Source organism: Methylorubrum thiocyanatum, assembly GCA_014138645.1.
GTDB classification, from domain to species: Bacteria; Pseudomonadota; Alphaproteobacteria; order Rhizobiales; family Beijerinckiaceae; genus Methylobacterium; species Methylobacterium thiocyanatum.
Genome location: JACJIB010000007.1, coordinates 111,576 through 223,327, shown reverse-complemented (window position 1 = coordinate 223,327; position 111,752 = coordinate 111,576). Strand labels below are relative to the sequence as shown.

Annotated in this window: 108 protein-coding genes (2 of these 108 cut by a window edge); 67 read left to right on the top strand and 41 right to left on the bottom strand. The window is 70.3% G+C overall.

Annotated elements, in window-relative coordinates:
- From HNR51_RS19815 to HNR51_RS19770, 10 genes are all read left to right on the top strand, one after another.
- Positions 1-3,229, top strand: partial view of a beta strand repeat-containing protein gene (locus tag HNR51_RS19815; protein WP_182556127.1) — the 3' end only. It extends 3,866 nt beyond the left edge of the window; 3,229 of the gene's 7,095 nt are visible here — the last part of the coding sequence; the start codon falls outside the window, past its left edge; the stop codon is at positions 3,227-3,229.
- Positions 3,230-3,267: 38 nt separating this feature from the next.
- Positions 3,268-5,544: a CHASE2 domain-containing protein gene (locus tag HNR51_RS19810; RefSeq protein WP_182556126.1), complete on the top strand. Its 2,277-nt coding sequence runs from the start codon at positions 3,268-3,270 to the stop codon at positions 5,542-5,544.
- 398 nt (positions 5,545-5,942) lie between these two features.
- Entirely contained in the window at positions 5,943-6,149 is a 207-nt protein-coding gene (locus tag HNR51_RS19805; RefSeq protein ID WP_152276419.1) for a hypothetical protein, read from the top strand.
- 20 nt (positions 6,150-6,169) lie between these two features.
- A complete protein-coding gene (gene cysE, locus HNR51_RS19800) occupies positions 6,170-7,051 on the top strand; it encodes a serine O-acetyltransferase (protein WP_182556125.1) in 882 nt (293 codons plus the stop codon).
- Between the two features lie 503 nt (positions 7,052-7,554).
- Positions 7,555-8,946, top strand: coding sequence for a family 2B encapsulin nanocompartment shell protein (locus HNR51_RS19795; RefSeq protein ID WP_012453464.1), 1,392 nt, complete (start codon positions 7,555-7,557; stop codon positions 8,944-8,946).
- Complete coding sequence (locus HNR51_RS19790) at positions 8,933-10,978, top strand: family 2A encapsulin nanocompartment cargo protein cysteine desulfurase (RefSeq protein WP_182556124.1); 2,046 nt, start codon at positions 8,933-8,935, stop codon at positions 10,976-10,978. Before HNR51_RS19795 ends, HNR51_RS19790 begins: the two co-directional genes overlap by 14 nt.
- A 225-nt stretch (positions 10,979-11,203) precedes the next feature.
- Positions 11,204-12,187 (top strand): DUF808 domain-containing protein, encoded by a 984-nt coding sequence (locus HNR51_RS19785; RefSeq protein ID WP_041371169.1) that lies wholly within the window; start codon positions 11,204-11,206, stop codon positions 12,185-12,187.
- A gap of 417 nt (positions 12,188-12,604) precedes the next feature.
- Positions 12,605-13,507 (top strand): putative bifunctional diguanylate cyclase/phosphodiesterase, encoded by a 903-nt coding sequence (locus HNR51_RS19780; protein WP_239681429.1) that lies wholly within the window; start codon positions 12,605-12,607, stop codon positions 13,505-13,507.
- 139 nt (positions 13,508-13,646) lie between these two features.
- Positions 13,647-14,897, top strand: coding sequence for a GGDEF domain-containing protein (locus HNR51_RS19775; RefSeq protein WP_182556122.1), 1,251 nt, complete (start codon positions 13,647-13,649; stop codon positions 14,895-14,897).
- Between the two features lie 205 nt (positions 14,898-15,102).
- A complete protein-coding gene (locus HNR51_RS19770; protein WP_239681428.1) occupies positions 15,103-15,720 on the top strand; it encodes an OmpW/AlkL family protein in 618 nt (205 codons plus the stop codon).
- Positions 15,721-15,809: 89 nt separating this feature from the next.
- On the opposite strand, the gene HNR51_RS19765 is transcribed toward HNR51_RS19770, so the two are convergent.
- Complete coding sequence (locus tag HNR51_RS19765) at positions 15,810-16,268, bottom strand: hypothetical protein (RefSeq protein WP_306424240.1); 459 nt, start codon at positions 16,266-16,268, stop codon at positions 15,810-15,812.
- A 170-nt stretch (positions 16,269-16,438) separates the two neighbouring features.
- On the opposite strand from HNR51_RS19765, the gene HNR51_RS19760 reads away from it, so the two are divergent.
- From HNR51_RS19760 to ggt, 4 genes are all read left to right on the top strand, one after another.
- The gene (locus tag HNR51_RS19760) at positions 16,439-16,630 is read left to right on the top strand and encodes a hypothetical protein (RefSeq protein WP_012453457.1); all 192 of its coding nucleotides are present in this window, start codon (positions 16,439-16,441) and stop codon (positions 16,628-16,630) included.
- A 409-nt stretch (positions 16,631-17,039) separates the two neighbouring features.
- Positions 17,040-17,339 (top strand): hypothetical protein, encoded by a 300-nt coding sequence (locus HNR51_RS19755; RefSeq protein ID WP_182556120.1) that lies wholly within the window; start codon positions 17,040-17,042, stop codon positions 17,337-17,339.
- A gap of 180 nt (positions 17,340-17,519) precedes the next feature.
- The gene (locus tag HNR51_RS19750; RefSeq protein WP_182556119.1) at positions 17,520-17,813 is read left to right on the top strand and encodes a hypothetical protein; all 294 of its coding nucleotides are present in this window, start codon (positions 17,520-17,522) and stop codon (positions 17,811-17,813) included.
- 70 nt (positions 17,814-17,883) lie between these two features.
- A complete protein-coding gene (gene ggt, locus HNR51_RS19745; RefSeq protein ID WP_239681427.1) occupies positions 17,884-19,716 on the top strand; it encodes a gamma-glutamyltransferase in 1,833 nt (610 codons plus the stop codon).
- A 45-nt stretch (positions 19,717-19,761) separates the two neighbouring features.
- Here ggt and HNR51_RS19740 read toward each other — a convergent pair whose 3' ends face one another.
- Positions 19,762-20,673, bottom strand: coding sequence for a phosphotransferase family protein (locus HNR51_RS19740; RefSeq protein WP_182556118.1), 912 nt, complete (start codon positions 20,671-20,673; stop codon positions 19,762-19,764).
- A 411-nt stretch (positions 20,674-21,084) separates the two neighbouring features.
- On the opposite strand from HNR51_RS19740, the gene HNR51_RS19735 reads away from it, so the two are divergent.
- The 3 genes from HNR51_RS19735 (at position 21,085) to HNR51_RS19725 (ending at position 22,523) form a co-directional block, all read left to right on the top strand.
- On the top strand, positions 21,085-21,876 hold the full coding sequence (locus tag HNR51_RS19735; RefSeq protein WP_182556117.1) for a lysophospholipid acyltransferase family protein: 792 nt from the start codon (positions 21,085-21,087) through the stop codon (positions 21,874-21,876).
- A 79-nt stretch (positions 21,877-21,955) separates the two neighbouring features.
- Complete coding sequence (locus HNR51_RS19730) at positions 21,956-22,240, top strand: BrnT family toxin (RefSeq protein WP_182556116.1); 285 nt, start codon at positions 21,956-21,958, stop codon at positions 22,238-22,240.
- Positions 22,194-22,523 (top strand): BrnA antitoxin family protein, encoded by a 330-nt coding sequence (locus HNR51_RS19725; protein ID WP_182556115.1) that lies wholly within the window; start codon positions 22,194-22,196, stop codon positions 22,521-22,523. The genes HNR51_RS19730 and HNR51_RS19725 overlap by 47 nt, the downstream gene beginning before the upstream one ends.
- A 31-nt stretch (positions 22,524-22,554) precedes the next feature.
- On the opposite strand, the gene metW is transcribed toward HNR51_RS19725, so the two are convergent.
- Both metW and metX read right to left on the bottom strand, forming a co-directional pair.
- Positions 22,555-23,244 carry a methionine biosynthesis protein MetW gene (metW, locus tag HNR51_RS19720; RefSeq protein WP_012453449.1) on the bottom strand — a complete coding sequence of 230 codons (690 nt, stop codon included), beginning with the start codon at positions 23,242-23,244 and terminating at the stop codon, positions 22,555-22,557.
- A 6-nt stretch (positions 23,245-23,250) separates the two neighbouring features.
- The gene (gene metX, locus HNR51_RS19715) at positions 23,251-24,468 is read right to left on the bottom strand and encodes a homoserine O-acetyltransferase MetX (RefSeq protein WP_182556114.1); all 1,218 of its coding nucleotides are present in this window, start codon (positions 24,466-24,468) and stop codon (positions 23,251-23,253) included.
- Between the two features lie 716 nt (positions 24,469-25,184).
- On the opposite strand from metX, the gene msrB reads away from it, so the two are divergent.
- Both msrB and msrA read left to right on the top strand, forming a co-directional pair.
- On the top strand, positions 25,185-25,688 hold the full coding sequence (msrB, locus tag HNR51_RS19710; RefSeq protein ID WP_182556113.1) for a peptide-methionine (R)-S-oxide reductase MsrB: 504 nt from the start codon (positions 25,185-25,187) through the stop codon (positions 25,686-25,688).
- 29 nt (positions 25,689-25,717) lie between these two features.
- On the top strand, positions 25,718-26,434 hold the full coding sequence (msrA, locus tag HNR51_RS19705) for a peptide-methionine (S)-S-oxide reductase MsrA (protein ID WP_182556112.1): 717 nt from the start codon (positions 25,718-25,720) through the stop codon (positions 26,432-26,434).
- A gap of 65 nt (positions 26,435-26,499) precedes the next feature.
- Here the strand turns inward: msrA and bfr are convergent, their stop codons facing one another.
- The 4 genes from bfr to HNR51_RS19690 form a co-directional block, all read right to left on the bottom strand.
- Positions 26,500-26,997, bottom strand: coding sequence for a bacterioferritin (bfr, locus tag HNR51_RS19700; RefSeq protein ID WP_012453445.1), 498 nt, complete (start codon positions 26,995-26,997; stop codon positions 26,500-26,502).
- Between the two features lie 44 nt (positions 26,998-27,041).
- On the bottom strand, positions 27,042-27,311 hold the full coding sequence (locus tag HNR51_RS26800) for a (2Fe-2S)-binding protein (protein WP_012453444.1): 270 nt from the start codon (positions 27,309-27,311) through the stop codon (positions 27,042-27,044).
- A gap of 342 nt (positions 27,312-27,653) precedes the next feature.
- On the bottom strand, positions 27,654-28,517 hold the full coding sequence (locus HNR51_RS19695; RefSeq protein ID WP_141950964.1) for a universal stress protein: 864 nt from the start codon (positions 28,515-28,517) through the stop codon (positions 27,654-27,656).
- Between the two features lie 101 nt (positions 28,518-28,618).
- Entirely contained in the window at positions 28,619-29,710 is a 1,092-nt protein-coding gene (locus HNR51_RS19690) for an acyltransferase family protein (protein ID WP_182556111.1), read from the bottom strand.
- A gap of 170 nt (positions 29,711-29,880) precedes the next feature.
- Between HNR51_RS19690 and HNR51_RS19685 the strand changes: the two genes are divergently transcribed.
- Entirely contained in the window at positions 29,881-30,591 is a 711-nt protein-coding gene (locus HNR51_RS19685) for a DUF4142 domain-containing protein (RefSeq protein WP_182556110.1), read from the top strand.
- A 248-nt stretch (positions 30,592-30,839) separates the two neighbouring features.
- Here HNR51_RS19685 and HNR51_RS19680 read toward each other — a convergent pair whose 3' ends face one another.
- The 3 genes from HNR51_RS19680 to HNR51_RS19670 form a co-directional block, all read right to left on the bottom strand.
- Positions 30,840-31,526: a carbonic anhydrase gene (locus tag HNR51_RS19680; protein ID WP_012453440.1), complete on the bottom strand. Its 687-nt coding sequence runs from the start codon at positions 31,524-31,526 to the stop codon at positions 30,840-30,842.
- A gap of 216 nt (positions 31,527-31,742) precedes the next feature.
- A complete protein-coding gene (locus tag HNR51_RS19675; RefSeq protein ID WP_182556109.1) occupies positions 31,743-32,282 on the bottom strand; it encodes an NUDIX hydrolase in 540 nt (179 codons plus the stop codon).
- Positions 32,279-33,061, bottom strand: a complete 783-nt coding sequence (locus HNR51_RS19670) for a DUF429 domain-containing protein (RefSeq protein WP_182556108.1) — start codon at positions 33,059-33,061, stop codon at positions 32,279-32,281. The genes HNR51_RS19675 and HNR51_RS19670 overlap by 4 nt, the downstream gene beginning before the upstream one ends.
- Before the next feature lie 80 nt (positions 33,062-33,141).
- Here HNR51_RS19670 and dut point away from each other — a divergent pair, with 80 nt between their 5' ends.
- Complete coding sequence (dut, locus tag HNR51_RS19665) at positions 33,142-33,630, top strand: dUTP diphosphatase (RefSeq protein ID WP_182556107.1); 489 nt, start codon at positions 33,142-33,144, stop codon at positions 33,628-33,630.
- Positions 33,631-33,836: 206 nt separating this feature from the next.
- Positions 33,837-34,034 carry a hypothetical protein gene (locus tag HNR51_RS19660; protein WP_012453436.1) on the top strand — a complete coding sequence of 66 codons (198 nt, stop codon included), beginning with the start codon at positions 33,837-33,839 and terminating at the stop codon, positions 34,032-34,034.
- A 20-nt stretch (positions 34,035-34,054) separates the two neighbouring features.
- On the opposite strand, the gene HNR51_RS19655 is transcribed toward HNR51_RS19660, so the two are convergent.
- Together HNR51_RS19655 and HNR51_RS19650 are read right to left on the bottom strand one after the other, a co-directional pair.
- On the bottom strand, positions 34,055-34,240 hold the full coding sequence (locus HNR51_RS19655) for a hypothetical protein (RefSeq protein ID WP_182556106.1): 186 nt from the start codon (positions 34,238-34,240) through the stop codon (positions 34,055-34,057).
- Between the two features lie 36 nt (positions 34,241-34,276).
- A complete protein-coding gene (locus tag HNR51_RS19650) occupies positions 34,277-35,062 on the bottom strand; it encodes an SDR family NAD(P)-dependent oxidoreductase (protein ID WP_182556105.1) in 786 nt (261 codons plus the stop codon).
- A 251-nt stretch (positions 35,063-35,313) separates the two neighbouring features.
- On the opposite strand from HNR51_RS19650, the gene HNR51_RS19645 reads away from it, so the two are divergent.
- Positions 35,314-35,940, top strand: coding sequence for a TetR/AcrR family transcriptional regulator (locus tag HNR51_RS19645; protein WP_182556104.1), 627 nt, complete (start codon positions 35,314-35,316; stop codon positions 35,938-35,940).
- A 19-nt stretch (positions 35,941-35,959) separates the two neighbouring features.
- Here HNR51_RS19645 and HNR51_RS19640 read toward each other — a convergent pair whose 3' ends face one another.
- Both HNR51_RS19640 and pyrF read right to left on the bottom strand, forming a co-directional pair.
- The gene (locus HNR51_RS19640) at positions 35,960-36,304 is read right to left on the bottom strand and encodes a DUF1330 domain-containing protein (RefSeq protein ID WP_012453433.1); all 345 of its coding nucleotides are present in this window, start codon (positions 36,302-36,304) and stop codon (positions 35,960-35,962) included.
- Positions 36,304-37,002: an orotidine-5'-phosphate decarboxylase gene (gene pyrF, locus HNR51_RS19635; protein WP_182556103.1), complete on the bottom strand. Its 699-nt coding sequence runs from the start codon at positions 37,000-37,002 to the stop codon at positions 36,304-36,306. The genes HNR51_RS19640 and pyrF overlap by 1 nt, the downstream gene beginning before the upstream one ends.
- A 494-nt stretch (positions 37,003-37,496) precedes the next feature.
- Between pyrF and HNR51_RS19630 the strand changes: the two genes are divergently transcribed.
- Positions 37,497-38,918 (top strand): alginate export family protein, encoded by a 1,422-nt coding sequence (locus tag HNR51_RS19630; RefSeq protein ID WP_210280155.1) that lies wholly within the window; start codon positions 37,497-37,499, stop codon positions 38,916-38,918.
- A 113-nt stretch (positions 38,919-39,031) separates the two neighbouring features.
- On the opposite strand, the gene HNR51_RS19625 is transcribed toward HNR51_RS19630, so the two are convergent.
- Positions 39,032-39,670 (bottom strand): uracil-DNA glycosylase family protein, encoded by a 639-nt coding sequence (locus HNR51_RS19625; RefSeq protein WP_141954754.1) that lies wholly within the window; start codon positions 39,668-39,670, stop codon positions 39,032-39,034.
- 129 nt (positions 39,671-39,799) lie between these two features.
- Here HNR51_RS19625 and zwf point away from each other — a divergent pair, with 129 nt between their 5' ends.
- From zwf to mqo, 7 genes are all read left to right on the top strand, one after another.
- Positions 39,800-41,302 carry a glucose-6-phosphate dehydrogenase gene (gene zwf / locus HNR51_RS19620; RefSeq protein ID WP_182556101.1) on the top strand — a complete coding sequence of 501 codons (1,503 nt, stop codon included), beginning with the start codon at positions 39,800-39,802 and terminating at the stop codon, positions 41,300-41,302.
- A 195-nt stretch (positions 41,303-41,497) separates the two neighbouring features.
- Positions 41,498-42,865: an SWIM zinc finger family protein gene (locus HNR51_RS19615; protein ID WP_182556100.1), complete on the top strand. Its 1,368-nt coding sequence runs from the start codon at positions 41,498-41,500 to the stop codon at positions 42,863-42,865.
- A complete protein-coding gene (locus tag HNR51_RS19610; RefSeq protein ID WP_182556099.1) occupies positions 42,865-44,445 on the top strand; it encodes a DUF5691 domain-containing protein in 1,581 nt (526 codons plus the stop codon). Before HNR51_RS19615 ends, HNR51_RS19610 begins: the two co-directional genes overlap by 1 nt.
- Positions 44,442-45,542 carry an ATP-binding protein gene (locus HNR51_RS19605; RefSeq protein ID WP_152276394.1) on the top strand — a complete coding sequence of 367 codons (1,101 nt, stop codon included), beginning with the start codon at positions 44,442-44,444 and terminating at the stop codon, positions 45,540-45,542. The genes HNR51_RS19610 and HNR51_RS19605 overlap by 4 nt, the downstream gene beginning before the upstream one ends.
- Positions 45,543-45,549: 7 nt before the next feature.
- Positions 45,550-47,859, top strand: coding sequence for a DUF5682 family protein (locus HNR51_RS19600; protein ID WP_182556098.1), 2,310 nt, complete (start codon positions 45,550-45,552; stop codon positions 47,857-47,859).
- On the top strand, positions 47,856-49,022 hold the full coding sequence (locus HNR51_RS19595) for a VWA domain-containing protein (RefSeq protein WP_012453424.1): 1,167 nt from the start codon (positions 47,856-47,858) through the stop codon (positions 49,020-49,022). Before HNR51_RS19600 ends, HNR51_RS19595 begins: the two co-directional genes overlap by 4 nt.
- A gap of 315 nt (positions 49,023-49,337) precedes the next feature.
- Entirely contained in the window at positions 49,338-50,990 is a 1,653-nt protein-coding gene (gene mqo, locus HNR51_RS19590) for a malate dehydrogenase (quinone) (protein ID WP_182556203.1), read from the top strand.
- A gap of 24 nt (positions 50,991-51,014) precedes the next feature.
- Here mqo and HNR51_RS19585 read toward each other — a convergent pair whose 3' ends face one another.
- Together HNR51_RS19585 and HNR51_RS19580 are read right to left on the bottom strand one after the other, a co-directional pair.
- A complete protein-coding gene (locus HNR51_RS19585) occupies positions 51,015-52,202 on the bottom strand; it encodes an AI-2E family transporter (RefSeq protein ID WP_182556097.1) in 1,188 nt (395 codons plus the stop codon).
- Between the two features lie 54 nt (positions 52,203-52,256).
- A complete protein-coding gene (locus tag HNR51_RS19580) occupies positions 52,257-52,709 on the bottom strand; it encodes a molybdenum cofactor biosynthesis protein MoaE (protein ID WP_182556096.1) in 453 nt (150 codons plus the stop codon).
- A 160-nt stretch (positions 52,710-52,869) separates the two neighbouring features.
- Between HNR51_RS19580 and HNR51_RS19575 the strand changes: the two genes are divergently transcribed.
- Both HNR51_RS19575 and mbfA read left to right on the top strand, forming a co-directional pair.
- Positions 52,870-53,892, top strand: coding sequence for a gamma carbonic anhydrase family protein (locus HNR51_RS19575; protein WP_182556095.1), 1,023 nt, complete (start codon positions 52,870-52,872; stop codon positions 53,890-53,892).
- Positions 53,893-53,950: 58 nt separating this feature from the next.
- Positions 53,951-54,943, top strand: a complete 993-nt coding sequence (gene mbfA, locus HNR51_RS19570) for an iron exporter MbfA (protein ID WP_182556094.1) — start codon at positions 53,951-53,953, stop codon at positions 54,941-54,943.
- 122 nt (positions 54,944-55,065) lie between these two features.
- Here the strand turns inward: mbfA and HNR51_RS19565 are convergent, their stop codons facing one another.
- Complete coding sequence (locus HNR51_RS19565; RefSeq protein WP_182556093.1) at positions 55,066-55,752, bottom strand: DsbA family protein; 687 nt, start codon at positions 55,750-55,752, stop codon at positions 55,066-55,068.
- Between the two features lie 192 nt (positions 55,753-55,944).
- On the opposite strand from HNR51_RS19565, the gene HNR51_RS19560 reads away from it, so the two are divergent.
- Together HNR51_RS19560 and HNR51_RS19555 are read left to right on the top strand one after the other, a co-directional pair.
- Positions 55,945-56,199, top strand: coding sequence for a type II toxin-antitoxin system Phd/YefM family antitoxin (locus tag HNR51_RS19560; RefSeq protein ID WP_141950941.1), 255 nt, complete (start codon positions 55,945-55,947; stop codon positions 56,197-56,199).
- Positions 56,196-56,576 carry a type II toxin-antitoxin system VapC family toxin gene (locus HNR51_RS19555; protein WP_152276383.1) on the top strand — a complete coding sequence of 127 codons (381 nt, stop codon included), beginning with the start codon at positions 56,196-56,198 and terminating at the stop codon, positions 56,574-56,576. Before HNR51_RS19560 ends, HNR51_RS19555 begins: the two co-directional genes overlap by 4 nt.
- 107 nt (positions 56,577-56,683) lie before the next feature.
- Here HNR51_RS19555 and HNR51_RS19550 read toward each other — a convergent pair whose 3' ends face one another.
- From HNR51_RS19550 to HNR51_RS19540, 3 genes are all read right to left on the bottom strand, one after another.
- On the bottom strand, positions 56,684-57,007 hold the full coding sequence (locus HNR51_RS19550) for a helix-turn-helix domain-containing protein (RefSeq protein WP_141950939.1): 324 nt from the start codon (positions 57,005-57,007) through the stop codon (positions 56,684-56,686).
- Positions 56,991-57,386 (bottom strand): type II toxin-antitoxin system RelE/ParE family toxin, encoded by a 396-nt coding sequence (locus HNR51_RS19545; RefSeq protein ID WP_182556092.1) that lies wholly within the window; start codon positions 57,384-57,386, stop codon positions 56,991-56,993. The genes HNR51_RS19550 and HNR51_RS19545 overlap by 17 nt, the downstream gene beginning before the upstream one ends.
- Before the next feature lie 128 nt (positions 57,387-57,514).
- Positions 57,515-60,931 (bottom strand): acyl-[ACP]--phospholipid O-acyltransferase, encoded by a 3,417-nt coding sequence (locus tag HNR51_RS19540; protein ID WP_182556091.1) that lies wholly within the window; start codon positions 60,929-60,931, stop codon positions 57,515-57,517.
- A 310-nt stretch (positions 60,932-61,241) separates the two neighbouring features.
- On the opposite strand from HNR51_RS19540, the gene HNR51_RS19535 reads away from it, so the two are divergent.
- The 4 genes from HNR51_RS19535 to hisG all read left to right on the top strand — a co-directional run bounded on the left by HNR51_RS19535 (position 61,242) and on the right by hisG (position 65,247).
- Positions 61,242-61,754, top strand: a complete 513-nt coding sequence (locus HNR51_RS19535) for a TetR-like C-terminal domain-containing protein (RefSeq protein ID WP_182556202.1) — start codon at positions 61,242-61,244, stop codon at positions 61,752-61,754.
- A gap of 352 nt (positions 61,755-62,106) precedes the next feature.
- Positions 62,107-62,994, top strand: a complete 888-nt coding sequence (locus tag HNR51_RS19530; protein ID WP_182556090.1) for a TIGR01459 family HAD-type hydrolase — start codon at positions 62,107-62,109, stop codon at positions 62,992-62,994.
- Positions 62,995-63,109: 115 nt separating this feature from the next.
- Positions 63,110-64,273: an ATP phosphoribosyltransferase regulatory subunit gene (locus HNR51_RS19525; RefSeq protein ID WP_182556089.1), complete on the top strand. Its 1,164-nt coding sequence runs from the start codon at positions 63,110-63,112 to the stop codon at positions 64,271-64,273.
- Complete coding sequence (gene hisG, locus HNR51_RS19520) at positions 64,270-65,247, top strand: ATP phosphoribosyltransferase (RefSeq protein ID WP_012453412.1); 978 nt, start codon at positions 64,270-64,272, stop codon at positions 65,245-65,247. The genes HNR51_RS19525 and hisG overlap by 4 nt, the downstream gene beginning before the upstream one ends.
- A gap of 148 nt (positions 65,248-65,395) precedes the next feature.
- Here hisG and HNR51_RS19515 read toward each other — a convergent pair whose 3' ends face one another.
- The 4 genes from HNR51_RS19515 to hemE all read right to left on the bottom strand — a co-directional run bounded on the left by HNR51_RS19515 (position 65,396) and on the right by hemE (position 67,767).
- A complete protein-coding gene (locus HNR51_RS19515) occupies positions 65,396-65,737 on the bottom strand; it encodes a lysozyme inhibitor LprI family protein (RefSeq protein WP_012453411.1) in 342 nt (113 codons plus the stop codon).
- Positions 65,738-65,823: 86 nt separating this feature from the next.
- Positions 65,824-66,264, bottom strand: coding sequence for a protoporphyrinogen oxidase HemJ (hemJ, locus tag HNR51_RS19510; RefSeq protein WP_012453410.1), 441 nt, complete (start codon positions 66,262-66,264; stop codon positions 65,824-65,826).
- Complete coding sequence (locus tag HNR51_RS19505) at positions 66,257-66,706, bottom strand: NUDIX hydrolase (RefSeq protein WP_182556088.1); 450 nt, start codon at positions 66,704-66,706, stop codon at positions 66,257-66,259. The genes hemJ and HNR51_RS19505 overlap by 8 nt, the downstream gene beginning before the upstream one ends.
- Positions 66,703-67,767: a uroporphyrinogen decarboxylase gene (gene hemE, locus HNR51_RS19500; RefSeq protein ID WP_239681425.1), complete on the bottom strand. Its 1,065-nt coding sequence runs from the start codon at positions 67,765-67,767 to the stop codon at positions 66,703-66,705. Before hemE ends, HNR51_RS19505 begins: the two co-directional genes overlap by 4 nt.
- A 788-nt stretch (positions 67,768-68,555) precedes the next feature.
- Here hemE and HNR51_RS19495 point away from each other — a divergent pair.
- The 10 genes from HNR51_RS19495 (at position 68,556) to HNR51_RS19450 (ending at position 77,367) form a co-directional block, all read left to right on the top strand.
- On the top strand, positions 68,556-69,386 hold the full coding sequence (locus HNR51_RS19495; protein ID WP_141950930.1) for a pyruvate, water dikinase regulatory protein: 831 nt from the start codon (positions 68,556-68,558) through the stop codon (positions 69,384-69,386).
- An 11-nt stretch (positions 69,387-69,397) separates the two neighbouring features.
- Positions 69,398-70,522, top strand: coding sequence for a glycosyltransferase family 61 protein (locus HNR51_RS19490; protein WP_182556086.1), 1,125 nt, complete (start codon positions 69,398-69,400; stop codon positions 70,520-70,522).
- A gap of 16 nt (positions 70,523-70,538) precedes the next feature.
- Entirely contained in the window at positions 70,539-71,153 is a 615-nt protein-coding gene (locus HNR51_RS19485) for a Maf family protein (protein ID WP_182556085.1), read from the top strand.
- Positions 71,154-71,166: 13 nt separating this feature from the next.
- Entirely contained in the window at positions 71,167-72,162 is a 996-nt protein-coding gene (locus HNR51_RS19480) for a cation diffusion facilitator family transporter (protein ID WP_182556084.1), read from the top strand.
- A gap of 28 nt (positions 72,163-72,190) precedes the next feature.
- Positions 72,191-73,027 (top strand): shikimate dehydrogenase, encoded by an 837-nt coding sequence (locus HNR51_RS19475; RefSeq protein WP_141950926.1) that lies wholly within the window; start codon positions 72,191-72,193, stop codon positions 73,025-73,027.
- On the top strand, positions 73,024-73,653 hold the full coding sequence (gene coaE / locus HNR51_RS19470; RefSeq protein ID WP_182556083.1) for a dephospho-CoA kinase: 630 nt from the start codon (positions 73,024-73,026) through the stop codon (positions 73,651-73,653). Before HNR51_RS19475 ends, coaE begins: the two co-directional genes overlap by 4 nt.
- Positions 73,654-74,025: 372 nt before the next feature.
- Positions 74,026-74,253 (top strand): type II toxin-antitoxin system HicB family antitoxin, encoded by a 228-nt coding sequence (locus HNR51_RS19465; protein WP_182556082.1) that lies wholly within the window; start codon positions 74,026-74,028, stop codon positions 74,251-74,253.
- Positions 74,254-74,579: 326 nt separating this feature from the next.
- Complete coding sequence (gene dnaQ, locus HNR51_RS19460; RefSeq protein ID WP_182556081.1) at positions 74,580-75,290, top strand: DNA polymerase III subunit epsilon; 711 nt, start codon at positions 74,580-74,582, stop codon at positions 75,288-75,290.
- A gap of 256 nt (positions 75,291-75,546) precedes the next feature.
- On the top strand, positions 75,547-75,996 hold the full coding sequence (locus tag HNR51_RS19455; protein ID WP_012453399.1) for a CopG family transcriptional regulator: 450 nt from the start codon (positions 75,547-75,549) through the stop codon (positions 75,994-75,996).
- Between the two features lie 93 nt (positions 75,997-76,089).
- Positions 76,090-77,367, top strand: coding sequence for an extracellular catalytic domain type 1 short-chain-length polyhydroxyalkanoate depolymerase (locus HNR51_RS19450; RefSeq protein WP_012453398.1), 1,278 nt, complete (start codon positions 76,090-76,092; stop codon positions 77,365-77,367).
- Between the two features lie 4 nt (positions 77,368-77,371).
- Here the strand turns inward: HNR51_RS19450 and HNR51_RS19445 are convergent, their stop codons facing one another.
- Together HNR51_RS19445 and HNR51_RS19440 are read right to left on the bottom strand one after the other, a co-directional pair.
- Entirely contained in the window at positions 77,372-77,818 is a 447-nt protein-coding gene (locus HNR51_RS19445; RefSeq protein ID WP_182556080.1) for an NUDIX hydrolase, read from the bottom strand.
- A gap of 63 nt (positions 77,819-77,881) precedes the next feature.
- Entirely contained in the window at positions 77,882-78,655 is a 774-nt protein-coding gene (locus HNR51_RS19440; protein WP_239681423.1) for a 4'-phosphopantetheinyl transferase family protein, read from the bottom strand.
- 100 nt (positions 78,656-78,755) lie between these two features.
- Here HNR51_RS19440 and ampC point away from each other — a divergent pair, with 100 nt between their 5' ends.
- Positions 78,756-79,922 (top strand): class C beta-lactamase, encoded by a 1,167-nt coding sequence (gene ampC, locus HNR51_RS19435; protein WP_182556201.1) that lies wholly within the window; start codon positions 78,756-78,758, stop codon positions 79,920-79,922.
- A 4-nt stretch (positions 79,923-79,926) separates the two neighbouring features.
- Here ampC and HNR51_RS19430 read toward each other — a convergent pair whose 3' ends face one another.
- Positions 79,927-80,337, bottom strand: coding sequence for a GNAT family N-acetyltransferase (locus HNR51_RS19430; RefSeq protein WP_182556078.1), 411 nt, complete (start codon positions 80,335-80,337; stop codon positions 79,927-79,929).
- Between the two features lie 10 nt (positions 80,338-80,347).
- Complete coding sequence (secA, locus tag HNR51_RS19425) at positions 80,348-83,260, bottom strand: preprotein translocase subunit SecA (protein WP_012453393.1); 2,913 nt, start codon at positions 83,258-83,260, stop codon at positions 80,348-80,350.
- 295 nt (positions 83,261-83,555) lie between these two features.
- Between secA and HNR51_RS19420 the strand changes: the two genes are divergently transcribed.
- The 3 genes from HNR51_RS19420 (at position 83,556) to HNR51_RS19410 (ending at position 85,457) form a co-directional block, all read left to right on the top strand.
- Entirely contained in the window at positions 83,556-84,458 is a 903-nt protein-coding gene (locus HNR51_RS19420) for a peptidylprolyl isomerase (protein WP_182556077.1), read from the top strand.
- Between the two features lie 128 nt (positions 84,459-84,586).
- Positions 84,587-84,796, top strand: a complete 210-nt coding sequence (locus HNR51_RS19415; protein ID WP_012453391.1) for a hypothetical protein — start codon at positions 84,587-84,589, stop codon at positions 84,794-84,796.
- A 286-nt stretch (positions 84,797-85,082) separates the two neighbouring features.
- Positions 85,083-85,457 (top strand): response regulator, encoded by a 375-nt coding sequence (locus tag HNR51_RS19410; RefSeq protein WP_141950913.1) that lies wholly within the window; start codon positions 85,083-85,085, stop codon positions 85,455-85,457.
- Positions 85,458-86,100: 643 nt separating this feature from the next.
- Here the strand turns inward: HNR51_RS19410 and HNR51_RS19405 are convergent.
- Genes HNR51_RS19405 through HNR51_RS19395 form a run of 3 tightly spaced genes read right to left on the bottom strand, consistent with a single transcriptional unit; the run spans position 86,101 to position 89,366 of the window.
- Positions 86,101-86,805 (bottom strand): uracil-DNA glycosylase, encoded by a 705-nt coding sequence (locus HNR51_RS19405; protein WP_182556076.1) that lies wholly within the window; start codon positions 86,803-86,805, stop codon positions 86,101-86,103.
- A 13-nt stretch (positions 86,806-86,818) separates the two neighbouring features.
- Entirely contained in the window at positions 86,819-88,372 is a 1,554-nt protein-coding gene (locus HNR51_RS19400; RefSeq protein WP_182556075.1) for a bifunctional metallophosphatase/5'-nucleotidase, read from the bottom strand.
- Between the two features lie 7 nt (positions 88,373-88,379).
- A complete protein-coding gene (locus HNR51_RS19395) occupies positions 88,380-89,366 on the bottom strand; it encodes a class I SAM-dependent methyltransferase (RefSeq protein WP_182556074.1) in 987 nt (328 codons plus the stop codon).
- A 204-nt stretch (positions 89,367-89,570) separates the two neighbouring features.
- On the opposite strand from HNR51_RS19395, the gene hemH reads away from it, so the two are divergent.
- Positions 89,571-90,641, top strand: a complete 1,071-nt coding sequence (gene hemH, locus HNR51_RS19390; protein WP_152276364.1) for a ferrochelatase — start codon at positions 89,571-89,573, stop codon at positions 90,639-90,641.
- A 244-nt stretch (positions 90,642-90,885) separates the two neighbouring features.
- Here hemH and HNR51_RS19385 read toward each other — a convergent pair whose 3' ends face one another.
- Positions 90,886-91,236, bottom strand: a complete 351-nt coding sequence (locus tag HNR51_RS19385) for a hypothetical protein (protein WP_239681421.1) — start codon at positions 91,234-91,236, stop codon at positions 90,886-90,888.
- Positions 91,237-91,622: 386 nt separating this feature from the next.
- Between HNR51_RS19385 and HNR51_RS19380 the strand changes: the two genes are divergently transcribed.
- The 7 genes from HNR51_RS19380 to HNR51_RS19350 all read left to right on the top strand — a co-directional run bounded on the left by HNR51_RS19380 (position 91,623) and on the right by HNR51_RS19350 (position 97,580).
- Entirely contained in the window at positions 91,623-92,192 is a 570-nt protein-coding gene (locus HNR51_RS19380; protein ID WP_012453383.1) for a F0F1 ATP synthase subunit delta, read from the top strand.
- Between the two features lie 71 nt (positions 92,193-92,263).
- Complete coding sequence (atpA, locus tag HNR51_RS19375; protein ID WP_012453382.1) at positions 92,264-93,793, top strand: F0F1 ATP synthase subunit alpha; 1,530 nt, start codon at positions 92,264-92,266, stop codon at positions 93,791-93,793.
- 91 nt (positions 93,794-93,884) lie between these two features.
- On the top strand, positions 93,885-94,772 hold the full coding sequence (locus HNR51_RS19370; protein WP_182556072.1) for a F0F1 ATP synthase subunit gamma: 888 nt from the start codon (positions 93,885-93,887) through the stop codon (positions 94,770-94,772).
- A 25-nt stretch (positions 94,773-94,797) separates the two neighbouring features.
- Complete coding sequence (atpD, locus tag HNR51_RS19365) at positions 94,798-96,252, top strand: F0F1 ATP synthase subunit beta (protein ID WP_012453380.1); 1,455 nt, start codon at positions 94,798-94,800, stop codon at positions 96,250-96,252.
- Between the two features lie 21 nt (positions 96,253-96,273).
- Entirely contained in the window at positions 96,274-96,525 is a 252-nt protein-coding gene (locus HNR51_RS19360; RefSeq protein WP_012453379.1) for a hypothetical protein, read from the top strand.
- A 25-nt stretch (positions 96,526-96,550) separates the two neighbouring features.
- On the top strand, positions 96,551-96,952 hold the full coding sequence (locus HNR51_RS19355) for a F0F1 ATP synthase subunit epsilon (RefSeq protein WP_012453378.1): 402 nt from the start codon (positions 96,551-96,553) through the stop codon (positions 96,950-96,952).
- Between the two features lie 97 nt (positions 96,953-97,049).
- The gene (locus HNR51_RS19350; RefSeq protein ID WP_182556071.1) at positions 97,050-97,580 is read left to right on the top strand and encodes a YjaZ family protein; all 531 of its coding nucleotides are present in this window, start codon (positions 97,050-97,052) and stop codon (positions 97,578-97,580) included.
- A 339-nt stretch (positions 97,581-97,919) separates the two neighbouring features.
- On the opposite strand, the gene HNR51_RS19345 is transcribed toward HNR51_RS19350, so the two are convergent.
- The 5 genes from HNR51_RS19345 to HNR51_RS19325 all read right to left on the bottom strand — a co-directional run bounded on the left by HNR51_RS19345 (position 97,920) and on the right by HNR51_RS19325 (position 101,304).
- Entirely contained in the window at positions 97,920-99,185 is a 1,266-nt protein-coding gene (locus HNR51_RS19345; RefSeq protein WP_182556070.1) for a CCA tRNA nucleotidyltransferase, read from the bottom strand.
- Complete coding sequence (locus tag HNR51_RS19340) at positions 99,182-99,439, bottom strand: DUF6111 family protein (protein ID WP_182556069.1); 258 nt, start codon at positions 99,437-99,439, stop codon at positions 99,182-99,184. The genes HNR51_RS19345 and HNR51_RS19340 overlap by 4 nt, the downstream gene beginning before the upstream one ends.
- A gap of 58 nt (positions 99,440-99,497) precedes the next feature.
- Positions 99,498-100,181 carry a CoA pyrophosphatase gene (locus HNR51_RS19335; protein ID WP_182556068.1) on the bottom strand — a complete coding sequence of 228 codons (684 nt, stop codon included), beginning with the start codon at positions 100,179-100,181 and terminating at the stop codon, positions 99,498-99,500.
- Positions 100,178-100,771 (bottom strand): DUF1285 domain-containing protein, encoded by a 594-nt coding sequence (locus HNR51_RS19330; protein ID WP_182556067.1) that lies wholly within the window; start codon positions 100,769-100,771, stop codon positions 100,178-100,180. The genes HNR51_RS19335 and HNR51_RS19330 overlap by 4 nt, the downstream gene beginning before the upstream one ends.
- Before the next feature lie 116 nt (positions 100,772-100,887).
- Positions 100,888-101,304 carry a PaaI family thioesterase gene (locus tag HNR51_RS19325; RefSeq protein WP_182556066.1) on the bottom strand — a complete coding sequence of 139 codons (417 nt, stop codon included), beginning with the start codon at positions 101,302-101,304 and terminating at the stop codon, positions 100,888-100,890.
- Between the two features lie 202 nt (positions 101,305-101,506).
- Between HNR51_RS19325 and HNR51_RS19320 the strand changes: the two genes are divergently transcribed.
- The 4 genes from HNR51_RS19320 to HNR51_RS19305 all read left to right on the top strand — a co-directional run bounded on the left by HNR51_RS19320 (position 101,507) and on the right by HNR51_RS19305 (position 108,464).
- Complete coding sequence (locus HNR51_RS19320) at positions 101,507-102,517, top strand: AAA family ATPase (protein ID WP_182556065.1); 1,011 nt, start codon at positions 101,507-101,509, stop codon at positions 102,515-102,517.
- A gap of 11 nt (positions 102,518-102,528) precedes the next feature.
- Positions 102,529-103,443 carry a DUF58 domain-containing protein gene (locus tag HNR51_RS19315; RefSeq protein ID WP_182556064.1) on the top strand — a complete coding sequence of 305 codons (915 nt, stop codon included), beginning with the start codon at positions 102,529-102,531 and terminating at the stop codon, positions 103,441-103,443.
- A 13-nt stretch (positions 103,444-103,456) separates the two neighbouring features.
- A complete protein-coding gene (locus tag HNR51_RS19310) occupies positions 103,457-106,288 on the top strand; it encodes a DUF4159 domain-containing protein (RefSeq protein ID WP_182556063.1) in 2,832 nt (943 codons plus the stop codon).
- An 85-nt stretch (positions 106,289-106,373) separates the two neighbouring features.
- On the top strand, positions 106,374-108,464 hold the full coding sequence (locus tag HNR51_RS19305; protein ID WP_182556062.1) for a hypothetical protein: 2,091 nt from the start codon (positions 106,374-106,376) through the stop codon (positions 108,462-108,464).
- A 73-nt stretch (positions 108,465-108,537) separates the two neighbouring features.
- On the opposite strand, the gene HNR51_RS19300 is transcribed toward HNR51_RS19305, so the two are convergent.
- Entirely contained in the window at positions 108,538-109,317 is a 780-nt protein-coding gene (locus tag HNR51_RS19300; protein WP_182556061.1) for an alpha/beta fold hydrolase, read from the bottom strand.
- Positions 109,318-109,503: 186 nt separating this feature from the next.
- The gene (locus HNR51_RS19295; RefSeq protein ID WP_182556060.1) at positions 109,504-110,082 is read right to left on the bottom strand and encodes a DUF308 domain-containing protein; all 579 of its coding nucleotides are present in this window, start codon (positions 110,080-110,082) and stop codon (positions 109,504-109,506) included.
- Positions 110,083-110,243: 161 nt separating this feature from the next.
- Here HNR51_RS19295 and HNR51_RS19290 point away from each other — a divergent pair, with 161 nt between their 5' ends.
- On the top strand, positions 110,244-111,149 hold the full coding sequence (locus tag HNR51_RS19290) for a helix-turn-helix transcriptional regulator (protein WP_182556059.1): 906 nt from the start codon (positions 110,244-110,246) through the stop codon (positions 111,147-111,149).
- A gap of 117 nt (positions 111,150-111,266) precedes the next feature.
- Positions 111,267-111,752 carry the beginning of a PAS domain S-box protein gene (locus HNR51_RS19285; protein WP_182556058.1) on the top strand. The gene runs 2,415 nt beyond the window's last position, so the window shows 486 of its 2,901 coding nt (coding positions 1-486); it begins with the start codon at positions 111,267-111,269; its stop codon lies beyond the right edge, outside the window.

Genomic DNA, 111,752 nt, shown 5'->3' with positions numbered 1-111,752 from the left:
CACCGGCACCGCCGCCATCAATGCCGGCACGCTGTCGATCAACGGCACCTTCGGCGACACGGCGGGCAACAGCGCGACCGTCACCGTCAATGCCGGCGGCACCCTGCACGGGTCCGGCACAGTGGCCGGCTCGGTGATCGTCAACGGCGGCACCGTCTCGGCGGGCAATTCGCCGGGCACACTGACGGTGGCGGGCAACTACACGCTCGCTCCCGGTTCGACCTCGCTGTTCGAGTTCGGGAGTCCTGGCATCGTCGGCGGAAGCGGCAACGACCTCATCAATGTCGGCGGCAATCTCGGGCTCGGCGGCACGCTCCGCCTCGTCTCGGCAACGGATGCCACCGCCGCCCCGGTCTCGGGCGCCTACCGGCTGTTCAATTACGGTGGCACGGTCTCGGGTGCCTTCGACGGGATCACCACGCCGAGCGCCGGCACGAGCGCGCTCGTCTACACCGACATCCCGGCCCAGGTGAACGTGCTGCTCACCAATGGTGGGCAGTCGGTGCAGTTCTGGGACGGCGCCGACACCACCGGCGCCACCGCCGGCGGCCAGGGCGGCACCGGCACGTGGAGCGCGGGCGGCACCAACTGGACCCGCCTGCCCGGCGGGCAGATCAACGACCTCTGGCGCTCCGGCGTCGCCCTGTTCGGCGGCAGTACCGGCACGGTGACGGTGGCCGGCGCGCAGGCCGTGCAGGGCCTTCAATTCACCGTCGACGGCTATCGGCTCGGCGGCACCGGGACGCTCACCCTGACCGGCGATCCCTTCTCCACGCCGAGCCAGAGCTTCGTCACCGTCGATTCGGGCGTCTCCGCCACCATCGCCACCGCCCTGACCGGGCAGACCGGGGGAATCGGCCTGCGCAAGCTCGGAGCCGGCACGCTGACGCTCGCGGGCGCGAACACCTTTACCGGCACGACGACGATCGAGGCCGGCACCCTGGCGCTCGCAAGCACCGGCGCGCTGGCCTCCCCCGTGACGACGGGGGCCGGCGGCAGCTTCGCCAATGCCGGGACGGTGAGCGGCGGCCTGACCAATGCCGGCTCCGCCAGCAACGACGGCACCCTCGCCGGGCCGGTCACCAACAGCGGCCGCTTCGTCAATCGCGGCACGGCCGGCGCACTGACCAGCACGGCGGGTACGGTGACGAATACCGGCACGCTGAACGGCGCGGTGATCATCACCGGCGGCAGCCTCGCGCTCGGTCCGGGCAGCCTCGTCGACGGCGCGCTGGCGAACGGTGCCACGGTCACGGCGCAAGGCCGGATCACGGGACCGGTGACGAACGCGGCCGGCGCGCGCTTCACGCTCGCCGGGGCGCTGGCCGACCTCTCCGCCTTGACCAATGCCGGCACCGTGAGCTTGGCCGGGAACAGTCTCGGGGTCGGTACCCTGACAGGCGAGGGCGGGGCGATCCAGAACGGTGCCGCCACAGCGGCGACGCTGACGCTGGGCGGCGGCGGCAGCGCCGGGACCGTGCTGCAGGACGGCGCGGGCGGCGGCGCCCTCGCGCTGGCAAAGATCGGGGCCGGCACGCTGACGCTCACCGGCGCCAGCTCCTATAGCGGCGGGACACGGGTGGCCGGCGGCACCCTGGCGCTCGGCGGGGCGGGCGCGGCCGGCAGCGGCGCCATCGCGCTCGAGTCCGGCACCCGCCTCGCCTTCCTCGGCAGCGGCTACAGCGTGGAGAACGCGATCCGCCTCGCCGGCCCGGCCGCCGCGACGATCGATTCCGGCCCCGGCACGGTCGCCCTGTCGGGGCCGATCACCGGCCCCGGCGCCCTGGAGAAGGCCGGCCTCGGCACGCTGGTGGTGTCCGGGACGGGAACCTATACCGGCGCCACCGCGGTCACCGCCGGCATCCTTCAGGTCGATGGGGCTCTGACCGGCTCGTCGATCCTGACGGTCGGTCCCGGCGCGGGCCTGACCGGAACCGGACGGGTCGGCGCGCTCACGGTCCTGTCCGGCGGATTCGTGGCGCCGGGCAACGCGGCCAACCCCACCGGCACGCTGACCGCGCAAGGGCCGGTGGTGCTCGGCGCCGGCTCCACCCTGGCGACCACGCTCTCGCTGAGCGCGGCGAGCCGGCTCGTCACCCCCGCCACCGCGACGATCGCGGCGGGCGGCATCCTGCAGATCACCCCGTCCACGCTGGCCTACACCACGCCGGTGCGGCTGCCGATCCTGGTGGCGAGCGCGGGGCTCACCGGCCAGTTCACCACCATCCGCTTCACCGCCCCGGTGCGGGGCCTGCAGCCGAGCGTCGGCTACGACGCCGACAGCGCCTACATCCAGTTCGGCGAGACCGAGCCCGGCGGCCCGACCGAACCGGGGCGGGACCTGACGAGCGCGATCGCCTCGGCGCAGGGGCTGGCGCGCGACCGGTTCGGCGCCTTCGTGACGCAGCGCGTCCTCGGCAGCGTGCTCACCGGCTTCAACCAGCAGATCAGCTGCGGCGACTGCGTCAGCGGCTTCGGCATGGCCGGCTCCTACAGCGTCGGCGCGCAGGGCCGCAAAGCCCTCACCGAGGAGCTGATCGCCATCGGCGGCTTCGCCTATACCGGCTACGACAGCGGCCGGGTCCGCGTCTCCGGCGCGCCGATCTTCGCCGGTCTGCTGCGCTACGATCCGGCGGGCCTCGGCCCCGCCCGGCCGTTCGTCGATGTCGGCGGCCTGTTCGCGCCGAGCCAGAACACGACCTACAGCCGCGGCTACACCTTCGGGACCATGACCGGCCAGGGCATCGGGCGGGTGTCGAGCGTGGGCGGTTCGGTCTTCGGCCGGGTCGGCTATGTCGCCCGGCTCTCGGCGCAGGACGAGGTCGCGGCGGCCGTCGAGTACAGCCGCGGCTGGCAATATGCCGGCGCCTACACCGAGGGTCTGCTCGCGCCGAACCCCTACGCCCTGGTCAGCCGCGGCGGCACCGACATCATCAACATCGCCAAGCTCGGTGGGCAGTACACGCACCTGTTCGGCACCGCGATCGAGACCCAGCTCAATCTCGGCATCGCCCACGGCTTCGGCCTGAAGAGCGGCCTGAACGCGACCGTGGCGGACGTCCCGTTCACGACCCCGATCAAGGATCTCACCTGGGCGGAATACGGGGCGCGGATCAGCTACCGCGTGCAGCAGGATCTGGCGCTCGACGCCTTCATCCTCGGCACGCTCGGGCCGCAGCCGGTCGGCGACACCATCCACGGCGGCGCCTCGGTGCGCTACGCGTTCTGACGATTCTTCGGCGCAAGGATCCGCGGGGGCGGCCACGCATGCGGATATCCGCCGTGTCTGGGCGCCGAGGAATTCTCGGTCTGATCGGCCGCCTCGGCCGCCGCGTCGGACCGGGCCGCCTGCTGGCCGGCGGCCTGCTCGTGCTGCTGCTGCTCGTGCGGATCGCCGATCCGCCGCCGGTCGAGGCCCTGCGAGTGCGCACCTTCGACGCGCTCCAAGTGCTCGCGCCCCGGGTGCCGCCGGCCGAGCGCCCGGTGGCGATCGTCGATATCGACGAGGCGAGCCTGAAGGAATTCGGCCAGTGGCCCTGGGCCCGCACCCGGCTCGCCGCGATCTGCGGGAAGCTGCAGGAGGCCGGGGCGGCGATCGTCGCCTTCGACATCGTCTTCTCCGAGCCCGACCGCCTGTCGCCGCCGCTCCTGGCCGAGACCCTGCCCGACCTGAGCGAGGCGGCCCGCGCCGACCTGCGGGCGCAGCCCGACAGCGACCGGGTCTTCGCCGAGGCGATCGGGCGGATGCCGGTGGTGCTGGGCCAGACCGCCGCGAGCACCCCCGTCGCCTGGACCGGGGAGGGGCCGCCGCCGCAGACCGGCACCGCCGTGGTGGGCACGGAGTTCGACCCGGACCGGGCGCTGATCGGCTTCCCCGGCCTGATCCGCAATCTGCCGGTGCTGGAGCGGGCCGCCGCGGGGCGGGGCGTCTTCACCATCAGCCCCGAGCGCGACGGCGTGGTGCGGCGGGTGCCGATGGTGCTGCGGGCGGGCGGCACCGTGGTGCCGACGCTCGCGCTCGACATCCTGCGGGTGGCGACCGGGGCGGACACCCTCCTGATCCGGACCGACGACACCGGCGTCGTCTCGATCCGCCTGCCCGAGCTGACCGTGCCGACCGATCCGCGCGGGCAGATCTGGGTGCGCTTCAGCCCGCACGATCCGGGCCTCTACGTCTCGGCCAAGGATCTCCTCAACGGCACGGTCCCACCCGACCGGCTGCGCGAAAAGATCGTGCTCGTCGGCACCTCGTCCGTGGGCCTGCTCGACAACCGCACCACGCCGCTGGACCGCTCGATGCCCGGCGTCGAGATCCACGCCCAGCTCCTCGAGAACCTGCTGACCGGCGCGACCCTCACCGTGCCGAACGAGGCGACCCTGATCGAGGCCGGGGCGACGGCGGCGGTGTCGCTCGCCATCATCCTGTTCGCCCCGATCCTCGGTGCGCTCGGCCTGCTGCTGTTCGGCGGCCTCGTGGCGGGGCAGCTCGTGTTCCTGTCGTGGTACCGGTTTTCCACGAACGGCATCCTGTTCGACGCCACCTTCCCGCTGCTGACGACCTTCCTCGTCTACCTCACCCTCGTCTTCACCAACTATTTCCGCGAGCAGACCGGGCGGAAGCGGATCCGCGCCGCCTTCGGGCGCTACCTGTCGCCGGCCCTGGTGGAGCAGCTCGCGCTCTCGCCCGAGCCGTTGCGGCTCGGCGGCGAGGAGCGGCGCCTGACGATCATGTTCTCGGACGTGCGCGGCTTCACCGCGATCGCGGAGTTCTACAAGGACGACCCCGCCGGTCTGACGGCGCTGATGAACCGCTTCCTCACGCCGCTCACCCACGCGATCCTCGACCGGCAGGGCACGATCGACAAGTATATGGGCGACGCGATCATGGCGTTCTGGAATGCGCCGCTGCGCGACGAGGCCCACGAGCACCACGCTGCTGCCGCCGCCCTCGACATGCTGGCGCGGATGGACGCCCTGAACGCCGCCCGCCGCAGCGAGGCGGAAGCGGGCGGGCACCCGGTCCTGCCGCTGGATGTCGGGATCGGCATCAACACCGGGTCGTGCGTCGTCGGCAATATGGGCTCCGACCTGCGCTTCGATTATTCGGTGCTCGGCGACCCCGTGAACGTCGCCTCCCGCCTCGAAGGGCAATCCAAGCTCTACGGGGTGAAGATCGTGCTGGGCGCGGCGACGGCCGACGCCATCCGCGACCGCTATCCGGTGCTCGAACTCGATCGCGTGCGGGTGAAAGGCAAGCAGGAGCCCGAGACCGTCTTCACTCTGGTGGGGGACGAGGATTTCCGGAGTTCCGCGCCGTTCGCCCGCCTCGCCGAGCGGCATGCGGCGATGATCGCGGCCTACCGCGCCCGGCAATGGGACGAGACCCGCGCAGCGACCGACGCCTGCCGCGCCCTCGCCCAGGATCTTGCTCAGGGGCTGAGGATCGACGGCCTCTACGCGCTCTATGCGGCACGCGCCGAAGCCTTCCTGCGCGAGCCGCCCCCTGCGGATTGGGACGGCGTCACCGTCGCCACCGCGAAGTAGCCGTCGCCCACGGCGCAAGGCGGGCGGGATTCCGCGCCCGCGGTGCCACCCTCGGCGTGCCGGAGATTCTCCCAAAGATCGGGCCCGCCCGACACGGATCGCCTCCGCGGGCGATGAGACCGGAAACGTTCTTTCCCCGTAGGCCGTCGGCCCGCCACGGGGACCGGCCCGGCCGCCCGATCAAGGCTTGCCAAACCGCGCATGATCTCCAATTATCAATATAGGACAACGACTTAGCGAATAACATGCTTTCGTCTGACCCTCTCACGACTGAAATCTTCTCCGCCGACCGGGGACATTCGGAAGACCTTTTCCGCACCCGAAACCCACACCTCCACCCGCAACCGCACAACCGGAATCAGGCCGCCTCAGACGGCCGCTCAAGGGAGTTCGATGCCATGACTGCTGCGACGGTGACGCCCGGCGATCAGGTCGTGTTCGAGCGTCTCGACCTCGCCGAAGCGCTCGGAATCTGGCGCCATGCCCGCGGCCGGGTCGTCGGTATCCACGGACAGGGCCGGGGGCTGGCCACCATCGACGTGAAGTTCGACGGCCACGAGACCCTGCAGCGCTACCTGCCCGACCTGTTCCGCCGCGTTCACTGATCGGCCGAGGGGGCCCGACCATGACCGCACACATCACGGCGCAGCAGGCCACGCAGGGGGCGACACACGCGGCGATCCCGCCGCCCCTGCGCACCACGAGCCGCAGCACGGGCGAGGCCGACGTCTGGACGGAACTCCGGGCCGAGGCCGAGGCGGCGCTGATCGAGGAGCCGCTCTATGCCGGGATCGTCCAGGCGACGGTGCTCGACCAGCGCAGTCTCGCCCAGGCTCTGGCCTACCGCCTCGCCCACCGCCTCGGCGACGGCGACCTCTCGCGGCTCGCCATGCGCGACCTCTGCCTCTCGGCCTTCGAGGCAGATCCCCATGCCGGCGCGCACGCGGTGCGCGACCTGATCGCCATCCGCGAGCGCGACCCGACCTGCCGGCGCTATCTCGACCCGTTCCTGTTCTACAAGGGCTTTGCCGCCCTTGAAGCCTACCGGGTCGCGCACTGGCTCTGGCATCAGGGCCGGGCGACGCTGGCCCTCCACGTGCAGAGCCGCATCTCGGAAGTCTTCGGCTGCGACATCCACCCCGCCGCCCGGATCGGCTCCGGCGTGTTCATCGACCACGCCACCGGCGTGGTGATCGGCGAGACCACGGTGATCGCCGACGAGGTCTCGATCCTGCAATCCGTGACGCTGGGCGGCAACGGCAAGGAGAGCGGCGACCGTCACCCGAAGATCGCGCGCGGCGTGCTGCTCAGCGTCGGGGCGAAGGTGCTCGGCAACATCCGCGTGGGCGAGGGGGCGAAGGTCGCCGCCGCCGCGGTGGTGCTGCACGAGGTGCCGCCGCACACCACCGTGGCCGGCGTGCCGGCCCGGGTGGTCTCGCGCGTCGTCCCGGACGAGGCGCCCGCGCTGAGCATGGATCAGTCCTTCGGCTTCGGCGACGGCATCTGAGTGTCTCCCGCGACACGCCCGCCGCGTCGCCGTGGCCGAGGAGGAGGGCGCCGGCGAACGAACCTTCCGTGAGGCCCTTCGCGCCGCCCGCCAGGGAAAAATCCTGTCCGGCAAGATCGACCTCCCTCGGATAGTAGGATCGCGCCCTCTATAGAATTACATTCTAGTTTTTCTCATTTTTTTGGCATCATTATCCTGACAATACGACATATGAGAAATTCCAACCTGCATACCGGCGAAAATTTAGAACATTGTTCCGTTGACGCTGATTTCCTCTCTCGCTTATCCCTGAGCCGCGGCACGACAAGACTGAATGAGTCGTGACAACGCGAACGACAATTGCTTTCGGCGCGTCGAACAGCACGCCGATACAAATCCGCTCGACCTGATTGTCAGGTTTCGTGCGGACCTCTTCATCGCGGCTGCACCGATCTGTGCCGCGGCCTCTCCGGGGGCCGGACGCCGCGCGAGCCAACATCCCAAGGTGACGGAGAAATCAGACGATGAGCGGACCGGGTTTGAGCGTCAGCGCCTCAGCCGCACGCAATCTTGCGACGGCCACCGTCACCTCGGTCCAGAACGCGGCCAACACGCCGCGCTGGCTCCTGCGGCTCCTGCCCTTCGTCGACGTTCCCGGCGGCGTCTACCGCGTGAACCGCAGGGCCGTGGTGCTGGCCAAGCCCGGCCGCCTGGATCTTGCCACCGAGGACAAGGGCCGCGTCGTGCGCCCGGGCTCGCTGCGCGCCGTGCCGCTGTTCAGCCGCCTCGGCGATGCCGAACTCGCCGCGCTGGCGGGCAAGTTCACCGAGAGCAAGCACAAGGCCGGTGAGGTGATCCACGAGGAGGGCTCGACCGGCCGCAGCCTCGTGGTCGTCGCCGACGGCACGGTCGAGCTGACGCTGTCGGGTCCCTACAAGGGCCGGCTGCGCCAGGGACTGGCCACCCGCGGCGACTATTTCGGCGACGGCGACCTCGTCGGCGAGGCCGCCCCGGCCCCGGCGGTGAAGGCCCTCTCGGCCGTGACCCTGCTGACCCTCGACCGCGCCGCGATCGAGAGCGACGAGATCCGCGCCCGCATTACCCAGCATCAGGAGGAGCGCGACCGCCTGAAGGGCCACACCAACTCCTACGGCGAGCAGGGCATCGAACTCCTGGCGGTCCATGCCGGCGAGCCGCGCCTGCCGACCACCTTCGTCGATTACGAGGTCGATCCGCGCGAGTACCACCTCTCGACCATCCAGACGATCCTCAACACCCATACCCGCGTCACTGATCTCTACTCCAACGAGATCGACCAGCTCCGCGAGCAGATCCGCCTCACCGTCGATGCGGTGAAGGAACGCGAGGAATGGGAGCTCCTGAACAACTCGCAGTTCGGCCTGCTCAACGAGGTGTCCGGCCGCCAGCGCATCCCGACCCGCGGCGGTCCGCCCACCCCGGACGACCTCGACGAGCTGCTGACGCTCGTGTGGAAGAAGCCGGCTTTCTTCGTGGCGCACCCCCGCGCCATCGCGGCCTTCGGCAGGGAAGCCACCCGCCGCGGCGTGCCGCCGGTCGTGGTGCACCTGTTCGGCGCCCCCTTCATCACCTGGCGCGGCGTGCCGCTGGTGCCGAGCGACAAGCTGCCGATCGACATCGATCCGGCGACCGGCGCCCAGACCACCTCGATCCTGCTGGTGCGCGTCGGCGAGGGCGAGCAGGGCGTGGTCGGCCTGCACAAGTCGGGCGTCACCGGCGAGATCGAGCCCGGCCTGTCGGTGCGCTACATGGGCACCAACGACCACTCCATCGCCTCGCATCTCGTGACCCGCTACTTCTCGGCCGCCGTGCTGGTCGAGGATGCGATCGCCCGTCTCGATAACGTGCTGCTCGGCAACTACCATGACTACGCCTGAGGCGACGTCTTTGGGATTGTCCGGCATCGGCATCCCCACGGGCTCGAGTCCCGGGAACCCGGGCGAGCTCGCTCACGCGGATCTCGTCGGGCGCCTCGCCCGCGAGATCTACGGGCAGGGACAGGCCGCGAGCCAGCCCTTCGCCCCGGCGATCCCCGCCGGCCCGCAGGTGCCGCAGGCTCTCGAGAGCCTGCCCCAGGGCCCCGGCGGGGCGCCGCTCCCGAGCGGTGCGGTCGGCGTCCCCTCGGCTCCGGCCGGGGGGCAGCCCTCCGGCCTGCAGCCGGACGCCTCGGCACTGGCGGCGCGCTCCTTCGGGGCGCCGCCGGTCGGGCTGCCGGGCCTCTCCGGCCCGAGCCTGCCGAACCTCGCGCCCGCGAGCCCGGCCTTCTTCGACAAAGCCGCGATCCCGCCGGTCCATCCGGCGAGCCCGCGCTCCAGCCTGCCGGACTTCGCCTTCCCGACGGCGCCGGCCCTGGCGGCGGGCCTGCCCGGCGGACCGGACCTGCACCGGCAGATCGCGGCGGACCACCCCCGCGCCAACGCCTTCGCGCACGCGCTGGCCCCCCACCTCGTGCCGGCCGACCCGTCGCGGGCGGGCGTGGACGAGGCGCAGGAAAGTTTTCGCAAGACCGGGCGCCTGTCGCGGGCGCCGGAGGCGGCATCCGGGGCTGCATCCGGGGCCCCTGCCTCGGACTACTACTTCCTGAACCTCGGCCCCGGCCTCGCCCGCAAGGCGCCGGCCGCCCCGCGGGTCGAGCCGAGCCGCCATCCGGGCCCCGCCCCACGGGCCATCGCGCACGGGTCGAGCCCGGTCGCGGCACCCTTCGACGTCGAGAGCGTGCGGCGCGACTTCCCGGCGCTGCACCAGAGCGTGAACGGGCATCCGCTGGTCTGGCTCGACAACGCCGCGACCACGCACAAGCCGCAAGCCGTGATCGACGCGACCTCGGCGTTCTACGGCCGGCACAACTCGAACATCCACCGGGCCGCGCACACGCTCGCGGCGCGCTCCACCGACCTGTTCGAGGGCGGGCGCGAGGCAGTGCGCCGCTTCCTCAACGCGCCGAGCAAGGACGACATCGTCTTCCTGCGCGGCACCACGGAGGCGATCAACCTCGTCGCCAACTCCTACGGGCGGGCCAATATCGGGCCGGGCGACGAGATCATCCTCTCGACGATCGAGCACCACGCCAACATCGTGCCCTGGCAACTGCTCGCGCAGGCGACGGGCGCGACGATCCGGGTCATCCCGGTCAACGACCGCGGCGAGATCATCTTCGAGCAGTACGCCGCCCTGCTGTCGGGCCGCACGAAGATCGTCTCGGTGACGCATGTCGCCAACGCACTCGGCACGGTGAACCCGATCCGGGAGATCATCGCGCTCGCCCACGCCTACGGCGTGCCGGTGCTGGTCGATGCGGCGCAATCCTCGCCGCACATGCCCCTCGACGTGCAGGCGCTGGACGCCGACTTCCTGGTCTTCTCCGGGCACAAGGTGTTCGGCCCGACCGGCATCGGCGCCCTCTACGGCAAGACCGCGTTCCTCGAAGCGATGCCGCCCTGGCAGGGCGGCGGCCACATGATCGAGGACGTCACCTTCGCGCGGACCGTCTACAAGGGCGCGCCGGAGAAGTTCGAGGCCGGAACGCCCGACATCGCCGGGGCGGTCGGCCTGGGCGCGGCGCTCGACTACCTCGAGAGCATCGGGCTCCCGGCGATCGCGGCCTACGAGCACGATCTCCTGGACTACGCGCAGGCCGGTTTGGCCGAGGTGAAGGGCCTGCGCCTGATCGGCACGGCGCGGGAGAAGGCCAGTGTGATGTCCTTCACCATCGAGGGGCAGGAGAACGAGGCGGTGGCCCACCATCTCGACGGGCACGGCATCGCCGTGCGCTCGGGCCACCACTGCGCGCTGCCGGCCCTGCGCCGCTTCGGCGTGGATCAGTCGGTGCGCGCCTCGCTCGCCTTCTACAACACCCGCGCCGAGGTCGATGTCTTCCTGAGGGCGTTGCACACCCTGCCGCGGTCCTAGAGCGCGTTCCGACCTCAAGCGCCCGCCGACGAACCGCCCCGCGCATTGCCCCGGAGACCATCCGGAGCGATGCGCGGGGCCTTTGCTTGCGCCCTGTCTTCCTCTCGAAGGGCCGTCTTCTGCCGGGATGAGGGCGATCCGCCCACGGCCTTGCGCGATGCGTCCTCGCCCAACCGCCACGCTGCGCCATATGCTCGGCGTGCAGAGAACGGGATGAGGCGAGTTGTGAGCGTCGGACTGCTAGCCCTCTTGGATGACGTGGTCGCCCTGACGAAGGTCGCGGCCGCCTCGCTGGACGACGTGGCGGCCCAGGCCGGCAAGGCCGGGTCCAAGGCGGCCGGCGTCGTGATCGACGACGCCGCGGTGACGCCCCGCTACGTCGTCGGCTTCTCGCCCGACCGCGAATTGCCGATCGTCTGGCGCATCGCCCGCGGCTCGCTGATCAACAAGCTGGTGTTCCTGCTGCCGGCCGCGCTGCTGCTCAGCGCCTTCGCGCCCTGGGCGATCACGCCGCTCCTGCTGCTCGGCGGCCTCTACCTCGCCTACGAGGGGGCCGAGAAGGTCTACGAGATGATCGTGCCGCACGAGGCGCCCGCTCACGAGACGGGCGCGCAGGCGGCCCCGGATGCGCAGGTTCTGGAGGAACGGCGGGTCTCCAGCGCGATCAAGACCGACTTCATCCTCTCGGCCGAGATCATGGCCATCACCCTGTCGAGCCTGGATGCCGGCACGGTCTGGTCGCGGGCCGTGGTGATGGCGCTCGTGGCCATCGGCATCACGGTGGCGGTCTACGGTGCGGTCGCCCTGATCGTGAAGGCCGACGACGTCGGCGTGGCGCTGGCCCGGCGGGGCAGCGGCGTGCTGGCCGCGATCGGCCGCGGGCTGGTGCGCGGCATGCCCGTCTTCCTCAAGGCGCTCGCCCTTCTCGGCACCGCCGCGATGGTGTGGGTCGGCGGCGGCATCATCGTCCACAGCCTCGCGGCCTACGGCCTCGCCGGCCCGGAGCATGGGATCCACGCCGCGGCGGTGGCGGCCGCCGGGGCCGTGCCGGCGCTCGGCGGCGCGGTCGAGTGGCTGGTGACGGCGGCCGGCGCGGGCGTGATCGGGCTCGTCGTCGGCTTCGCGCTGATCCCGCTGGCCAGCAAGGTTCTGGCCCCCGCCTGGACGGCGATGACGCGGCTTCTGCCGATGCGGAGAAAGGAGGCCTGATACGGCATCCGCTCGACCAGAGCGGAGGCGGTATCAGCGAGCCTGCGCGGCGTTCGAGCCAAGCCGACATCCGCCAGCCCGACAGGATCGGCCGGAGGTTGTCTGACGCGCATCGGCCGGGGGAGACCAGCCACCGGACTACTTCGATGGAAACGCTCCCGCTTTCGGCATAGGGCCACCGAAAACGGAGTTGAGGCAAACATACGATAACTTTTTCTTAGGTTCCGAGGGATTATCATTTGTTGGATTGAACGTCAGAAGCCCATGGCTTGCAACCAGCGCACAGGCGGCCCGGAACACCATGCGCACAGCCATCCGCGTACAGCGCCTTCTATGAGAGGCGAGCCCGCTGTCCTGCCGCACCGCCCGCCTCTCGCCGAAGCGGAGCAGGGCGCCGCCCCGATCAAGCCCGCTGCCTTGATCCGCTTGTCCGCGCCGACCCTCGGCTCGGGGCCCCCCGCTGCCGCGGTGCCCGCCGGCGCACAGCCCCTCCAGCCCCGATTCGCGGATCTGGGACTCGCCGATCTCCAGGCGGCCCTGGACGGAGACGAGTTCTCGCTCGCCTACCAGCCCATCGTGTCGGCGGCGACGAGGGCGATCACCGGCTGTGAAGCGTTGCTGCGCTGGGACCATCCGATCCTGGGACCGGTGTCGCCCGCCGATTTCGTGCCGCTCGCCGAGGAGACGGGCGCGATCGGCCCGATCGGGCGCTGGGTTCTCGAAACCGCCTGCCGTCAGGCGGCGGCGTGGCCGGAGCACTGCCGGGTCTCGGTCAACGTCTCGCCGGTCCAATTGCAGGCGCCGGGCTTCGCGGCCCAGGTCGCCGCAGCCCTGCAGGCCAGCGGGTTGGCGGCCCGCCGGCTCGAACTGGAGCTGACCGAAGGGGTTCCGATGCGCGACGCCGCCGTCGCGCTCAACGGCATCATGGCGGTCCGGGCGCTGGGCGTCAGCGTGGCCCTCGATGATTTCGGAACCGGCTTCGCGTCGCTCGGCTACCTGCAGCGCTTCGTCTTCGACCGGATCAAGATCGACCGCTCGTTCATCCGGGACCTGGGTGAGGCGCGGGAGAGCTGGTTCCTGGTCCGGACGATGCACGACATCGCACATCACTTCGGCATGGCGGTGACCGCCGAAGGGATCGAGACCGAGGACGAGGCCCAGCTGCTGCGCGAGTTCGGTTCCAGGGAGTTGCAGGGCTTCCTGTTCAGCCGTCCCGTCACGAGCGCGGCGCTGACCGAACTCCTCGCCGGGACGGCGCAGGCGCCGAGAGGGAGAGAGGCGGAGCGACAACCGAAGTCCCTGAGCCATGCAGCCCCCTGACACCGGGCGGATCACCGCCGCGCGGCCGGCGGGAGCGGCACTGAACCACGGTCTCGACGCGCCTTGCCACCGAACCGGCACTTGCTCCGGCGCAGGAGCACTTCAGCTTGCGGGCCTTCCGTAAAGGACCTGAACGGCCATGCTCGACTTCCATACGCTTCAGGTCGCCAGCATCAGCTCGCGTCTCGCCTTCCTCCTGGTCTTCTTCGTCACCCTGCTGCGGCATCCGCGCGAGATCTATTTCGGGCTGTGGGCCGGCGCGCTGTGCTGCTCGCTGATCGCCTCGTTCATCATGCTGGGTGAGCCGTCGAGCGTCCCCCTGGAGGCCGTCAAGGGAAGCGTCGTCTACACCCTCTACGGGGCGAGCCTCGCCGTGTCCTGGGCGGGGCTGCGGAACTTCTACGAGCGCTCCACCCTGGGGGCGCCGACGCTCGGGCTCTCCCTCCTGGCCGGTCTGTCCTACGGCTTCCTGTTGGCGGCCGGGGGGACGATGCCCTGGGCCATGACCGTCGTGTTCGGCAGCATCGCGCTGAGCACCGGGTTCTGCCTCCTGGAAATCCTGAGAACCCCCCCGTCGCAGCGGCTCTGGACGCAATACGTCGTCCTCACCGGCTTCGGCGCGTACTTCTTCGTCTTCCTCCTGTCGATCGGCGTGGTCCATTTCGCGAGCGAGCGGATGGCCTCGCCCGATAGCGGCATCTACTCGCTCGTGTTCGACCTGTGGTGCGGCGTCTTCATTCAGGTCGGGTATCTCGCCATGGTCGGCGAGCGCGCGAACCTGAAGCTCAGCCGCCTGGCCGAGACCGATCCGCTCACCGGGCTGGCGAACCGGCGCGGGCTGTTCACGGCGATCAGCCGGCGGTCCGGCCCCGGCGGCGCCCTGCGCTGCGCGATCCTGCTCGCCGATATCGACCACTTCAAGTCGATCAACGACACCTACGGACACGATGGCGGCGACGCGGCCCTGATCGGTTTCGCGGAGCGCCTGCGCAGCGTGATGCGCAAGGACGACATCATCGCCCGCTGGGGCGGCGAAGAGTTCCTGGTCGTGCTCGACCAAGCCGATGCCGCCGCTGCCACCGCCGTCGCCGAGCGCCTGCGCAGGACCGCCGCCGGGCAGCCCTTCAGCGTGAACGGCGCCGCCCTGACCGTGACCGCCAGCATCGGCGTCTCGATCGTGGCGGCCGGCGAGGAGCGGATCGACGCCGCCCTGTCCCGGGCGGACGCGGCCCTCTACGCCGCCAAGAAGGGCGGCCGCAATCGCGTGTGCCTGGAACTGACGCCGCCTCAGACGGACATCCAGCCCCCCCGGAAAGAGCCGGCCTCCGGGCTGCGCGGGGCCATGGAAGCCATCCAGGTCGCCGCGCAGCCGCGCTCCGAGATGGCCTGAAACGTTTCTCCCACGGACCTTTGAGACGACCATGTTTGATCATTTTGCCCTGTCCCGCCGTGCCTCCGGGCGGAAGTGTCATCACGTCCTCGCCTCATCCGGGCGCATGTCGCCGCGGCGCGGAGCTTCGGCTCTCAGGGCTTCGATTCTCGGATCTTCGATTCTCGGGGCTTCGGCTCTCACGGCCGCGCTCGGCCTGGCCGCGATGTCCGCCCCGGCCCGGGCCGCCGACCCGGCCGCGGCTTCGGCCTCCGAAGGCGGGCTGACCGCGGGGAGCCTGCTCGTGCGCGGCCGGGTCATCGGCTCCATCCCCGTCGGGCAGTTCTCGCGGGTCGAGCCGATCGGCGGGCGCGTCGTCACCCCGGCCCGCGCCCTGCCGGACCTCGACGTGACCTACTTCCTGTCCGATCACTTCGCGGTCGCCGGCCAGGTCGGCGTCGTCTCGACCAAGACCTCGATCCGCGGGTCGTTCATCGGCGACCTGCCGATCGGCTCGACCTGGAGCCTCAATCTGACCGGCGCGGTGCAGTTCCACTTCCTGCCCGACAACGCCTTCAACCCGTATGTCGGCGCGGGGGCCGGCTACACGCATCCGATCGCCTACGAGCCGGCCAAGCCCCTGATCACCGAGATGAAGGCCGACCCGCAGCTGGGGCCGATGCTCCAGGCCGGCTTCGACTATCATCTCGGCGGCGCGTGGTTCGCCAACATGGAGATCAAGAAGATCTTCCTGCCGCCGCTGGTCTCGCGGATCGGCGCCGGCAGCGCGACGGTGCGGCTCGACATGCTGATCATCGGCGCGGGCCTCGGCTACCGCTTCTGAACGGCAGCCGGCTTCGACCCGGCCGGGCGTTGCCCCGGCCGGGGCAGCGGGAGCCGCATCCCCCCGATTGCATCAGGTCGGGTACGGCTCTAGCGCCATCCCTGCAGCCAGGAGGTGACGGGATCGACGACGTAGGCCGCGACGGAGGCGGCCCAGGCCCAGGTTCCGCCCCCCGCCCGGACGGTCGGGGCCCGGCCGGCGCGCCGCGCGGCCTCGTCCTCGCGAGCCTGTTCGCGCATCGTGGCCGCCACCAGCCGGTCCTCGTGCTCCCGGCACTCGTCGAGGACGTTTCGCTGCGCGCCGGCCCGGCTCTGCCCCGCCGGCTGCCGGGCATAGGCCTCCCGCACGCAGCCGTGCCACGCCTCTTCGAGGATCCGCGCCTCTTCGAAAAATCCGAATTGGCGCGTCCCGGCCGCCGCAGCGCCAAGGCTGCCGCCGATCACGGACAAGGCCAGGAGCTGAGCCAAGAGTTGAGCCAAGAGCTGAGCCAGAGGCTGAGCGAAGAGCTGAGCCACGAATCGAGCAATGAGAGGCCTCGGCGCGTTCATGGCGGCGAGATGCCTCCGAAGCCATCAAGGCCGGCTTAACGGGCCGGTACCCCGAGGGCAGGGCGAGCGGCAGGCCGGTCGACGGGCCAATCGACAGGCGCGTCGAAGGAACGACTTCGCCTCACGGCGCTTCCCACCTCCCAACGACCAACGCCCCTATGGGAGACCGCATGGCCAAGGACGTGACGACCTACACCCTCAAGCAGGCGCTCGCCGCAAGGGTCGAGGACCACATCGAGATCGCGGTGGAAGCCGCGGACGGAACGAAGTTCAAGATCCGGGCGACACCGGATCAGCTCGACGCGCTCACGGGCGATCTGGAATCGATCCTCGACGGAGACGACGCGGAAGACGCCGCCTAACCGGCCGGCCCGGCGGGCGGGGCGCCACGCGCCCACCCGCCGTCTCATCCCCGCACGCCCCCGGTGCCGACGCCGGACCCCGCTCATCCCGGGGACCGGTCGTCGGCATCGTGCTGTCCGGACCCTGGCCATCGAAGCGGGGCGTATCGTGAGGCGGGCGGCGCCACCTTCCGGCGCCGCCCGCTTCGGTTGCAGGTGCGTTGGAGCACGCAGCGCGCGCGATCCGTCCCAGCGCGCCGGATGGATCGTTCGACCCCGCGCGTGACGGCGCACGATCGAACAAAATCCCAGTCATTTCAGCGGGTTTTAAAACTGATTCGCAAAATTTCCCGGGACGAGGAGCCGGCATGTGAACGTTTTATGACAGATCACGACACACGATTTCCGTGTGTGGAGGAGACGCAAGAAGATGCGACGCATCCCCACCCTCGCAGCCGGCCTCGCGCTCGGCGCCCTCGGCGTCACGGCGGCCTCCGCCGCGCCCGCGCTGCCGCAGCCGGGCCTCATCGCCGGACGCCCGGCCGAGACCGTGGACTGGCATCCCAGCACGCGCCATTGGGATCATCACTTCCACGCGCATCAGGAATCGCTGCGCTATCATCAGCCGGCGGAGGCGGAGCGGCGGGTCCACCGCTCGATGCGCCACGCCGATCCGCGCCTGCACGACCCGGCCTCGGCCCATCCCCGCTATCGGCTCGGTTACCGGTAGAACGCAGTCCGAAAGGAAGCTGCCTTCTCTCGAGGAAGACGACGCAAGAACAGGAGCCTCGTCCCGGATCCGGGATCCGGGACGAGGCTCGGGGACGCAGAGCGCCGTCCGGATCGGTCGGCGCGAACTTTCCGGGGGAAGCCGGGTTGAGGGATACCCCCTCCCCGGTCAGGACACCCCATGCGGTTCACGACGCGGTTCACGACGATCGCCCTGGTTCTGGCCCTGAGCCTCCCGACCGCGGCCTTGGCGCAGGCGGGCGGGGCCGCGCCGCCCTCGCCGCCGAGCCCGAAGGCCTCGGCCACGGGGTCGCGGCCGGTGCCCGGTCCGAGCACGGCCGCTCCCCCGGCCGGCACGCCGAACGAGCCGGCCGTCGTCGGTGGCACGCCGGGCGCCGTGATCGGCGGCACGCCGACCAGCGGACCGCCCGGCACCGGCGGCACCGCAGGCGGCCCCGCGCTGAGCGGGCGGTAGCGCGGCGCGCCGTGCGGCTCGGCGGGCCGGTGAGCATGGCCGCGCCGCGCATTTGCGGTAAGCTCGCGACATGAGCTCGCCTTCGACCGTTCGCTCCGCCCGCGCGCGTCTCGCCTACGCGCGTGTCTCCTGCACGCGTCTTCTGGCCGCCGCGCTGGCCGCTTCTCTCGCGGTGGGCCTTCCGGCCGGCCTCTCGGGACCGGCCCGCGCGCAGGCGGTGCCGCCCGCACCCGAACTGCCGCCGATCCAGTCGGACGAGGCCCGTCTCCTGCCGGTGCTGGCCCGCCGCGGCATGGTCTCGTCGCAGGACGCGCTCGCCACCCGCGTCGGCGTCGAGATTCTGCGGAAAGGCGGCAACGCCGTCGATGCGGCGGTGGCGGTCGGCTTCGCGCTGGCCGTCACTCTGCCGCGGGCGGGCAATCTCGGCGGCGGCGGCTTCATGATGGTGCACCGCGCCGCGGCCGGAGAGAGGGCTGCCGACACCATCGCCATCGACTACCGCGAGACCGCCCCGGCCGCCGCCACCGCCGACATGTTCCTCAACCCGCAAGGGGAGCCGGACCGCGCCGCCTCCACTCGGACCGGCAAGGCGGTGGGCGTGCCCGGCACGGTGCGGGGGCTCGCCGAGGCGCACCGGCGCTACGGCTCCGGCAAGCTCTCGCTGGCCGAGTTGATCGCCCCAGCCGAAAAGCTCGCCCGCGACGGCATTCCGGTCGAATCGGGACTGGCCGATTCCCTGCCGCGGGCCTCGGGGCTGCTCGGGCAATGGCCCTCGAGCCGGGCGGTGTTCTTCGAGGGCGACCACGTGCTGCCCCGCGGTGCGACGCTCATCCAGCGCGACCTCGCCGACACCCTGAGAACGATCGCCGAGCGGGGGTCGGACGCCTTCTACGAGGGGCCGATCGCCGAGAGGATCGCGGCGGCCGTGCAGGGGGCCGGCGGGATCATGACCACCGCCGACCTCACCGCCTACCGGCCGGAGATCCGCACGCCCGTGCGCGGCACCTATCGCGGCTACGAGATCGTCTCGATGCCGCCGCCGAGTTCCGGCGGCGTGCATCTCATCGAGATCCTCAACATCCTGGAGGGCTACGACCTCGCCGGCATGGGCACGGGCAGTGCGCAGGCGCTGCACACGCTGGCGGAGGCGATGAAGCCGGCCTACGCCGATCGGGCGACCTGGCTCGGCGACCCCGCGCGCACGCGGGTGCCCGTCGCAGGGCTCACCGCCAAACCCTACGCGGCGGCCTTGCGCGAAAAGATCGATCCGGAGCGGGCGAAGACCGCCGCCGAGGTGAGCGCCGGCAATCCGCTGCCCTACGAATCCGATCAGACCACGCATTTCTCGGTGGTGGACGCCGAGGGCAACGCCGTCTCCAACACCTACACCCTGAACTTCTCCTACGGGATCGGCCTTGTGGCCGAGGGCACGGGGGTGCTGCTCAACAACGAGATGGACGACTTCTCCGCCAAGACCGGGGCGCGCAACGCCTACGGTCTCGTCGGCGGCGAGGCCAACGCCGTGGCGCCGGGCGCGCGCCCGCTCTCCTCGATGACCCCCACCTTCGTGTTCCGGGACGGCAAGCTGCTCCTCGTGACCGGAAGCCCGGGGGGCAGCCGCATCATCACGACCACGCTTCAGGTCATCGTGAACGTGCTCGATTTCCGCATGAACCTCGCCCAGGCGGTGGCGGCGCCGCGCATCCACCACCAGTGGCAGCCCGACGTGCTGATGGCCGAGGAAGGCATCTCGCCCGATACGCTCGCTCTGCTGCGAGCCAAAGGTCACAATGTGAAGGTCGGCGCGACCTCGGGTTCGGCCAATTCGGTCATGGCCGAGGACGGGCTCTTGGCCGGGGCCTCCGACCCGCGCCAGCGGGGAACGCTGGCCGAGGGACCCTGAGCATCGTCCCGAAAGTGCCGTCGGCTTTCGGAGAAGGACGATGTCCTAGCGACAGCACGCCGGTTGCCCGCGACTGGGTTTGCGCCCTGGACCCGAAAAAAGGCTCGCGTTCTCGGAATCCGGTCTTTGGCGCGCCAGCGCGGCGATTTCTGCCAGCAATTCGGCGTCGGTGTCGGAGGGGCGGCCGAACAGGCGCGAGACCGCCACCGGCAGGCGCCACGCGGCGATGGCCTCCTCGGGCAGACCGCTCGCCGCGCGGTAGCTCGCCACGTACCATGCCGCGATCAGCCGACGGGCCATCCGCACGGGGAAGAGCCGGCTGAACCAGGCAGGGCCGAGCCGGCCGTAGCGCAGCATCAGTTCGGAGCGGGCCACATCCGCGGCCGGATCGCCCGCACTCGCCTTCTGCCAGTCGATCAGGCGCAGCCCGGCGCCGGTCGCGATCACGTTGCCGGGATGCACATCGCCGTGACAGAGGCGGTCGCCCGCCGGCAGGCGGTCGAGGGCGGCGAGCGCCGCCCGCCGCAGAGGCTCGGGCACCCGCGCCCCCTCGATCTGGTGCCGGAGGCGCGCGTGCTGCGAGGGCAGGCCGGGAGCCGGACAGGCGTGGATCGCGTGCTGGATCCGCGCCACGCGGCGCAGGGCGAGCAGCAGCCCGAGCGGGTTGTAGGCGTAGCGCACCGTCATTGGCGCACCGTCGAGACGCACGAACAGGATACCGGCGCGCCCGGCCCGGCCGACGATGCCGAACGCCTCCGGCACCGGAAGGCCGAAACCGTGGGCGAGTCGGCTCGCGGCCAGCTCGTTCGCCACCGCCTCCGGCTCGAAGGGTTGCCGGTAGAGCTTCACCACCCGGTCCGGCCCCTCGGCGAACACCTCCGAAGAGCGGCCGGCGCCGATACGGTGCGGTCCCGCGGCGGGCGGGGACGCGGCGCAGAAGGACAAGGCGCGGACCATGGCTGCGGCTCCGAGCGCGCTCCAAGACGGGCCGCTCGCACGCGAACCACCCTATTCGTCCCCTCCCTCTCAGTTATCCACAAGATACGATTCAGCAAATCTCATTTGTTGCTTGGCGATCGTAAGTCGATCCGAGGTCTGTTCACGGAACCGCACGCAGATTTTAGCCTGTTATTGAATTTAGTCCTATCAAGCACCATGACGACCCGATCGCGCATCGCGGACATCTACGACGCGCTCGCATGATACCGGCCTCACACGCCGGGGGGCTGGTGACCGTCCCTGACGGCCGCCCTCGCGCTGGTGGCGCTCCGCGCGGGGCCGAGGCGGTTCCGACGGGTTTCCGCGGCCCGGCGGTGGGCAAGCGCGGACGCACGCGGTAAAGGAGCGCCAGCCTCACGCAGACCAAAGATGCTCCTCTTCCGCTCGCTCGCCTTCAACCTCTCGTTCTACGTCGCGACGACCCTGATCGCGATCTTCGGCCTGCCGGCGCTCGCCGCGCGCAAGGGCGTGATCCGGGTGGCCCAGTTCTGGGGCCGCACGGTGATGCTCCTGTTGCGAGTCATCGGCGGCACGCGGGTGGAGTTCCGCGGCCTGGAGAACATCCCGGAGGGCCCTCTTCTGGTCGCCGCCAAGCACCAGTCGGCCCTGGAGACCCTGGCGCTCACGGTGGCGTTCGAGGATTTCGCCTACGTGCTCAAGCGCGAACTGATGTGGATTCCCGTGATCGGCTGGTATCTCGGCCGGGGCGGAATGGTGCCGATCGACCGCTCCAAGGGCGCCAAGACCATGGCGGCGCTGAACGCGGCGGCGGCCGGGGCGATCCGCGACGGGCGCCAGCTCATCATCTTCCCCGAGGGCACCCGCCGCCCGGCCGGGGCGCCGCCCGCCTACAAGCAGGGCGCCTCCCACCTCTACGCGGCGCTGAACGTGCCCTGCCTGCCCGTGGCCCTGAACACCGGCCTGTACTGGCGCCGCCGGGGCTTCCGCCGGATGCCGGGCACCACGGTGATCGAGTTCCTGCCGGTGATCCCGCCGGGCCTGTCCCGCGCCGCCTTCCTCGCCGAGGTGCAGGGCCGGATCGAGACGGCCTCCGACGCGTTGCTCGCCGAGGGCCGCGCCGACCTCGCCCGCCACGGCCACCCCGTCGCCGTGGCGATGGGCGGCTCCGTCCCCGCGACGGACCCGTCGGGGACGCTCTGACGGTCAGTCGGCCGCGAAAGCGCACGCGGCAACAGAAAGCGACCTTCTCGGAGCTACGATTTGTAGCTACACGAGAGGTATGGGCTTTCAGTGGGACCTCGAGAAGGATGCGGCCAACCAAGCCAAGCACCTGATCGGTTTCCGGCAGGCGGCCGAGATTTTTCGGGGCGTCCGGCTGACCCGCGAAGACACCCGGCGCGACGACGGCGAACGCCGTTTCATCGCCCTTGGAGAGTACGACAACGCGGTGCTGCGGGTGGTCTACACCCTACGCGACGGGGACATTCGCATCATCTCAGTATGGAAGGCGAGCAGACATGACCGAAAAGTCTACGCGACCGCGCGGAAAGCTCGTCCGGTTTGACAGCCTCGACGACATGCCGCCCGCCCCGCCGCTGAGCAGCGCCTTCAAGGCGCTGACCGACGAGGCGATTGAACACCGCGCCGCCGACGACCCAGATGCAGGCGCGATCCCGGCGGAGTTCTGGGACACGGCGACCCCCGTCGAAGCCGAGACCAAGGAGCAGATCACCCTGCGGCTCGACCCCGACGTGCTCAGGCATTTCCGGAGCACCGGGAAGGGTTATCAGTCCCGGATCAACGCGGTGCTCAAGAGCTACGTGCGAGCGAAGGAGAAGGCGGGCTGAGCGTGCCTCTCGGACACGAGAGACAAGAAACTCACCCCCGCTCCCCGCCGCGCCTCAGCAGGAACACGCCCTGCGCGCCGATCAGGTTCCAGAACCACCACGGCATCGAGAAGCGCATGGGGCGCCCCCGCGCGTCGAGGGCGGTGGCCTTCTCGATGCGGGCGCCGACGTCGCGGCACAGGCCGACGAAGTCGCGGATCGTGCAGTGATGGATGTTGGGGGTCTCGTACCACGTCTCCGGCATGATCTCGGTGACGGGCATCCGGCCGCGGAAGGCGAGTTCGGCCCGCACCCGCCAATGGCCGAAATTCGGGAACGAGATGATGACCTGCCGGCCGATCCGCAGCAGGTGCTCCAGCACGATGCGCGGGTTGCGGGTCGCCTGGATCGTCTGGGAGAGGACCACCACGTCGAAGGCGTCGTCGGGATAGTTGGCGAGGTCGGTGTCCGCGTCGCCCTGGATCACCGGCAGGCCGCGGGCGAGGCAGGCATTGACGCCCTCGCGCGACAACTCGATGCCGCGGCCATCGACCCCGCGCCGGTCGCGCAGGAGCGCCAGGAGCGAGCCGTCGCCGCAGCCGATATCGAGGACGCGCGCGCCCGGCGGCACGAGGCCGAGCACGACGATGTGGTCGATGCGGGCCGCACCGTCGCCCCGCGGCAGGGCTTCGGCGGCGTCCCACGGCACGCCCGAGGCGGCGTCGGTCAGGCTCTCGCTCATGGTGATCTACAGTCCTCGCGCCCGAGCGGCGGCGTCGATGAAGCCCTTCGCGGCGGAGAACATCGCCGGCTCGTCGAGCAGGAAGGCGTCGTGGCCCTTGTCGCTCTCGACCTCGACGAAGGCGACGGGGGCCGCCACCGCGTTCAGCGCGTGGACGATGGCGCGGGAATCGGCGGTCGGAAACAGCCAGTCCGAGGTGAAGGACATCACGCAGAAGCGGGTCTTCGACCCGCGGAAGGCGTTGCCGAGCACGCCGCCATGGTCCTCGGCGAGGTCGAAATAGTCCATCGCCCGGGTGAGATAGAGGTAGGCGTTGGCGTCGAAGCGCTCGACGAAGCTGAGGCCCTGGTGGCGCAGGTAGCTCTCGATCTGGAAATCGGCGTTGAAGGAGAAGGTCGGCGCGGCCCGGTTCTGCAGGCGGCGGCCGAACTTGCGGTGCAGGGCCGGCTCGGACAGGTAGGTGATGTGCGCGCCCATCCGCGCGACGCCGAGCCCCTTGGCCGGCCGCGTGCCCTCTTCGAGATAGCGTCCGTCGGCCCAGGCCGGATCGGCCATAATCGCCTGCCGGCCGACCTCGTGGAAGGCGATGTTCTGCGCCGAGTGCCGCGCGCCGGTGGCGATGGGCATGGCGGCAAACACCCGCTCAGGGAAGAGCGAGGCCCATTGCAGCACCTGCATGCCGCCCATCGAGCCGCCGATGCAGAGGAAGAGATCCGGGATGCCGAGGCGGTCGAGCAGCATCGCCTGGGCGCGGACCATGTCGCGGATCGTCACCAGGGGGAAGTCGAGGCCGTAGGGCCGGCCCGTCTCCGGGTTGAGCGAGGCGGGCCCGGTCGAGCCCATGCAGGAGCCGATGACGTTGGAGCAGACGACGAAGTAGCGGTCGGTGTCGACGGGCTTGCCCGGCCCCACCAGGGTCTCCCACCAGCCGGGCTTGCCCGTCACGGGGTGGCGGTGGGCGAAGTGCTGGTCGCCGGTGAGCGCGTGGCAGATCAGCACCGCGTTCGAGCGCTGCGCGTTGAGGGTCCCGGCGGTCTGGTAGGCGACTTGGAAAGGGGCCAGCCGCGCGCCGGAATCCATGGCGAGCGGCTCGTCGGCGGAGAACAGCATCACGGGGCTGCGCGGGTCGGAGGCCGGGGAGGCCTCGTAGACCGCCCGGCGCGCCTCCTCCCGCAGGAGGCTCTCGGCGCCGTGCTCGGCGTTCGGGGTAAGGGTGGAATCCATGGCATGTCCCGGGTGCCGGCCCTGGAACCGGTCCCGAGCGGCCCGGCACCGACTGTCCCGCCGATCGCGGGGCGGATGGAGCGATGCACCCGCGAGCGTGCTCTGGGAGCGTGTCCTAGCCGGCTGACCACAGGAGGTAATGTGCACGTCCCGCAGCGTCAACGCGGCACGGGGGCGGCACCGGGGGCGGCCGAGGCGCCGCACGAGGCGCGAGGCGGCGCCGGTGCCGGGGCGCACATCGCGGCATCCGGCGACGGCCTTGCCGAACAGCCTTGCCGAGCGGCCGGCCGAGTTCGCCCGGATCGATGGCCGGGATCCCCGCGCGGCCGGTCCCGCGCGGCGCACCCCTAACGGATGTCAGTGCGGGCCGCACGACCCTGGCTTAACGGCAGGATCGCCTCGGATGTCCCTCCGAGGCTGTCATCACCAACCCCTCCTCGCCCCGCCCCCTCACCGGCCGCGGGGCTTTTTCTATGCGCAGGTGGTTCGACCGGCGAGAGCGGGGATCGCCCGCGGCTCCGGGACAGACGCGGGACAGGGCGGGACCGACGCGCAACGGGGGCGAGACGGAGTGCGGCGGTTCGTCTTCGCGGCGGACCGGCCGGTTCCGTGCTATCGGTTGCGCGCGATTGAACAGCCTCGGCCCGTCCCCGCGCCGGGGGAGCCCGCCGCCCGTCAAGGCCGGCGGGCCGCTTGCCTCGTCGGAGTCCTCGCGCATGAACCGCCGCCAGACCTTGCGTGCCGGAGCCTCGCTGCTGGGCCTGCTCGCCGCCTCCCGTCTCACGGCCGTCATGGCCGGTCCGGCGGCGAGCGGGCCTTTCGAGGTCGAGAAGTCCGAAGCCGAGTGGCGCGCCCTGCTCGCGCCCGCCGCCTACAAGGTGTTGCGCGAGCACGGCACCGAGCGGGCCTATACGAGTCCGCTCAACGGCGAGAAGCGCCCAGGCCGCTTCTCCTGCGCCGGCTGCGACCTGCCGCTGTTCTCATCAAAAACCAAGTTCGACAGCGGCACCGGCTGGCCGAGCTTCTTCGAACCCCTGCCCGACGCGGTCGCGACGCAGGTCGACACCGCCTACGGCATGCGGCGCACGGAGGTGCATTGCCGCCGCTGCGGCGGCCATCTCGGCCACGTCTTCGAGGACGGGCCGAAGCCGACCGGCCTGCGCTACTGCATGAACGGCGTGTCCCTGCGCTTCGAGCCCTCCGCCGACGGCCCGGCCTGAAACGCGGATCCGAGACGAGGAGCGAGATGATGACGACCGAACGCCTGCGCGCGCCGCTTCTGATCGGCGGCCTTACCGGCCTCGCCCTGCTCGTCGGCGCGGCCCTGCCCCTGGCGCCCGCTTCCGCGGAGGAGGGCGGTCAGCGTCTGCCCGAGGCGGCGATGACCGCCCGGGAGAAACCGGGCTTGCGCACGGCCACCTTCGCGGGCGGCTGCTTCTGGGGCGTGCAGGGCGTGTTCCAGCACGTGAAGGGCGTGAAGAACGCGGTCTCAGGCTATGCCGGCGGCACCCGGGCAAGCGCGCGCTACGAGGAGGTCGGCACAGGCCGCACCGGGCACGCGGAGGCGGTGCAGGTCACCTACGATCCGGCGGTGGTGCGCTACGACGAACTCTTGCAGATCTTCTTCTCGGTGGCGCTCGACCCGACCGAGGTGGACCGGCAGGGCCCCGATACCGGCCCGCAATACCGCTCGGCGCTCTTCCCTGCGGATGCGGAGCAGGCCGCGGTGGCCAAGGCCTACATCGCCCAGCTCGACGGGGCGAAGATCTTTTCAAAGCCCATCGCCACCCGGATCGAGTCCGGCGCCTTCTACCCGGCGGAGGGCTACCACCAGGACTACATGACGCTTCACCCGACCAACAGCTACATCGCCGTCAACGACGCGCCGAAGCTGCGGGATCTCAAGGCTCTGTTCCCGGAGCGGGCGAACGCGCAGCCGGTGCTGGTGGGCCGCCCGCCGGCGTAAGGACCAGTATCGAAACGGCACGCGATCCCCTCTCCCCGCATGCGGGGAGAGGGACTTGGAAGGAATTACTCCTTCTCGGGCGCGATCTGCTCCAGGCCGCCGACATGGCGCTGGGCGTAGAGCGGCAGGCCGATCTGGCCGATCAGGTCGAGCTGGGTCTCGAGGAAGTCGATATGACCCTCCTCGTCCTCGGCCAGATCCTCGAACAGCCGCTTGGAGACGCGGTCATTGATCGAATCGCAGTACTTGGCGGCTTCGAGATAGAGCGCGCGCGCCTCGTTCTCGGCGGCGAGGTCGCACTCGATGATCTCCTGCACGTTCTGGCCGATCCGCAGCGGGTCGAGTTCCTGCAGGTTCGGGAAGCCGTCGAGGAACAGGATCCGGTCGATGAACCGGTCGGCGTGGTTCATCTCCTCGATCGATTCCTTGCGCCAGAACTTGGCGAGATCGACGTAGCCCCAGTCGTTCAGCAGACGGAAGTGCAGCCAGTACTGGTTGACGGCCGTCAGCTCGCTGCGCAGGCCCCGGTTGAGATAATCGATGACCTTGGCATCGCCCTTCATCCGTCACTCTCCTCGTGAGGCGTCGGGACGAACGAGCGCTCGTCTCAGGCTGCGACGCCCTCGGGCTCCCTTGTAGTTTGGAATGATCCCAAACTGCAAGACGCTTCGCAGGCGGTCGAGCAGGCATGTGCGGGCGCGGCCTCGTCCATGGCCTTGCGCAGGATCGAGCGGATAGTCCGGGCGCAGCGTCCGCATTTCGGACTGCAGCCGAGGCAGCCATAGACCTGAGCGGGGGTGCGGGGACAGCCCGGACCCGGCTGCAGGCACGCGCGCACCTGTCCGTCGGAGAGGACGTTGCAAGAGCAGACAATCATGCGGGTGATCGCAACCTGTCGTGCCTGTCGGACATGCCGACCCGTGAGAACCGGCGGACTCGAAGCCTTCCGATCATTCACGCCGCTCAAGGCCACCGGAAACCGGCCGATTTGAGGCGGACGCAGATTAGAATGATTGAAAACTTCAACCTTTTCAGGACTTTAGCGATCGAAGCCGCGACTGGCAACTCCGGACGGGCACGATTGAATGCGGCACGAGTCTTCACCGCGCCCAGACCCATCTCGGTGAACCGGCACAGGGATCGGGACGCATTTGGACGAACGTCCTCGGCGACAAGGCGAAATCGCGCTGCGAAGCGTCGGCGGAGCGGGCGCCGCCCCTCAATGCGCCATCAGCACGGGCACGGTCGCGTGCGACAGGATGTGGCTGGTCGGGCCGCCGAAAATCATCTGGCGCAGGCGGCTCTGGGTATAGGCGCCCTTGATCAGGAGGTCGCAGCCGAAGGATTCGGCGTGGTCGAGGTAGAGTTCGCCGGGGGTGCGGCGGCCGGCGGGCAGCGCCTTGTGGGCGGCCTCGATCCCCTCGCAGGCGAGCGAGCGGGCGACGTCCTCGGCGCTGGGTCCCGGCACCATGCCGCCCTCCGCGCTGAGCACCAGCACGCGCCGGGCACGGCGCAGGAACGGCATGGCGAAGGCCACCGCCCGCGCCGTCTCGGTCGAGCCGTTCCAGGCGATCAGGATCGCCTCGCCGAGGCAGGACGGGGCGGCGGGCGGTGCCAGCAGGATCGGCCGCCCGCTCTCGAACAGGGCCGTCTCGAAGGTGGTCATGCGCGGCGAGCCGTCGTCGGCGCCGGGGCGGCCGACGACGGTCGCCGAGAACAACCGGGCGTACTGGCCGAGGAACGCGTCGCCCGGCGGCACGTCGGGCTGCCAGCGGTAGCGCGGGCCGGCATTGGCCGCCGCGTCCGGGGCGCAGGATGCGCCGGGCTCGCGCCGGGGCAGGCCGGCCGCCTCCATCGCCGCGACGAAGCGCTGGCCCGCATCCTGTGCCTCGGCCTGATCGGCCTCCTCGTCGCGCAGCCACGTCATGCCGCCGACCATGTCCACGGGCACGTATTCGGCGAGCGCCGGGCGCAACGCGACGCCCTCGATCAGGCTGCCGAAGCGGCGCGCCACCAGCACCGCCGTGGCGAAGACGGAGGGCAGGGCGTCGTGGAGGGTGACCGGAACGAGCAGGGTCTTCATGGCCGGCCTCCGAGGGGTGCGAGGATCGCGGGACGTTGCCGGGCGGAGGCTAGATCGAAACGGGGCTTCGGAAAACTGTCCCGAGGGGCGTCATCCCGCCCTCATCGGCCCGGCGTCGCGGCACGGTCTGCCGCCTCGGCGGGGCGCGCAGGCTCGAGCCGGCGGCGGACGAGGCGGGTCAGGGGCCGCTCCACAAGCCGATGGGCGAGGAGCGCGACGGGCAGGGTCAGCACGACCATGAGGACGAGGCTCGGCCACGGCCCGAGGAGGGGGGCGAGGCCGCTGCGTACGAGTCCCTCGCGGACGGCGCGCAGCACCAAGGGATGCAGCAGGTAGAGGGCGTAGGAGGCGTCCCCCAGCCGCTCCGCCGCCCCGAGGAAGCGGGCGGCCCAGCCGCCGCGCGCGGCCTCGGGCCGGTCCCGGCCGAGCACCGCCGCCGCGACGAGAAGCGCGGCGGGCAGTCCCCAGGCGAGGAGGCGCAGGGCCGGCTCGGCCGGCGCCGTGGCGAGCCCGAACAGACCCGCTGCGGCGAGGCCGACCTGGACCGCGCCGTGCAGGCGCAAGCCCTCCGCCCGCAGCAGCGCGAGCCCGGCGCCGAGGGCGAATTCGAGCACGATCGGGTCGGACCAGAAGGCGAGGGGCACCGGCGGCGCGGGAATCAGGCGCCCGGCGAGGACGACGAGGCCCAGGGCGCCGACGAGCCAGGCCACCGCCCCGCGCCGGGTGAGGCCGAGGCCGAGGGTGAAGAGGGCGTAGAAGGCCATTTCGTAGTTCAGGGTCCAGCCCAGCCCATAGAGCGGCAGCACCGCCCCGTCGGCTCGGGCCATCGGCCAGAACAGGAACGAGGCGAGGGTGCGCGCGAGGTCCGGCGGTCCGCCCTCGCCGCTGAGCAGGGCGGGCATGGCCAGGCCGAGGGCGAGATAGAGCCCGGTCACCAGCCAGTAGAGCGGGACGAGGCGGGCGATGCGGTGGGCGAGGAAGCGCCCCCGCGCACCGGGGCGCCCGAAGAGCGGGCCCGCCGCATGGACGATGATGAAGCCGGAGATGACGAAGAAGATGTCGACGCCGGCCGGCCAGGGCAGCCCGTGGCGCGGGACGAAATCAGTTCCCGCGCGGACGGCCAGGATCGCAGCCTCGTTCTGCGCATGGTGAACGACCACCATCAGCGCGGCGAGCGCCCGCAGCGCCTGCACCAGGACCAATTTTCCCCGGATGGGATCGGGATGAAAAAGCCTATTCAAATTTCGGGAACCAGCACGGAAGGTCGCCGTTGTCGCGTCGAAGTGATCTTCACGGCCTCGACCGGTTCATCCGGTTGCTGAGGCCAGTTCGTATGTCGGCAATCCGATATTAGAGGTTTCATATGCTCAAGAAATACGCTGCTGCGTCCGCCCTCGTCGTCGCCATGGCGACCCCCGCTTTCGCGCAGGTCGGCGGCGATTTCCGCCTGGACGCCATGCAGGCAAATGCCTTCGAGATCCAGTCCGCCCAGATCGCGCTGCAGAAGAGCCGCAACCCGTCGGTGCGGGCCTATGCCCGCGAGGCGCTGCGTGACCATCAGGCCGCCAACGTCGCCCTGGCCGGCGGCGAGCGCAACTACATGGCCGCCCGTCAGGCCGGCCCCGGCGGTCTCGTCGGCGGTCTGGTCGAGGCGCCGCTCGCCATTGCCGGCGGTGCGGTCGGTGCGGCCACGGGTGTGGCGACCGGCGTGGTCGGCGGCACCCTGCAGGGCGGCCCGGTCGGCGCGCTCGAAGGTGCGGGCACCGGCCTGAGCCGCGGCGCGGCTGCCGGCGCGCGGGCCTTCGACGTCGACACCACCGCGGGCACCACCGTGGTGCAGCCGAACCCGCAGCAGCAGCAGATGCTGGCCGAGCTGAACGCCACCCCGCCCGGCGCCCGCTTCGACCGGCTCTACGGCCAGCAGCAGGTGATGGCGCACCAGATGTCGATCAGCATGACGCAGTCATACGCCCAGTCGGGTCCGAACCCGGCGCTGCGCAACTACGCTCAGCAGGCCCTGCCGGTGCTCCAGCAGCACTACGCCCAGGCCCAGCGTCTCCCGGGCGCCCGCTAAGGCACCCCGTTCATCCTGAACGGATGAGAAGCGAGCGGCGGACCGAAAGGTCCGCCGCTTTTCGCGTTGTGGTCCGGGCCCATCGCGCACCGGAGGCACATAAAGGCGCGGCTTCCCGCCGATGGACGAAGGTGCTCGGGGTCCGTCGCGCTCCGATATGTCACGTCGCCGAAGACGAAAACGGCGCCCCCGAATGTCTTCGGGGGCGCCGCGGGTTCGTTTGAACGGACTCGTAGAGGCCGGGCGTCTTAGGCCTCGGCGCAGCCGATCAGGGCCGAGGGGGAGAGCGTCTTGCCGTCACGCTCGACCACCGACTGGAACTCGCCGGTCTCCGGGTTGCGGATGCGCAGCTCGCCCGTGACGATACCGAAGTGGGCACCGTGCAGCTGCAGGCGGCCCGCTTCCACCGCCTCGCGGATGAAGTCGAAGGTCATCAGGTTCTCAAGGCTCTGCCCGATCATCGTGTATTCGAGACGGGTGAGGAAGCCTTCCTTGTCCGGGGTGTCGCCGGAGGCGACGAGCTTCTCCTTGGCCGGCTTCACCAGCGAAACCCAGCGGCCGATGAAGTTGCCCGAGGAGAGCGGGTCGGCGCCGAGACCGGCGGCCTTGATGCCGCCGCAGGTGGCGTGGCCGAGCACGACGATGTGCTTCACCTTCAGGGCCTGGACCGCGAACTCGATCGCAGAGGAGGTGCCGTGATAGCCGCCGTCGCGCTCGGCGGGCGGCACGATGTTGGCCACGTTGCGGATCGTGAAGATCTGGCCGGGGCCGGTGTCGAAGATCACCTCCGGGGCGACGCGGCTGTCGCAGCAGCCGATCAGCAGCACTTCAGGCTCCTGGCCTTCCGTGCCGAGCGTCTCGTACTTGCGCCGCTCGTTGGGGAGGCGATCGCCGAGGAAGCTGCGATAGCCATCGGTCAGAACCTGAGGGAACATTGGCGGTTATCCTTTCATCCGTGCTGTGTTTGGGACGCGCTTACCAAACGATCTGATCGACCGAACCCATCCCCTCTGCCTCTCCGGCGGATGCGCTTGCGCACATGGCGTGCGGGGGCGCGGCACCGGAGCCGATGGCTGTCGCCGGGCTGACATCTTCGCCGGCCCCCGCGCTTCGGCGACCGCGGCTTGCGGCCGGTGCGCCGTGGGGAAGGCTCAAGCGTTCCGCCAGTCGAGGCGGAGGGGCTGGTGCGGAACGTCGCCGGCGACGATTCGTTGCGCCAGCTCGGCCAAGCCGGCGGGCTCGATCCGCTCGGCGGAGGCCGCGAGTTCGTCCAGCGGCCACCAGCGGGTGCCGCGTACGGGATTGTCCTCGGTCTCGGCGAGCCGGCTGGTATCGACGGCGTCGCTCGCGAGTCGGACCACGAAGTAGCGCTCCCGGGCGAAGCGCGGCTTGCGGAACAGGTGGAACGGCCCGTCGCAGACGGCGACGCAGGGGCCGAGTTCCACCTCCGCCACGCCAATCTCCTCCGCGAGTTCGCGTCGGCAGGCGACCTCGTGGCTCTCCCCCGGTTCCAGGCCGCCGCCGGGCATGAACCAGAAGCCGCGGGCATCGGGCTTGGCCGGATCGATCGGGCGCACGGCCTCGTACTCGATCAGGAGCAGGCGGTTTTCGGGGTCGAAGACCAGGGCGCGGGCGATGTCGCGAGTCGGCAGGTCCGCGTCGGGCAGGTTCCCGTCGGAATGGTCGGTCATGGGCTCAACTCCTCACGGCAGGCGGGATGGGTGGAGGCGCCGGCAAGGGGGGCGGGCGCCCAGATCACGATCGGCAGGCCATAGCTGTCGCGCTCGATCGCCTTGGGAAGCGGCTCGGCGCGGCCCTCGGCGATGTCGCGGGCGACGACGAGGGCCGCCATGGCGTCGAGATGGTCATCGGTGCCGACACCCGGCGGCGGCGCGGAACCGACCAGAGCCTCGGGCAGACCGGCGGCGATCAGCAAGGCCCGGCGCGCGGAAAGGCCCTCGGCGCGAGCCGGACCCTTCTTGCCCGCCGTCAGACGCCGCTCGCCGTTGAGGCGGAAGAAGGCGACCTCCGGATGCACCTCGTGCAGGCGCGCCGCGAGATCGGGCCGTGCGCGCAGCACGTCGTCGGCCTCGCGGACGTAGCGCAGGATGTTCCAGCACTGGATCGACGGCGCGAAGGGCGGCTCGGATCCCGCCCGCGACAGCGCCTTGGCCTCGTCGTAGCTTGCGGCATAGACCGCCGCGCGGGGCGGCACCGGGAAGACGCTGGCGCGTCCCGCCCCGAGGAACGCCCGCGCCGCCTGGTCGGCGGCGCGGCCGCCGCCGCTCACCCGGTCGGGCAGGCCGATCGGCACGTCGATGCCGGCGCAGACCGGCGCCTCCGGCCCGTCGAGCACATCGACGATGCGGGGAAACAGGCCGCAGCGCCAGCGCGCCGGATCGTCGAGGTCGATCAGGGCGCCCGCCCAGGCGCCGCGGCACCCGTCGAGCCCTGCCACCCAGCGCGTCATCTCCCGCCCCCGATTGCCCCGCGCCGCCGCTTCGGGGAAAGGTCTTTCCTCCGTCTCCCGCGCCAGCCGAGAGTACTCCGTTGAAGGTCGGCCTCCACATCCTCGATCCGCGGCTCACCGGATGGGGCTTTCCCCGCTGGGGCAGCGCCGCCGCCGCGGGGCTCGATCTGCATGCCTGCCTCGACGCAGCCCTCCCGCTCGAACCGCAAGCGCCGCCCGCGCTGATCCCGGCCGGCGTCTCGGTACGGATCGGCGATCCCGATTGGTGCGGGCTGGTCTTCCCGCGCTCCGGCCTCGGACACCGGGAGGGGCTGGTGCTCGGCAACGGCACCGGCGTGATCGATGCCGATTACGAAGGCCCGCTCCTGATCTCCGCCTGGAACCGCAACCCGCCGGGCGGCCCGGCGATCCGCATCGAGCCGGGCGAGCGCATCGCCCAGCTCGTCTTCACCCGGGTGATGCGGCCGAACTTCGAGATCCGTGAGGGCATGCCGGCGCCGGAGGGATCAGCGGCGGGCGAGGGAGCAGGCAGGGGCGCGGGCGGCTTCGGCTCGACGGGCCGGCGCTGAGCGCCGGCGCAATCACCGGCCGCTCCCGCGCCGACGGCCATCGGCGATATCCAGTACAAGCTTGACCATTGGAAGCTCTGCCTCGGTTCGGTCAAGCTTGTCGGCAAGAAACGTCGATAGGAAACGCCGACATGAAACGTTGCCGGTTCGGTTGAACTCTTTCGCCCGCCTCTCGTTGGTTCCTCGCATTCCCCACGAGACGAACCATGGCCGCCCACGACATCCTCGGATTCTTCGAGCACCGCACCGACGGCGCTTGGATCTGCGTCAAGCCGTTCACGCTCAACACCCGGTCGAGCCGGATCGACATCCGCCGCGGCATGCGCTTCGAGTACGGCCGTCGCGTCGGCGGCCTCGATCTTGCCGAGTATCTCGAACAGCTCGGCTCGCAGTTCGGCTCCTGACGCGTCTCCCGGCGCGTCCGTCACGGCCGCCCTCCGCGGGCCGCCGCCAGAGCCGGTAGGCGGGAGCAGGCGCCCGGCCGCGATCTCCCCGTCATCACCGTCGCCACACGCTCGGCCAGACCCTGCGCGGTGGCGATCATCGGCGCGTAATCGATCTCGGCGCGTGTCATGGCGCGTGTCGGGGCCAGGGCGGCTTCGGCAGACATCCTCTGACGCCATCTGCCGATCGCCGCGGGCTGATGTCAGGCGCCGCCCCACTGCATCGACAAACCTCCGTCGATCACGAGGGTGTGACCCGTCACGTAATCGGAATCCGCCGAGGCGAGATACAGGGCGCCGCGGGCGATCTCGTCCGGCTGGCCGGCGCGGTGCCACGGGATGCGCTCCAGCGACTGTTCGAGTTTTTCGCTGTGCTCGAAGCGGTCGGCGGTCATCGGCGTCTCGATCAGGCCGGGGGCGATGGTGTTGACGTTGATCCGGTCCTCGGCCAGCTCCCGCGACAGGCTGCGGCAGAGCGAGCCGACGCCCGCCTTCGACATGCCGTAGGGCGCGCTGCCCGGGGTCGGCAGGTGCTGGGCGACCGAGGAGACGATCACGACCTTACCGCCGGCCGGCTGGCCGTCCGCGGCGGCCGCGCGCCGCATGCGGATGAAGGCGCGGGCACAGAAGAGCGGCGCCATCAGGTTGACGCGCAGGATGCGCTCCAGCACCGCATCGTCCATCTCGGCGACCTCCATGCCGCCCATCGCCTGCCCGGCATTGTTGATCAGGATGTCGAGGGTGCCGAGATCGCGTGCGGCGGCCGCGAAGGTGGCGGCGACCGAGGCCGGATCGCCGACATCGTTCTGGATGACGCAGACCCGGCGGCCGGCCGCCTCGACGCGGGCCGCGGTCTCAGCGATCCCCGCCTCGTCGGTGTTGTAGGTGATCGCGACATCCGCGCCCTCCTGCGCGAACAGGATGGCGGTCGCCCGGCCGATTCCGGAATCGGCGCCGGTGATCAGCGCGCGCTTGCCTTCGAGCTTCATGAGACGTCCCATCCCGCGAAAGAAGCCGCCCTCCGATGGTGGCGCGCGATGGATCGGGCGCCGCGCCGGTCACGGCGTTCCGGAGGGGGTGATCCCGGGGCAATCAGGGCACGAGCGGCGCGGTTCCGATCAGGGTCAGGGATGTGAGCGGAGGTGTTGGAACAGCCGGCCCCACTTCGGCTTTGTGACCTCACCCGTTCGCATCAATCCGTTTTGACGCGGCCGGTGCCGAAGCTTAGGTATTGACGACGATGTCCGCCGCCACGGCCCAGATCCTGCTCCCTTCCGACGACGCCGCGCCGACGACGCGCGACCGGATCGTGGAGACGGCGGCCCGCTCGTTCCAGGAGATCGGCTACCAGAAGACCACGGTCGCCGACATCGCCCGCACCCTCAAGATGAGCCCGGCCAACGTCTACCGCTTCTTCGAGTCGAAGAAGGCGATCAACGAGGCCGTGGTCGAGCAGCTGACCGGCGAGATCGAGGCGATGATCGCGGCGATCGCCGACGCGCCGAAGCTCGGCGCGGCCGAGCGGCTCAGCCGGATCGTCACCGCGCTCCACGACGATTGCCGCCGCCGCTTCGAGGCGCATCCGCGCGTCCACGAGATGGTCGAGGCGGCGATGAGCGAGAGCTGGGGGGTCTGCCAAGCGCATGTCGACCGCATCGGCGCGGTGTTCACGCGGGTGGTGGCCGACGGGGTGCGCGAGGGCGCCTTCACCGTCGCCGACCCGAAGAGCGCCGCGGCCTGCCTCCACGCCGGGATCACCCGCTACTGCCACCCCATGCTGGTCGGCCGCCAGCCCAACGCGATCGAGCCGCCGCTGCCGGTGATGATCGCCTTCCTGCTCGGCGCCCTGCGGCCGGCGGGCGACTGAGGCCGCCCGCCCAGACGCCTTATTCCGACGCGGCACCCGGCGTCGGCGACGGCTCGGAGACGACGGGCTGCGGGCCGTCATAGCCCTCGATCACCAGGATGTCGGCCTCGGCGCCGCCCTTCTGCAGGGCGCGGGCGGATTGGTAGAGGTCGGAATTCCAGCAGGCCAGCGCGTCCTCGTAGCTCGGGAACTCGACGATGACGTTGCGGGCCCGCGCCTGCCCCGCCACCGCCTCGAAGGCGCCGCCGCGCACGAGGAAGCGCCCGCCGAAGCGGGCGAAGGCGGCGCCGTTGGCCGCCGCATAGGCCTTGTAGGCCTCCGCGTCGCTCACATCGACCCGCACGATCCAGTAGCCCTTGGCCATCACACGTTCTCCATCTCGGCAACGATAGTCCGGGCGACCGCGCGGGGATCCTCGGCCCCGGTGATCGGGCGCCCGACCACCACGTGGTCGATGCCCGCCGCCCGCGCCTGCCCCGGCGTCATCACCCGCTTCTGGTCCCCGGCCTCCGCGCCCGCGGGCCGGATGCCGGGCGTCACGATCAGCCCCGACGGCCCGATTCTTCCGCGCACCGCGCCCGCCTCGGCCGCCGCGCAGACGATCCCATCGATGCCGATCGCGGCCGCCTGTTCGGCCCGGCGCGCGACGAGATCGGCCACCGGCAGGGCGTAGCCGGCTTCCGCCGCATCCGCATCGTCGTAGGAGGTCAGCACGGTGACCGCGAGGATCTTCAGACCCTGCTCCCGCCCGCGCACGGCCGCGCGCATGGTCTGCGGATAGGCATGCACCGTCAGGAAGGTCGCGCCCAGGGCGGAGGCCGAGCGCACGCCCTCCTCGACGGTGTTGCCGATGTCGTGGAGCTTGAGATCGAGGAAGGTCTTCTTGCCCTCGCGGGCCAGCCGGGCGGCGAAGTCGAGCCCGCCCGCATAGGCGAGCCGATAGCCGATCTTGTAGAAGGTCGCCGCGTCGCCGATGCGCGCGACGAGCCGCTCCGCCGCCGCGACGTCGGGCAGGTCGAGGGCGACGATCAGGCGGTCGCGGGGGTCGGCACTCTCCGGCATCGGGCTCTCGTTCGTGGCGGGCGGCGCGGGCAGCGATCCTCCCAAGGAGGGCCGCCTGTCAACGCCGGATCGTTTTCGCGGTGGCCCTACTATGCCGGGGCTGTTCGCTTCGAACCTTTCCGCCTCGCGACGGCCGGGTGCGGGAAGGACCGGTGGAGACGCAAGGCCGGGCTATGTCACCCATTCCGGCGCGTGTGGCGGATTAAGAACCCTGCTCGTCCGTGGTGGATCGGCAAGAAATTCTTCCCGCCGCCTAAGCTTGAGCATATCAGAACCTCCTGCCGGGCGGCTGAAAATTGGCATAACATTCTGTTTTACGATCATTTGTTTACATCCATAATTCGAAGCAATCCGAAGAATATTTGATCAGCCAAGGGGTTCCTGTGCTCAGTATTTTCGAGGTCGGCCTGGGGCGAGCCAACAGATCCGATGTTTCCGGAATACCGTGCGGCGCCAACGCGCCGGAACAGGCGTCGGGCCGCCGGAGCGCGCCGTTGCGGCGTCCGGCTCGCATCGCGGCGCTTCTCGGCGCCCTCGTACCGGCGGCGTCCTCCGCCCAGGTCGCGCCCGGCCAAGCCCTGCAGCAGAAGCCGTACTTCGCCCTCTACGAGGCGCTGGGCAAGCCGGAGAACTGGAAGATTCACGGCACCTTCCGGCCGCGGGTGGAAGGGCTCGGCGGTCAGTTCCGCCCCGCGCCCGCGCCGGCCACCAACGATCTGTTCTCGATGCAGGCCACCTTGTTTGCCGAGTACGACACCGGCCCGGTGCGGATCGGCGGCGAGATCTTCGACAGCCGGGCCTATTTCCAGCGCCGGAACTCCAATTCCATCGCCACCACCGAGGTGAACGCGTTCGAACTCGGCCAAGCCTATCTCGGCTTCGACATGGCGGATGTGGCGGGCCTCGGCACCGTGAGCACGCTCACCGTCGGGCGCTTCACGCAGAATGTCGGCTCGCGCCGCCTGATCGCCCGCAACCAGTTCCGCAACACCATCAACGCCTTCACCGGCATCGCCTACGACTGGGAAAACGCGGCCAAGGACCGGCTGCGCCTGTTCTACACCCTGCCGCATTACCGCCTGCCGGACGATCGCGCCGGCATCCTGAGCAACAGCATCGAGTGGGATCAGGAGAGTCTCGACACGCAGTTCTTCGGCGGCATCTTCACCAAGGCGGGCGTGCTCGGCGGCATCCTCGAAGCCTACGGCTACGGCCTGCTCGAACGGGATTCCGGCTCGCAGCTCGAAGGCATCCAGACCCGCGACCGGCGCCTGTTCACCCCCGGCTTCCGGCTCTACCGCGTGCCCAAGCCCGGTCAGTTCGATCACGAGCTCGAAGTGATCGGGCAGGTCGGCGTCGCCCGCAACACGGCGGCCGTCACCGACGTGACGGACGTGCCCGTGACCGCCTATTTCGTGCATGCCGAGGCCGGCTACACCTTCGAGGCGGCGTGGACGCCAAGACTCTCGCTCCACTACGACCACGCCAGCGGCGACAGCGCCAACCCGAACAGCTACACCCGCTTCGACACGCTCTACGGCGCGCGGCGTTTCGATTACGGCCCGACCAGCCTCTACGGCGCCGTGCAGCGGGCGAACCTGATCTCGCCGGGCATCCGGTTCGAGATCGCGCCGGACCCCGACTGGGACGCCTTCGTCGATTATCGCACCCTCTGGCTCGAGAACCCGACCGACAGCTTCGCCGCGACCGGCGTACGCGACCGGACCGGCCGCTCCGGCACCTTCGCCGGGCACCAGATCGAGGGCCGTCTGCGCTATTGGCTGGTGCCGCGCTCGGTCGTGCTCGACAGCGGCGTCGCCTATCTCCTCAAGGGAGACGTCCTGCGCAACGCGCCCAACGCGCCGAACACCGGCGACACGATCTACGGCTACATGACGACGACGTTCTTCTTCTGAGCGCAGTCCGACGAAGTGGTCACCGGTTCGTCGAGAGAATGCGCGTCAAAAGGAATGACCAAGAGCCGCGGCCGACCTGATGCCGTCAGGACGGTTGCGGCTTCGAGCGGCCGTCACTCCGCCGCTCCCGCCATCGCCGCCGCAACCTCGGCCCGCAGCACCGGCAGCAGCTCCGCCTCGAACCACGGATTCGTCCGGAGCCAGCCGTTGTTGCGCCAGGAGGGGTGGGGCAGGGGCAGCACCCGCGGTCGGGCGGAGGCCGCCAGGATCGCGCGCCAGCGGGCGACCGTCTCGGTCAGGCCGCCGGGCCGCGGCCCGAGATGCCAGGCTTGCGCGTACTGGCCGATCACCAGGATCAGGTCGAGCCGCGGCAGCCCGGCGAGGAGGTCGGCCCGCCACGTCGGCGCGCATTCCCGCCGCGGCGGCCGGTCGCCGCCCTTGGCGTCGAGGCCGGGAAAGCAGGCGCCCATCGGCAGGATCGCCACCCGCCCGGAATCGTAGAACGCCGCCTCGTCGAGCCCGAGCCACGCCCGCAGGCGCCGGCCGGACGGGTCGCTGAACGGGATGCCGCTGCGATGCGCCCGGTTGCCCGGTGCCTGGCTCGCGATCAGCAGCCGCGCGGTGGCCGAGCCCTGCACCACCGGCCGCGGTTCGTGCGGCAGCGGCGCACCGAAGAGGGGCGCGTCGCGGCAGAGCCGGCAGGCGCGCAGGCGGGCGGCGGTGGCCTCGAACGGTTCGGCATGGGCGGGCATCATCTCGAAGGTGGGATGGATCATCCGGCGGCGCGATGCGGCACCGCGTCCGAACCCTGGTGCCCGCACAAGCTTGGCACGAATCGCGCTGACCCTACCTCACCCTGTGCGCGCACATCCGGCGCGCCGATGGAGGCCCGCTTGGCAGGATCGCGCGCGTCACGGCTGGGGGCGGGCGTCGGCCCGAAATATCCGCAGGTCGTCGTCCTCGTCGGCGCCACCGGCGACCTCGCCCAGCGGAAGCTCCTGCCCGGCCTGTTCCACCTGTTCAGTGCCGGCTTCATCCCCGATCTGCGCATCGTCGGGGTGTCCCTCGACGATCTCGGCGTCGAGGCGTTCCGCGAACGCGCGCACAGGGCGATCGACCAGTTCTTTACCCGACAAGCCGGGGACGGCGAATGGGCCGCCTTCGCCGAGCGGCTCGACTACGTGCCGCTCTCGGCCGGCGCCGAGGCGCTCGCCGCGGCGGTGGCCCGCGCCGAGTCGGGTCTCGCTGAGGCACATCCCGGTCAGGAGAGCCGGCGCCTGCACTATCTCAGCGTGCCGCCCGCCGCCGCGCTCACCGTGGTGCGGCTGCTCGCCGAGGCGGATCTCGCCGCCGGCTCGCGCATCGTCATGGAGAAGCCGTTCGGCACCGATCTGGAGAGCGCGGTGGCGCTCAACGACCGGCTGCACGAGGTGTTTTCCGAGGACCAGATCTTCCGCATCGACCACTTCCTGGGAAAGGAGCCGGCGCAGAACATCCTGGCCTTCCGCTTCGCCAACGGTCTGTTCGAGCCGATCTGGAACCGCACCTTCATCGACCACGTGCAGATCGACGTGCCGGAGACGCTGGGCCTCAGCACCCGCGCCGCCTTCTACGAGGCGACCGGCGCCTACCGCGACATGGTGGTGACCCACCTGTTCCAGATCCTCGGCTTCATGGCGATGGAGCCGCCGACCTCCCTCGAACCCGGCCCAATCTCGGAAGAGAAGAACAAGGTCTTCCGCTCGATGCTCCCGCTCGACCCGCGGGAGGTGGTGCGCGGTCAGTATGCCGGCTACCGATCCGAGCCCGGCGTCGATCCGCAATCGGACACCGAGACCTTCATCGCCCTCAAGTGCCGCATCGACAACTGGCGCTGGGCCGGGGTGCCGTTCTTCCTGCGCACCGGCAAGCGGATGGCGGAGGGCCAGCGCATCATCTCGATCGCCTTCCGCGAACCGCCCAAAAGCATGTTCCCGGTCAATTCCGGCGTCGGCGCGCAGGGGCCCGACCACCTCACCTTCGATCTCGCCGATGCCTCGAAGATGTCGCTGTCGTTCTACGGCAAGCGGCCGGGGCCGGGGATGCGGCTCGACAAGCTCTCGCTCCAGTTCAACATGAAGGATACCGGCCTGATGGGCGAGGTGCTGGAGGCCTATGAGCGGCTGATCCTCGACGCCATGCGCGGCGACCACACCCTGTTCACCACGGCAGAGGGCATCGAGCGGCTCTGGGAGGTCTCGACGCCGCTGCTCGAGGCGCCGCCGCCGGTGCGGCTCTACGCGCCGGGCTCCTGGGGCCCGAAATCGATCCACCAGCTCGTGGCGCCGCAGGCATGGCGCCTGCCCTTCGAACGGGAATGGCGCAACACGGAGGAGCAGAGCTGAGCGCTCCGCAGGCTATGACGCGCGTCTGGCGCGGTGAACTGGAATAATTCTCAGCTTAGTCCCAGATCAGCCGCTGTCAAGACGATTGCCGGCTCAGCGAAAATCGGGGTCGCAGGAAAACTTGCTCATCGAGCCGATCCGTCTAATCTGGTTGTCCAACGATTCGACTGACGGACATCCAGCCACGCGAGCCGCATGAGCCTGACGACTGCCCAGATCCTCGATCTCGCCCCCGATGCGTCGAGCCGCAAGGCCGGGCAGGATCAGGCGAAACCCCAGAAATGGGCCGGCCTCGGCCGGGCGGGCACGGTGATCTGGGGCGAGATCAAGGGCAGCGGGGCGAGCCCCTACCGCACGGTGGCGGATCTCGCCGGCCCCGCCTCCAAATGCACCTGTCCGAGCCGCAAGTTCCCCTGCAAGCACGGCCTCGGCCTGATGCTGGTCGATGCGGCCTCGCCCCTCGCCGAGGGCGAGCCGCCGGACTGGGCCGCCGCGTGGATGAAGGGGCGCGAGAGCCGCGCCGCCGCGGCCGAGACCCGGGCGAAGGAACCCGCCAAGCCGGTCGACGAGCGGGCGCAGGCCAAGCGCCGGCAGGCCCGCGAGGACCGGGTCGCGGCGGCACTCGACGAACTCGATCTCTGGCTGCGCGACCTGATGCGGCGCGGGCTCGCCGCCGCGCGGAGCGAGCCCTACGCCTTCTGGGACCGCATGGCCGGCCGCCTCGTGGACGGGCAGGCCCCCGGCCTCGCCCGGCGCGTGCGCGCTCTGCCGGGATTGATCGCCGCCGCGCCCCAGCCCGGCGCGCCCCGGCCGGAAGCCGCGCTCGGCCTCGGCCTCGGCCGCCTCGCCCTGTTGCTGCGGGCCGCGCGCCGCCTCGATGCGCTGTCGCCCGAACAGGCGGCGGGCGTGCGGGCGGCGCTCGGCTACCCCGTCACCGCCGAGGAGATGGCCGCCCGCCCGGACCATGCCGACACCTGGGCGGTGCTGGCCCATGCGGTCGAGGAGGAGGACCGGCTGACCGCGCGCTCGATCTGGCTCGTCGGCCGTGCCAACGGTGCCCTGGCCCAGGTGATCGATTACGGGACCGCGGGCTCGCCCCTGCCGCCGGCACCCGCCGCCGGCCAGGACTTTTCCGGCTCACTCGCCTTCCAGCCCGGTGACCCGCCGCTGCGCGCCGTCTTCCGCGAGGGCCGCGCCGGCCCGGCGGCGGGCGCAGCGTTGCCCGGCGCAGGCAGCGTCGCGGCGGCGCGGGACGCCTTCGCCGACGCGCTGTCGCGCGCGCCCTGGCTCGAGCGCTGGCCGGTGCGGCTGGGGAGCGTGCGGCTCGGGCGCCTCGCCGCCGCCAGCACGGCGGCCTTCGCGGCGGGCGATGCGAGCGGCAGCCTCGCGCTGCGGGCCGAACCGCGCCTGCCGAGCCTGCTCGCGGTGGCGGCGGGCCGCCCGGTCGATCTGTTCGGCCTCTACGACGGCTACGGCCTCCAGCCGCTCGCCCTCGTGACGGAGGGGCGCCTCTACGCGATGCCGGCGCAGGGCACGCAGCCCGTCCTGCTGCAGGTGGCCTGATGGACGCGACCGAACGTGCCTCGGACGGCTGGGAGCCGATGCTCGCCGCCGCGCTCCTCGGGGCCGAGCGCGCCCCGCCCGCAGCCCCCTCGGCGCTGACCGCCCTCGTGGCCGAGGCCGATCCCGGCGCCGCCCTCCTGGCACGGCTCGCCGCCGAGGGCGCCCACCACCTCGCCGGCCAGGAACTCGGGCCGGAAGCGCTGGCGCCGCTGGAGGAGCGCGGCCGCTTCGGGCCGGACTGCCCGCCCGCCGCCGCGACACGGCTCTACGCGCTCCTCACCGAGGGCCATGGCGCGCGCAACCGCGTCGAGGAGTGGTTCGAACGCGCCGCCGCAACGGGCACGCGCCCGCCCGCTTGGCTGCTCCAGGCCTTGATGCTCCAGCGCGGCACCCTGCCCGCCGCGGCGCAGGCGGTCGTCGGCGCCGAACTCGACTGGCTCGCCCGCGCCTGCGGCGAGAGCCCGGCCGAGACGGGGGCGGCGGACGCTTCGGACTGGACCGAGGGCACGGTGGCGGAGCGCCGCGCCGCCTTCACCGCCTTCCGCGCTCGCGATCCCGAGGCGGCGCGGGCCGCCCTGGAACCGGTCTTCCGCAAGGAAAAGGCCGACCTGCGCGAGGCACTGGTCCACGCGCTGGCGACCGGCCTGTCGGCGGCCGACGAACCCTTCCTCGAAGCCTGTCTCGACGACCGCGCCAACGGGGTGCGGCTCGCCGCGCAGCGCCTGCTGCCGGAGCTTCCCGGCTCGCGCTATGCGGAACGCATGGCGGCCCGCGCCCGCGCTGCGCTCGCCGTTGAGAGCAAGCGCCGGCTGCTCGGCGGCACCACGCACACCCTCGTCGTCACCCTGCCGGAGGAGAGCCCGGACCTCGTTCGCGACGGGGTCGAGCCGAACCACTGGGAGCGCCGCGGCGGCGGCACCCGGGCCGGGCTGCTCCGGGCGATCCTGGCGCGCGCGCCGCTCCACGCCTTCGCCGACCATCCGCCGCGGCTCTGGATCGAGCTGGCGCTGCGCAGCGAATGGGCCGATCCGGTCTTCCACGGGCTGTTCTCGGCGGCCAAGCGCACGCTCGACCCGGACTGGTCCCGGGCGATGGCCGACATCACGGCGGAGGCCTACGAGGGCAAGGTCACCGGGGTCCGCCGCACCAACGAGGTTCTGGGCATGTGGGCGGAGGCGCTCGACCTCCTACCCGACGCCGAATGGGAGGCACGGGTCGCGGCTCTGATCCGCGCCCGCAAGATCGAGGTGGTGCTGGCCGTGCTGGGTCAGGGCCCGGAGCATTTTTCGGAAGGCTTCAGCGCGGCGCTGCTCGACTGGCTCGCCCTCGTCACCCGCGGCTCCGACAGCCTGCGGCGCGATCTGGCCAAGCCCTGGGTGATCGCCCGCCTCGGCGACCGGCTCTGGCCGGGCGACGACAGCGCCGCCTCCGCCGCCGCCATCCTGGCACGCCTGCCGGAGGGGGAGGGCGACCGCCTGCGCACACAGCTCACGGGATTGACGAGCGTGCTGGAACTGCGCGCCGCGATCCGGCGCGACTTCCGACCGGAGACCACCACAGGGGGAACGGCTCAAGGATGACATCGAACCACGCCGTCAAGACCGCGCAGCTGCGCCAAGCCGCCGAGGATGCCTTCGCCGAGGAGATCGCGGCGCTGCGCGAATCCGACGACCGGCCGCGCCCGCCGAACTGGCAGATGTCGCCGCAGGCCGTCGTCACCTATCTGCTCGGCGGCCGGCTTCCCTCCGGCTTCGAGGTCACCCCGAAATACATCGGCGACCGGCGCCTGATGGAGGTCGCGGTGGCGACCCTTGCCACCGACCGGGCACTGCTGCTGCTCGGCGTGCCGGGCACCGCCAAGAGCTGGGTCAGCGAGCATCTCGCGGCGGCGATCTGCGGCACCTCGCGCCTGATCGTGCAGGGCACCGCTGGCACCAGCGAGGAGGCGATCCGCTACGGCTGGAACTACGCGCTGCTGCTGGCCAAGGGCCCGAGCCGCGAGGCGGTGGTGGCCTCGCCGATCATGCGGGCGATGAACGAGGGCCGCATCGCCCGCGTCGAGGAGCTGACCCGCATCCCCTCCGAGACGCAGGACAGCTTCATCACCGTCCTCTCGGAAAAGACCCTGCCGATCCCCGAGCTAAACGAGGAGGTGGCGGCGCAGAAGGGCTTCAACCTCATCGCCACGGCCAACAACCGGGATCGCGGCGTCAACGAATTGTCGAGCGCGCTCAAGCGCCGCTTCAACACCGTGGTGCTGCCGCCGCCCGCCACGATCGAGGCCGAGATCGCCATCGTCGAGACCCGCGTCGCCTCGCTCGGCCGCGCCTTCGAGATCCCGGCCGAGCCGCCGGGCGCCGAGCAGATCCGCCGCGTCGTCACGATCTTTCGCGAGCTGCGCGAGGGCGTCACGGCGGATGGCAAGAGCAAGGTGAAGCAGCCCTCGGGCACGCTCTCGACGGCGGAGGCCATCAGCGTCGTCGGCAGCGGGCTGGCGCTCGCCGCGCATTTCGGCGACGGCCGCCTCTCGGCGCACGACCTCGTTTCCGGCATCGCGGGGGCCGTGGTGAAGGACCCGGTTCAGGACGCCATCGTCTGGCGCGAATACCTCGAGACCGTGGTGAAGGAGCGCGACGGCTGGAAGGATTTCTACAAGGCCGCCCGCGCGAGCGCGTGATCTCGCGATGTCCGACATCCGTCTCTTCGGCATCCGCCATCACGGCCCCGGCTCGGCCCGCTCGCTCAAGGCGGCGCTCGATGCCTTCGCACCCGATTGCCTGCTGATCGAGGGCCCGCCGGACGCCGACGCGCTGATCCCACTGGCCGCCCACGAGGCGATGGCGCCGCCTGTGGCGCTCCTCGTCTACCGGCCGGACCGACCGCGGACGTGCGCCTTCTTCCCCTTCGCAGCCTTCTCGCCGGAATGGGTGGCGATGCGTCACGGGATCGCCGCCGGTGCGACCCTGCGCTTCATCGATCTGCCGCACGCGATCCAGCTCGCCGACGGTTTTGGCGTATCGGACGCCGCGCCGGACACCGCGCCGATCGATGCCGAGCCGGTCGCCGAGGCGACCGAGACACCCTCCGAGCCTGCCCCGGCATCGGCCGCGATCCGGCGCGACCCGCTCGGCGAACTCGCGGCCGTTGCCGGCTATCCGGACGGCGAGCGCTGGTGGGACGCCCTGGTCGAGAGCCGCGCGGGCGCCGACGGCGACGTCTTCGCCGCGATCGGTGAGGCGATGGCCGCGCTCCGCGAGGGTGCCGAGCCCGACCCCGACGAGGCTTTCCGCGAGGAGGCGCGCGAGGCGCATATGCGCGCGGCGATCCGCCGGGCGGCCAAGGAGGGTTTCGCGCGCATCGCCGTGATCTGCGGCGCGTGGCACGTGCCGGCGCTCATGCGCCACGACGCCAAGGGCCAAGCCACGGCGGATACCGCAACCCTGAAAAACCTGCCCAAGGCCAAGGCCGCCGCCGCCTGGGCGCCCTGGTCCTACGAGCGGCTGGCCTTCGCCTCCGGCTACCGCGCCGGGGTGCTCTCGCCGGAATGGTACGACACCCTGTGGCACCACGAGGGGCGGGTCGCCGCCCGCTGGCTCGCCCGCGCCGCCGCGCTGCTGCGGGAGAACGATCTCGATGCCTCGCCGGCCTCGGTGATCGAGGCGGCCCGGCTCGCCGAGGCGCTGGCGGGTTTCCGCGGGCGGTCCCGGCCCTCCCTCGACGATCTCGACGAGGCGGCCCAGGCCACGCTGTGCTTTGCCGATCCGGCGCCGATGGGGCTGATCCGGCGCAAGCTCGTCATCGGCGAGCGCCTCGGCGCCACCCCGCCGGACAGCCCCGGCACGCCGGTCGAGGCGGATTTCGAGGCGCAGTGCAAGCGCCTGCGCCTGAAGCCCGGCGCGGCGGCGGGCGAGATCACCCTCGACCTGCGCAGGGAAACGGACCTCGCCCGCAGCCATTTCCTCAACCGGCTGAAGCTGATCGGCATCCCCTGGGGCGAGCGGCGGGAGGCGCGCGGGCGCGGCACCTTCAAGGAGAGCTGGTACCTCACCTGGCAGCCGGAATGGGTGGTGGAGCTGGTGGCGGCCTCCGCCGAGGGCGGCACGATCGCCGAGGCCGCCGCCGGCCGGGTGCGGAGCCGCGCGCGGGAGGCGACCCGCGTCGCCGAGCTCTCCGGCCTGATCGGCACCCTGCTCGACGCCGACCTCGCCGGGGCCACGGCGGCGGTGATCCGCGCGCTCAACGACCGCGCCGCGGTCTCGGCCGACGTGTTCGACCTCATGGACGCGCTGCCGCCGCTGGCCGAACTCGCCCGCTACGGCTCGGTGCGCTCCTCCGACACCGAGCCGGTGCTGGCCGTGGTGCGGGGCCTCGTGCCGCGGGCCGCCGCCGGGCTGGTCGCCGCCTGCCAGAGCCTCGACGACGACGCGGCCGGTGCCGCCAAGGCGCGCATCGTCGCCGTCTCGGGCGCGGTCGCCTTGATCGAGGAGCCGGAACTGAAGGCGGTCTGGGGGGAGGCCCTGCGGGCGCTGGCCGATCAGGAGCATGTCCACGGCCGCGTCGTCGGACGCGCCGTCCGGCTCCTGTTCGACGACCGCGCCATCGACGCGGCGGAGGCCGGCGAGCGCCTGCGGCTGGCCCTGTCGCGGGCCTCCGGCGCCGTCCCGGCCGCCGCCTGGATCGAGGGTTTCCTCGAAGACAGCGGCACCGTGCTGATCCACGGGCGCGAACTGCTCGCCGTGGTCGACGAATGGCTCTGCGGTCTCGACGAGGCGCTGTTCATCGAGCTGCTGCCGCTGGTGCGCCGCACCTTCGCGACCCTGGCGCCCGCCGAGCGCCGGGCCATCGGCGAGACGCTGGCCCGGCCGGGCGGCGCCTCGCTCGATGCGGCGGCCGGATCGCAAGGCTTCGACCCGGCACGCGCGGCAAAAGTGCTGCCGATCCTGCGCCTGCTGCTCGGCCCCGAGCCCGCGACCACCACCGGAGACGCCGCATGAGCGAGGCGACCGAGACCGAGCGTCTGCGCCGCTGGCGCCTCGTGCTGGGCGGCGGGGCGGCCGAGGGCACCGGCTGCACCCTGAGCGAGCGCGACGGGCGCCTCGACCGGGCGATGGGCGCCCTCTACGATTCCGACCGCAAGGGGGGCTTGGGCGCCTCCGCCCCCTCCGTCCCGCGCTGGCTCGGCGACATCCGCGACTATTTCCCGGCCTCCGTGGTGCAGGTGATGCAGCGCGACGCCTTCGAGCGGCTCGACCTCAAGCGGATGCTGACCGAGCCGGAGATGCTGGAGGCGGTCCAGCCCGACGTTTCCCTCGTCTCGACCCTGATCTCGATGCGCGGCCTGCTCGGCGGGCGCACGAAGGAGACGGCCCGCCTCGTGGTGCGCAAGGTGGTGGACGCGCTGATGAAGCGGCTCGAGGAACCGCTGCGGCAGGCCGTGACCGGAGCGATCGATCGCGCCAGCCTCAACCGCCGCCCGCGCCACGCCGAGATCGACTGGAACCGCACGATCCGGGCGAACCTGCGCCACTATCAGGCGGAGTACCGCACCATCATCCCGGAAACCCGTCTCGGTCACGGGCGGAAGAGCCGCGGATCGCTGAAGGACGTGATCCTGTGCATCGACCAGTCCGGCTCGATGGCCAATTCCGTGGTCTATTCGAGCATCTTCGGGGCGGTGATGGCCTCGCTGCCCGCGGTCTCGACCCGGCTCGTGGTGTTCGACACCGAGGTGGTCGATCTGTCCGACGAAATGGACGATCCGGTCGAGGTGCTGTTCTCGGTCCAACTCGGCGGCGGCACCGACATCAACCGGGCGGTCGGCTACTGCGCCTCGCGCATCACCCGGCCCGAGGACACGGTCCTGGTGCTGATCTCCGATCTCTACGAGGGCGGGGTCGAGGCCGGGCTGCTCGCTCAGGCGCAGCGCCTCGTCGCGGCCGGCGTGCAGGTGGTGGCGCTCCTCGCCCTCTCCGACGAGGGCGCGCCGGCCTACGACCGGGGGCTCGCCGCGCGCCTCGCCGCCCTGGGCGTGCCCGCCTTCGCCTGCACGCCGGATCTGTTCCCCGACCTGATGGCGGCGGCGATCCGCAAGCAGGATCTCAACGCCTGGGCCGCGGGCGCCGGCATCGCCGCAGTCCCCGCCGCCCGCGAGGGCTGAGCGGTCGGGGCATCCTCGGAAGCGTCCGCCGAATCGCGCGCTCGGCCGCGCGCTGAGGTTCTGTCCCCGAAGCGGTCGGCAGCCTGTGGCCGGCTCCGTTTCCGGCACGGCCGAACGCCCCTCGGGCGGCCTGACAATCCCCTGCGGATGTTCAAGGTTTCAGGGCATGGCAGCCATGTAATCGCCGGGTTGTCGCTCGCCCGCGCCCGTTGTAGCGGACCGGCGGGACCAAATAAATTTTTGAGCGGCGCGAAAATTAAAATGAAAACTGACGATAAACTGCATATGAAATCGTCGACTATGCATCATAGTCCGATGCCGGTGAATCGGCGGCAAGTCATCGGCGGCGCGCTGGCAGGTCTGGCGGCCACCGCCCTGCCGGGTTCGCCGCTGCTCGCCGCGGGCGAGGCGCGCAAGGTCGATGTCCTGCTGATCGGCGGCGGCATCATGAGCGCGACGCTCGGCGTCTGGCTGCGTGAACTCGAGCCTGACTGGTCGCTGGAGATGGTCGAGCGGCTCGACGGCGTGGCGCTGGAGAGCTCCAACGGCTGGAACAACGCCGGCACCGGCCACTCGGCCCTGGCCGAGCTGAACTACACGCCCGAGGATTCCAAGGGGAACGTCCAGATCAACAAGGCCGTCGAGATCAACGAGGCCTTCCAGGTCACCCGCCAGTTCCTGGCGTGGCAGGTGCAAAAGGGTGTCCTGAAGAACCCCCACTCCTTCATCAATTCCACGCCCCACATGAGCTTCGTCTGGGGCGACGACAACATCACCTATCTGCGCAAGCGCTACGAGGCGCTGAAAGCCAGCCCGCTCTTTGCCGGGATGGAATTCTCGACCGACCCCGAGCAGGTCAAGAAGTGGGTCCCCCTGATGATGGAGGGGCGCGACCCGAAGCAGAAGGTCGCCGCCACGTGGTCGCCGCTCGGCACCGATTGCGAGTGGGGTGAGGTCACCCGCCAGTACATCGCCTCGCTGAAGAGCGGGCCGAAGTTCGACCTGCGCCTCTCGACCGAAGTGGAGAGCTTCGAGCGCAACAAGGATGGGACTTGGCGCGTCACGTCCAAGAACCTGAAGGATGGCAGCCGGTCCACGGTCGATGCCCGGTTCGTGTTCATCGGCGCGGGCGGCGGCGCCCTGCACCTGCTGCAGGCCTCCGGCATTCCCGAGGCCGACGATTATGCCGGCTTCCCCGTCGGCGGCTCGTTCCTCGTCACCGAGAATCAGGACGTGGCCCTGCGCCACCTCGCCAAGGCCTACGGCAAGGCCTCCGTCGGCTCGCCGCCGATGTCGGTGCCGCACCTCGACACGCGGATGCTCGACGGCAAGCGGGTGATCCTGTTCGGACCGTTCGCGACCTTCTCGACCAAGTTCCTGAAGGAGGGCTCCTACTTCGACCTGCTGACCTCGACCACCACCAGCAACGTCTGGCCGATGGTCCGCGTCGGCGTCGATCAGTACCCGCTGGTCGAGTACCTCGCCGGCCAGCTGATGCTCTCCGACGAGGACCGCTACCAGGCCCTGCGCGAATACTTCCCCGATGCCAAGAAGGACGAATGGCGCCTCGTCCAGGCCGGGCAGCGGGTGCAGATCATCAAGCGCGATCCGGAGAAGGGCGGCGTCTTGAAGCTCGGCACCGAGGTGGTGGCGGCCAAGGACGGCAGCATCGCCGCCCTGCTCGGCGCCTCGCCGGGCGCTTCCACCGCCGCGCCGATCATGCTGAACGTGCTGGAGAAGGTCTTTGCCAAGCGGGTCGCGAGCCCGGAATGGCAGGCGAAGATCCGCCAGATCGTGCCGAGCTACGGCACGAAGCTGAACGAGGATCCGCAGCGGGTCTACCAGGAACTCGCCTATACCAGCGAGCACCTGCAGCTCACCCCGCCGCCGCAGATCGGCACCCCGGCCCCGGCGCCCGCCCCGGCCGAGATGGGGACCGTCAAGCCGGTCCCCGACATGGCGCCGTAAAGGGATCGGGGCCGAGGCGGATCGTCAGGCCTCCGCTTCGGCCCCATCCTCGATGTAGAGCTCTTCCAGCAGCACCTTGATCACCGCCACCAGCGGCAGGGCGAGCGCCACCCCCCACAGGCCGAACAGCACGCCGAGCAGGAGCTGGCCGGCGAAGATCGTCGCCGCCGGCAGATCGAGGGCGCGGCGCTGGATGAAGGGCGTGAGCCCGTAGCTCTCCGCCGTCTGCACCGCGAGGTAGACGCCGAGCGCCCCGAGCAATCCGTTCAGCCCCGAGGCGAGGCTGCTCAGCACGATCACCACACCCGCGATCAGCGGCCCGATCGTCGGCACGAAGGCGAGCAGGCCGGCCTGGAGCCCGAGGATCAGCGCGCCGCCGATGCCGAGGAGGCTGAGCCCGGCCCAGGTCAGCACGAAGATCGCCGCCATGGTGACGAGCTGCCCGAACAGCCAGTGCCGCAGGGTCTCGCCCGCGCCGTCGAGGACGCGCGCACCCTTCTCGCGGTGGCGCCGGGGCACCAGCCGCAGGGCGCCGTCGCGGTAGCTGCCCGGATCGGCGGCGATGGCGATCCCGAGGAAGACGATCACGAGGATGTTGCCGAGCGCGTTGAACAGCGCGATCACCACGGTCGCCGCCGGGCCGAGCACGCTGCCCGCATCCGACAGCAGCGAGCCCGGGCTCTTCAGGGCACCCGAGGCGAGGCCGGCGAGGCCGCCCTGCTTCTGGTCCTTCCCCTCCTCGCCCTCGCCGCCAGCCCCCTGACCGGCTCCCTGGCCTCCCGCCTGACTTGCCTCCTGAGTTGCCGCCTGACCCGCCGGGGCGCCCTGGGACAGGTCGATCTCGATCCCGCGCTCCTTCAGCCAGTCGCGCACGGTCTCCGATTGCTGGCGCACCGTGGTGCCGAGGTCGCGCGCCTGGCTCGCCACGGTGGCGCCGCCGAAGGCGACGAGCCCGAAGGCCAGGGCGGCGAGCACGAGGCAGGCCAGCGCGAGGCGCCAGCCGCGCCCAATCGGCAGCACATGGCCCAGACCCCGGGTCAGCCCGTCGAGGAAAACGGCGAACAGGATGCCGGAGAAGATCAGCAACAGCGTCGCCGCCGCGGTCCAGGCGAGCCAGAGCGCGGCCGCGAAGGCCACGACCGCGATGCCCGCGGCCGCGAGACGCCGCGCGCCGGGCGGGCTGGCCGGCGGGCTGAAAGGGGGAGCCGTCATGGTTCGGGGATCCGTTCGCGGTTCGTGTAAAGCCAGCGGCCTCAGGTCGATCGTTCAGGCCCAGGCTTGGGCTGCGGCGGCGTCGGCCTCCGTCGCCTCGACCCAGCCGCCGGTGGTGCCGTCGGCGAGGTGCTCGCGCTTCCAGAACGGCGCGCGGGTCTTGAGGTAGTCCATCAGGAAGTCGGCCGCGGCGAAGGCGGCCTTGCGGTGGGGCGAGGCGGTGACGACGAGGACGATGCCCTCGCCGGGCCGCACCAGCCCGTGGCGGTGGATCACCCGCAGCGCCTGGACCGGCCAGCGGGCGCGCGCCTCCTCCACCACACGGGCGATCTCGGCCTCGGCCATGCCGGGATAGTGCTCCAGTTCCAGCGCGGCGAGCCGCCCCGCCTCGTCGCGGCACAGGCCGGAGAAGGTCACCACGGCCCCGGCCCGGCCAGCCAGCCCGGCTTCGATCCGGGCGATCTCGGCGGCGGTGTCGAAGGGCTCGGACTGGATACTGACCGTCATGACCCACTCTTCGGGAACACACGCGAACGCAGACGCGGCGGTTACGGATCGGCTCCCCGCGTTTGCGTAAAGCCCGGTTACTCCGTTTGCCTCCGAGCCTATATGGCTCAAGGATAGGACCGCGCCACTGGCGCCGTTTCGAAGAACAGTGAGCCGCGCCGTGACGCCCGACCTGATCCTGCCCTACGACGGCATTCTGCCCGTCTTCGCCAGCCGTCCCGTCTGGTGCGGGCGCGCCAGCACCGTGATCGGCGCCGCCACCCTCGGATCCCAGGCCTGGCTCGGCGACGACAGCGTGATCCGCAGCGACGGCCAGCCGATCACCGCGGGCGACCGCTTCTGGCTCGGCGCCCGCTCCACCGTCCACATCGCCACCGAGTCGCTGCCGACGCATATCGGCGACCGGGTCACCGTCGGCCGCAACGCGGTGGTCCATGCCTGCACCGTGGGTTCGGACGTGGTGATCGAGGACGACGCGATCATCCTCGACGGGGCGACCGTCGGCGACAACGTGCTGATCGAGGCGGGCGCGACGATCTTCCCCCGCTCGACCCTCGAGAGCGGTTTCGCCTATGGCGGCAACCCGGCCAAGCGCCTGCGCCCGGTCACGCCGGAGGAACTCGCCGAGCGGGCCGAGCGCCTGCGCGAGGCCTCCGGCGAAGCGGCGAGCCCGGCCGCGCCGCCCGAGCCGCCGGAGACCGAAGAAAGTGTCTTCGTGGCCCACACCGCCCGGCTCTCCGGCCGCATCGCGCTGGGCGCCGGATCGACGGTGCTGTTCTCCTGCGAGCTCGCCGCGGAAGTGGGCCCGATCGTGGTCGGCGCCGACACCAACATCCAGGACAACACCGTGATCCGCAGCCGCGGCGAGGGCGTGGTGATCGGACGCGACACCACCATCGGCCACAACGTGCGCATGGCCGATTGCCGGATCGGCGCCCGCAGCCTGATCGGGATCGGCTCGGTGCTGGCGCCGGGCACGGTGGTGGCCGACGACGTGATGCTGGCCGGCGGCTCGACCACCGATCCGGGCCAGTTGCTCGAAGGCGGCCATCTCTGGGGCGGGCGGCCCGCGCGCATCCTCGGCACGCTCGACTCGAAGAAGCGCGCGATGATGAGCCACATCGTCGAGGGCTATTGCCGGCACGGGCGCGAGTACCGGCTCCTGCAGGAGCAGGAGGGGTGAGGCCGCCCGCCGCCCTCACCCGGTCCGCCGCACGCCATCCCCGGAGATCGACGCAGCGATGATGAGCCGTCTCGCGATGCTGACGCTGGGCGGCCGGAAACGGTTCGAGGATCTCAGCGAGCAGGAGATCCTGGCTCTGGCGATCGGGTCCGAGGAAGAGGACGGCCAGATCTACCGCGCCTATGCGAGACGCCTGCGGGCCGACTATCCCCATTCGGCCGCCCTGTTCGACGCGATGGCGCAGGCCGAGGACGAGCACCGCCGCCGCCTGATCGCGCGCTACAAGGAGCGCTTCGGCGACTTCGTCATCCCGATCCGGCGCGAGCACATCGCCGGCTATTACAGCCGCAAGCCGGTCTGGCTGATGCGCAATCTCGGGCTCGACCGCGTCCGGGAAGAGGCCGCCGCGATGGAGCGGCAGGCGCGCGACTTCTACCTCGCCGCCGCCCGGCGCTCGACCGATGCCGACACGCGGGCCCTGCTCGGCGACCTTGCGGCGGCGGAGAGCGCGCATGAGCGGACGGCCGAGGCGCTGAGCGAGCAGCATCTCGACGGAGCCGGCCGCGACGAGGAGGATGCGGCGGCCCACCGCCAGTTCGTCCTGACCTGGGTCCAGCCGGGGCTCGCCGGACTGATGGACGGCTCGGTCTCGACCCTCGCGCCGATCTTCGCCACCGCCTTTGCCACACAAGATCCGTGGACGACCTTCCTCGTCGGCCTCTCGGCCTCGATCGGCGCCGGCATCTCGATGGGCTTCACCGAGGCCGCCCACGACGACGGCAAGATCTCCGGGCGCGGCTCGCCGCTCAAGCGCGGCCTCGCCTCCGGGGTGATGACCGCCATCGGCGGCCTCGGCCACGCGCTGCCCTACCTGATCCCGAATTTCTGGCTGGCGACGAGCATCGCCTTCGCCGTCGTCTTCGTCGAACTCTGGGCCATCGTCTGGATCCAGAACCGCTACATGGAGACGCCGTTCCTGCGGGCGGCCTTCCAGATCGTGCTCGGCGGCGCCCTCGTGCTGGCGACGGGCATCCTCATCGGCGGCGCCTGATCCCCATCGACGATGATCCTGACTCATCGTCGATGCCCCCCGCGACTGCGGGGCGGCGGTCGTCCGCCGGACGCACGGAACAGGACCATCGGTCGTGTTCCGTGCAGCTTGGATACAAGAGCCTACCCGCAGGCAATCTGATCGCAGCGCCGCATCGCCGCGATCATCTTCGCCAGCGACTTCACGCCGGGATGGCCGAGCACGCCGGTATTGCCGAGCACGTAGGAGGGCGTCGCGGTGAGCCCGAGATTGGCCGCAACGTTCATGTGGGCGCGCAGGGCCTCGCGCACCGCGTCGCTGTCGGCGATCTGTTCGAGTTCGACCCGCGGCACGCCGGTCTTCGCGCCGATGTCGAGCGCCTTGAGCCCGTCGATCTGGCCCTTGGTGGACAGCAACTGGTCGTAGAAGGCGAAGGCCGCCGCCGATCCGAGCTTGCGCTGTACCGCGAGCGAGACCTTCGCCGCCTGGGCCGACATCGGCGAGAGGATCGGGTTGTGCACGAGGCCGATCCGTAAGCCCGGGTCGCTGCCGGCGAGTGCGGTGACGTCGGCCGCCGCCTTGCGGCACCAGGGACAGTTGTAGTCGAAGAACTCGTAGAGCGTCACCTCGGCCTCGCGCGGCCCGAGATAGGTGACGCCGCGCAGTTCCTGGATCTGCCCGGTGATCTCGCCCGGCAGCCGCATGTTGGCCACCGGCCGGCCCTCGTCGTTCTCGACCTTGAAGGTCTGGCCGTAGCTCTGCGCCGCGGCGGGGCCGGCGATCGCGAGACCGAGCGAGGAGACGAGGAAGCGGCGGCGAGAGAGGGGCATCGGCAACGGACCCGCGGGTGGTGGGACGGGCCGAGGATAGGGTCAAGAATGGTTTAAGTTCGACTTCCGCCGAGCCCGCTGGACCGAGAGGTATCGGACAGCGATCCGGATGGGCTCGTAGATGAAGTCTTGTTTTGAACCATTCTGTGGTCCAAATTCCAAGAGATCACAGGGTGCGGTAGGGCCAGGGCGATGCGCGTCTCCGTATCGGAAGCGAAAGCGCAATTAACCGATCTCGTGCGACGTGCCGAAGCAGGAGAGGAAATCATCCTGACGCGGCACGGACATGCCGCCGTCCGGCTTGAGCCGATCAAGACCGTACCGGATCGGCAGGCACGGCGCGCCCTTCTGAACGCCGTGAGACAGGCGGCGGCAAAGTCGTCGGCTGGGCCCAGCGCGGATCGCAGCCAGGACTTCCTGTACGATGAGGACGGCCTGCCGAAATGATCGTGGTCGATACGTCGGCGTTGATGGCCATCCTTCTCGATGAGACGGAGGCCGATCGATGCACCGACGTTCTGGAAGCCGAGGAAAAAGTCCTCATATCGGCCGGGACGATGGCAGAAGCCTTGATCGTTGCGCTACGGCGGAATTGCAAGACCGAAATGGAACAATTGATCGAGAGCCTCGGCTTCGAGATCATCAGTGTGACCGCTGCCACTGCGCAGAATGTCGTTCAAGCCTATGCAACCTGGGGCAAAGGCATTCATCCCGCGGCGCTGAATTTTGGCGATTGCTTTGCCTATGTGCTCGCGAAGGAGAAGGGCTGCCGGCTGCTCTACGTCGGCGAGGACTTTTCACGGACCGACTTGGAACGCGCGTGACAGGTGTTCGGATCGGCGCATAGACGGCAGCTTCCGAACGGGATCTGTAACAAAGTGCGCCTGTTCGATACAGGAGCTCTTTATTGTTCTGTGACGTACGCGCCCGCTCAGGCGAGGACGTCCAGGCCGTGCTTTTGGACGATTGTCAGCAGCTTCAGAGCCATGCCGCTGGGACGTTTGGCTCCGGTCTCCCACTTCTCGACCGTGCTCTCGCTGGTGTTGAGATAGCGGGCGAAGACTGGCTGACTGACGTTGTTCGACTCGCGGATCTGCTTGATCTGGGCGGGCTCGATCACGTCCGGCACGACGAGGTGGCGCGCATCGAAGTCGCGCATGGTGGCCTTGTCCAGCGCTCCGACCTTGTGCAGCATCGCCGCCGAGCTGTGGATCGCCTCGGACACGTCGCTCCTGTACTTACGCTTTGCCGTCATTGCAGATCTCCAGAAGATCCTTGTCAGCCACGAGCCCGTCGATCTGCTCCTCGCTCAACGAAGCGTAGCCCTTCGCGAGCAACTTGAAATCGCTCAGCTCCCCATCGTCGATATTCGCGCGATCCTTCTTGGCGAAGAGGTATTCATACACCCAGTATCGCCCACCTTTCGCCAGGATGATGCTGCGATGCCTGTTTTTGTTCAGACGCTTCTTGAAGACCCCACCGCCGAGGTCATCCGCTTGGCCCAGCATCACCTCTCGAAGCGCCTCACATAGCTCCGCGTCATGGATGCGTGCCTTGCGCGCTGACCGGGCAAAGACAGCGGTCTTGAAGGCACGCGGCCATGTTTCATCGGCATCGGCGCGATCATCGGCCATGATCTAAGATATCACCGAGTGCTACCTATACAAGAAGCACCCGGTCCTTGGATCGCTCGGAGGCGATCGAGCCTGCATCGACGCGTCGCCGCAGGACGAGGTGGGATGGGATCGCCCCATCCCGCTCCTCACGCCGCCTCCGCCGTCGACGCCCGCTCGCGCGCGAGCTTGGTCACGCTCACCTGATCGACCTTGCCGGTGCCCAGCATCGGCAGCTTCTCGACGACGACCACCTCGGCGGGAACGGCGACGTCGGCCGCGCCCCGGCCCTTGGCGTGGGTCTGGTAGGCGGCCCGCGTCGCGCCCTTGGCTTCCGTGAACAGGATCAGGCGCTCGCCCTTGCGTGCGTCGGGCACGGCGGCGACCGCACTCGGGGCGTCGGGCCAGAGTTCGGCGGCGAGCGCCTCGACGCTGGCCAGCGACACCATCTCGCCCGCGATCTTGGCGAAGCGCTTGGCCCGGCCCTTGATCGTCACGAAGCCGTCGGCGTCAAAGGCGACGATGTCGCCGGTGTCGTACCAGCCGTCCGCGGGCGGCTCCAAGACGCCGGGATTCTCCGCCCGCAGGTAGCCGAGCATGATGTTGGGCCCGCGGACCACGAGGCGCCCGCCCTCCTCGATGCCGGGCACCGGTTCGAGACGCGACTGGATTCCCGGCAGGAGCCGGCCGACCGTGCCGAAGCGGTTGAACATCGGCGTGTTGAGGGCGAGCACCGGCCCGCATTCGGTGACGCCGTAGCCCTCCAGGATGCGCAGGCCGAACTTTTCCGCCCAGGTCTTGCGGGTCGCCTGCTTCACCGGCTCGGCACCGGCCACGACGTAGCGCAAGGAGCGCAGGTCGTAGGAATGGGCCATCTTGGCGTAGCCGGCGAGGAAGGTGTCGGTGCCGAACAGGACCGTGGCATTGGTGCCGTAGATGAGTTCGGGCACGATCCGGTAGTGCAGCGGCGAGGGGTAGAGGTAGACCGGCACACCCGAGATCAGCGGCAGCACCAGCCCCGCCGTCAGCCCGAAGGCGTGGAAGACGGGCAGCACATTGAACACCTTGTCGCGCGGCCCGAAATCGATGCGCGCGGCGACCTGCGCGGTGTTGGCGAGCATCGCGCGGTTGGCGAGCACCACGCCCTTCGGCGTGCCCTCCGAGCCCGACGTGAACAGGATCGCCGCCGGGTCGCTGCCCTGGCGCGCCACCAGCGGCCGGCGGGGGGCCAGGAACCCGCGGATCTTGTCGCCCGTGGTGACGCCCGCCCGCACGTCCTCGAGGTAGATCAGGCGGATCGTCCCCTGGATGCCCTCGATCAAGGTGCCGAGGCGGCCCTTCTCGATGAAGGCACGGGAGGTGAGGATGGTCTCGACCTGCGCCGCCCGGCAGGCCGAGAGCACCGCGGCAGGACCGGCGGAGAAGTTGATCATCGCCGGCACCCGGCCCGCGCTGGCGAGCGCGAAGAACGTCACCGCCGCGCCGTTGGCGTTGGGCAGCATCAGCCCGACCGGTTTCTTCGGGTCCGGCAGGAGCGTCTGGAGCTTCCGGCCGAGGATGTTGGCGCCCATCACGAGGCGCGAATAGCTCATCGTGCCGGTCACCGGATCTTCCAGCGCCGTGCGCCGCCAGCCGTGAAGCCGGCCCGCCTCGATCAGCGCGGAGAAGACGCCTCGCTCGATGTCGGCGGTCTCGAAGACGAGGTCCGACATGATGTCGTAGAGCGCCGCGCCCGCGGCGCGCCGGCGGGTCTTGCCCTTCAACTCCGGATCGACGTGGAGCCGCACCGGCGGCATGATCGTCACGGTCACCTTGGGCCACCACGCCCGGCGCACCTGATCGCGCTTCAGGCGCGAAAAAATCGTGCGCTCCGGCCCGTCGATCTTCACCGGCACCACCATGGCGCCGGACTTGTCGGCGATCAGCCCCGCCCCGTCATAGACCTTCATCAGGCTGCCCGTGACGGTGAGCCGGCCCTCGGGGAAGATGATCAGCGTCTCGCCGCCCTTCACCGCGTTGATCAGCGTGCGGGTGGCGAGCGGCCGCGTCGGGTCGAGCGGCATCGCCTTGGCGACGCTGAGGAACGGCTTCACCCACCAGCGCTGGGCGATGCCGTGATCGATGGCGAAGACCGGGTCCTTGTCCAGCAGCGACAGCGCCAGCGGCGCGTCGAGGAAGGAGACGTGGTTGAGGGCGACGATGGCGTTCGGGCCGGCCTTCTCGACGTTCTCCAGGCCCTTCACCTCCAGGCGGTAGAAGGCGCGGAACAGGATCGAGAGGGCGTCGCGCAGGGGGTTCGTCGGTAGGGTGTTCAGGATCACCACGCCGACGATCAGGTTGAGCACGGCCACGAGCGCGAGCAGCTGGGCCATGGACAGGCCGAGGCCCTGGAGCACGGCGAGCGCCAGGGTGCCGCCGACCATGAAGGCGGCGGTGAGCACGTTGACGGCGCCGATGACGCGGGCGCGCTTGGCCTTCTCGGTCCAGGCCTGCACCGCGGCAAACGAGGGCACGACATAGAGGCCGCCCGCGACGGCGAGCCCGAAGAAGTCGGCAGCGATGCGCAGGCCGTGGCCGCTGGTGATGAAGTCCCAGGCGCCGACCGGCTCGCCCGTGGGCGGAGGCAGGTGCGACACCGTCCAGGCGAGGTCGAGGCCGAACAGGCCCATCAGCACCGCGCCGACCGGGGTCGGCAGCAGGACGATGCGCCCGCTCGCCAGCCACGAGGCGAGGCCGGAGCCGACGGCGATGCCGACCGAGAAGATCGCGAGCAGCGTCGTGGCGACGATCTCGGTGCCGTTGAGGGTCTGGCGCACCAGCACCGGGAGCAGGGAAAGAACCACGACGCCGACGAGCCAGAACCAGCTCACGATCACCGAACCGCGCCAGAGCCGGGTGTCGGCCCAGAGGTCGCGCAGGAGTTCGATCGTGGAGCGGGCGACGTTCGGATCGACCTTCAGGTCGGGCGCGCCCTCGCCGGTGGCCGGGATCATCCGGGCGGAGAGCCAGCACAGGACCGCCATGCCCATCAGCCCGGCACCGAGGCCGAGCGCGTGGCCGCCCATCGCCATGGCAAGGCCCGCGGTGATGGTGCCCAGCAGGATCGCGAGGAAGGTCGCGGCCTCGACCAGCGCGTTGCCGGCGGTGAGTTCCTCGCGCTTCAGGTGATCGGGCAGGATGCCGTACTTGATCGGGCCGAACAGCGCCGCGATGATCCCGAACAGGCCCAGCGCCGCGAACAGCAGCGGCACCGAGTGCAGCCAGAAGCCGAGCACCGAGAGCAGGGCCGCGAAAATCTCACCGAATTTCAGCCGCTTGGCCAGCACCGCCTTGTCGTAGCGGTCGGCGAGCTGACCGCCGAGGCCCGAGAGGATGAAGAACGGGCCGATGAACACGGCGCTGGCCAGCGTCACCAGCACGCCGCCCGAACTCTCGCCCCGCGCGCTGACCTGGAACAGGATCAGCAGGGCGAGCGCGTTCTTGAGGAAATTGTCGTTGAAGGCGGAGAAGAACTGGCACCAGAACAGCGGCGCGAAGCGTCGCGTCGTCATCAGTGTGCGGAACATCGTGGTCTCTCCCGGCTCCGGGCATGACTGCCTGCCGACGGCGAAGGCGTCAAATCCGCGTTTTGCACGGTGTTCAAATTAAACCCGACCGGAGGCTGCGCAAGCTTGATTTTGAACGATGTGCAATCTAACCCGGTGCTGGGTGCGGGCACGCACGCCAATGGGTGACGTTGGCCCGCGAGGAGCGGATTTGGCGGGCAGAGAATCGGCGGGCAAGGATTCGCCCGGGAAGACCCGCGGCAGCGGCCCGCGGGGCGAGCACGACCGGGAGGGCTTCATCGGTCTCGTCGCGGGCACGGCGGAGAGCCTCGTGCGCAACGAGGGTTTTCGCGCGCTCGGCATGCGGCGGCTGGCGGCGGCGATCGGCTACGCGCCGAACTCGATCTACAACGCGGTGGGCGACCTCGATCAGGTGGTGCTGCGGGTCAATGCCCGCACGCTCGCCCGGCTGCACGCGGCGCTGGCGGCGGAGATCGACCCGAACCGGGCGGCGCGGGACAACGCCCTGGCGCTGGCCGACGCCTATCTCGTCTTCGTCGCTGCCGACCCGCGGGTCTGGAGCCTGCTGTTCGAGCATCTCGCCGCGCCGGACCAGCCGTTTCCGGACTGGTACGCTGCGGCCCTGGCCGAGCCGGTCGGGCTCGTGGATACGGTGCTGGCGCCGCTCATCGCCGAACCGGACGAGCGCCGCCGGGCGGTCGCCGCCCTGTGGGCCGCCCTGCACGGGCTCGCCTCGCTCTCGACCTCGCGCAAGCTCGCCGTGCTCACCCCCGACCCGCCGCGGGAGCTGGCGCGGCTGCTGGTGGGGCGGTTCCTGGGGTGATTTTTTCGTATTCCCGTCCCCTCAGCGACTGCCAACACGCATCGAAGGGACGACCTCTCCGACCGCGATACCCTGCCACCGTCATCCCGGGGCGCCGCAGGCGAACCCGGGATCCACGACCAGCCTCGACGGCATGCTTCGGCGCCGCCTCATGGGTGGATTCCGGGTTCCGCTGCGCGGCCCCGGAATGACGCCGTCGAGGCATGAGGCAGGATCTTCCGGAGCTTCAAACCGGCCTCGCCGTGTCGCCCCTGCGGAGGGGGATGGGTGTCACAAAGGTCGGCCTCAGCCTTCAGCGCTCCGCAAACCCCGCTATAGAGCCCGCAGCCTCACCGCCCGACCGGATCCTTCGATGACTCACCCTTCCGTCCCGACCCTGCGCCACTTCGCGGAGGTGGCCGAGCGTTACGACCTGATCCTGTGCGACGTCTGGGGCGTGCTGCATGACGGGACCCGCGGCCACGCCGCGGCGGGTGAGGCGCTGATCCGCTTCCGGGCGCTGCCGGGTCCGCGCCCGCGCCGGGTGATCCTCGTCTCGAACGCGCCCCGACCCTGGCAGGGGGTGCAAAAGATCCTCGACGGCTACGGCGTGAAGCGGGAGGCCTATGACGCGATCCTCACCTCGGGTGACCTGACCCGGCGGCTGATCGCCGAGCATCCGGGCGAGCGGGTGTATCACCTGGGGCCGGAGCGCGACGCGCCGGTCTTCGATGGGCTCGACCTCACCCTGGTGCCGGCGGCGGAGGCCCAGCGCATCGTCTGCACCGGCCTGTTCGACGATCACACCGAGACGGCGGAGGATTACCGCGAGGCCCTGGCCGACTTCCGCGCCCGCGCCGTGCCGATGATCTGCGCCAACCCCGACCTCGTGGTCGAACGCGACAAGAAGTTGATCCCCTGCGCCGGCCTGATCGCCCAGGCCTACGAGGCCATCGGCGGCGCGGTCGTCTATGCGGGCAAGCCCTACCGGCCGGTCTACGAGACGGCGCTCGCCATGGCCGGCGAGCTCGATCGCATGCCGCCCCCGGATGTGAGCCGCACCGTCGCGGTGGGGGACGCGATCCGCACCGATATCGCCGGGGCCTCGGGCTACGGCATCCCGTCGGTGCTGGTGGCCCGCGGCATCCACGCGGAGGAACTCGGCGTCACGGCCGAGCACCACAGCCTCGGCGACATCGCGGACTGGCTCTCGCGCCAGGAGGTCCGGCCCGATGCGGTGATCGAGCGGCTGGTCTGGTAAGGGCGGCCGCGAAGACCCTGCCCCGAACGGTCTGCGCACTCGAAATCCGGTTCTCGCGGTCGCCAACGGGGAAGACGATTGCTATGGGGGCCGAAATCAAGCTGGATCCGACACGATGACGAGACCGGAGGCAGGCGGCCCGAGCGGGGCGGAGGCGTTGCGCCATGTGCGGCTGTCGGCGCATTTTTCCGCCTGCGGATACGTGCCCGCCTCGCCCCCGGTGCTGCAGCCGGTCGAGCCGTTCCTCGAACTCTCGGGCGAGGACATCCGGCGGCGCATCTTCGTGACGCAGGACGCGACCGGGGCCGAGCTGTGCCTTCGGCCGGAATTCACCATCCCCGTCTGCCGCCTGCACCAGGCGATGCGGCCGGGCGAGAGCGCCGATTACAGCTATCTCGGCCCGGTCTTCCGCGTCGCGGCGGGGGAGCCCGACGAGTTCGTCCAGGGCGGCATCGAGTCGATCGGGCGCACCGACACCCCGGCGGCGGATGCCGAGGTGCTGGGACTGGCCTTCGAGGGCCTCGACCTGCTCGGGCGCTCCGACGTCGCCGTGCGGCTCGGCGATATGGGCCTGACCCACGCCTTCCTCGACGCGCTCGCGGTGCCGCCGGTGGCCAAGCGCCGGACGCTGCGGGCCATCGCCGCCGGGCGCTCCCTCGACGAGGTCGCGAACACGGCCCAGACCGAGGATCGCCATGCCGGCCTGCTCGCCGCGATCCAGGGCCAGGATGCCGGCGCCGTGCGCGCCTTCGTCGAGGACGTGCTGTCGATCGCCGGGATCTCGCAGGTCGGCGGGCGCAGCGCCGGCGCCATCGCCGAGCGCTTCCTCGCCAAGGCCTCGGCGCAGGCGCAAGGGGGCGCCGGCCTCAACGCGGGCAACCGGGCGCTGATCGAGCGCTACTGCGCCATCGGGGGCGATCCCGACGCGGCGGCGGGTGCGGTGCGGGCGCTCGCCCGCGAGGCCGGTCTCACCCATGCCGGGCTCGACGCCGCGCTCGCGCTGTTCGAGGAGCGCACCGGCTTCATGGCGGCCCGCGGCCTGCCCGTGGAGCGGTTCCGCTTCAGCGGCGGGTTCGCGCGCAACCTCGACTACTATACCGGCTTCATCTTCGAGGTGACGGGCGCGGCCGGCGGGCCGACCCTCGTCGGCGGCGGGCGCTACGACGGTCTGCTGCAGCAGCTCGGCAGCCCGGTGCCGCTGCCGGCGGTGGGCTGCGCGTTCTGGCTGTCGCGCTGCGCCGAAGGCGATGTGGGCGGAAGCGAAGGAGGTGTCGCGTGACCGGTCAGCCCCTGGTTCTCGCCGTTCCCTCCAAGGGCCGGCTTCAGGAGAATGCCAGCGCCTTCTTCTCCCGCGCGGGGCTCAAGCTCGTGCAGAAGGCGGGCGGGCGCGAATATCGCGGCACGCTCGCCGGCCTGCCCGGCGTCGAGGTGCGCTACCTCTCGGCCTCGGAGATCGCCGGCCAGCTCGCCAGCGGCGCCGCCCATCTCGGCGTCACCGGCGAGGATCTGATCCGCGAGATGCTGCCCGACCCCGGCTCGAGCGTGGAGCTGCTGACGCCGCTCGGCTTCGGCCATGCCAGCGTGGTGGTGGCGGTGCCCCAGGCCTGGATCGACGTGCGCGCCATGAGCGACCTCGACGAGGTCGCCAGCGAGATGCGCCTGCGCCAGGGCCGGCGGATGCGCATCGCCACCAAATACGTGAACCTGACCCGCCGCTTCTTCGCGGAAGCCGGCATCGCCGATTACCGCATCGTCGAGAGCCTGGGCGCCACCGAGGGGGCGCCGGCCGCGGGCTCGGCGGAGATCATCGTCGACATCACCACCACCGGCACGACGCTCGCGGCCAACGCGCTCAAGATCCTCGACGACGGGGTGATGCTGCGCTCGGAGGCCAATCTCGTCGCCTCGCTGAAGGCCGACTGGAGCGAGACGGCGCGGGCGGCCTTGCGCACCGTGCTCGGCCGGATCGCGGCGGAGGAGCGCGCCCGCACCACCCGCGAGGTGCGCGCCGCGCTTCCCGAATCCGGCTCCATCGATCTGGCCACCCTCGCCGGCCTGCACGAGGCGGAACTGCCCTACGGCGCTCCGCGCGGCGCCGACGGCGAGATCGTGATGCGCTGTCCGGTGGATGCGGTGTTCGACCTCTCCGACGCCCTGGTGCAGGCCGGGGCGCGGGCGGTCACCGTGCGGCGGATCGACTACGCCTTCGCCGCGGAGAACCCGCTGGCGGAGCGGCTGCTGGCGCGGTTGTAGAAGGTCAATCCTCCCATCCACGACCTCATCCTGAGGTGCGCAGCGAAGCGGAGCCTCGAAGGATCCTCCAGACCCCGCACGATCCCTGGAGGATCCTTCGAGGCCGCTTCGCGGCACCTCAGGATGAGTGGGCTGGTGGGAAAGCGCGCTACTGCCCGCCCTGCTTGGCGAACTCCGACAATACCGCGCGCAGCACCTTGAGCCGGCCCTCGTAGGCCGCCGTGAGGCAGGCGACCTCGGCGCCGCAGGCGCGGCGGTCCTTGAGCCAGGCCTCCTGATCCTCCTGCATCTTGGTGCGGTTGCCCATCGGCAGGAGGTCTTTCAGGATGTCGAAGCGCACCGCCATCTCGACGTCGAGGTCGTTGAGGCTGCGGGTGTCGCAGACCGCCTTCTCGTCCGGCGTCTCGGCCTTGGCGCAGGAAAAGCTCGCCGCCGCCGCAGGCGAGGCCGCGGCAAGGCTCAGAGCAAGGGCGAGGAACAGGGTACGCATCGGCAGGGCTCCTTCGCGGCGAACGGCCACGCTTTGCCCTTCCAACGGCCTGCCCCCGTCCCGGTGCCGCGACCCGCGAAAAAGAATCAGCTCCAGGGCTTCACGATCGCGAGGATGACGATGCCGATCATCAAGAGCGTCGGCACCTCGTTGATGACGCGGTAGAAGCGCTGGCTGCGGGTGTTGCGGTCGGCGGCGAAGTCCTTGACCGTGCGGGCGAGGAAGCCGTGCACGCCGCTCATCGCCAGCACCAGGGCGAATTTCGCGTGCAGCCAGGGCGCGGCGTAGTAGCCGCTCTGCCACGCGAGCCAGAGCCCGAGGATCCAGGTGACGATCATGGCCGGCGTCATGATCGCCTTGAGCAGGCGCCGCTCCATGACCTTGAAGGTCTCGGACTGCACCCGCGACCCGGCGGGCAGCGCGGCGTGATAGACGAACAGGCGCGGCAGGTAGAGCATCGCCGCCATCCAGGCGATCACCGCGATGACGTGGAAGGCCTTGATCCAGGGGTACGAAGCGTCAAGCACCGGGTGAGGGACTCCGTGAGGGGGACGCCGCGCGCAGGCGCGGCAGAAGTTCTTGGGTGAGAAGCGGCGCGAGCGGCATCGCCGGCTCGCCCGCCGTGTCGTTCAGGGCGAGCCAAGCGGTTTCCTCGATCTCCGCGCCGCAGACCGGGTTCAGGCCGGCCCCGGCCGCCTGCCGGTAGACCGTCGCCTCGACGACGTGGCCCGGCTCGTTGGCGGCCTCCGCCTCGAACCGTCCGAGACGGACCGCCGCCTCCGGATCGAAGGTCAGGCCCAGTTCCTCGCGCAGCTCGCGGGCGAGGCAGGCCGCATCACTCTCACGATCCTCGAACTTGCCGCCGGGCAGCATGAAGCGGCTACTGCCGCGCTTGCGCACCACCAGCAACGCCTCGCCCCCCGCATCCGGCCGCACCAGAGCCAGGGCGGCGACGCGGATGCGGCTCACCGGCCGCCCCGGAGCCGGGCCAGCATCTGCTCGACATGGGCGATCGGCGTCTGCGGGGTGATGCCGTGGCCGAGGTTGAAGATGTGCGGCTGGCCCTCGGTCGCCGCCAGGATGGCGTCCACGGCTGCATCCAGCGCCCGCCCGCCCTCGATCAGCGTCTCGGGGTGGAGATTGCCCTGGGTCACCGTCGTGGCCGGCACACGGCCGCGCAGGGCCGCGAGATCGACCCCCCAATCGACGCCCACGACATCGGCGCCGGTCTCGGGGATGACGCGGGCATGGCCGTCCAGTCCCGAACCGCGGGCGAAGACGATGATCTTGGCGCCCGGCACCTGCGCCCGGATGCCCTCGACCATCCGCGCGATCGGGCCGAGGGAGAAGCGCTTGAGCGCGTCGCCGTCGGCGGAGTCCGGCAGCACGCCGGCATGGGACTCGAAGATCTGCACCGCGTCGGCGCCGGCGCGGAGCTGGCGCACGAGGTATTCGATCTGGACCGTGACCAGCCGGTCGAGCAACGCATCGAGGAGCGCCGGGTCGGAGGCCGCCAGCGCCCGCGCCGGGGCGAGATCCGGCGTGCCGCGCCCGCCGATCATGTAGCTCGCCACCGTCCAGGGCGCGCCGCAGAAGCCGAGCAGCGTGGTCTCATGGGGCAGCGCCCCGCGGATCCGCTCCACCGCCTCGAAGACCGGGGCCAGATGCGAGAAAATCGCCGGGTCGCCCGCTTCGCGCAGGCGTTCGAACTGGGCGCGGCCCTCCAGCGCATCGAGGCGCGGCCCCTCGCCCTCGACGAAGCGCACGTCCTGCCCGAGGGCATGGGGCACCACGAGGATGTCGGAGAACAGGATCGACGCCTCGAAGCCGAAGCGGCGGATCGGCTGCAGCGTCACCTCGGTGGCGAAGGCCGGGTTGTAGCAGAGATCGAGGAAGGAGCCGGCCTCCGCCCGGGTCGCCCGGTATTCCGGCAGGTAGCGGCCGGCCTGGCGCATCATCCAGGCCGGGGGCGGGGAGATCGCCTCTCCCGACATCACCCGCAGCACCGGTCTGTCGGCCGTCTTCGCCATGCCTGAAGCCTGCATCCTGCCTGATTGCCGTTCGAGGGAGACCGGAGAGGTCGCGACCGCGCCATCCCCACCCCGGCCCTTCTCAAAGAAAGAGAGATTCTAGAATCTCTGTTTTTTCTCTTGGACGTTGGATCGTGATGCCGCAAGCGCGTCCACAGGCCCTCCCCACAGCCGCGGCGTTAATCGCCTCTTAACGGATTGGATCTAATGTCCACGATAGGCCAAGCTCACCAGCGGCTTGCGTGGGCCCGTGTGCCCTGATGGCCGTCTCGGTCCCGGATTCTCCCACGGGACCGACTCCACCGTGTGCGCAGGATCACGGTGTTGAGGGAGGAGTCGACGGTTTTCGGGGCAACCCGCCGCCGGGCTCTCGCCGGGCCGGCTTTTCCCCACTTGTCGACTCCTTGGACGCCGATTGGGGATATCGTGCCGGCAAAGTCCCGGTTTTGCGCCTCAAGTCATTGAACGATCTCGCGATGTGATCGGGGAGGGCGCCTCCTTTCCGCGGCGGCGCAGTCCGGATCGCTTCGGCTTCGCCCTACGAGGAGGCCGTGGGCCGTCCTCCCGACGCGCCCGCATCGGAACAAGCGATCCAGACACCGCGACGGCCACGACGACGGGGCTCGAAACGGTCGGCCGGCTTGCGTCGCTTCGCCATCAGTCCGAGGGCCGGCGGCGGACGAACGGCAATTCGGCATCGCCTTCGCGTAAAAAAATGCTCTAAGCATCGCGGTGGGGCGGCCACGCTGCCCTCAGGATCGATGCGTCACGCCAGAGACGGGCCGACGATGAGCCGCAGCTACTTCCATCTCCACCTCGTCTCGGACTCCACCGGCGAGACCCTGATCAATGTCGGGCGCGCGGCGGCGGTGCAGTACGAGGGCATCTCGGCGATCGAGCACGTCTACCCGCTGGTGCGCTCGGGCGCGCAGCTCGAACGGGTGATCTCCGAGATCAAGGCGGCGCCGGGCCTCGTGCTCTACACCCTGGTCGGCCACGAACTGATCGAGCGCCTGGAGGAGGCCTGCCGCGAGACCGGCTCGCCGACGCTCAACGTGCTCCAGCCGGTGCACGCGCTGCTGCGCTCCTATCTCGGCGCGACCTCGACCGAGCGGCCCGGCGCCCAGCACATGCTCAACGCCGAGTACTTCAAGCGCATCGACGCGATGAACTTCACGCTGGCCCACGACGACGGCAACCTGCCGGCCGACCTCGACGAGGCCGACGTGGTGCTGGTCGGCGTCAGCCGCACCTCGAAGACGCCGACCTCGATCTATCTGGCCAACCGCGGCCTCAAGACCGCCAACCTGCCGCTCGTCCCCTCGATGCCGCTGCCGCCGAGCTTCGACCGGGTGAAGAAGGCGCTGATCGTCGGGCTGATCGCCAGCCCCGAGCGCATCGTGCAGATCCGCCAGAACCGCCTGCTCAGCCTCAAGGCCGACGACAACTCGGCCTATGTCGATCGGCAATCGGTCTCCGACGAGATCGCCGCCTCGCGCCGGCTCTGCGCCAAGTACCGCTGGCCGACCATCGACGTGACCCGCCGCTCGATCGAGGAGACGGCCGCCGCGATCCTCGACCTCTACCGTGAGCACCGCCTCAAGTTCATCGCCACTTGAGGACGGGGAATATGGACCGCGCGGTTCTCGCCGCGGCCGATCTGCGCGAGACCGTCCAGGCCGGACGCGGGCGCTGCACCGATCTCAGTCTGTCCTACCGCGACTGGGCGCCCCCGCCCGACCTCATGGTCGGGCAGGTCACGCCGACGCTCCTGCGGGTCTATCACGAGCAGACCATCGTGCTCGGCACGAGCCTGTTCGAGCTGCCGGAGGCGGAGGTGACGGAGGAGGGCGTCATCCTCCTCGACGGCGTGTTCCAGTATGCCAACCAGCTCAACATCTTCCCCGTCAATTTCGAGGGGCATTTCCGCGCGATCGCGGCGCGGCTGTCCGACCTGCGGCGGGTGGATGTCGAGGAGCCGGTCGTGCTGCTGACCGGCATGGGCCACCAGATGTACGGTCACTGGCTGGTCGATTTCCTGCCCAAGCTCTTCCTGCTCGACCGGGCCGGCCACGACATCACCCGCCTGCGCTACCTCCTGCCCGCCGACACGCCGGATTTCGCCCGCATCTGGCTCGGCCTTCTCGGCATCGGCGCGGATCGGCTCGTCGTCTACGACCGCACGCGGGATCGGGTCGCGTGCCGCCGCCTCCTCGTGCCGACGGCCTTGCGCTTCGTCAGCCGCGCCTCGCCGCTGATGCGGCAGGCCCGCCGCTTCCTCCTCGATCGCGCGGCGCCCGGCTCACGCTGGCGGTTCGGCCGCCGACGCGAGCGGCAGGGAACGGAGAAAATCCTGATCTCCCGCTCGGACAATGCCGACACCCGGAACCGCCGGACGCTCGCCGAGCGTGCCCGCTTCGAGGAGACGGCTTTGGCCCGCGGCTTCACGCCGGTCCGGCCCGAGCGGTTGAGCGTGCCCGAGCAGATCGCGCTGTTCCGCTCCGCCGGCACCATCGTCGGCGAGTACGGTTCCGGGCTGCACGGTTCGCTGTTCGCGCCCCCAGGCACCACCGTGGTGGCGTTGCGCGACAACGGGCTCGAACTCGGCTTCCTGCAAAGCTCGATCGACCACACGCTGGGCCATGCCGGCGGCTACGTGATCGGCTCGGGCCGCTCGGAGGAGGGGTTCTTCTCCGTGGCGCCGGAGGATATCGACTTCCTGTTCGACTGGCTCGACTGGCGCGGCCTGCGCTGACGGGATTTTCTTCGACGTGAACGCCCCTGCTCTCTGGCGCGCACCCGCGCCGCTCCTCCTCGCCTCGGCGAGCGCCACCCGGCGCGACCTCCTCGCGAGCGCGGGCCTGCCGGTCGAGACGGCTCCTGCGCGGATCGACGAGCGCGCGCTCGAAGCCGAGGGCGGCGCCCTGGCCCCGCTGGAGCTGGCGCGCCGGCTCGCCCGGGCCAAGGCGGAAGAGGTGGCGGCCCGCCATCCCGGCCGCGTCGTGATCGGCGCCGACCAAGTGCTCGAATGCGAGGGACGCGTGTTCCACAAGCCCGCCGACCTCGCGGCCGCGCACGCCCATCTCGCCCGGCTACAGGGCCGGACCCACCAACTGCATTCGGCGGTGGCGATCACGAGGGACGGTGCGGCCGAGGATTTCGTCGAAACCGCGCGGCTGACTATGCGACCCCTCGATGCGGCGGCGATCGACGCCTATCTGCGGCTCGCGGGTGCGGCGGTCACCACCTCGGTCGGCGCCTACCAACTCGAAGGGCTCGGCATCCACCTGTTCGAACGGGTCGAGGGCGACCACTCGACGATCCTCGGCCTGCCGCTGACGCCGCTCCTCGCCCGGCTGCGGGGCATGGGCCTGCTGGCGTTCTGACGACGGGGGCACGATGCAGGACGACCACGGTCACACCCATCACGCGCAGGGCCACGATCATGCCAGGCATGATCACGCCCATTCCCACTCTCATGGGTTCGGGCATGCCCATGGAGCCGGGCACGTCCACACCCCGAAAAATTTCGGGCCGGCCTTCGCCATCGGCATCGCGCTGAATCTCGGCTTCGTCGGCGTCGAGGCGCTCTACGGCTGGCTGTCGAACTCCATGGCGCTGGTGGCCGATGCCGGCCACAATCTCTCCGACGTGCTGGGGCTCGTCGCCGCCTGGATCGCCGCGGTGCTGGTCAGGCGCGCGCCCACGGCGCGCTTCACCTACGGCCTGCGCGGCTCCTCGATCCTGGCCGCCTTGTTCAACGCGGTGCTGCTGCTGGTCGCCACCGGCGGCATCATCGTCGAGGCGGTGCAGCGCCTCCTCGAACCCGCGCCGGTCGCCGGCACCACGGTGATGATCGTGGCCGGTATCGGCATCCTCATCAACGGCTTCACCGCGTGGCTGTTCGCCTCCGGCGCTCAGGGTGACATCAACATCCGCGGCGCCTACCTGCACATGATGGCGGATGCAGTGGTCTCGGTCGGCGTGGTGCTCGCCGGCCTCGTCATCCTCGCCACCGGCTTCGACTGGATCGACCCGCTGGTGAGTCTGGCCATCGCCGTGCTCATCATCGTCGCCACCTGGGGGCTCCTGCGCGACAGCGTGGCGATGTCGCTCGCGGCGGTGCCGCCGGGCATCGACCCGGAGGCGGTGCGCGCCCATCTCGCCGCCCGCCCCGGCGTGCGCGGGCTGCACGACCTGCACATCTGGTCGATGAGCACCACCGAAGTCGCTCTCACCGCGCACCTCGTGGTGGCCGGCGGGGCTCCCGACCGCCACTTCCTCAAGGACACGGCGGACACGCTGCGCGCGCGATTCGGCATCCATCACGCCACGCTCCAGATCGAGATCGAGGGCGAGACCGCCTGCACGCTGGCGAAGGACTGCGTCGCGTGATTTCTTTCGACTTTCCCGGCAGGACCTCATGACAGCCAGGGCCTTCGTCGTCGGCCACCCGATCCGGCATTCCCGCTCGCCGCTGATCCACGGCCACTGGCTCGCCGAGCACGGGCTCGCCGGCACCTACGAGCGCCTCGACGTGGCGCCGGACGACTTCGCGGCGTTCTTTCGCGCACTGCCCGCCTCGGGATTCGCCGGCGGCAACGTCACGATCCCGCACAAGGAGGCGGCCTTCCGCCTCGCCGATTCCCTGACGGAGCGCGCGAAAAAGATCGGGGCGGTGAACACGCTGATCGTCGAGGGCGGCCGGGTGCGCGGCGACAACACCGATGCGCCGGGCTTCATCGCCCATCTCGACCAGAGTCTCGGGGAAGGCTGGCCCGAGCGGACCGGCGGGACCGCCCTCGTGCTCGGCGCGGGCGGCGCGGCGCGAGCCATCGTCGTCGGGCTGGTGGAGCGGGGGATGCGGGTCCGGGTCGCCAACCGCAGCCCCGAGCGGGCGCGGGCACTCGCCGAACTCGATCCCGGCCATGTCGAGGCGCTCGCCTGGGAGGCGGTGCCGGCGGCGCTCTCCGAGACCGGGCTCCTCGTCAACACGACTTCGCTGGGCATGGCCGGTCACCCGCCGCTCGCGCTCGACCTCGCGCCGCTTCCCGAACGCGCGGCGGTGGCCGACATCGTCTACGTGCCGCTGGAGACACCGCTGCTCGCCGCGGCGCGGGCGCGCGGGCTCGCGGCGGTGGACGGGCTCGGCATGCTGCTGCACCAGGCGGTGCCGGGTTTCTTCGCGTGGTTCGGCCTGCGCCCCGAGGTGACGCCGGAACTGCGTGAGAAAATCGTCGCGGATCTCGTCGCGCGATGAGTGCGACCGATCAACCCCGCCGTCCCTTGGTGCTCGGCCTCACCGGCTCGATCGGCATGGGCAAGTCGGCCACCGCCGCGATGTTCGCCGCCCGAGGCGTGCCGGTCCACGACTCGGACGCGGCGGTCCATGCCCTCTACGGGCCGGGCGGCGCGGCGGCGCGTGCGATCGGCGCGGCCTTTCCGGGCAGCCTGACGTCGGAGGGCGGCGTCGACCGCCCGGCGCTGCGCGCGGCGGTGCTCGGGGATTCCGAAAAGCTCGCCCGGCTGGAGGCGATCGTGCACCCGCTGGTCCAGGCCGAGAGCCGGGCCTTCCTCGCCCGCAACGCCGGGGCGCCCCTCGTCGTCCTCGACATCCCGCTCCTGTTCGAGACCGGCGCCGACGCCCGCTGCGACGCGGTGCTCGTCGTCACCGCCCCGCCCGAGATCCAGCGCGCCCGGGTGCTCGCCCGCCCCGGCATGACCGAGGACGCCTTCGAGGCGATCCGCGCCAAGCAGATGCCGGACGCCGAGAAGCGGCCACGGGCAGACTATGTGATCGACACGAGCCGCGGGTTCGAACACGCGGAAGCGGAGGTGGGGCGGATCGTCGAGGAATTGACAACCCAAGCCATTTCTTCCGCATGAGAGGCCTCAGCACGCGCCAAGCGTAGCAGCGATTTAACAGTCTCTTAACTAGATTGGTGCAAACTGCCGATTAAAGGGTTTCTTAAGGCTGATTTGCAAAAATCATCTCCAATTTTTTGGGAGATGATTCGCCATGTCGAAGCGCCTTGAGGCGATGCGGGCCAATCCGAAGGCCGGGTGGACCATCTCGGACGTCAAAGCGATTTGCTCGGAGTTTGGCATCGAGTGCCGTCCTGCTCGTGGCGGCGGCTCACATTTCGGGATTGCTCACCCGACGCAGCGCGAGAAGTTGACCATTCCGGCGAAGAGACCCATCAAACCCATCTACATCCGCGACCTCGTTCGGTTCATCGACAGAGTTAGAGACGCTCCATGGACGAACTCACCTATCCGGTCGTGATCACGCCTCTCACAGCTGACGACGGTGGCGGATTTGCTGCCACGGTGCCCGATCTCCCCGGATGCATGTCCGATGGCGAGACCCCGGAGGAAGCGCTTCGGAACGTGCGCGAGGCGATCGATGCCTGGATCGAGATGGCGCGCGAACTTGGCCACGGAATCCCGGAGCCCACGCACACGCCCTTACGCGCTGTCGGTTGATCGAGTCGGACCTGTGTGATCGAGCGCGCGACGACGGATCAACTCCCGCGACGTGCGCGGCATCCGTCGCATGTCTTCCGGAGTCAAAGGTTGCGCATCGGGATCGGCCAGTGCCGCCGTGTGCCGCGCCTTATCTGACATGGCGTCGAACCGGCTCCAGTCGTGCTCGGACTTATCAGGCTTTTTCATCATGGTCGTTCCGCCACGGGTACGGCTGAGTAGGGTCGCGCTTTGAGAAGCGGTGCGCCGACTTGCCCGCCTCGGTAACGCTTTCCAGCCAGAATGGCCCACCACACTCCGCCCGCCAGCCACGGAACCCCAAAAACATGCTGCGCGAGATCGTCCTCGACACCGAGACCACCGGCACGGATGCCAAGAACGGCGACCGGCTGATCGAGATCGGCTGCGTCGAGCTGATCAACCACGTCCAGACCGGAAAATTCTACCACCAGCTCATCAACCCGCAGCGGGCGGTGTCCGAGGGGGCGTTCGCGGTCCACGGCATCTCGGACGCGATGCTCGCCGACAAGCCGGTCTTCGCCGACGTGGTCGATGCCTTCGTCGCCTTCTGCGGCGATGCGCGGCTGGTGATCCACAACGCGCCCTTCGACGTCGGCTTCCTCAATATGGAGTTCGCCCGGCTCGGGCCCGCCGCCCCGAAGGCGATTCCGTTGGAGGATGTCGTCGACACCCTGCTGCTCGCCCGCCGCAAGCATCCGGGCGCGGCCAACAACCTCGATGCCCTGTGCAACCGCTACGGCGTCGACACCACCCGCCGGGTCAAGCATGGCGCGCTCCTCGACGCGCAGATCCTGGCCGAGGTCTATGTCGAGCTGCTGGGCGGCAAGCAGACCAGCCTGGGGCTCAGCATCGCCGAACCGGCCGAGGCCATCGCGATCGAGAGCGCGGCCGATTCGGGTCCGGTCGGCCCGCGGCCGATGCGCAGCCGGCTCACGGAGAGCGAGCGCCTGCGGCATGACAGCTTTGTCGAAAGCCTCGGAACAAACGCCGTCTGGCGGGAATACTTGGAGCCATGAGCTGACGATCGTTTCGGGAGACGGCGTTAAGTCCTTCTCCGGACGCCGTCTTCGGCAACACGCCACGCTGCGCCCGGTGAAGGGCGCGCCGCGGGACGGCCCGCCCCTCACCTGCGTCCCGACACCGCCATTGCTGCAATGCAAAAACTTTCATCTTGCGGCGCAGCATGAGCCTTCCCATACCTTCCTCATGGCCATCCCCCTGGATGGCGTCGGGATGGATGGTGTCGCGATGGACGGCGCAGGGATAGGCGCGATGATGGACGTGATGCCGGAGACCCGGCCGCAGACTCCGATCACGATGCGGTTCGGGCCCAGACCCGCCGATCACGAGAAGATCACGGTCAATCTCGGCTTCGTCGATCTCGGCCATGTCGATCTGCTCGTCTCGGAGGGCGTCTACGCCAACCGCAGCGACTTCATCCGCACGGCGGTCCGCAACCAGATCGAGCGGCACGCCGACATCACCCGCCAGTCGGTCGCCCGCAAACCCATCGAGGTCGGCCTGCGCCGCTACGGCCGGACCGAGCTGGAGGCGGCGCGGGCGGCGGGGGCGCGGCTCGACATCCGCGTCCTCGGGCTCGCCGTCATCGCCGACGACGTTCCCCCCGACCTCGCCAGCACCGCGATCGCCTCGATCGAAGTGCTCGGCAGCCTCCAGGCGAGCCCCGCCGTGAAGCGGGCGCTGGCCGACCGCCTGCTCTGAACCCCCGGAAACCTCCGACGCCGGAGGGATCCTCCCCCTCGTGACCCGCTGCGCTCGCGCGCGCCCGTCGCCGACCCGGAAAGCGAGACCCGCATGACCGACCGTCACAATGCCTTCCTCTCCGACATGGCGGAAGCCACCCGCCTGACCCAGTCCGGGCGGCTGGGAGAGGCGACCGCCCTGATCCAGCGCAGGCTCGGTGTCCCGGGCCGCTCCCCCGAAGGCGCGCCGCCGGCCGACGCCTCGGCGGGGCCGCACGCGGTCCCGCGGCTCGAAGGCCCGGCGGCCCGGCTCGGAACGGAGGCGGCTGCGGCGACGGGCCATGAGGCGCTGATCCCCGAGCGGCTGCGCGAGAACATCGACCAGATGATGCAGGGCCTGCGCACGCTCGCCCCCTCCCTGCGCGGACTGGTGGGCGGTGGTCTCCACGCGCCCAAGCCCAGCGGCCTCGAACCCGGCGGCCTCGAACCCGAGGGCGTCGAGACCGAAGGCGGCCAGTTCGTCGAGCGCAGCTTCTCCAACGCGGCGGGCGCGCGGGACTACAAGCTGTTCATCCCGAGCCCGCGCAGCGGGCCGCGCCCCCTCCTCGTGATGCTGCACGGCTGCACGCAGTCGCCGGACGATTTCGCGGCGGGCACGCGCATGAACGCGCTCGCCGAGGAGGAGGGGATCTACGTCGTCTATCCCCGCCAATCGAGCCGGGCCAACGCGCAGAGGTGCTGGAACTGGTTCGAGCCCGGCGACCAGGGCCGGGAGATGGGTGAGGCCGGCATCGTCGCCGGGCTCGTCCGCGCGATCTGCACCGAGCATCCGATCGACCGCTCTCGCATCTACATCGCCGGGCTCTCGGCGGGCGGGGCGGCAGCGGCCAACATCGCCCGGGCCTATCCCGACCTGTTCGCCGGCCTCGGCGTCCATTCGGGGCTGGCCGCGGGCTGCGCCCGCGATTTGCCTTCGGCGCTCTCGGCGATGCGGGTCGGCGCACCGGGGGCGGCGGAGCCCGGCGGGGCCGCCGGCTTCGGCGCCGGCGCGGTGACGCAGAACCTGCGGGTGCCGACCATCGTCTTCCACGGCGAGGGCGACGGCACCGTCCACCCTCGCAACGCCGATGCCGTGCTGGCGCAGGCCGGCATCGACGCCCTGACGCCGCGGCGGGAGCGCGGGAGCAGCGGCCGCCACAGCTATACCCGCACCCGCTACGCCGACGAGACGGGCCGGGTGCAGGTCGAGGCGTGGTCGGTCCAGGGGGCGGGCCATGCGTGGTTGGGCGGCAGCCCGGAGGGCAGCTACACCGACCCGAGCGGACCGGACGCCTCCCGGGCGATGCTCGACTTCTTCCTCGGCCACAGCCTGCCCGGCGGGCGGGGCTGAGCCCTCAGCGCGCAGCCAGCGCCGCCGCGAGCCCGTCGGGGAAGAGGGCGGCGCCGTCCGGCAGGGCGTCCGGACGGAGCCAGCGCGCGGTGCAGGCCGTGCCGTCGTCCTCGCAGAATCGGATCACGTTGCGGTCGTAGAGGGCCGCGTCGTGGAGGCGGATATCGGCGGCGAACACGATCTCGTGGCCCAGCGCGCCTTCGTGCCGATAGATGTTCTCGAACACCGTCCAGGGCGCGACGATCGTCACGCCGCAGCCCAGCTCCTCCTGGAATTCCCGTTCCAGGGCCTGCTCGCGGGTCTCGCCGAAGGCGACGCTGCCGCCCGGCGGACGCAGGCCCTTGATCCGACCCTGATCGTCGAGGACGTCGACGGCCAGCAGCGCGTCCCCGCGCCAAGCCAGTCCGATCACCTTGACGCGGATCGCTTGCGGCGGGCGCCACGTCGTCATTGCTTCGTCGTCATTGCTTGTCGTCCCTCTGGTTCGCCTGTTGGCGAGGGCGGGCGCGGCATCCTATTCGCCCGGCTCCCGCGCCGCGGCATCGGCCAGAGCCTGTCGGAAGGACTCCCATTCCGCCGGCTCGACCGCAAGCGTCACCGCCGGCGGGCGCGGCAGCACGAGGGCAGCGGCGAGGTCGCCGGCGGCGAGGCTCAGGCCCTGGTACTGCGCGAAATTCGCGAAGGTGACGCCGAACCCCGGTGGCCTCGCCTCGACGCTGCCGACGGCGAGAAGTTCGAGCGGCACGGTGAGGCCGCAGCGCAGGGCCTTGGAGAGGGCTTCCTTCAGGCACCACAACCGGGTCAGCCGCTCAGCCTCCGGCGCGTCGAGGCGGGTGGCGAGGTTTCGCCGCTCGGCCGCCGTGGTCTGGCGCGTCAGCAGCGCGACGTTGGCCGGCCGGATCCGCTCCAGATCGATTCCCATCGGACAGGCTTCGGGGAAGGCGACCGCCACCGCGACCGGACCGGCATGGGACAGGCTGATGCCGAGATTGTCGATGCTCCCACCGGACAGAACCGGCTGTTCCAGCACGCCGGGCCGGATCGCCAGGGAACGCGGGTCGAGGTCGGGCCGGAGCGCGGCGAGTGCGCATTTGGCCGCGTAGCGCCCGATCAGCACGCCGTGGCGGCGGCGGGCGTGGAGGCGGTCGGTGAGGAGCACCTCCTCGTCCGCGTGGAGGAAGCCGCCGCGATGCGCGTCGAGCCAGTCGAGCGGCGCGCTCGCCAGCGCGAGCACGGCCTGCCGCGGGCCGGTCCGCGGCGCGTCGAGACCGAGGTGCAGGCTCCGCACCAGCGGGATAGCCCCCGGTCCTGCCGCGCTTTCGGCGCTTTCCTCACCCGTCATGGCCGCCCGCCCGCATCACCGGCATGAGCCAAGAAGGAAACGCGCCCTGTCCGCAAGGCGAAAGCTCACTCTCGTCGCCCTCGTCGTGAGCGGCCTGTCGAGCGGCCCGCCCGCCGCCGCCGAGGCTCCTTCCGCCCGGATCGCCGAGGCCGTGGAGCGGGCCTACCGCCCGCTCCTGAAGGAATACGACGTGCCCGGCCTCGCCGTCGCGGTAACGCGGGACGGGCAATCCGCCGTCTTCACCTTCGGGCTCGCCGACCGGGAGGGGCAGCGTCCGGTGACGCAGGACACGCTGTTCGAGATCGGCTCGGTCAGCAAGACGTTCACGGCGACGCTCGCCGCCTATGCCCGGGCGCTCGGCCGGCTCTCGCTGGAGGATGCGCCGGGCCGGTTCCTGCCGTCGCTGCGGGGCAGCGCCCTCGACCGCGTCAGCCTGCTCGAACTCGGCACCTACACCGCCGGCGGCCTGCCGCTGCAATTTCCCGACGACGTCGCCGAGGAGGCGGCGATGATCGCCTGGTTCCGGGACTGGCAGCCCTCCGCCCCGCCGGGCACGCAGCGGCGCTACTCCAATCCGAGCCTCGGCCTGTTCGGAGCCGCGGCGGCGGCGGCGCTCGGCGGCAATTTCACGGACCTAATGGAAACGCGGCTGTTTCCGAAGCTCGGCCTGAGGAACACCTTCATCCGTATCCCTGAGGCTGAGATGGACCGCTATGCCTGGGGCTACGGCAAGGGCGACCGGCCGATCCGGGTCAATCCGGGCGTCCTCGATGCCGAGGCCTACGGCGTCAAATCCAGCGCCGCCGACATGATCCGCTTCGTCGAGGCCAATCTCGATCCCGGCCGCCTCGAGCCGCCGCTGCGGCAGGCGGTCGAGGGCACCCATGTCGGGTATTTTCGGGTTGGCGCGATGGTGCAGGGCCTTGGCTGGGAGCAATACCCCTACCCGGTCTCGCTGGAGCGTCTTCAGGCCGGCCATGCCCCGGCCATGACGCTAGAGGCGCAACCCGCCGCGCGGCTCGATCCGCCGCAGGCGCCGGGCGGGCCGACACTCTTCAACAAGACCGGCTCCACCAACGGCTTCGGCGCCTACGTCGCCTTCGTGCCGGACAAGCGCATCGGCCTCGTCATGCTGGCCAACCGCGCGGTGCCGATCCCGGCGCGTATCGCGGCAGCCCACGCGGTGCTGGAGGTGCTGGCGGAAGCCCCCTGATGCCTCAGCGCTCCCGGTCGGTGCGGAAGGCGTGCGGCACCCGCGCCATGCCGATCGCCTCGTAATAACCCTCGACGCCCGGTGCGGCGGTGAGCAGCAGGGAAGTCTCGGGACCAGCCGCCGCCCGTGTCTCGGCGATGAGCCGGCGGCCGATGCCGCGGCCCTGGCAGTCGCGGGCGACCGCGAGGTCGGAGAGATAGGCGCAGAAGGCGAAGTCGGTCAGCGTGCGCGCGACACCGACGAGGCGCCCGCCGAGGCGGGCGGTGACGATCAGGTCGGAGGCCCGCAGGATCCGGTCGAGCCGCTCCAGATATTCGGCCGGCCGCCGCGGCGCGAGGCCGGATTCGACGAGGATGCCCTGAAAGGCCTCCGCGTCGAGATCCGGCTCCAGCCCGTAGACGACCGGGTCGCTCACGCCGGACGCCTCACGCCTCGGTGGCGAAACGGCCGTGGCAGTGCTTGTACTTCTTGCCCGAGCCGCAGGGGCAGGGCTCGTTGCGGCCGACCCGGCCCCAGGTGGAGGGGTCGTCCGGCTTGCGCTCCAGCACGGCCGTGTCCGCCGAGAGGTCGCGCGCGGCAAAGCCGTAGGCACCGCCCGCGCCCCCCTCGCTGCCCGAGCCGGCAAGGGCGAACTCGTTCTCGCCGGTGGCCGGGTCGCGGTGCTCGGGGAACATCGGCGGCAGTTGCGGCTCGCCGAAACCAGCCGCCTCGAAACCGCCCTCGCCGAAACCCTCCGGCTGCTGGTGCATGATCTCGACATGGGCGAGCTGGGCGGTGACCTGCTCGCGGAGCGCCGTGACGAGGCCGTTGAACAGCTCGAACGCCTCCGACTTGTACTCGTTCAGCGGGTCGCGCTGGGCGAAGCCGCGCCAGCCGACCACCTGCCGCAGATGGTCGAGGGAGACGAGGTGCTCGCGCCAGAGGTGGTCGAACACCTGCAGCACCACCTGCTTCTCGACATAGGCCATCACCTCCGCGCCGTTGCGCTCGACGCGGGCGGCATAGGATTCGTCGGAGGCCTTGCGCAGGCGCTCGCGGATCTCCTCGTCGGCGATGCCCTCTTCCTTGACCCATTCCTCGACCGGAAGATCGAGGTTGAGCACGTCGAGGGCGCGGGCTTTGAGCCCTTCCGCGTCCCACTGCTCGGCATAGGCATTCTCGGGGATGTGCACGGCCACGAGGTCGTCGATCACGCCGTGGCGCATCTCGTCGACGGTCTCGCGCACGCTGTCCTGGCCCATCAGGTCGCGGCGCTGCTCGAACACGACCTTGCGCTGGTCGTTCATGACGTTGTCGTATTTGAGCACGTTCTTGCGCATGTCGAAGTTGCGCGCTTCGACCTTCTGCTGCGCCTTCTCGATCGCCTTGTTGATCCAGGGGTGGATGATCGCCTCGCCCTGCTCCAGGCCGAGGCGCTGCAGCATCCCGTCCATGCGGTCGGACCCGAAGATGCGCATCAGGTCGTCCTTGAGGGACAGGTAGAACTTCGAGCGTCCCGGATCGCCCTGGCGGCCGGAGCGGCCGCGGAGCTGGTTGTCGATGCGCCGCGACTCGTGGCGCTCGGTGCCGATGATGTAGAGGCCGCCCGGCAGGTCCTTCTTGCGGCCCGCCTCCGGATCGGCCTTCTCGCCCGAGGCCAGCACCTTGGCGCGGTTTTCGGCGATCTCGGCCTTCAGCGCCGCGATGGCGGCGTCGCGCTCTGGCCCCTCGCCGAGATGCCCGAGTTCCTTCTCGATGCGCATTTCGAGGTTGCCGCCGAGTTTGATGTCGGTGCCGCGGCCGGCCATGTTGGTGGCGATGGTGATCGCGCCCGGCACCCCGGCCTCCGCCACGATGTAGGCCTCCTGCTCGTGGAAGCGGGCGTTGAGCACGGCAAACCGCTTCGTCACCCGGTTCTCGCGGGCGGCGGCGTAGACGTCGGTGAGCGCGTTCGGGTCGGAATAATCGAGCAGGGTGTAGCCGGCCTTCTTGAGCAGCTCGCCGATCAGCTCCGACTTCTCGATCGAGCCGGTGCCGACCAGGACCGGCTGCAGGCGGCTATGCGCCTTGTCGATCTCCTTGATGATCGCCTCGTACTTCTCCTCGACGGTGCGGTAGACCTCGTCGTCCTCGTCGACGCGCTCGATCTCCTTGTTGGTCGGGATGTCGACCACGTCGAGCTTGTAGATCTCGGCGAACTCGTCGGCCTCGGTCGAGGCGGTGCCCGTCATGCCGGCGAGCTTCTTGTAGAGGCGGAAGTAGTTCTGGAAGGTGATCGAGGCCAGCGTCTGGTTCTCGGGCTGGATCGTCACCCGCTCCTTGGCCTCCAGTGCTTGGTGCAGGCCTTCCGAGTAGCGCCGGCCCTGCATCATGCGGCCGGTGAACTCGTCGATGATGACGACCTCGTCGTTCTTGACGATGTAGTCCTTGTCGAGCGTGAACAGAGTGTGGGCGCGCAGCGCCTGGTTCACGTGGTGGACGAGGGTGACGTTGTGGGCGTCGTAGAGGTCGCCCTCCTTGAGGATGCCGGCCTCGCGCAGGGCCTCCTCGATGAACTCGTTGCCGGCCTCCGTCAGCGAGACCTGGCGCTGCTTCTCGTCGAGATCGTAATGCTCGGGCAGCAATTGCGGCATGATCCCGTCGACCGCAACGTAGAGCTCCGAGCGGTCATCGACGGGGCCGGAGATGATGAGCGGCGTGCGCGCCTCGTCGATGAGGATCGAATCGACCTCGTCGACGATGGCGAAGTGGTGCCCCCGCTGCGTCATCTGCGAGAGCTCGTACTTCATGTTGTCGCGAAGATAGTCGAAGCCGAACTCGTTGTTGGTGCCGTAGGTGATGTCGCAGGCATACGCCTCCTTGCGCTGCCCGTCGTCGAGCCCGTGCACGATGGTGCCGACGGTGAGACCCAGGAAGCGGTAGACCCGGCCCATCCACTCCGCGTCGCGCGAGGCGAGGTAGTCGTTGACGGTGACGACGTGGACGCCCTTGCCCTCCAGCGCGTTGAGGTAGACCGGCAGCGTCGCCACCAGGGTCTTGCCCTCGCCGGTCTTCATCTCCGAGATGCCGCTCTCGTGCAGCACCATGCCGCCGATCATCTGCACGTCGAAATGGCGCTGGCCGAGCACGCGCTTGGCCGCCTCGCGCACCGTGGCGAAGGCGGGGACGAGAAGGTCGTCGAGGCGGGTGCCGGCGGCGAGCTGATCGCGGAAGGCTTGCGTGCGGGCACGCAGCTGCTCGTCGGACAGCGCGCTGATTTCCGGTTCGAGCGCATTGATGGCCGCGACGCGAGGGCGAAAACCCTTGACGCGGCGGTCGTTGGACGAGCCGAAAATCTTCTTGGCGAGGGCACCGAGCATCGTGAACCTGCGGTCGTGAGGTCGTCGCGGGCGGCATTGTCAGGTGCCGCCGGCCTGCATGGGGCGGGCTTATAGAGGTAAATATCCGCAGGCGCATCCGGTAGTGCAGGAGCCGTTCGACACGGTCGGGCCAACGGCCGTTTGATATCGGCCACGCTTGCCTTTGCCGGAACGGCGGGCCACCTGTGACGCGCTTTCGTCGCGGCACCCGCCGCATCCAACGAGCCCCGCGGTCAGCAGCCCGGACATCAGAAGACCGGGTCGCCGGGGACGACGCCAAGGAACGACGCTTCCGATGCCGATTCCGTTCTCCCTCCGGCGCGCGAGCGCCCTCGCGCTGATCCTCGCCTTGCCGGGCGCCGCCCTCGCACAGGCGCCCGCCGGCCAGAAGACGCCGAGCGCCCCGGCCCCCGTCGCGGCGGCGGTTCCGCCGGAGACGGTGGTGGCCCGGGTCAACGGCCAGGCGATCACCGCCGCCGACCTCGCGCTCGCGGGCGAGGATCCGGCGCTGTCGCTGCCCGGCGTCGACGAGGGCGCCAAGCAGAACCTGCTCGTGGACTACATGATCGACCTCAAGGTCGGCGCGCAGGCGGCCGAGGCCGCCAAGGTCGGCGACTCGCCCGAGTTCAAGCGTAAGCTCGCCTATTTCCGCGACAAGCTCCTGCTCGACGACTACCTCGAGCGCGAGGCCAAGAAGGCGGTGACGCCCGAGGCGGCCAAGGCGCTCTACGAGCAGACCGTGAAGTCGATGAAGCCCGAGGAGGAGGTGCATGCCCGCCACATCCTCGTGGAGAGCGAGGACGAGGCCAAGAAGATCGCCGCGCGCATCAAGGGCGGCGAGGACTTCGCCAAGATCGCCGCCGAGGTCTCGAAGGACCCGGGCTCCAAGACCGAAGGGGGCGATCTCGGCTGGTTCACCCAGGAGCGGATGGTGAAGCCCTTCGCCGACGCCGCCTTCAAGATGACGCCGGGTCAGGTCTCCGACCCGGTCAAGACGCAGTTCGGCTGGCACGTGCTGCGCGTCGAGGAGAAGCGGACGAAGCCGGTGCCGACCTTCGACGAGATGAAGGAGCAGATCGACCAGTACCTCACCCGCAAGGCGCAGCAGGACACCATCGTCAAGCTGCGCGAGGCCGCCAAGGTCGAGCGCTCCGGCAGCAGCACGGCACCTGCGGGTGCCGATACGAAGAAGCCGTAGGGGCTGACGGCGAGCCGACGCGTCACCATGCGTCGGCCGCATATCGGAGCTTCGGTATCTGGTATACCAGATTCCAAGGTGCAGTGCGATATAGACTTTATCGCAACGCACCAACGGACCTGCCCGCCATGATCGCCCTCGCTCTCGTCATCCTCGCCGCCGCCATCGCCAACGTGACTCTCGTCGTGTTTCTGGCCGAGCGCTTCGGCCCCGAGAGCGGCGTGCATGCCTCCGCCGGCGAACTGACCAGCGTCCAGACCCTCGGCCGCGCTCCGGCCGCGACCGTCACGCTGGCCAACGAGAACAGCGTGGCCGCCGCGACCAAGATCGCCGCCTGATCTCGTCCTCACCCCATCCGATCAGAACCGCTCCCGCGCCCACCGGCCGGGGGCGGTTTCGTTTTTGACGACGGGTCTTCAGACGATCGATCGGCTCTCCTCGCGGCGACCTCCGATCGACGCCGCCGGGTGAAGGAGCCTGCGGGCGCGCAGGGGAGGGGCGATGCTGGTGCGAGGAACGCCCTCCGCAGGAACCATCGTCGGCAGGCTGCGACGCCGCCGCACCCGCGCCGTCACGATGCTGCGGAGGCCGAAACTGGGCCATGGCAACAAAAGTTAGGTGGCCATGAGCCCGCATCCGCCCGCTTTTTCTCCCGTCGTGCTCATCGTCGAAGACGAAGCACTCCTGCGCATGCTCGCGGTCGATTTCCTGGAGGACGAGGGATTCGTGGTGCTGGAAGCCGCCACGGCCGAGGAGGCCGTGTCCATCCTCGAGAGCCGCGCCGATATCGGCGTCCTCTTCACCGACGTGAACATGCCCGGGACGATGGACGGTCTGGGTTTGGCCACGCACGTTGCGGAACGCTGGCCGCATATCCGCTTGGTGGTGACCTCGGGTCGGCAGGGTCTCACGAGCGACCAGCTCCCCGACGACGGGCAGTTCGTTCAGAAACCGTACGGCCAGCGCCAGCTTGTCAGCGCCATCGCGCACGCGGCCTGAGTGGCTCCTGCCCGCTTGTGGGGCTCCGCCCCAGGGGCAAGAGCAGCTTCGCTGCATCCGCCTGTCGGAACAGCCGTCGGGCGGTCCGTACGCGCTCGTCTTGCGAGCCGGCAACATAATTTGCGTGGCCCGGCTCAATGACAGGATTAAGACAGGGTGCTCATTCGTGTTGTGATCTTGTTGCTACATCTGCCGAAGATCATCTGATGGTATTAGCGCTTCAGTTCCTATCCTGAGACCTGGGAACCGACTCGAGGCGTCCTCGCATCGGCGAGGGCGCCTTGCTTTTATCGTCCGTCTGCATGCATTATTACTCATAAATACGCTCGGTTGAACGACTGGAGCCGGCAGCATGGGCGAATTAATGCTAATGGTCGGACTGGCGTTGGGTGCGATGTTCCTGTCTCCCCAGGACCGGCATTCCGGCCTCGTATGGCTCGGATTGGCGTTCACCGGCATCGCGATTTTCGCGATGGGATCCGAGTAGCGCACGCCTTGGTTTCCAGGCTGGAAGCGGCCTCATCAAACCGGTCTCCCTTCAGCCTCCAGGCTCACGCCCCCCGAAACAGGCCGTTCTGCCGCTGTCGGACCGGGTCGGGATGGGGCCGAAGCGGTCCGATCGCCTCGTCCGTGTTCTTCCGTTTCAATCCTCGCGGAGCCGCCAGTCGATCGGCGCGCGGCCATGCGCCTCGAGCCACGCATTCGCCCGGTCGAACGGGCGTGAACCCGGAAAGTCCCGGGCGCGGTTGAGCGGCGAGGGATGGCCCGTGGCGACGATGCCGTGGCGGCGCGTGTCGATCAGCGCCTCGCGGGCGCGGGCCTGGGCGCCCCAAAGCAGGAACACCGCCGGTGCGTCGCGGGCGGAGACGGCGGCCACCGCCTCGTCGGTGAGTTGCGCCCAGCCGAGCCGCAGATGCGCGCCGGCCTTGCCCGCCTCCACGGTGAGCGCCGTATTGAGGAGCAGTACCCCGCGCTCGGCCCAGGGCGTCAGGTCGCCGGTGGAGAGATCGGGTCGACCGCCTTCGGGAGCGCGTTCGGCCAGGATCACCTTGAGCGAGGCCGGCAGGCGGCGCGGGCCGACATAGGAGAAGGCGAGCCCGTTGGCGTCGCCCGGTGTCGGGTAGGGGTCCTGGCCGAGGATCACCGCCTTCACCGCGGGCAGAGGCGTCAGCGTCAGCGCCCGGAAGATCGCCGGGGGCTCCGGCAGCACCGTCGCCCCGGCCGCGACGCGGTCGTCGACCTTTTTCGCGACCCTGTCCGCCGCGCCCTCCCGAAAGAAGGGCAGGTCGAGCCAGGGGGAGCCGGTGGCGCGGAACGCCTTGAGGGCGGCCTCGACGGGTCCGGTCACGCGAAGTCCCCTCTCATTGCGGCCCCGATGGCGGCCCCGATGGCGGCCCTGATGGCAGCACCCGGATCCGGCCGCCGGCTTCGGCCGGAAGCGGCGTGCGGGCGCGGATATAGGCCATCACCTCGTTGGCGAGCAGTCGGCCGTCGGTGCCGCCGATCAGGACGCGGCCCCGAGCCAGCATCCCGTAATCGTTGCCGCCGCGCAGCATGAAGTCGTTGGCCGCCACCCGGTAGGCGCGGGCATCGTCGAGCGCCGCGCCGCCGACCGTCGCCGACACGACGCGCCGGCCCGGTGCGGCGTTCGGGTCGAGGGTCACGTCGATGCCGGAGACCTGCAGGAACCGGCCGGACGTTCGGCCGAGATCGCGATAGCCGTTCTCCAGCGCCTCGCGCAGGGTCGCCCCGTCGATCGCCACGAGCACGGTGGTGTTGCCGAAGGGCAGTTCGCTCAGGATGTCGCGCCGGGTCAGGTGGGCGCCGGCCGGATAGAGCCGGTCGCCGCGGATGCCGCCGCCGTTCATCAGGCCGATCTCGGCGCCCGTGCCCGCCCGCACCGCGTCGGCGACGAGGTCGCCGAAGCTCGATTCCCGCGCCCGCACCGTAGCGATCCGGCTGTCGAGAGGCGCCTGCGTCGTGCCGATCACGACGTCGAGTTCGCGAGACAGCTCGCCTTCCAGCCGGCGCACCACGGCCGCTGTTTCGGGGTCGGGGGTCACCTCCGCGGTATCGTGGATGCGGAAGGCGGCGCGCCAGCGCACCGAACCGTCGGCTTTCGCCGTGACGAAGACATCGACCGCCGTGACGTAGTGGGCGTCGTGGCTCGATTCGACCAGAACCGCCTGCCCGTCGTCGCGTATGCAGAGATCGTGGTCGTGGCCCGAGAGCAGGATGTCGACCACGCGCTGACGCACGATCGCGTCGTCGGTCGGCCGCGCCGTATGGGCCACGCCGACGATCATCTGCGCGCCGGCCTTGCGAAGGCTTTCCGCCTCGCGGGCCAGGGTCTCGATCTCGGGGCCGAAGCGCAAGTCACCGGACTGCGACTTCTCCGGGGTCGACTGCAGGGCGATGCCGACGAGGCCGACGCGGATGCCGCCGAGCTCGATCAGCCGCGCATCCTCGATGCCGGGAAGTTTTTGGCCGTCGGCCCCTCGCAGATTGGCGGCGAGGAAGGGGAAGCGGGCCTCGCTCCGGCGCTCGGCGAACACCGCCGGGCCGAAGTCGAACTCGTGGTTGCCCGGCACGAACACGTCGGGCGGCGCCAGATTCAGGAGTTCGACGATATGCGCGCCCCGGTCGAAGCCCGACATCAGCGAGGGCGAGAAGCAGTCGCCGGCATGGGCGTAGAGCAGCGGCACGCCGCGGGCGCGCTCGGCCTTCACCACCGCGTTGAGCCGGGGAAAGCCGCCGCGCCCCTCCGCCTCGTCCATCGCGTAGATGTCGTTGACGAGGAGGAGCGTGAAGGTCGGCGTGCCGGCGAGCGCCGTGCCGGTCCCGGCCGCGAGAAGACCCGCGCCAAGAAGCCCGGTGCCGATCCCGGCGACGGTCTGCCGGCGGGTGGGCCGCATCACCGGCTCAGCGTTTGGCGTTCCCGTCCTTGGCCATTCCGTCCTTGGCCATCCCGTCCCGCACCGCCTTGGCATTGCGCCGCAGGGCCGGCCAGATCCAGGCGCCGGAGGCGAAGTAGAGCCCCGCCGACATCGGCTTCAGATCGACCGCGAGCCGGTCGGCGAGGCCGGGATTCTTCAGCGGCACGGCGGGCGCGTCGGTCTTGCGGTAGACCACCGTGGTGTCCTCGCGCCAATACTCGGTGTGCGGCACGAGGCCGGCGCGGCGCGCGAGCAGGTCGAAGGTCTCGCGCACGTAGCCGTGGACATGGGCGAAGTGGAAGCGCTCGTGCGGCGGCTTGCCGGTGGCGGCCATGTTCGGCACCGCGGCGTAGAGGATGCCGTCGGGCTTCAGCCAGCGGGCGAGCCGCTCCATCGTCTCGGCCGGGTTGCGCAGGTGCTCCAGCACGTGGTGCGTGGAGATCACGTCGAAATGCCCAGCGGGGAAGCGGTTCGGATCCTCGGCCTCGTCGAGCACCTCGACGCCGTGGTGGTCACGGGCATAGGTGGCGTAGTCGCGTCCCGGCTCGACGCCGATCACGTCGCAGCCGCGCCGCTTGGCCTCCGCGAGGAACTCGCCCGACCCCGAGCCGAAATCGAGCAACTGCGCCCCGGCCTTGAGCTTGGGCGCCAGCAGGTCGGCCCGGAACTTCGCCTCGCGGGCGGAGCGGTTGAGGTGGTGGCGCGGCGGGCCGCCGGCGAAGGCGAGCTGGTAATCGGCCCGGTAGGCGGTCGCGTAGTACTCGGCCAATTCGTCCGGCGTCGGCATCGGATCGGTGCGGATCAGGCCGCACTGGGTGCAGGCGATCGAGCGCAGGGTCTTGAGCCGCCGGTCGGTCTCGGCCACGGTGACGGCGTCGCGGCATCCGCACAGGTTGCACGCCGCCGGCGCCCCCTCGTAGGGGTAGCCGGTGAACGGCACGAAGTGCTTCAGGAAGTAGCGGGGGGACGGCATGTCGCGCTGGCCTCCGGAGCGATTTCGGGCAAAGGGTTTGCGCAAGATACAGGCCGGACCCTCCCGCGAAAGTCTTCGCGTCCGGGAGGGTCTTGGCCTTGGAAAGCCGCCTGCTCTAGATCGAACGGCCGGCCCGCACAACCGGATCGCTTGCCGCTTAGAGGCCGCGTTGAGGAAGGCGGGACGCCCGTGACCGGAAACCCGATGAACGAACGCGTCGAACCCGACACCCTCCTGCGCAATCCCGTTCGGGTCGCGCCCACCACCCTGCCGCCCGACCATCCGGCGGTGAGGACCGGCCGCGTCGGCGTGCTCCTGATGAATCTCGGCACGCCCGAGGGCACGAGCTACTGGCCGATGCGCCGCTATCTCAAGGAGTTCCTCTCCGACCGCCGGGTGATCGAGGTGCCACGGCTGATCTGGTGGCCGCTCCTGAACCTCATCATCCTGACCAAGCGCCCGGGGCCGAAGGGCCGCGACTACGCCAGCATCTGGAACAACGAGCGCGACGAGGGACCGCTCAAGACCATCACCCGCGGCCAGTGCGAGAAGCTGCAGGCGGCCATGGGTGATTCCGTCGTGGTCGATTGGGCGATGCGCTACGGCAAGCCCGAGGTGAGCCTGCGCATCCAGGCGCTGCTCGACCAGGGCTGCGACCGCATCTTGCTGGTGCCGCTCTATCCCCAATACGCGGCGGCGACCTCGGCCACCGCCTGCGACCAGGCCTTCAAGGCCCTGATGCAGATGCGCTGGCAGCCGACGGTGCGGGTCTCGCCGCCCTACCACGACGATCCCGTCTACATCGAGGCCATGGCGGATTCGATCCGCGAGGGGCTGGCCAAGCTCGACTTCGAGCCGGAGGTGATCCTCACCTCGTTCCACGGCGTGCCCAAGAGCTACCTTCTCAAGGGCGACCCCTATCATTGCCAATGCCTCAAGACCGGCCGGCTGATCCGCGAGGCGATGGGCTACACCCCCGAGCAGATGCGGGTGACCTTCCAGTCGCGCTTCGGCAACGAGGAATGGCTCAAGCCCTATACCGACGAGACGGTGCAGGCGCTCGCCAAGTCCGGCGTGAAGCGCATGGCGATCGTGGCGCCGGGCTTCACCGCCGACTGCCTGGAGACGCTGGAGGAACTCGACGGCGAGAACCGCCACTATTTCGAGGAGAACGGCGGCGAGAAATATGCCTTCATTCCCTGCCTCAACGACTCGGATCTCGGCATGCGGGTGATCGAGCACGTGGTGCGGCGGGAATTGCAGGGCTGGATCTGACAGGGCGCGGAGCACGCCTTTGCGAAACCAGGGGCCGCATGCATATCTTGATGCGCGCAGAGCACGAGATTTGAGGTGAGAACGGCCTCCTCACGCGCCCACGCTCAATGCGGGGGCAAAGTAGCACCGGCTGCACGGCATGCCATGCGGTCGGTGTGAAGAGATCCGGATTTGGGCATCCCGGCAACGTTTCGTGATCTGTACGACCTCGCAGGGGCTCCGGGAAACCGGAGCCTCTGTCGTTTCAACGCCTTGAAACCGCGACGCGTAGGTAGCCGCGCGCCCGCCGCGGCTGAATCTTCTTCTCGCTGATCGGATAGAAGCTGCACACGTTGTAGCGGCCGGCAGGGTCCCGCTCGATCGTGACGGCGACGAGGAGAAACGACCCGAGCGCCGGAACCCGGCCGATCATCTCGATCTTCCCGCCATTCTTGAAATCGTCGCCGAGGTTGAGCGGATCCGCGACCACCGCGGCGACGTGGGGCAGGCACGGCGGATACTCGACCGGATGGGATGAGAGGGCGTGCTTCTGCGCGTTCCGGCTCAGAATGACCGGGCCCGGATCGAGATCAAGGCCGAGCGTGAGGTTGATCACCTCGGCCGGGATCGGACCGAGCGACAGATCGACGAGGCGGATCCCGCGGCGTTTGCTCATTCGGGCCCAAATCCGTCTCCGGCCAGCAGAGCATCGCTGCACCGTCCAGCGAAGAAGATCAACTTATGCGGGAAAGTATGAGGCGCACACGCCGCAAGCGGTTTTGGTCCTGCGGTCCGCCATGCCCTCGAAGCGCTCAACCATCGCCCTAACGTTGCCTTGCGCCCCCTCGGAACGCATGCTAGGCGACAGCCGCGCCGCGGGGAGACCGATCAAGGCCTTCCGTGCCCGGTGCAATTCCAATCCCCACGGGTCTCACGCCGTCGCCGTTACCAGGCGAGTTCGAGCTTGAGGGGCCGGCGGGCAAGGATAAGAGAGAGCGACGGGTGGCGCAGAACGGTTCCGAGGGTCCCCTGTTGGCCGGTGTGGCGGGCCGCTACGCGTTGGCCCTGTACGAGCTGGCCCGCGACGAGGGTCAGGTCGACGACGTTGCGAAGAACCTCGATGCGTTCGACGCGCTGTATCGCGAGAGCGCCGACCTGCGCCGCCTCGTGAAGAGCCCGGCCTTCTCGGCCGAGGAGCAGACGGCCGCCGTCGGCGCCCTGCTCGACCGCGCCGGCATCTCGGGGCTGGCTGCCAACTTCATCAAGCTCTCGGCCGCCAACCGCCGCCTCTTCGCCCTGCCGGACATGATCCGCGCCTATCGCGAGAAGGTGCGCGAGGCCAAGGGCATCGTCCGCGCCGAGGTCCGCGTCGCGGAAAAGCCCTCCGACGCGGTCATCGAGGACATCAAGGCCTCGCTGCGCGACGTCGCCAAGAGCGAGGTCGATATCGACCTCCACATCGACCCGAGCCTGATCGGCGGCATCGTCGTCAAGATGGGCTCGCGCATGGTCGATGCCTCGCTCCGGACCAAGCTCAACAGCATCCGTCTCGCCATGCGGGAAGCCCGCTGAGGGGCCTTAACCCCTCGCGACCGACCCGACCCCCGAACAGACACGCACCCGACCTTTAAAGAGGCCCGACGATGGACATCCGCGCCGCCGAGATCTCCGCGATCCTGAAAGAGCAGATCAAGAATTTCGGCCAGGAGGCCGAGGTGACGGAAGTCGGGCAGGTGCTCGCGGTGGGCGACGGCATCGCCCGCGTCTACGGCCTCGACAACGTCCAGGCCGGTGAGATGGTCGAGTTCGAGTCGGGCGTGCGCGGCATGGCCCTCAACCTCGAGCAGGACAATGTCGGCGTCGTGATCTTCGGTTCCGACCGTGAGATCAAGGAAGGCCAGACCGTCAAGCGCACCGGCGCCATCGTGGACGTGCCGGTCGGCAAGGGCCTGCTCGGCCGCGTGGTCGACGGTCTCGGCAACCCGATCGACGGCAAGGGCCCGATCCAGTCGACCGAGCGCCGCCGCGTCGACGTGAAGGCCCCGGGCATCATCCCGCGCAAGTCCGTGCACGAGCCGATGGCCACCGGCCTCAAGGCGATCGACGCCCTGATCCCCGTCGGCCGCGGCCAGCGCGAGCTGATCATCGGCGACCGCCAGACCGGCAAGACCGCGATCGCGCTCGACACGATCCTCAACCAGAAGCCGGCCCATTCGGGCACTGACGAGAACGCCAAGCTCTACTGCGTCTATGTCGCGATCGGCCAGAAGCGCTCCACCGTCGCCCAGTTCGTGAAGGTGCTGGAGGACCAGGGCGCGCTCGAGTACTCTATCGTCATCGCCGCCACCGCCTCCGACGCGGCGCCGATGCAGTTCATCGCGCCCTTCGCCGGCTGCGCCATGGGCGAATACTTCCGCGACAACGGCATGCATGCCGTGATCGTCTATGACGACCTGTCGAAGCAGGCCGTCGCCTACCGCCAGATGTCGCTGCTGCTGCGCCGCCCGCCGGGCCGCGAAGCCTATCCGGGCGACGTGTTCTACCTCCACTCGCGCCTGCTCGAGCGCGCCGCCAAGATGGGCGACGCCGCCGGCAAGGGCTCGCTCACCGCGCTGCCGGTCATCGAGACCCAGGCCAACGACGTGTCGGCCTACATCCCGACCAACGTGATCTCGATCACCGACGGCCAGATCTTCCTCGAGACCGACCTGTTCTACCAGGGCGTGCGCCCGGCGGTGAACGTCGGCCTCTCGGTGTCCCGCGTGGGCTCCTCGGCCCAGACCAAGGCGATGAAAAAGGTCGCCGGCAAGATCAAGGGCGAGCTGGCGCAGTACCGCGAGATGGCGGCCTTCGCCCAGTTCGGCTCGGATCTCGACGCCTCGACCCAGCGCCTGCTGAATCGCGGTGCCCGCCTGACCGAGCTCCTGAAGCAGCCGCAATTCTCGCCGCTGAAGATGGAAGAGCAGGTCGCGGTGATCTACGCCGGCGTCAACGGCTACCTCGACAAGCTCCCGGTCAACAAGGTCCGCGAGTTCGAGGACCAGCTGCTCGGCACGCTGCGCTCCAAGCACCAGGACTGGCTCGACTCGGTGCGCGACTCCAAGGATTTGTCGGACGCCAACGCCAACACGCTCAAGGGCGTGGTGGAGAGCATCGCCAAGTCGTTCGCGTAAGGCGGTCGATTAGAAGTGTAACGCCAGACGGCCGCTTCCATCGGGAAGCGGCCGTTGCCGAGACGTCCGCGAGCGATCTGGAAATCCGCCGATGCCGAGTTTGAAGGATCTGCGCAACCGCATCACCTCGGTGAAGGCGACGCAGAAGATCACCAAGGCGATGCAGATGGTCGCCGCCGCCAAGCTGCGGCGCGCCCAGAATGCCGCCGAGAACGGGCGTCCCTACGCCGAGAAGATGGCCCAGGTGCTCGGCAATCTCGCGGGCAACCTGATCGGCGGCGTCGGCGCCCCGCGCCTGCTCTCGGGCACCGGCGCGGACCGGGTGCACCTGCTCGTGGTCTGCACCGGCGACCGCGGCCTGGCTGGCGCCTTCAACTCCTCGATCGCCCGTCTCGCTCGTGACCACGCCAACCGGCTGATGGCCGAGGGCAAGACCGTCAAGATCATGACGGTCGGCAAGAAGGGCCTCGATGTCCTGCGCCGCCAGTTCCGCGACCAAATCATCGCCTCGCGCGACATCCGCGGCAACAAGCCGGTCGACTATCCCTTCGCCGCCGAGATCGCCGACGACATCCTCGCCCGCTTCGAGGCCGGCGAGTTCGACGTGGCGACCCTGTTCTACTCCGAGTTCCGTTCGGTGATCTCGCAGATCCCGACCGCGCAGAAGATCATCCCGGCCGAGCTGCCGCAGACCGACGGTGCGGCCAAGGGAGCCGGGTCCGACGCGGCGATGGAGTTCGAGCCGAGCGAGGAGACGATCCTCGAGACGCTGCTGCCGAAGAACCTGACCGTTCAGGTGTTCCGGGCGCTTCTCGAGAACGCCGCCTCGGAGCAGGGCGCGCGCATGAGCGCCATGGATTCCGCGACCCGCAACGCGGGCGAGATGATCAAGAAGCAGACGCTGATCTACAACCGCACGCGTCAGGCCATGATCACCAAGGAACTCATCGAGATCATTTCGGGCGCGGAAGCGCTCTGACCGCCGCATAAGAGGAATCATCGCAATGGCGAACACCGCTTCCCCCACCACGGCGTCCAACGCCAAGGGCCGCATCACCCAGGTCATCGGCCCGGTCGTGGACGTGCAGTTCGACGGCTACCTGCCGGAGATCCTGAACGCGCTGGAGACCAAGAACCAGGGCAACCGCCTCGTGCTCGAGGTGGCCCAGCAGCTCGGCGAGAACACCGTCCGCTGCATCGCCATGGACACCTCGGAAGGTCTCGTGCGCGGCCAGGAGGTCTCGGACACCGGCGCGCCGATCCGGGTGCCGGTCGGCCACAACACCCTCGGCCGCATCATGAACGTCATCGGCGAGCCGATCGACGAGGCCGGCCCGATCGAGGCCGACACCTACCGCGCCATCCACCAGCCGGCCCCGTCCTACGACGAGCAGTCGACCGAGGCGCAGATCCTCGTCACCGGCATCAAGGTCGTCGACCTCCTCGCCCCCTACGCCAAGGGCGGCAAGATCGGCCTGTTCGGCGGCGCCGGCGTCGGCAAGACCGTGCTGATCATGGAGCTGATCAACAACATCGCCAAGGCGCACTCGGGCTACTCGGTGTTCGCCGGGGTCGGCGAGCGGACGCGTGAGGGCAACGATCTCTACCACGAGATGATCGAGTCCAACGTCAACAAGAACCCCAAGGAGAACAACGGCTCGGCCGAGGGCTCCAAGTGCGCGCTGGTCTACGGCCAGATGAACGAGTCGCCCGGCGCCCGCTCCCGCGTGGCGCTGACCGGCCTGACCATCGCCGAGCAGTTCCGCGACGAGGGCCAGGACGTGCTCTTCTTCGTCGACAACATCTTCCGCTTCACGCAGGCGGGCTCCGAGGTGTCGGCGCTTCTGGGCCGCATCCCCTCCGCGGTGGGCTACCAGCCGACGCTGGCCACCGACATGGGCGCGCTGCAGGAGCGCATCACCACCACGACCAAGGGCTCGATCACCTCGGTGCAGGCGATCTACGTGCCGGCCGACGACCTGACCGACCCGGCGCCCGCCGCCTCGTTCGCCCACCTCGACGCCACGACCGTGCTTTCGCGCTCGATCGCCGAGAAGGGCATCTACCCGGCGGTCGACCCGCTCGACTCCACCTCGCGCATGCTCTCCCCGGCGATCCTCGGTGAGGAGCACTACGACGTGGCCCGCCGCGTCCAGCAGACCCTGCAGCGCTACAAGTCGCTCCAGGACATCATCGCGATCCTGGGCATGGACGAGCTGTCGGAAGAGGACAAGCTGACGGTGGCCCGCGCCCGCAAGATCGAGCGCTTCCTCAGCCAGCCGTTCCACGTCGCCGAGGTGTTCACCGGCTCGCCGGGCAAGCTCGTCGCGCTGGAAGACACGATCAAGGGCTTCAAGGGCCTGGTCGAGGGCAAGTACGACGATCTGCCGGAGGCCGCCTTCTACATGGTCGGCTCCATCGAGGAGGCCCAGGAGAAGGCCAAGAAGCTCGCCGCCTAAGGCACGCTTCGGGGACTGCCCGTGAACGCCAAGGTCGTTCTCCTCCTCGTCGGCCTCGTGGTCGGGGGCCTTGTCGGCTACCTGACCCGGCCTCAGGCCGCCGAGATCAAGCTCGGTCCGCTCAGCGTCGAGATCCAGGACAAGGACTCGACGGCGGGCGCGCGGGGCGGGGCGCTGACCTCGGGGCAGCTCCAGCATGTCGGGCTCTTCGCCCTGATCGGCGCCGTCGTCGGCTTCGGGGCGGGCTTCGTCGCCGACCGCGGCCGTCGCTGACACCACAATCGGGACTTATCTGACGATGGCCACCTTCCACTTCGATTTCGTCGGCCCCGAGCGGACGCTGTATTCCGGCGAGGTCGAGGCGGTGCAGCTTCCCGGCGCCGAGGGCGAGATGACCGTGCTGCCGGGCCACGCGCCGGTGCTGACCACCCTCAAGGTCGGCGTCATCACCGTCACCGAGACCGCCGGCAACGGCAAGCGCATCTACGTCCAGGGCGGCTTCGCCGATATCGGTCCGACCTCCGTGACGGTGCTCGCCGAGCGCGCCGCGCCGATCGAGGAACTGACCCCCGCCATGATCGACAAGGAGATCGAGGCGGCGGAACTGGCTCGCGACGCGACGCAGGACCTTGCCAGGCGCGAGGCGCTGAACGCCCAGATCGTTCAGATGCAGGAAGCCAAGCACACGCTGAGCCTCTGAGTTTCGCGAACATATCGATCTTCGAAGGGCGCCGGGAAACCGGCGCCCTTTTTTCATGGCTCGGCGCATGTGCCGGCCGTCTTTCGATCCGACGTCCATGTCCTACTTCGAACACACGATCGATGGCTTGAGCCTCGACCTCGCTCACCTCGAACCGCGTGAGTTGGTGTTCTTCGTCAAGAAGCTGAATCGTGAGCTCGCGATCGAGGTGAAGTTCACGAACCACTGCTTCACGGTCGATTTCAAGGACGGGCTGCACGATCCCAAGCACCTCATCTGGGACCACAAGCGCCGACGCGCCTACGATCCCGAGAGGCACGCGCTTTCACGGAAGCTGCCGGACCTGATCGATGCATTGCCGACGGCGGCCGTGTACCTCACGCCGACGGACCGAAACTATGTGTACTTGGCGAACGTGGTGCTACCGGACGGCCGTCACTACCCGATCTATTTTCATCTGCGCCGGGCACAAGCCGGCGGACGGCAGCGCTTGCTGCTGGTCGTAGAGAGCGCATATCCGCGATCGGACCGGCAGGCGATTCTGGTGGGCACGACCAAGATCAGCTTCCCGATCCTCTGCGCCAAGGTCTACCGGGGCGAGCCGATCCGGCCCCAGGCCCGCCGCTAGACCATCGTGCTGGATATCGGATCCAGCACGATGGTCTAAGCTTTCGTCTTTGCATCATCTTTTTCCGAAAGCCGGAAACCACCTTTCGGGATGATGCTCTCGATATGAAAAACCCCTCGCTCCGGGGGAGGAGGGGTTATCACTCGCCGAAGCCCTTGAGTATCTCGCGTTGCGCGTGGACCGAAGCGGTTGCCCGTATCGGCGGCCCGGGGCTGTCTCAGGCGATCCGTCCCCGTTGATCGGGATAATAAGGGTTGGCGCTCGGAGTTCAACCGCTTTGCCTCCTCGGCCATCCCCGAACGGCACGTGGCCCGAACGCGCAGCGGCGCTCGAAGCCAATCACTTCGATTCCTTGGCAGCCTCCAGCGCCCGCGCGATCAACCGTTCCCGCGCCTCCGCATCGTCCGGGCAGCCCTCGGCGAGCCAGAGTTCACGGGCCGCCTTGAGGCCCAGGCCGACCCCCCGGCCCGGCGGCAGACCACGCGCCACGAGGTCGGCGCCGGTCAGGGGGAAGACCGGTCGGGTGCCTGCACGAGCCATCCGGTCGAGGTTCGCACGCGCCTCCGCCGTCACGCGCGGGCGCGGCTCGCCGTCCAGCGCGATCAGCGCTTCCCGCAGCGGTTCGGCGCCGTGGATCGCCACCAGGGCCGGCACCGCCTCCGCCGCGATGTCGGGCCGGTCGTGGAGGGCTGCCAGCGCCGCGGCATAGCCGGTCAGGCGCGCATGCTCGGCCCGCGACAGACGCAGACGCGCCTGAAGCCGGTCCGCATCCTCGCTGGTGCGCACGGCCAGCGCCGCGAAGCGGGCCGTCGCATCCAGAGCCGGCTCCGCCCCGGCGACGCGCGCGAGCCGGCCGAGTTCGCCGATGCCCCCGAGGATGCGCAGCAGCAGGCCGGTCTCGCTCAAGGTGGCCACCGCCGCGACGGCGCGGGGCGCGAGCAGCAGTTTCAGGAATTCGGCCCGCACCCGTTCCCGCGAGAGCCGGTCGAGGCTGTCCCGGGCGGCGATGGCGGCGGCGAGACCCTCGGCATCCGGCGCGCCGCGCCCGTAGCGGGCGTGGAAGCGGAAGAAGCGCAGGAGCCGCAGGGCGTCCTCGCGCAGGCGGGTCGCGGCGTCGCCGATGAAACGCACCCGGCCGGCGGCGAGGTCGGCGACGCCTCCCGTCGTGTCGTGCAGGCGCCCCCGCGCATCGAGGGAGAGCGCGTTGATGGTGAAGTCGCGCCGCTCGGCATCGCGGGAAAAGTCGCGGCCGAAGCGCACCACCGCGTGGCGCCCGTCGGTCTCCACATCCTCGCGCAGGGTCGTCACCTCGTGCGGCTCGCCCCTCACGACGAGGGTGATCGTGCCATGCTCGATGCCTGTGGGCACCGCCTTGATCCCGGCGGCGCCGGCCCGCTCCATCACCACCTCCGGCAGGAGCGTGGTGGCGAGGTCGATGTCGCTCACGATCGACCCGAGCAGCGCGTCGCGCACGCAGCCGCCGACGAGGCGCGTCGCCTCGCCCGGTGCGTCGAGCGCCGCGAGGCAGGCCTGCACGCCCGCCCGCGCCAGAAGGCGGGCGGGGCCGTCCACATCGAGGGGCGGGGGAAGCGCGTCGGCGATCACCGGAAATGCCCCGGCACCAGCCGGCCGTTCTCGTAGCGCGGCGGCTCGTAGCCGTCCTTCGTGCGCTGCCCGGTCAGCCCGGTCATGACGAGGGAGGCGATGACGACGAACAGCCCGGCCAGGACCAGCCGCGTCCATTGCGGCTTCCACGCCGCATGGTCGAGCGGCGAGCGCCGGGCGAACAGCAGCCACGCGGCGAAGGCCAGGAAGGGCAGGGAGAACAGGAGGATCTCTTGGAGGACGAGGCGGAGCATCGAGGCTTGCGATCTGCGGCGGGGTCGGCGGTCGCTGGGGCGTTTGGAGAGGACGCCCTTAAGCGTAGAGGCGCTCGTAGAGGTTATGCACGATCCCCGCCGTGACGCCCCAGATTAGGTGCTCCGCGAAGGGGATGGCGTAGAAATAGCGCGTCCGGCCCTTCCATTCCGCCGAACGGACGAGATGCCGCGCCGGGTCCATCAGGAAGGGGAGCGGCACCTCGAAACAGGCCGCCACCTCCGCCGGGTTCGGGCGCAGCACGGCCGCGCGCGACACGAGGCCGACCACCGGCACCACGAGGAAGCCGGTCCCCGAGAGATAGGGATCGAGATAGCCGAGCGGGCGCACCGCCTCGCTCTCCAGCCCGATCTCCTCCCGCGCCTCGCGCAAGGCCGTGTCGATCGGCGAGGTGTCCTCGGGATCGACCTTGCCGCCGGGAAAGGCGACCTGCCCCGAATGGTCGCGCAGATGCGCCGCCCGCTTCGTGAACAGCAGCGTCACCCCCTCGGGACGGTCGATCACCGGCACCAGCACCGCCGCCGGGCGATGCGGCGTGGCCGGCGCGACGGAAAAACCCTCCGGCTGGAGGTCGTGGTCGCCGCGCGGGTTCGACAGGGGCACGCCCGGCCCCGGCGGCACATGGCTCAGGCGGGTTTCCGCCCGCGCGAGGAAGACATCGAGGACGGCACCGAGACCGGGATCGTCCGCGGGCGTGCCGACGGCGCCTTCGGGCAGCCTCACGCGGCCTCCGCCGGAGCGATGCGGTGGAAATGCCCTCCGGCCCAGAGGCCGAACCATCGCTGCCCGTCGATCGTGCGCTCCTCGCCCATCTCCACGAGATCGTAGGTCAGGGGACGGCTGACCAGGGCCCAGAGATCGCGGCGCACGTGGAGATAGGGCTTCAGGCCCTCCGCCCCATCCTCGAAGCGCAAGGGGTGCTCGGCATCGGCCGGCACGAGGTCGTCCACGTTGGTGCGGAAGGCGAGGCGGCGCGCCTCGCCCTCGCCCTCCACCGCCATCTCGACCGCGGTGAACGGCGCATCGTCCACTTGGATGCGCACCTTCTCGGCCGGCGTGACGAGCACGGTCGAGCCGTCGGGCTCCTTGCGCAGGATCGAGGCGAACAGCGTGACGAGCTTCGGCCGCCGGATCGCCGAGCCGTTGTGGAACCATGTGCCGTCGGCAGCGATGCGGATGTCGATCGCGCCGCAATGCTCCGGGTTCCAACGCTCCACCGGCGGCGGCCCGCGCTTGGCCCTATCCTTGCCGATCTCGCCGAGGGCGGCGCTGAGGCGGGCGAGGGCCGGATCGTCGGAGGCGGATTGGGTCATGACTTGTCGCCCGTCTAGAGCATCGTCCCGAAAGGTGGTTGCCGGCTTTCGGAAAAAGACGATGAAAAAACAAGAGCCTAGAGCATCGTCCCGGATCCGATATCCGGGACGATGCTCTAGTCCCTCAGAACCTTCCAGATCCCCGTCACCGCCGCCAGCGGCCGGCCGCCGCTGGTCAGCGTACCGCGCACGAAGACGAGGGACGCGGTCTTCCGCACGATCTCCGGCACGGTCTCGACGAGATCGCCGATCTGCGCCGCGCCGACGAACTGGCTCGACATCTCGATGGTCACGGCCCGCGCCCCGTCGCAGGCCTCGCGCACGACGATGCTGAGCGCCCGGTCGGCGAAGGTGAGCAGCATGCCGCCATGGACGATGCCGACGAGGTTGCCGTGCCGCTCGTCGGTGCGGAAGGCGAACTCCTTCGTGCCCGCGACGGTGCGGTGATAGACCGGCCCGACATGGGCGATGAAGCCCGGATCGGTGAAAGCCTCCCATCCGTCGGGAAAGGCTGCGCGCTCCTCGTCGGTCATCCGCTCTCTCGCCTCCCGCGCCGCAGGGCGAAAACCTCGCCCGCGATGCACGATGTCGCGGGCATCCTGCTCTGCCCGTCCGGCCCGCCATATAGTGCCGATCTGTCGCGCGGCAGCGCCGCGCTTGCGTTCGGCCCGCGTTCGGCGCCAGACTCAGGCACTTTCGGGCCTTTCGCGCCCGGTCATCGTAGGGTTCCACTTCATGGCACAGGGCGCCGGACCGGCCAGCACGACGAGCCTCGACGACGGGATCGTCGCCACCGCCGAGACCTGCCTCGCGGCGATCGGGCAGGCACGGGAGGCGATCCACGGCGTCATCTTCGGCCAGGAGAAGATCGTCGATCTCGCCCTGATCACCATCCTGGCCGGCGGCCACGGCCTGCTCGTCGGTCTCCCCGGTCTGGCCAAGACCAAGCTGGTCGAGACGCTCGGCACCGTGCTCGGCCTCGACGCCCGCCGGGTGCAGTTCACGCCCGACCTGATGCCCTCCGACATCCTCGGCACCGAAATCCTCGACGAGGATGCCGAGCGCCGCCGCTCCTTCCGCTTCGTGAAGGGGCCGGTCTTCACCCAGCTCCTCATGGCCGACGAGATCAACCGCGCCAGCCCGCGCACGCAATCGGCCCTGCTCCAGGCGATGCAGGAGCACTTCGTCTCGGTGGCGGGCGAGCGCCACGACCTGCCGCGCCCCTTCCACGTGCTGGCGACGCAGAACCCGATCGAGCAGGAGGGCACCTATCCGCTGCCCGAGGCGCAACTCGACCGCTTCCTGCTGGAGATCGATGTCGGCTACCCGGACCGCGCCGCCGAGCGCCGCATCCTGATCGAGACCACCGGCGTCGAGGACACCCACGCCCGAGCGGTGATGAACACCGAGCAACTTCTCACCGCGCAGCGCCTCGTGCGGCGCCTGCCCGTGGGCGATGCCGTGGTCGATGCCATCCTCGATCTCGTCCGCTCCGCCCGTCCCGAGGGCGGCGATCCGAGTGTCGCGAAGAAACTGCTGTGGGGGCCCGGCCCCCGCGCCAGTCAGGCGCTGACGCTGGCCGTGCGCGCCCGCGCGCTGATCGAGGGCCGGGTCGCCCCTTCCGTCGCCGACGTGAAGGCGCTCGCCGAGCCGGTGCTCAAGCACCGCATGGCGGTGATCTTCGCCGCACGCGCCGACGGCGAGACGGTGACCGGCCTGATCGGCCAGCTCGCCGCCAAGCTCTGAGTTCGGCGCGGATGGCCTCCACCCGGCTCTTCGAGGCCGAGAGCCGCCGCCCCGGCGGGGCGCAGACCGGCCGTGCCCTGGCGCTGGCCGAGGTGATGCCGCGGCTCGTGCTCGAATCGCGCCGGGTCTCCGGCACCCTGGCGCACGGCCTGCACGGCCGCCGCCGCGCGGGGCCGGGCGAGAGCTTCTGGCAGTTCCGCCCCTTCGTCACCGGCGAGGCGGCGGCCCGCATCGACTGGCGCCGCTCGGCCCGCGACGACCGGCTCTACGTGCGCGAGCGCGAGTGGGAGGCCGCCCACAACATCTGGATCTGGATCGACCGCTCCGCCTCCATGGGCTTCGCCTCGGATCTCGCCCAGACCTCCAAGGTCGAGCGGGCCCTGGTGCTCGGCTTGGCGCTGGCCGATACCTTCGTGGAAGGCGGCGAGCGCGTCGGCCTGCTCGGTCTCACCCGCGCCAGCGCCTCGCGCGGCATCGTCGAGACCCTGGCCCAGGCGCTCGTCAACGACCGGGCCGGCCTCACCCAGGATCGGCCGCCCCCCGCCCGCCCCGGCCGCTTCGACGAGGTGGTGCTGGTGAGCGACTTCCTCACCCCGCTCGACCGGGTGCGGGAAGCGGTGCAGGCCAATTCCGTCCACGGCAACCGCGGCCATCTCGTGCTGGTGGCCGATCCGGTGGAGGAGACCTTCCCCTTCACCGGTCAGGCGGTGCTGCACGATCCGGAAGGGGGCCTGAGCCTCGATATCGGCGAGGCCGGCGCCTGGGGCGAGGCCTATCGAAGCCGGATCGCGGCCCATCGCGACGGCCTGTCCGAGATCGCCCGACAGCGGGGCTGGACGCTGACGATCCACCGCACCGACCGGCCGGCGAGCGAGGCGGCCCTGCGCGTCCTCACCCTCGTCGCCGCCGCGCGCGGGCTCGGCTGAAAGGCGAACCGCATTGCTCGGAGTTCCGCTCACCTTCGCCGCTCCCCTCGCGCTCGCCGCGCTGGTCGCGCTGCCGGCCCTGTGGGTGCTGCTGCGGGTCACGCCGCCGCGCCCGCGCCGCATCGCCTTCCCGCCGCTGGCGCTCGTCGCCGACCTGCTGCCGAAGCGCGAGACCCCGGCCCGCACCCCGCCCTGGCTGCTGGCCTTACGCATCCTCGCCGCTGCCTGCCTGATCCTCGCGGTGGCCGGGCCGGTGTGGAATCCCGGCGGCATCGGCGCCGCCGCGGGGCGCGAACCCCTGCTCCTCATCCTCGACAACGGCTTCGTCTCGGCCTTCGATTGGCGCGACCGCCTGCGCGCGGCCACCGACGAGATCGAGGCCGCCGCCCGCGACGGGCGCCCGGTGGCCCTGGTCGCGAGCGCGGACGCGCCGGCCCCCTTCGAGGCGAAGGCCCCGGCCGCCGCACTCGAGCGCCTGCGGGCGATCAAGCCGCGCCCGCATCTCGGCGACCGCGGCGCGCATCTGGCCTCGATCGGCACCTTCCTGGAACGGATGCCGGGCGCCTCCCTCGTCTGGATCAGCGACGGCGTGCGCGGCGTTGGCGCGGCGGATTTCGCGACATCCCTCGGTGAGCTGGCGAGCCGCCACGGCAGCGCGGTGACCGTGCTGAAGGCCGAGCGCTCCCCGGCGCTGGCCCTCGAAGGCTCGCCGATGCAGCCGGGCGAGAAGCTCTCGGCGCAGGTGCTGCGGGCGCAAGGCAACGGCCGCGATGCCGGGCTGGTGCGCGCCCTCGACCAGAAGGGTCTGCCCCTCGCCGAGAGCCGCTTCACGTTTGCGCCGGAGGCGCGGGAGACGAGTGTGAGCTTCGATCTGCCGGTGGAACTGCGCAACGCCATCGCCCGGCTCGAGATCGAGGGCGAGCACTCGGCCGGTGCCGTGGTGCTGATGGACGAGCGCGGCAAGCGCCGCCGGGTCGGCCTCGTCTTCGGCGGCACGCTCGATCAGGCCCAGCCCCTGCTGGCGCCGACCTACTACCTCGCCAAGGCGCTGACCCCCTTCGCCGACGTGCAGCAGCCCCGCGGCGGACAGGGCACCGCCGAATCCATCGGCCAGATGCTCGACAATCAGGTCTCGGTGCTGGCGCTCGCCGATGTCGGCGCCCTCGACGACCGCACCCTCGCGCGGGTGGAAAAGTTCGTGGACGAGGGCGGCCTGCTGCTGCGCTTCGCCGGGCCCCGGCTCGCTGCCGGCAACGACCCGCTCGTGCCGGTGCGCCTGCGCCGCGGCGGGCGCTCGCTCGGCGGCACCCTCTCCTGGGACCGGCCGAAGACGCTCGCGGCCTTCGCGCCCGAGAGCCCGTTTGCCGGGCTGAACCCGCCGACCGACATCGGCGTGCGCCGCCAGATCCTGGCCGAGCCCGATGGCGACCTGCCGGGCAGGACCTGGGCCTCGTTGCAGGACGGCACGCCGATCGTCACGGCGGAAAAGCGCGGGCAGGGACTCGTGGTGCTGTTCCACGTCACCGCCGACACCACGTGGTCGAACCTGCCCCTGTCGGGTCTGTTCGTGGACATGCTGCGCCGGGTCGTCGGGCTCGCCGGCCCCTCGGCCAAGCTCGGCGAGGGCGACGGGCGGCAGTCCAAGGCCGCGCTGCTTGCCCCGCGCCTGACGCTCGACGGCTTCGGCGCGCTGGGTTCCCCGCCTGCCAGCGCCACCGCCGTGCCGGCCGACTTCGCCGACCGGGCCGGACCCGAGCATCCGCCGGGCTTCTACGGCACGGCCGAAGGCGGCATCGCCGTGAACGCCCTGGTGCCCGGCGACCGGCTCGAACCCCTCGACTTCACCGGACTGAAGGGCGCCCGCACGGGGTCGCTTGCCGGGGCCGAGACGCTGGATCTGCGCGCGCTGCTGTTCAGCCTCGCGCTGACCCTGCTCGCCCTCGACACCCTGGCCGGACTCTGGCTCGGCGGGTTTTTCCGGAGCTTCGGCCGCGCCGGCGGCCGGGCGGCTCCCGCCGCTTGGCTCCTGCCGGTGCTGCTCGGTCTCGCCCTCGTCCTCGCGCCCCCCCCGGCCCGGGCGCAGGAGCCGCCGGCCAACCGGCCGAACGGCATCGAATCGGCGCTGGCCACCCGGCTCGCCTTCGTCGTCACGGGCGACGCCGCGACCGATGCGGCGAGCCGGGCCGGCCTGTCGGGCCTGAGCCAGATGCTCGCAGCCCGCACCGCCTTGGAGCCCGGCGAGCCCGCGGGCCTGAACCTGGAGAAGGACGAACTCGCCTTCTACCCGCTGATCTACTGGCCGATCGTGGCCGGGCGCCCGCAGCCGAGCGAGGCCGCGATCCGCAAGATCGACGCCTTCATGCGCAACGGCGGCACGGTGATCTTCGACACCCGCGACGCCCAGACCGCCCGCGCAGGCGGTCCGCCGACCCCGGAGACGGCTTATCTGCGCAAGATGCTGGCGACGCTGGAAGTGCCGGAGCTGGAGCCGGTGCCGCCGGACCACGTGCTCACCAAGGCGTTCTACCTCGTCGATTCCTTCCCCGGCCGCCTCAGCACCGGCCAGACCTGGGTCGAGACGATCCCGCCCGCGGGCGAGGGCGGCGAGCGCCGCCCGGCCCGAGCCGGTGACGGCGTCACCCCGATCATCATCACCGGCAACGACCTTGCCGCCGCCTGGGCTCTCGGCCGCAACGGCGAGCCGCTCTATCCCGTGAGCGGCGACCAGCGGCAGCGCGAAATGGCGTTTCGCGGCGGCATCAACATCGTGATCTACACGCTGACCGGAAACTACAAGGCCGATCAGGTCCACGTGCCGGCCCTGCTGGAGCGGTTGGGACAGTGATGGCCGCTGGGTTTTCCGCGTGGTTCCCCCTCTCCCCGCACGCGGGGAGAGGGACTTTTGTGGTTCCTTCTGAAGGCCCCGCCCCATGCTGAGCCTCAGCTTCACGCCCCTCGTCCCCTGGCCGGTTCTCGCCGCCTTCGGCGTGCTCGCCGCGATCCTCGCCGTGCTGGCCGTCCTCGCCCGCGGGCGCACGGCGCTGCTGCGGGCGGTGGCGCTCGGCCTCGTCCTCCTTGCGCTGGCCAACCCCTCGCTGGTGCGCGAGGACCGCGACCCGGTGAAGGACGTGGCCGCCATCGTCGTCGATCGCTCCGGCTCGCAGACGCTGGGCGACCGCCCGGCGATGACCGACGCGGTCAAGGCCGAGCTGGAACGCCGCTTCGGCGCGCTCGCCAACATCGAGCCCCGCTTCATCGAGGTCGGCGACGCGCAAGGCTCGGAGGGCGACGACGGCACCAAGCTGTTCACCGCGCTGACCCAGGCGCTCGCCGACGTACCGCCCGAGCGGATCGCCGGTGTGGTGATGCTCACCGACGGCGTGGTCCACGACATCCCCGCCTCGCTGGCCACCCTCGGGCTGAAGGCGCCGCTGCACGTCCTCGTCACCGGCCGCCCGGACGAGCGCGACCGCCAGATCAAGATGCTGGAAGCCCCCCGCTTCGGCATCGTCGGCAAGGACGTGACCCTGCGTGCCGAGGTGATGGAGCGCGGCGGCACCGGTACGGCGGTCGTCACCGTGCGCCGCGACGGCGAGGAGATCGACCGGCAGAGTATCGCGACCGGCGTGCCGTTCTCGCTCACCACGCATATCGAGCATGGCGGCCCGAACGTGGTCGAGATCGAGGTCGAGGCGCTGCCGGGCGAACTCACCACGGTCAACAACCGCGCGGTGCTCCCGATCGAGGGCATCCGCGAAAAGCTCCGGGTGCTGCTCGTCTCCGGCGAGCCGCACCAGGGCGAGCGCACGTGGCGCAACCTCCTGAAGTCGGACGCCTCCGTCGATCTCGTCCACTTCACGATTCTCCGGCCGCCGGAGAAGCAGGACGGGACCCCGATCTCCGAACTGTCGCTGATCGCCTTCCCGACCCGCGAGCTGTTCGTCCAGAAGATCAAGGACTTCGATCTCATCATCTTCGACCGCTACGCCAACCAGAGCGTGCTGCCGTCGGCCTATTTCGACAACATCGTCCGCTACGTGCGCGAGGGCGGGGCGCTGCTCATCGCCGCCGGGCCGGAATTCGCCGGTCCCGCCAGCCTCGCCCGTACCCGGCTCGCCTCGATCCTGCCGGGCGATCCCTCGACCAAGGTGGTCGAGCAGCCGTTCAAGGCGACGCTCACGGAGACGGGACACCGCCACCCCGTCACTCGGGCGCTGCCGGGTTCGGAGGCGACCCCGCCGGCCTGGGGCGACTGGCTGCGCATCATCTCGGCCCAGACCCGGGCAGGGGTGCAGCCGATCCTGTCCGGCGCCAACGGCCTGCCGCTGCTGGCCCTCTCCCGCGAGGACAAGGGCCGCGTCGCCCTGATGCTGTCGGATCAGGCCTGGCTCTGGGCCCGCGGCTACCAGCAGGGCGGCCCCTATCTCGACCTGCTGCGGCGCCTCGCCCACTGGCTGATGAAGGAGCCGGCGCTCGAAGAGGAGGCTCTGCGCGCTCAGACCACCGGGCGCGGCCGCGAAGTCCGCGTCGAGCGCCAGACCATGGCCGAGGAGGCGGGTCCCGTCACGATCACCGGCCCGACCGGCAAGGAGCGGAGCCTCGACCTGTCGAAGGCGGAGACCGGTCTGTTCACCGCGACCTTCGAGGCGGAGAGCCTCGGGCTGCACACGATCCGCTCGGGCAACCTCGTCGCCTTCGTCAGCGTCGGCCCGGCCAATCCGCGCGAACTCGCCGACGTGTTCAGCGACACCGAGCGCCTCAAAGGCGTGGCCGAGGGCTCCGGCGGCACCGTGCGCCGGGTGGCGGGCTCCGGTGGCGGCATCGAGGTGCCGCGCCTCCAGATCACCCGCGGCGGACGGCTCGGCGGCGCCGACTGGATCGGCTTCCGCCCGAGCGACAGCGCCACGATCCGCGGCGTCGAGGTCTATCCGCTCGGCATCGGCCTATGGGCGCTGGCCGCGCTCGCCGCCGCCGTGCTGGCGATGTGGCTGGTCGAGGGGCGGCGCGGGCGCGCCACTTAGGGCGTCTCGGCCTGATGGCATCAGGCCGGCGTCCCGCCGTCTCTGGTTGACCCGCCTTCTTTGCGAGCGCGGCTCACGGGTGCTGTCGGGGCTGTCCGGCGGCTTCGAGGATGAGGTCCGCGATCGCCTGCGGCTGCGAGATCAGCGCCAGATGGCTCGCGGCCAGCGCGATCGTCCGCGCCTTCATCCGCTCGGCCATGAAGCGTTGAAGGTCGGGGTTGATCGTCCGATCCTCCGTCGACACGGCGTAGAAGCTCGGCTTCGAGCGCCACGCGGCCTGTGTCGTCCGTGCCGTGAGCAGTCCTTTGCGGAACGGCTGCTGGACGGCGAACAGCACCTTCGCCCGCTCCGGGGGCAGGTCGCCGGCGAAGTCCTTCAGGAAGGCGGCTTCGGTGAGGCGTCCCTCGTCGCCGTCGAAGACGATCCCGGCCGAGGCCGGCGGCGTCGGATAGGTCTTGGCCAAAGCCGCGTAATCCTCACCGGCATCGGGAGCCCGCGCCGCGACGTAGACCACAGCCGTCACCTTCGGATCGGCGCCGGCCTCGGTGACGATCATCCCGGAGAAGGAATGCCCGACCAGGACGGTCGGCCCGTCCTGCCGGGCCAGCACGCGCTGTGTGGAGGCGAGCGCCTCGTCGAAGGTGGTCAGCGGATTCTGCACCGAGGTGACGGTGAGGCCCGCCGCCTGCAGCCGGGGGATCACCTCCGACCAGCACGAGCCGTCGGCGAAGAGGCCGTGCACGAGCACGACATTGCGCGCGCGCGGCGCGTCCTCGGCTCGGCTCGGTCCGGGCAGCAAAGCCGCCGCGATGATGGCCGCGAGGGATCGGTTCAGGGTTCGGCGGGTCAACATGCCAGCAGCTCCTCTCGGGATCGATATCGTTGCGACTCGCGCCCGACGGGCCTCCGGCGCCGTGGACGTCCCGGCCGTTTCCGCCCGCCGGTGCCTGCCGGCGGGAAGGGGGCCCGACGGCCTGTCCGCGGCGCCCCGACGCTTGCGGTCTCACCGGCCCGCATCCCCCGTCGTTGCGCACACTCGTCAGGCGAGGCGTTCGGCCGATGCCTTTCGGATCATCGCCAGCCGCAGCCACACGGCCGAGACGAGGAAGTAGAAGGCACCGAACGCGGCGTAGGGCGCAATATCCGTGATGCCGGGGGACGCGGCGCCCGCGGCCAGCGTGACGAAGAACCCGCCCGCGAGCGTCGACTGGGCCCCGCTCAGCACCATCGCCCACTGGGCACCCGCCTTCCAGCGGCGGAGGCCGGTGACGAGCTGCAGCAGGCCGGAGAGGATCGCCCAGACGCCGAAGACCGCCAGCACCGCGTGGAGGCTCCAGCCGAGCGCGAGGGCGACCGCAACGGCGACGGCGCCGCTGACCGCCGCGTTGAGGGACTGGCTGGGATTGGCGGCCAGCCCGCCGCTGCGCCGCGCGTCGATGAGATTGGCGGCGGCGTCCCAGGCGGGATAGGCGACCAGAAGCGCTGCCGCGGCGGGCGGCGCGGCCCGTCCGACGGTGAGGGCCGCCGCCACCCAGCCGACGGAGACGCCGGCACGGAGAAAGTAATAGGAACTCAGCCAGCGCGCGGTATCACGCTGGGAAAGCTGGACGATCGGCATCGGCGTATCCTTCATATGCGTACCGTGACAGGCTCGGGGCAGCGGGCGACGACAGGGCAAACCGGCCGACAGGAATGGCGGCTTGCGAGAAAGAGGCGTCTCTTCAGGGCGTTGCGCGCTGTGTCAGGGGACATGTGTACAGCCGGGGGCCGACGACACCCATGACCGGATCTCTGGAAAACTTGACCGATCTTCCGGATGTCGGACCGCGCAGCGGCGTCTCCGGCGATCTCCTCTCGCATGTGCTGGCGCAGATCCGGCTGACCGGGGACCACGTTCGCCCGCACGACATCGCGGCGTCGGAAAGCTTGGATCTGGAGGCCGGGGCGGCGCATGTCCTGGTGCTCGCCGAAGGCGCGCTTCACATCGAGGACGCGGGCGAGCCGCCGGTCGTGATCGAGAGGGGCGATCTCCTGCTGCTTCCCCATGGGCTCGGCGGGGCGCGGCTGGTCGCGCCCCGGGCGCAGGCGTCGGTGATCGTGTGCCGGTTCTGGTTCGATCCGCACAGCCTGCGCGGCATGGTCGCGGCCCTGCCCGAGCGCATCCATATCCGGCACGCGGAGGGGGCGGGCTGGCTCGACGGCATCGTGCCCTTCCTCATGGTCGAGGTGACCGACGACGAGCCCGGCGCGGCCCTGATGATCTCGCGGATCATCGACGTGATCGTCATCCGCACCCTCCGGACATGGGTGCAACGCGGGCACACCACCGGATGGCTGGGAGGGCTGTCCGACGCCCGCATCGCCAGGGCGCTGAAGGTCGTGCACGAGCGGCCGCTGCAGCGATGGAGCCTCGACGCCCTGTCCGACGCGGCCGGCATGTCGCGGTCGAGCTTCTGTGAACGCTTCGCCGCGCTCGTCGGCCGCTCGCCCCTGCGCTACCAGAACGAGTGGCGGCTCAACCTCGCGCGGGCCATGCTCGCCACGGGCGAGGCGCGGGTCGGCGAGATCGCGTTGCGGGTCGGCTACGAGTCCGAATCCGCCTTCAGCCGTGCCTACAAGGCCCTGTTCGGCTACCCACCGCGGAACGAAACGCCCGCGCCGGGCGAGGAGCGGCCTCACGCCTAGAATCACGACCGGCCGAACGGCATCGGGTCGGCCTCGCCCGGCCGGATCGGCGCGCATCCGAACCGGAACACCCCTAAGCTCTGGTGGCCGGGCACGACCTGTGCGATGCCCGGCGCGATGACCGAATCCCTCCCGTTTCTGGCCGGCGGCGGCGAGGCCGCCCGCATGATCGCCGAGCGCGATTGGTCGGATCACCCGCTCGGGCTCCCGCAGACCTGGCCCGAGTCGCTGCGCACGGCGCTGAGCCTCATCCTGAACTCGCCCGAGAGCATGATCCTGGCCTGGGGACCGGACCTGCACTTCTTCTTCAACGACACCTACTTCCCGCTGCTCGGGCCGCGCCTGTCCTGGGCCATGGGCGAGCGCTTCGACCGGGTCTGGGCCGACGGCTGGGACCAGGCCAAGCCGATCATCGACGACGCCTTCGCCGGGAAGAGCCGCCGCTTCGAGGATCTGCCGTGGAAGCTCGCCACCGACCGGGGCGAGGCCGAGACCTGGTGGAGCTTCTCCTACTCGCGGGTGCTCGACGGCGAGGGCCGCATCGCCGGCCTGTTCATCTTCACCAACGAGACGACCAAGCGCGTCCGCACCGAGACCCTGCAG

Bases quoted from the DNA above. Each gene is read 5' to 3' on its own strand.
- dnaQ (WP_182556081.1), top strand. From the start codon at position 74,580: ATGCTGCGCGAGATCGTCCTCGACACCGAGACCACCGGCACGGATGCC.
- atpD (WP_012453380.1), top strand. From the start codon at position 94,798: ATGGCGAACACCGCTTCCCCCACCACGGCGTCCAACGCCAAGGGCCGC.
- coaE (WP_182556083.1), top strand. From the start codon at position 73,024: ATGAGTGCGACCGATCAACCCCGCCGTCCCTTGGTGCTCGGCCTCACC.
- HNR51_RS19645 (WP_182556104.1), top strand. From the start codon at position 35,314: ATGTCCGCCGCCACGGCCCAGATCCTGCTCCCTTCCGACGACGCCGCG.
- metW (WP_012453449.1), bottom strand. From the start codon at position 23,244: ATGAGCGAGAGCCTGACCGACGCCGCCTCGGGCGTGCCGTGGGACGCC.
- ggt (WP_239681427.1), top strand. From the start codon at position 17,884: ATGAGCTCGCCTTCGACCGTTCGCTCCGCCCGCGCGCGTCTCGCCTAC.
- hemH (WP_152276364.1), top strand. From the start codon at position 89,571: ATGAACGAACGCGTCGAACCCGACACCCTCCTGCGCAATCCCGTTCGG.
- bfr (WP_012453445.1), bottom strand. From the start codon at position 26,997: ATGAAGGGCGATGCCAAGGTCATCGATTATCTCAACCGGGGCCTGCGC.
- HNR51_RS19750 (WP_182556119.1), top strand. From the start codon at position 17,520: ATGCGGTTCACGACGCGGTTCACGACGATCGCCCTGGTTCTGGCCCTG.
- atpA (WP_012453382.1), top strand. From the start codon at position 92,264: ATGGACATCCGCGCCGCCGAGATCTCCGCGATCCTGAAAGAGCAGATC.
- HNR51_RS19300 (WP_182556061.1), bottom strand. From the start codon at position 109,317: ATGTTGACCCGCCGAACCCTGAACCGATCCCTCGCGGCCATCATCGCG.
- HNR51_RS19765 (WP_306424240.1), bottom strand. From the start codon at position 16,268: ATGAACGCGCCGAGGCCTCTCATTGCTCGATTCGTGGCTCAGCTCTTC.
- HNR51_RS19540 (WP_182556091.1), bottom strand. From the start codon at position 60,931: ATGTTCCGCACACTGATGACGACGCGACGCTTCGCGCCGCTGTTCTGG.
- HNR51_RS19760 (WP_012453457.1), top strand. From the start codon at position 16,439: ATGGCCAAGGACGTGACGACCTACACCCTCAAGCAGGCGCTCGCCGCA.
- HNR51_RS19725 (WP_182556115.1), top strand. From the start codon at position 22,194: ATGACCGAAAAGTCTACGCGACCGCGCGGAAAGCTCGTCCGGTTTGAC.
- HNR51_RS19315 (WP_182556064.1), top strand. From the start codon at position 102,529: ATGGCCTCCACCCGGCTCTTCGAGGCCGAGAGCCGCCGCCCCGGCGGG.
- HNR51_RS19680 (WP_012453440.1), bottom strand. From the start codon at position 31,526: ATGTTCCCTCAGGTTCTGACCGATGGCTATCGCAGCTTCCTCGGCGAT.
- HNR51_RS19450 (WP_012453398.1), top strand. From the start codon at position 76,090: ATGACCGACCGTCACAATGCCTTCCTCTCCGACATGGCGGAAGCCACC.
- HNR51_RS19770 (WP_239681428.1), top strand. From the start codon at position 15,103: ATGTCCGCCCCGGCCCGGGCCGCCGACCCGGCCGCGGCTTCGGCCTCC.
- HNR51_RS19325 (WP_182556066.1), bottom strand. From the start codon at position 101,304: ATGACCGACGAGGAGCGCGCAGCCTTTCCCGACGGATGGGAGGCTTTC.
- HNR51_RS19790 (WP_182556124.1), top strand. From the start codon at position 8,933: ATGACTACGCCTGAGGCGACGTCTTTGGGATTGTCCGGCATCGGCATC.
- metX (WP_182556114.1), bottom strand. From the start codon at position 24,468: ATGGATTCCACCCTTACCCCGAACGCCGAGCACGGCGCCGAGAGCCTC.
- HNR51_RS19320 (WP_182556065.1), top strand. From the start codon at position 101,507: ATGGCACAGGGCGCCGGACCGGCCAGCACGACGAGCCTCGACGACGGG.
- HNR51_RS19660 (WP_012453436.1), top strand. From the start codon at position 33,837: ATGGCCGCCCACGACATCCTCGGATTCTTCGAGCACCGCACCGACGGC.
- pyrF (WP_182556103.1), bottom strand. From the start codon at position 37,002: ATGCCGGAGAGTGCCGACCCCCGCGACCGCCTGATCGTCGCCCTCGAC.
- HNR51_RS19350 (WP_182556071.1), top strand. From the start codon at position 97,050: ATGTCCTACTTCGAACACACGATCGATGGCTTGAGCCTCGACCTCGCT.
- secA (WP_012453393.1), bottom strand. From the start codon at position 83,260: ATGCTCGGTGCCCTCGCCAAGAAGATTTTCGGCTCGTCCAACGACCGC.
- HNR51_RS19595 (WP_012453424.1), top strand. From the start codon at position 47,856: ATGAGCGAGGCGACCGAGACCGAGCGTCTGCGCCGCTGGCGCCTCGTG.
- msrB (WP_182556113.1), top strand. From the start codon at position 25,185: ATGAACCGCCGCCAGACCTTGCGTGCCGGAGCCTCGCTGCTGGGCCTG.
- HNR51_RS19565 (WP_182556093.1), bottom strand. From the start codon at position 55,752: ATGCCCCTCTCTCGCCGCCGCTTCCTCGTCTCCTCGCTCGGTCTCGCG.
- HNR51_RS19420 (WP_182556077.1), top strand. From the start codon at position 83,556: ATGCCGATTCCGTTCTCCCTCCGGCGCGCGAGCGCCCTCGCGCTGATC.
- HNR51_RS19515 (WP_012453411.1), bottom strand. From the start codon at position 65,737: ATGCGTACCCTGTTCCTCGCCCTTGCTCTGAGCCTTGCCGCGGCCTCG.
- HNR51_RS19445 (WP_182556080.1), bottom strand. From the start codon at position 77,818: ATGACGACGTGGCGCCCGCCGCAAGCGATCCGCGTCAAGGTGATCGGA.
- HNR51_RS19605 (WP_152276394.1), top strand. From the start codon at position 44,442: ATGACATCGAACCACGCCGTCAAGACCGCGCAGCTGCGCCAAGCCGCC.
- HNR51_RS19795 (WP_012453464.1), top strand. From the start codon at position 7,555: ATGAGCGGACCGGGTTTGAGCGTCAGCGCCTCAGCCGCACGCAATCTT.
- HNR51_RS19600 (WP_182556098.1), top strand. From the start codon at position 45,550: ATGTCCGACATCCGTCTCTTCGGCATCCGCCATCACGGCCCCGGCTCG.
- HNR51_RS19810 (WP_182556126.1), top strand. From the start codon at position 3,268: ATGCGGATATCCGCCGTGTCTGGGCGCCGAGGAATTCTCGGTCTGATC.
- HNR51_RS19615 (WP_182556100.1), top strand. From the start codon at position 41,498: ATGAGCCTGACGACTGCCCAGATCCTCGATCTCGCCCCCGATGCGTCG.
- HNR51_RS19670 (WP_182556108.1), bottom strand. From the start codon at position 33,061: ATGACGCGCTGGGTGGCAGGGCTCGACGGGTGCCGCGGCGCCTGGGCG.
- HNR51_RS19685 (WP_182556110.1), top strand. From the start codon at position 29,881: ATGCTCAAGAAATACGCTGCTGCGTCCGCCCTCGTCGTCGCCATGGCG.
- mqo (WP_182556203.1), top strand. From the start codon at position 49,338: ATGCCGGTGAATCGGCGGCAAGTCATCGGCGGCGCGCTGGCAGGTCTG.
- msrA (WP_182556112.1), top strand. From the start codon at position 25,718: ATGACGACCGAACGCCTGCGCGCGCCGCTTCTGATCGGCGGCCTTACC.
- HNR51_RS19740 (WP_182556118.1), bottom strand. From the start codon at position 20,673: ATGGTCCGCGCCTTGTCCTTCTGCGCCGCGTCCCCGCCCGCCGCGGGA.
- HNR51_RS19530 (WP_182556090.1), top strand. From the start codon at position 62,107: ATGACTCACCCTTCCGTCCCGACCCTGCGCCACTTCGCGGAGGTGGCC.
- HNR51_RS19555 (WP_152276383.1), top strand. From the start codon at position 56,196: ATGATCGTGGTCGATACGTCGGCGTTGATGGCCATCCTTCTCGATGAG.
- HNR51_RS19400 (WP_182556075.1), bottom strand. From the start codon at position 88,372: ATGCGGCCCACCCGCCGGCAGACCGTCGCCGGGATCGGCACCGGGCTT.
- HNR51_RS19295 (WP_182556060.1), bottom strand. From the start codon at position 110,082: ATGCCGATCGTCCAGCTTTCCCAGCGTGATACCGCGCGCTGGCTGAGT.
- HNR51_RS19290 (WP_182556059.1), top strand. From the start codon at position 110,244: ATGACCGGATCTCTGGAAAACTTGACCGATCTTCCGGATGTCGGACCG.
- HNR51_RS19805 (WP_152276419.1), top strand. From the start codon at position 5,943: ATGACTGCTGCGACGGTGACGCCCGGCGATCAGGTCGTGTTCGAGCGT.
- HNR51_RS19695 (WP_141950964.1), bottom strand. From the start codon at position 28,517: ATGAAGACCCTGCTCGTTCCGGTCACCCTCCACGACGCCCTGCCCTCC.
- HNR51_RS19495 (WP_141950930.1), top strand. From the start codon at position 68,556: ATGAGCCGCAGCTACTTCCATCTCCACCTCGTCTCGGACTCCACCGGC.
- hemE (WP_239681425.1), bottom strand. From the start codon at position 67,767: ATGGCGAAGACGGCCGACAGACCGGTGCTGCGGGTGATGTCGGGAGAG.
- HNR51_RS19625 (WP_141954754.1), bottom strand. From the start codon at position 39,670: ATGCCCGCCCATGCCGAACCGTTCGAGGCCACCGCCGCCCGCCTGCGC.
- HNR51_RS19415 (WP_012453391.1), top strand. From the start codon at position 84,587: ATGATCGCCCTCGCTCTCGTCATCCTCGCCGCCGCCATCGCCAACGTG.
- HNR51_RS19370 (WP_182556072.1), top strand. From the start codon at position 93,885: ATGCCGAGTTTGAAGGATCTGCGCAACCGCATCACCTCGGTGAAGGCG.
- HNR51_RS19650 (WP_182556105.1), bottom strand. From the start codon at position 35,062: ATGAAGCTCGAAGGCAAGCGCGCGCTGATCACCGGCGCCGATTCCGGA.
- HNR51_RS19395 (WP_182556074.1), bottom strand. From the start codon at position 89,366: ATGCCGTCCCCCCGCTACTTCCTGAAGCACTTCGTGCCGTTCACCGGC.
- HNR51_RS19340 (WP_182556069.1), bottom strand. From the start codon at position 99,439: ATGCTCCGCCTCGTCCTCCAAGAGATCCTCCTGTTCTCCCTGCCCTTC.
- mbfA (WP_182556094.1), top strand. From the start codon at position 53,951: ATGATGAGCCGTCTCGCGATGCTGACGCTGGGCGGCCGGAAACGGTTC.
- HNR51_RS19655 (WP_182556106.1), bottom strand. From the start codon at position 34,240: ATGTCTGCCGAAGCCGCCCTGGCCCCGACACGCGCCATGACACGCGCC.
- HNR51_RS19550 (WP_141950939.1), bottom strand. From the start codon at position 57,007: ATGACGGCAAAGCGTAAGTACAGGAGCGACGTGTCCGAGGCGATCCAC.
- HNR51_RS19675 (WP_182556109.1), bottom strand. From the start codon at position 32,282: ATGACCGACCATTCCGACGGGAACCTGCCCGACGCGGACCTGCCGACT.
- HNR51_RS19730 (WP_182556116.1), top strand. From the start codon at position 21,956: ATGGGCTTTCAGTGGGACCTCGAGAAGGATGCGGCCAACCAAGCCAAG.
- HNR51_RS19330 (WP_182556067.1), bottom strand. From the start codon at position 100,771: ATGACCCAATCCGCCTCCGACGATCCGGCCCTCGCCCGCCTCAGCGCC.
- HNR51_RS19480 (WP_182556084.1), top strand. From the start codon at position 71,167: ATGCAGGACGACCACGGTCACACCCATCACGCGCAGGGCCACGATCAT.
- HNR51_RS19735 (WP_182556117.1), top strand. From the start codon at position 21,085: ATGCTCCTCTTCCGCTCGCTCGCCTTCAACCTCTCGTTCTACGTCGCG.
- HNR51_RS19490 (WP_182556086.1), top strand. From the start codon at position 69,398: ATGGACCGCGCGGTTCTCGCCGCGGCCGATCTGCGCGAGACCGTCCAG.
- HNR51_RS19475 (WP_141950926.1), top strand. From the start codon at position 72,191: ATGACAGCCAGGGCCTTCGTCGTCGGCCACCCGATCCGGCATTCCCGC.
- HNR51_RS19640 (WP_012453433.1), bottom strand. From the start codon at position 36,304: ATGGCCAAGGGCTACTGGATCGTGCGGGTCGATGTGAGCGACGCGGAG.
- cysE (WP_182556125.1), top strand. From the start codon at position 6,170: ATGACCGCACACATCACGGCGCAGCAGGCCACGCAGGGGGCGACACAC.
- HNR51_RS19775 (WP_182556122.1), top strand. From the start codon at position 13,647: ATGCTCGACTTCCATACGCTTCAGGTCGCCAGCATCAGCTCGCGTCTC.
- HNR51_RS19465 (WP_182556082.1), top strand. From the start codon at position 74,026: ATGGACGAACTCACCTATCCGGTCGTGATCACGCCTCTCACAGCTGAC.
- HNR51_RS19355 (WP_012453378.1), top strand. From the start codon at position 96,551: ATGGCCACCTTCCACTTCGATTTCGTCGGCCCCGAGCGGACGCTGTAT.
- zwf (WP_182556101.1), top strand. From the start codon at position 39,800: ATGGAGGCCCGCTTGGCAGGATCGCGCGCGTCACGGCTGGGGGCGGGC.
- HNR51_RS19525 (WP_182556089.1), top strand. From the start codon at position 63,110: ATGACGAGACCGGAGGCAGGCGGCCCGAGCGGGGCGGAGGCGTTGCGC.
- HNR51_RS19560 (WP_141950941.1), top strand. From the start codon at position 55,945: ATGCGCGTCTCCGTATCGGAAGCGAAAGCGCAATTAACCGATCTCGTG.
- HNR51_RS19455 (WP_012453399.1), top strand. From the start codon at position 75,547: ATGATGGACGTGATGCCGGAGACCCGGCCGCAGACTCCGATCACGATG.
- HNR51_RS19410 (WP_141950913.1), top strand. From the start codon at position 85,083: ATGAGCCCGCATCCGCCCGCTTTTTCTCCCGTCGTGCTCATCGTCGAA.
- HNR51_RS19545 (WP_182556092.1), bottom strand. From the start codon at position 57,386: ATGGCCGATGATCGCGCCGATGCCGATGAAACATGGCCGCGTGCCTTC.
- HNR51_RS26800 (WP_012453444.1), bottom strand. From the start codon at position 27,311: ATGATTGTCTGCTCTTGCAACGTCCTCTCCGACGGACAGGTGCGCGCG.
- HNR51_RS19610 (WP_182556099.1), top strand. From the start codon at position 42,865: ATGGACGCGACCGAACGTGCCTCGGACGGCTGGGAGCCGATGCTCGCC.
- HNR51_RS19585 (WP_182556097.1), bottom strand. From the start codon at position 52,202: ATGACGGCTCCCCCTTTCAGCCCGCCGGCCAGCCCGCCCGGCGCGCGG.
- HNR51_RS19755 (WP_182556120.1), top strand. From the start codon at position 17,040: ATGCGACGCATCCCCACCCTCGCAGCCGGCCTCGCGCTCGGCGCCCTC.
- HNR51_RS19580 (WP_182556096.1), bottom strand. From the start codon at position 52,709: ATGACGGTCAGTATCCAGTCCGAGCCCTTCGACACCGCCGCCGAGATC.
- HNR51_RS19305 (WP_182556062.1), top strand. From the start codon at position 106,374: ATGCTGAGCCTCAGCTTCACGCCCCTCGTCCCCTGGCCGGTTCTCGCC.